Raw genomic sequence first — 115,343 nt, forward strand, 5'->3', positions numbered from 1 at the left:
ACATCTCGCTCGACGAGATGGCCCACGTGGTGCCGGAAATGCTGGCCGGCCACTACGAGCGCGAGGAGCGCACGCTGCTGGAGGGGCGCATCGTGCGTGACGGCCGCACCATCTACGAAGCGCTGGCCTTCAACGACGTGGTGGTGAACCGCAGCGGCGTGTCCGGCATGGCCGACCTGCGCCTGAGCGTGGACGGCCGCTTCATGTACCGGCAGCGCTCCGACGGCCTGATTGTCGCGACGCCGACCGGTTCGACCGCCTATGCGCTGGCTGCCCAGGGTCCGATCCTGCAGCCCGAGCTGGCCGGCATGGTGCTGGTGCCGATCGCGCCGCATGCCCTGTCGAATCGACCGATCGTCGTGCACGACACGGCGGTGGTCGAGATCCGCTTCGTGGGCGGCCGCGACGTGAACGTCAATTTCGACATGCAGTCGTTCACCGCGCTGGAGATCGACGACACCATCGTCGTCGTGCGCTCCCGCCACCGGGTGCCGCTGCTGCACCCGAAGGGCTGGAGCTACTTCGCGACGCTGCGCAAGAAGCTGCACTGGAACGAGTATCCGTCCGAAGAGGACGAGTGAGTCCCCCGGCCGCGCCAACGCCCGTCTTCCGAACCGCCATCCCGATGCTCCATCTGCTCTCCATCCGCGATTTCGTCATCGTCGATTCGCTCGCGATCGAATTCGGCCCGAATTTCACTGTGTTCTCAGGCGAGACCGGTGCCGGCAAATCGATCCTGATCGACGCGCTGGCGCTCGTGCTGGGCGCGCGCGCCGACGGCGGCGTGGTCCGCGAAGGAGCGCAGCGCGCCGACATCAGCGCCGAATTCGACGTCGACGAACGGGTGGCGGTCTGGCTGGACCAGCAGGCGCTGCGGCAAGCGCCCGACGGCGACGCCGACACGCTGCTGCTGCGTCGGGTGATCGACGCGGGCGGGCGCTCGCGAGCGTTCGTCAACGGCACCCCGGTGACGCTCACGCAACTGCGTGAAGTCGGCGAGTTCCTCGTCGACATCCACGGCCAGCACGCCCACCAACTGCTGATGCGCGGCGACATGCAACGCCAGCTGTTCGACGAGCATGCCGGCCTGGCCGCGCTCGCCGCCGAGGTTGGCGAGGCCTGGCAGGGCTGGCGGCAGGCGCGCCGCGCCATCGATGCGGCACGCACGCGCGAGCGTGAAATCCAGCTCGAACGCGAGCAGCTGGCCTGGCAGCTCGGCGAACTCGACGCGCTGGCCCCGGCGGCCGGCGAGTGGGAGGAACTCAGCCAGGAACATCGCCGTTTGTCGCATGCGGCCAGCCTGCTCGAAGGCGCGCAAGCCGCGTTCGAGACGCTGAGCGAGGCCGACGACGCGGTGCTGGGACGCGTCGCCGGCCTGGTCGGACGGCTGCGCGATCTCGCGACGATCGACGAGCGGCTGGCGGAGGCGGTCGCCGCGCTCGAACCCGCCGAGATTCATCTGCAGGAAGCGGCCTACTCGCTCAGTCATTATGTGCAGCGCATCGAAATGGACCCCGAGCGCTTGCAGCAGGTCGAAACGCGCTTCGCCGCGTGGCATGCCCAGTCGCGCCGGCTCGGCATCGCGCCGGAAGTGCTGCCCGAGGCGGTGGCGGAGAAACGCGCGCGTCTTGGCGAACTGGATGCCGCGATCGATCTGGCCGCGCTGCAGGCGGCGTCGCTGCGCGCCGAACAGGCGTTCCGCGCCAGCGCGGCGCGGCTGTCGCTGGCCCGACGCGACAATGCGAGCCGGCTCGGCGACGCGGTCACCGCCGCGATGCAGGAGCTGTCGATGGCAGGCGGGCGCTTCGAGGTCGCGCTGCTGCCGCAGGAGGAAGGCGGACCGCATGGGCTGGAACAGGTGGAGTTCCGCGTGGCCGCGCATCCTGGCGTCGCGCCCCGCCCGATCACCAAGGTCGCGTCGGGCGGCGAACTGGCCCGCATCAGCCTCGCGCTCGCAGTCATCACCAGCAGTGCCAGCCCGACCCCGACGCTGATCTTCGACGAAGTGGACACCGGCATCGGCGGCGCCGTCGCCGAAGTGGTCGGCCGCCTGCTGCGCCAGCTCGGCACGCAGCGGCAGGTGCTGTGCGTGACCCACCTGCCGCAGGTGGCCGCGCAGGGCACACGGCATCTGCGCGTCGCCAAGGCCAGCGAGGACGGCGCGTCGACGATCAGCCGCGTGACGCCGCTGGACGCCGCTGGACGCGTCGACGAGATCGCCCGCATGCTGGGCGGCATTGAAATCACCGCGACGACGCGGCGGCACGCAAAGGAAATGCTGGCCACCCGCTAGCCTGCCGCCGGCGCGTGCCCCCGCTGGCAACCGCTGGCAACCGCTGGCAACCGCTGGCAGCCGCTGGCAAGCGCTGCCGCAGTGCAACGGGGTGCTCGACGACCTCTCGACGACCTCTCGACGACAGTCGCACCGACACTCGCACCGACAGTCGCAACGGCCATCGCCGCCCCCCGCCGCCCCACCCTCACGCCGGCGATGCGCGGCCGGCGCTTGCGAAGCCGGCGTGTCAGCCGGCGGTCGCCGGCCGCTCCGGTCCGAACACGTCCTGCCACAGGCGCCTCACCGCCTCCGCCTGGCTGGCGATACGCGCGTAGGGCACGCGCGCGGCGCGGCCGTCGAGACGCAGCGCGTGCTGCCGCGCGCGGTAGTCGCGGTAGGCATCGGCCACCTGGGCGGCCAGCGGCGGCGAGACCACGCCGGCTTCGGCGAGACGGGCAAGCAGCGCGATGTTGCCGGCATTGGCGTAGAGCGCCGGCCGCGCGTGCGCCTCGCGCAGCACCAGATACTGAACGATGAACTCGATGTCGACCATGCCGCCGCGGTCGTGCTTCAGGTCGAATTCCTCGCTCGGGTTCGGATGTCCGGCAAGCACCTTCTCGCGCATCGCGACAATCTCCCCGGCGAGCCGCGACGGGTCGCGCGTGCGGCCAAGCACGGCGCGGCGCACTTCCTCGAACGCCGCGCCGATGAGCGGGTCGCCCGCCGAGAAGCGCGCGCGGGTGATGGCCTGGTGCTCCCATACCCAGGCGACATTCGCGCCGTCCTCGCGCAACTGGTACGTGCGGAACGCCTCGAGGTCCGTCACCAGCAGACCGGCCATGCCATTGGGCCGCAAACGCAGGTCGATGTCGAACAGCACGCCGGCGCCGGTCGCCGTCGTCATCCAGGTCACCAGACGGCGCGCGAAACGCGCGTAGATGTCCGGCGCGTCCGGGTGCGGGTCGTCGTACAGGAAGATGATGTCGAGGTCGGACGCGTAGCCGAGTTCCTTGCCGCCCAGCTTGCCGTAGGCGACGATCGCGAAGCCGGGACGGTCGCGATGGCGCTTCGGCAGACTCGCCCAGACCACATCGACCACCACGTCGAGCACCGCGTCGGCCAGCGCCGACAGCTCGTCGCCGACCGCCTCGACGCTGACGCGGCCACGCAGATCGCGCAAAAGCACGCGGAACACTTCGGCCTGATGCGCATGCCGCAGCAGGTCCATCTGCTGTTCGGCGCCGTCCGCGCGCGCCAGCCGCTGACGCAAGCCGGCCTGGAAGGCGGCCGGATCGCATGGCGTGAGCGACTCGTCGTCCAGCAGTTCGTCGAGCAACTGCGGATGGCGCACCAGATAGTTCGCGCCCCAGCTCGATGCGCCGAGCACCTGCAGAACCCGCGCGAGCGCGGCAGGAAACTCCGTCAGCAGCGACAGATAGGCGGTGCGGCCACCGATCGCGGCCAGCAGGTCGATGAAGCGGGTCAGCGTCGCGTCGCGCGCGGCCGGGGGCGCTTCGCTCGCCACCTGCACGAGCGCACGCACCATCAAGGCATCGAAGCGCTCGCGCGCGCGGCCGCCCAGCGCCTGATAGCGCCGGCCAGCGCGGCTGTCGCGCAGACGATCGACGAGCGCGCCGCCCTGCGCGTAGCCAAGCGCCTGGAGTCGCGTTTCGGGCTGGGCGTCGCCGTTGCCCTCGTCCAGATCCTGGTGCCACAGCGCGGTGGCGAGCGCGGTGGCAGCGTCGCTATCGCCGGCCGCGCCCGGCGCGCCGTCGGCCGGGGCCACCGCCTCGGCCTCCCGCTTGTCCGAGAAGGTCGCGTCGAAATGCCGTTCGACTCGGTCCCGCCATTGCTGCAGCACCGCGGCAAAGGAGCCGAAGTCCGCGAACGACATGGCCTGCGCGAGCCGTTCGCGGGCCGCCTCGTCGACCGGCACCGCGTGGGTCTGCGCGTCCTCGACGTACTGCAGCCGATGCTCGACACGCCGCAGGAAATGGTAGGCATCGGCCAGCACCTGCATGTCCTCTGCGCCGATCAGCCCACGGTCGCGGGCCGCCGCCAGCACCGCCAGCGTCGGGCGGGCGCGCAGGCCGGCATCCTGGCCGCCCCGGATCAGTTGCAGCACCTGGGCGCTGAATTCGATCTCGCGTATGCCGCCGCGGCCGAGCTTGACGTCGTCCGCCACGTCCGGGCGCAGGTTGGCCCGGCGTACCGCTTCCTGGCGAATCTGAGCATGCAGCGCGCGGATCGCGTCGATCGCGCCGTAGTCGAGATAGCGTCGGTACACGAACGGGCCGGCCACCTTGCCGAGATTGCGCGCCAGCCGCGCGCCGGCCGCACTGCTCACCTCGCTGACCAGACGCCCCTTGATCCACGCGTAGCGCTCCCACTCCCGGCCCTGCACGTAGAAGTATTCCTCCAGCATCGCAAGACTGCACACGAGCGGGCCCGAGTCGCCGTTCGGGCGCAGGCGCGTATCGACCCGGAACACGTAGCCGTCCGCGGTGTGCTCGGCGAGCGCGCCGATCAGGCGCCGCGCGAGGCGCGTGAAATAGTCGTGGTTGTCGATGGCGCGCCGCGTGCCGCCGGCTGTCATGCCGTCCTCGTCGTAGACGAAGATCAGGTCGATGTCGGACGAAACGTTCAGCTCGCCGCCGCCCAGCTTGCCCATGCCGACCACGCCAAGCGTAAGCGGCGCTGCGTCGCTCTCGGCGAGCGGCGCGCCGAAGGTGGCGCCGAGTTCCGCTTCCAGACGCGCCAGGGCGGTCTCGATCGCCACCTCGGCCAGCCACGTCATGGCCACCGTCACCTCGCCCAGGTCGGCCGCACCGCTCAGGTCGCGTTCCATCACGACCAGGAACACCTCCGTGCGCAGGCGGCGAAGCGCGCGGCGCAGCGCTTCGTCGGCATCGCCGCCGGCCGCCTGGTCGAGTAGCGCCTGGCAACGCGCGGCGATCGCCTGTCGGCTCCAGGGCGCGGCACTCGCCGCCGCGACGCGTTCGGCAAGCGCGGGATCGGCGATGTACTGCCGGCGAGCATAGGCGGAATAGGCAGTGCTCCAGGGAGCGGGGCCAGCGGCGTGCTGTTCGGTCATCGTGGTCTGGGCGGCGTGCAATCGTGAGGCGGAAGGTTAGGCGGAACGCGAGGCAAGACGCGAGCTGAAACGTGGGGCGAAACGTGGGGCAAAGCGCAAGCAAGGCCAGGGCCGGGTGCATCACCCGACGCCCCGGCGGCACTGGCGGTCGCGCGCGACATGCCGAACGGGCGGAGCGCATGAAGCGCTGTGGTAACCTGCCGCGTTCCGGTCGGCGGTCCGCACCGATACGCCGGGGTAAGAATCCGGCGCGGCGCAAGATCACCGGCATCGAGCAGGCACCAAGCAGGCGCCAAGCAGGCATCGAGCGGGCAGCAAGCGCGCGCAAGGCGGGCACAAAGCGTGCAACAGCCTGCGGCGACCGCACGCGCGGTCCGCGCCATGAATGGCGCCAGGGCGAGCGGCCCCTCCGGCACTCCGCAAACTATCACACCCTTTCGTCTCAACGCATGCCGGATCGCCCCGCACGTCAGCCCAGTCAGCGCCGCGTCAATGGCGAGACCGCGCTGCGCGCGGTGCTGCGAGGCCTGCTCATCGCCGCGGCCCTGCTCTATTTCCTGGTCGGCGTCGGCATGGCGGCGATCAACTGGCTGGTCATGCCGAACCTCGACGCGCTCAAGCCGCGTGTCGAGGCAGTGGCCAGCCGCACGCTCGGCGCCCGCGTGCGCATCGATCAGCTGAGCGCGCGCTGGCGCGCGCTGTCGCCCGAGGTCGAGGTCGCGGGACTGACCATCGACGACCGGCAAGGCCGGCCCGGCTTGTCGGTGCCGGGGCTGCGCGGCGTCATCGCCTGGCGCTCGTTGTGGCATCTGCGGCCCATCTTCGCGCTGATCGAAGTCTCCCATCCGCGCGTCAACATACGGCGGGATGCCGACGGTTCGATCACCGCGGCCGGTGTGCCGGTGCCCACGCACGGCGGCCACGACGACGTGTTCGGCAACTGGCTGCTGCGGCAGGAATCGGTGATCGTCCACGACGGCAGCCTGGTATGGCGCGACGCACTGCATGCAGCGCCGCCGCTGACACTCTCCAACGCGAAGCTGGCGCTCTACAACCGCGGTCACCTGCATCGTCTTGGCATGCAGGCCAGTGCCGGCCCGCTGGCCGAACGAATCGACCTGCGCGCGGCGTTCCGGCATGGCCTGTTCGCCCGGCCCGCGCAATGGCACAGCTGGATCGGCGAGGCCTACCTCGACAGCAGTCCGCTGGCGCTGGTCGCCGCCGCGCGCTACATCGACCTGCCGATGCCCGCGTCGCGCGGCACGCTGGCGCAGACGGTCTGGCTGCGCTTCGCGAACGGCCGTCCGACCCGTCTCGAAGGCGCGCTGTCCGGCCGTGATCTGCTGCTGGGCGTACCCGGGCAGCACGCTACCGTCGACGCGCCTCGACTCGACACACGCTTCCGCCTGCGGCTGAATGACGATTTCTTCGCGGCCACGCTCGAACGGCTGCGCATCGAGGTGGCCGACCAGCCGCCGCTCGCCGATGCGACGCCGATCAACCGCGTCGTCACCCTGCGCCGTCTCGACGGGCGCTATCGTGCAAGCGTCGCCGGCAGCGGCGAACGGATCAGCCTGCGCGGCGACTTCGTTGACATCGGTTTGATCAGCGACTTCGTGCGTGCGCTGCCGCTGCCCAAGCGCGTCGCCGCCAACCTCGATCGCCTGCGGCCACGCGGCCTGCTGCACGACTTCGATCTGCTCGCCGAGCGCGCGTCGGTGGCGACGCCGGACGAAGCCAGCGCGGCGCGCGCGACCGGCGACGTGCCCCTCGCGCGCTTCCGCATCAAGGCGCGCATGGAGGGCGCCAGCCTCGCGGCCGGCGCGCAGCCGCCCGGGCTGACCGCCGCCGGCCATCCACGGGTGGGCGTGCCCGGTTTCGACAATCTGAGCGGCAGCATCGACGCGAACGAACGCGGCGGGCACGCAAACCTCGATTCACGGGACGCATCGATCACGATCAGCGGTCTGTTCGATCTGCCCACCGTGCACTTCGACCGCCTGGCGGGCACGGTCAACTGGAAAGCGAGCGGCGCCACGCCGCAGTCGACGTATGACGCACGCGTCGCGCGGCTCGACTTCCAGAACGGCGACGCGCGCGGCAGCCTCAGCGGCAACTGGCGCGGCGCGCCGGCCGAGCCGCGCCACAGCGTGCTCGATCTGCGCACCCGTTTCGACGAGCTGGACGTGGCCCAGGTGGCGCGCTACCTGCCCACCTCGGTCGCGCCCGGGCTGCGTGCCTATCTCGGCCATGCGCTGGTCAGCGGTGTCAGCCGGGGGGCGACCATCGAGGTGCACGGTCCGCTCGACGAATTCCCCTATCGCGAAAAACCGGCGACCGGCACGTTCACCATCGACGCGCCGTTCGCGGACGGCCGCTTCGACCCGTCGCCCCACCCGCCGGTGCGTCTGCCGAACGGCGAGATCCAGCGCTGGCCGACGTTCGAGGCGGTGCATGGCCGCATGCGGCTGGCCGACGACCGCCTGGACATCGACGTCTCCGAGGCGCGCTATCGCGGCATCCGCCTCGGCCCGGTGCGCGCCGGCATCCCGGCGCTTGGCGATCCGCGCCCGCCGCTCACCGTCGAGGGCAAGGCACGCGGACCGCTGGCCGACCTGCTCGCCTACGTGGAAAGCAGTCCACTCGGCGTCTGGAGCCACCATGTCGCGGCGAACTGGCGCGCCGACGGCGCCGCCGCGCTCAACCTGCGTCTGACCATTCCGCGCCAGCACACGCCGCAGACTGCACACAAGATCGGCGTGGCCGGCGCCATCGATTTCAACGACGGCCGACTGGCCGTACCGGGGCTGCCGGCGCTCTCGGCGATCCGGGGCCGCGCCGGCTTCACGGATACGCAACTGACGCTGGCGGGCACGCAGGCACGCCTGCTTGGCGGCGAGTTGCGGGCCTCCGGCACGCTCTCGACGGTGAACGGCTACGACGTCACCGTGAACGGCGCGCTCAACGCCGACCAGACGCGTCCGCTGCTCAGCGACGGGCCGTTCGCCCGCCTGTCGCGCCGCTTCACCGGCAACGCGCCTTACACGCTGACGATGAAGGGCAAGGCCGGCGAAACGCCGGACGTCACCCTGCGCTCGGACCTCAGCGGCATGGCGATCGACCTGCCCGCGCCGTTACGCAAGCCGGCCGGTTCGCCGCTGCCCTTGCTTGCCACCTTCCGGCCCACGCCCTCGACCGGTGGCGGCGCACTGGCACGAGGCGAGCTGTCGCTCGGCGTGGTCAACGCGGCCGCCTTGTTCCGGGTTGGCGCGCCGCGCGGCACGTCGGCGCTGCTGGCCGCCGGCGTCGGCATCGATCGCCCGGCGCCGCAGCCGACTACCGGCTTCGCCGTGGTCGGCCAAGCCGCGGCGCTCGACGGCGATGCGTGGCGCACCGTGGTAAGCGAGATCGGCACACCAGCAAGTAGCGCAACTGGCGCAACTGGCGCGACCGTGGCCGCCGATGGCGCGCCGCTGCCGCTGCCGGACCGCGTGTCGCTGAACATCGGCCAGCTCACGCTGTTCTCGCGCCGCTTCGACCGCGTCAGCCTCGACGCGCAGCGGTCCGACCAGGCCTGGCAGGCGAAACTCGACTCCGCGCAAATCGCCGGCACGTTGCGCTACCTGCCCGCGACGCCGAAGGTCGTCGCCCGACTGACGCGCCTGCGTATCCCGTCGGCAAGCGTGCCGGCTGCCGAGGCCGCGGCGCCGACGCAGGGCACGGCAGCCACGCGCTATCCGGCCGTCGACCTGATCGCCGATGACTTCGTCGTCGGTCAGCGCGACTTCGGCCGCCTGCAGTTGACGGCCCACAATGTCGTCGCCAATGGCCGGCCGAGCTGGCTGCTCGACCAGTTGGTCATCGAGAATGCCGCGGCGCGGCTCAAGGCCCACGGCGAATGGCAGATGGGCCGCCACGACGGGCCGGGCCACACGACCGCCGAAGTCGGCCTGGACATCGTCGATGCCGGCGCGCTGCTCGACCGTTTCGGCCTGCCGCGCACGCTCAAGGGTGGTGCCGGATCGCTGGCCGGCAACATCGACTGGGCCGGCGACCCGGGCGCGATCGATTACGCATCGCTGCGCGGCGCGCTGGCGCTGAAGCTCGCCAACGGACAGATCTTGAAGGTCGATCCGGGCGCCGCGCGGCTGCTTGGCGTGCTGAGCCTGCAGGGTCTGGCCCGGCTCGCGACGCTCGACTTCAAGGGTCTGTTCGGCGAGGGGCTGCCGTTCAACCTGGTCAGCGCCACCGGCACGATCCAGGACGGCATCGCGCGTACCGACGACTTCCGCATCGATGCGCCGGTGGCCACGGTCTCGATGCATGGGCAGGTCGATCTGCCCGGCGAACGCCAGGACCTGCGGGTGAAAGTCGTCCCGCACGTCAACGCCGGTTCCGCGTCGCTCGCCGCGGCATTCGTCAATCCGCTGCTCGGCCTGGGCACGCTGGCCGCGCAGTTGCTGCTGTCGCCGGCGCTGTCGCATACGCTTACCCGCTACTACCAGATCGATGGCACCTGGGCGGCGCCGAACGTGGTCCGCCTGCCGGAACCGGGCAGCGACTGAACTACGGCGACTGAACTACGGCGGCTGAAGCACCGCGACTGAAGTACCGCGACTGAAGTATGGCGACTGAATCACGGCGCCCCGGCAAGACCAACACCGGGCATCGCGGCGTCCGGGCGGCGTGACGACCGTGCGCAGGCCTGACGGGCACGCTGCGGCGGGCGCTCCGACGCGGCGGGCCGGTGCGAGCGCCTGTCGGACGATCGCGGTAGTATCCCGGAACCGGCCGCGCCGTTTCGCCACTCAGGACGGCCTGGCGCAACCGCCAATTTCGCAGCGGGGCTGCCCCCCTTCTTCCCGAATCGCGATGAATCCGACCGCCGTTTCCGCCTCACCGGACGCCACGCGCGTCGCCGCGATCCAGATGGTCAGCGGCGTTTCTCCCGAGCGCAATCTCGACCGGGCCCGCGAACTGATCGCCGACGCCGCCGCGGGCGGCGCAGGCTTCGTGCTGCTGCCCGAATATTTCTGCCTGATGGGCAACAAGGATACGGACAAGCTCGCGCGCGCCGAGATCGCCGGGGACGAGCAGGCGCCGATCCAGCGCATGTTGGCGGAAAGCGCGCGCGCCCATGGCATCTGGCTGGCCGGCGGCACACTGCCGGTGGTCAGCGGCGAGGACGGACGCGTGCTGAACACGACGTTCGTCTACGATCCGGAAGGACGCGGCGTAGCCCGCTACGACAAGATCCACCTGTTCAGCTTTTCCAAAGGCGAGGAGCAGTTCGACGAAGCACGCACGATCCGTCCTGGCGAACAGGCCTGCGTGTTCGACGCGCCGTTCGGGCGGGTTGGCCTGTCCGTCTGCTACGATCTGCGCTTCCCCGAGCTGTACCGCAGCTTCGGCGATTGCGCGCTGATCGTCGTACCATCGGCTTTCACCTACACCACCGGCAGGGCGCACTGGGAAATCCTGCTGCGCGCCCGAGCGATCGAGAACCAGTGCTACGTGTTGGCCGCCGCCCAAGGCGGACGGCACGAGAACGGCCGACGCACCTGGGGCCACAGCATGCTGATCGACCCGTGGGGCGAGATCGTCGCCTGCCACGAGGAAGGCGAAGGCATTGCACTGGGCGCGATCGAACCGGCGCGCCTGGCCGAAGTGCGGCAGAACCTGCCGGCGCTGCGCCACCGGGTGCTCGGTTGAGCCCGGCCATCGGTCGCGCGCGCAGGCGGGGCGCCGCCCCTTGTTTTGCGCCGCCACGCAACCACCTTAGCAAGACCACACGACGTGTCGCGACCGAGGCCGAAGGCGCCGGTACGGCGCCGCCTCGTTGCCTCACCCTGGACCCCGACGCATGAATTCCATCGATCCCGCGATCCAATACCTTTCGACCGCCAAGTCGCGGCTGCTGACGCCCTACGGTCTCGACGAGACGGTGCTGGCGCGCACCCTCAACAGCATCGTCGGGCCGAACGTCGACTACGCCGACCTCTACTTCCAGACCACGCGCAGCGAGGCGTGGAGCCTCGAGGAAGGCATCGTCAAGGCGGGCAGCTTCAGCATCGACCAGGGCGTGGGCGTGCGCGCGATTTCCGGCGAGCGCACCGCCTTCGCCTATTCCGACGACCTGTCTCCGCAAGCGCTGGCGCAGGCCGCCGCCGCGACCCGCGCGATCGGCCAGTACGGCGGCAGCGTGAAGGTCGGCGGCGCGACGGGTTCGACGGCCAGCTTCGCCGCACTGGCGCGGCGCGATCTGTACGGCACCGCGGATCCGCTGGCGTCCCTCGACGCCAACCAGAAGGTCAGCCTGCTCGAACGGGTCGAAAGGATGGCCCGGGCGCGGGACCCGCGCATCAAGCAGGTGATGGCAGGGTTGGCCGGCGAACACGATGTGGTGCTGGTGGCACGCAGCGACGGCGCGATTGCCGCCGACGTGCGGCCGTTGGTGCGTCTGTCGGTGACGGTCATCGCCGAACAGGGTGGGCGGCGCGAAATCGGCACCAGCGGCGGCGGCGGCCGCTTCGACTATGCGCACTTCACCGACGAACTGCTGGCCCGCTACGTCGACGACGCGGTTGCCACTGCGCTGACCAACCTGGATGCTCGTCCGGCGCCGGCCGGCAACATGACCGTCGTGCTCGGGCCGGGCTGGCCGGGCGTGCTGCTGCACGAGGCGATCGGGCACGGGCTGGAGGGCGACTTCAATCGCAAGGGCTCCTCGGCGTTCGCCGGACGCATCGGCGAGCAGGTCGCGGCCCACGGCGTGACCGTGGTCGACGACGGCACGCTGCGCGAGCGGCGCGGCTCGCTCAACATGGACGACGAAGGCAATCCGACACAGTGCACGACGTTGATCGAGGACGGCATCCTGAAGGGCTATATCCAGGATTCGCTGAACGCCCGGCTGATGGGCATGCCGCTGACCGGCAATGCGCGCCGCGAATCGTACGCGGCGCTGCCGATGCCGCGCATGACCAACACCTACATGCTCAACGGCGACAAGGACCCGGCGGAGATCATCGCCTCGGTCGACAAGGGTCTTTACGCCGTTAATTTCGGCGGCGGCCAGGTCGACATCACGAACGGCAAGTTCGTGTTCTCGGCGTCCGAGGCCTACATGATCGAGAATGGCAAGATCAGCTATCCGGTGAAGGGCGCGACGTTGATCGGCAGCGGGCCGGAGTCGTTGAAGTACGTGACGATGATCGGCAACGACATGGCGCTCGACCGCGGCGTGGGTGTCTGCGGCAAGGACGGCCAGAGCGTGCCGGTGGGCGTCGGCCAGCCGACGCTGCGCATCGAACAGATGACGGTGGGCGGCACCCAGTGACGCGCCTTGGAAGGTTCGCGCGGCATTGCCGCATGCATTGGGCAACAGACGCACGGATGCCGCATGGTTTGTGGTTTTTTGCCCGAAAGGCTTGTCCGCCGCCGTCGGGCGGGTTATAAAGCCGAATCGATTCCAGATACAGACGCACGCCAGTAGCCATGTTCGCCTCCCCCGCCCGCCACTTTTGGTTCTTTTATTGGGATCTCACACCCCTGGCGGATTGAGAGGCGCGCTGACGCGCCGATACGATGAAAAACCGCCAGTCACGACTGGCGGTTTTTTTTTGCCCCTTGCTCGAATGAGCCGGACCGATGACGGCGCAAACGCCCTCGGCCATTTAGGAGAGAAGACCGTGCCCCCGCACAATACCGACGATGTTCGCATTCGCGAACTGAAGGAACTGGTGCCGCCCGCCCACCTGCTGCGGGAGTTTCCCTGCGAGACCGCGTCGTCGGACCTGATCTACGAAACCCGGCAGGCGCTGCATCGCATTCTGCACGGCATGGAAGATCGCCTGATCGTGATCATCGGCCCGTGCTCGATTCATGATCCGCAGGCGGCGATGGAATACGCCCGCCGTCTCGCCGAGCAGCGCAGCCGGCACGCCGCGGATCTCGAGATCGTGATGCGCGTGTATTTCGAAAAGCCGCGCACCACGGTCGGTTGGAAGGGCCTGATCAACGACCCGCACCTGGACAACAGTTTCCGCATCAACGACGGCCTGCGCATGGCCCGCGAACTGCTGTTCGAGATCAACCGCTTGGGCGTGCCCGCCGGCACCGAATACCTGGACATGATCAGCCCGCAGTACATTGCGGACCTGGTGTCCTGGGGCGCGATCGGCGCGCGCACCACCGAATCGCAGGTGCACCGGGAACTCGCCTCCGGACTGTCCTGCCCGGTGGGCTTCAAGAACGGCACGGACGGCAACGTGCGCATCGCGCTGGATGCGATCAAGGCCGCGTCTCAGCCGCACCACTTCCTGTCGGTCACCAAGGGTGGGCATTCGGCCATCGTCTCGACCTCGGGCAACGAGGACTGCCACATCATCCTGCGCGGCGGCAAGCAGCCGAACTTCGACGCGGCCAGCGTCGAGGCCGCCTGCCAGGACATCGCGCGCGCCGGTCTCGCGGCGCGGCTGATGATCGATGCCAGTCACGCGAACAGCCAGAAGAACTACGAGAACCAACTGCCGGTCACGCATGACATCGCCAGGCAGATCGGCGGTGGCGACGGACGCATCGTCGGCGTGATGGTCGAGTCGCACCTGCAGGCGGGCCGCCAGGACATCAAGGCCGGCGAGCCGCTGAACTACGGTCAAAGCGTGACCGATGCGTGCCTGGGCTGGGAAGACAGCGTCGGGTTGCTCGACACGCTGGCCGAGTCGGTCCGCAAGCGCCGGCTGGTGCGCGGCCGCGGCAACTGACGCCAGGCGGCGATCTTCATGCGCGAATGCGGCGGCCCGGGTAGCATAGGCGCCGCGCGCCGACGCCGCCCCGCCTGCGGCCGTCCCGCGCGTCCATCGTCCAGGGTGCCGCAATGAAGAAAACCGACCTCGAAAAAAACAAAGGCCTGAAGATCGCCAACCGGCAGGCCTTCGATGCCTCCCGCCGCGCGGCGAGCGCGAGCGCCCGCGGCGACGGCCGGCAGGCAGACAAGCTCAATCCGCTGATGCGCCGGATGCTCGCGCGCGCCGACAGCGCCACACCGGGCGCGGCCGACGAGGCAGGCAACGAGGCAGGCGACGCGGCGGTCCGGCCGGCCCAGACGGCGCAGACGGCCGCCGATGCGGCTAGCGATGTGACCAGCAATGCGGCGGACGCGCCGGCCACCGGCAAGCGCGCCGGTGGCGATGCCTGACGGCGTCGGCCGTGTCGGCTAGCGACGGTGCGGGTTGCGCCACGCGATGCTTGGCACGCCCGCGTCACGGCCGATCGCACGGGCCAGCACGAACAGCAGATCCGACAGGCGGTTCAGGTAGCGCCGGCCGGCCGCCTCCGGCCCCTCCGCCGGTGCGCCGTCGCACAGCGTGACCAACACCCGTTCCGCGCGTCGGCAAACGGTGCGGCACACGTGCGCGAGCGCAATCGACCGGCTGCCGCCGGGCAGGATGAATTCCGCCAGCGGCGGCAGCGTCGCATTGATGTCGGCGATTGCCGCGTCGAGCCTGAGCAACGCCGACGTGTCGAAGACGCCGACGCCCGGCATGCTCAACGCGCCCCCCAGATCGAACAGCTCGTGCTGGACCGGCGCCAGAACATCGGCCACGGCGTTGGGCAACGGCTCGGCCAGCAGCACGCCGAGCGTCGAATTCAGTTCGTCGACCTCACCGATCGCGGCGATGCGCGGCGCGTCCTTGCGCAACCGGCTGCCGTCGGCCAGGCCGGTGGTGCCGTCGTCGCCGGTGCGTGTGGTGATCCTGCTGAGCCGGTTGCCCATCGTGTATGTTCCTCTACGTGCGCCGTGGCGCGGATCGCCGGCGGCCGCGTCACATTATAGGAGCAGCGGAAAACCCGATCGACCGCGCGGATGGGACGCGGCGGCCGCGGCGGCCGCGCCGACGCAGTAGAATGCGCGCTGACACCGTGCGCATCGAACTGCCGCGCGGTCATACCGGAGACTCCCCGTGAATTCGTCCGCTGTTCCTGCCGGCGTGCTGCGCCGTCCCTTTCCCGAAGCTCTGCTGCGTGCGCTGACCGGCCGCTTCGGCGATCGCGTCTCGACGTCGGAAGCCGTGCGCGAGCACCACGGCCGCGACGAATCACCGTACGACCCGCAACTGCCGGATGCGGTCGTGTTCGCCAAGACCACCGAGGAAGTTGCGGCCGCCGTGTCTCTGTGCGCGCAGCACGGCGTGCCGATCATTCCCTACGGCAGCGGCTCGTCGATCGAAGGACAACTGCTGGCAACGCAGGGCGGCGTGTCGCTGGACCTGTCCGGCATGGACCGCATCCTGGCGATCAACGCGGAGGATCTGACGGTGACCGTCGAGGCCGGCGTGTCCCGCAAGGTCCTCAACGAGAATCTGCGCGACACCGGCCTGTTCTTTCCGATCGATCCGGGCGCCGACGCAAGCCTCGGCGGCATGACGGCGACGCGCGCCTCCGGCACCAATGCGGTGCGCTACGGCTCGATGCGCGAAAACGTGCTGGCGCTGACCGTGGTGCTGGCCGATGGCCGCGTCATCAAGACCGGCACGCGCGCGCGCAAGTCGTCGGCCGGCTATGACCTGACGCGGCTGTTCGTCGGCTCCGAGGGCACGCTCGGCATCGTCACCGAGGTGACGGTGCGGCTGTATCCGATTCCGGAAGCGATTTCGGCGGCGATGTGCGCGTTCCCGACCACCACCGACGCGGTCAACACCGTGATCCAGACGATCCAGATGGGCGTGCCGATCTCGCGCGTCGAGTTCGTCGATCCGCTGGGCATGAAGGCGGTCAACCAGCATTCGCGCATGACGCTCAAGGAAGTGCCCACGCTCTGGTTCGAGTTCGTCGGCAGCGAAACCGGCGTGCAGGAGCAGGCGGAGATGGTGCAGGCCATTGCCGCCGAGAACGGCGGGCTGGACTTCGAATGGGCGACGCGTCCGGAAGACCGCAACCGCCTGTGGAGCGCGCGTCACAATTTCTACTTCGCGATGCTGCAGCTCAAACCGGGCTGCCGGGCGGTGACCACCGACGTGTGCGTGCCGATCTCGCGGCTGGCCGAATGCATCGACGGCACGCTGCAGGACATTGCCGCCAGCTCGCTGCCCTGCCCGATCGCCGGCCACGTGGGCGACGGCAACTTCCACATCGGCATTCTGGTCGATCCGGCCAAGCCGGAGGAATTCGAGGAAGCCGAGGCGCTGAACCGTCGGGTCGTGTCGCGCGCGCTGTCGATGGACGGCACCTGCAGCGGTGAACACGGCATTGGCCTGCACAAGATGGGGTTCCTGATCGAAGAGCACGGCGACGACGCGATCGACGTGATGCGCGCGGTCAAGCATGCGCTCGACCCGGGCAATATCCTGAACCCGGGCAAGATGTTCTCGTTCACGGCCTGACCGACGCCCGTGCTGCGCGGCTTCACGGTCCTGCTGCTCCTGCTTTGCGCGGGCGAAGCCGCCAGCCATGCCTTGCACCTGCCGGTGCCCGGCGCGGTGGTGGGCATGGCCTTGGCGCTGGGCCTGCTGATCTGGCGCCCGCGGCTGGCCGGCGTGGTCGAGGGCGCCGCAGACCTGCTGATCCGGCACCTGTCGCTGCTGTTCGTGCCCGCCGGCGTCGGCGTGGTCGCGATCGCCTCCGGCCTGAGCGGCGAATGGCCCGCCATCATCGTCACGCTGCTCGTCAGCGCCACGTTGGCGATGCTCGTGACGGCGGGTTGCACCGTCGCCACCGCGCGGTGGCTGGCGCGCCGCGCGCCGGACGCCGCCGCGGACACGCCGACGGCAGCGGCGGCATCGACGAAGGTGACGCCTTCGCCGCAACCGTCTGCTGCGGACACGCCCTCCACCGTCTCGGCTCCGGTCGCGAACCGGCCTGCGTCCAAAGGCGCCGATGCCGCGCCGACCGACAAAGCGCATCGGCAATGACAGGCATCATCGCGTCGTTCGTCGATGCATGGCACGCGCTCGCCGCATCGCCGGCCTTCAGTCTTGCGCTGACACTGGGCGCCTACGTCGCCGCACGGGCATGCGCCCGACGCATGGGCGGCGCGCCGTTGGCCAACCCGGTCGTGATCACCATCGTGCTGGTGATCGTCGGACTAGCGGTGACCGGCACGCCTTACGCGACCTACCGCAACGGCGCGAGCTTCATCCACTTCCTGCTGGCACCGGCCACCGTCGCGCTGGCCGTGCCGCTGTATCGCCAGCTCGGCCGCCTGCGCCGGCTCTGGCTGCCGCTGACCGTCGGCCTGCTGGCCGGCTCGGTCACCGCGATCGTCAGCGCCGTCGCCTGTGCCCGCTGGCTCGGCGCGTCGCCGCGGACCGTGGTATCGCTAGCACCCAAATCGGTGACCACGCCGATCGCGATGGCCGTGGCCGAGTCGCTGGGTGGCAACGGTTCGCTGGCCGCGGTGGCGGTCATCGCGACCGGCATCGTCGGCGCGATCGCCGGTCCCGCACTGTTGCGATGCGTCGGCGTGCGCCGCGACGACATCGGCGGCTTCGCGATCGGACTGGCCGCGCACGGCATCGGCACCGCGCGCGCGTTCCAGCTGAGCACCGAGATGGGCGCGTTCGCCGCGCTCGCCATGGGTTTGAACGGACTCCTGACCGCCTGCATCGCGCCCTGGCTGGTGCCTTTATTGCTGCACTGGTTCTGAGTGCCGCGACCGTTGGCTTGCGCGCGGTACCGAACCGTATGCACCGAGTGCGCCGAGTGCGCCGCGTGCGCCGCGTGAGCATGGACTGCGCGCGACGTTGCGCTGTCTCGCGGTGGCTGACGTGACGACACACCACCCGGGCGTGCCACGCGCGACAGCACGCCGGTGCCGTTCGCGGCGACCGACGAATGGAGTACCCCAGGTATAATCGGCACCGCGGTCGCGCCGGCGGCCGCCGGCGCGAAAGTGCCAGTCCGCGCCGCCGGCAACGCAGCGCAGTGGACGACGTGACGCGAGCCGCACATCAAGCGTAAGAGAACCATGCCAGTGATCGCAGCGCGGCTTGCCGCCGTGACGCAACGCATCCGCCTCGCGGAGCAGGCCAGCCAGCGCGAGCCCGGCAGTGTCTCGCTGCTCGCGGTGAGCAAGACCTTCCCACACGACGCCGTTCGCGAGGCATTTGCCGCCGGACAGCGTGCGTTCGGCGAGAACTACGTGCAGGAAGCGCTCGACAAGATGGCTGCACTGTCCGACCTCGACGAGCAGATCGTCTGGCATTTCATCGGCCCGTTGCAGAGCAACAAGAGCCGCCCGGTCGCGGAACGCTTCGCCTGGGTGCATTCGGTCGATCGCGTCCGGCTGGCGCAACGCCTCTCGGAGCAACGTCCGGCCCACCTGCCGCCGCTCAATGTCTGCGTCCAGGTCAACATCAGCGGCGAGTCGAGCAAGAGCGGTGCGGCGCCGGACGAGCTGCCGGCGCTGGTCCGCGCCGTCGCGGCCCTGCCGAACCTGCGCTTGCGCGGCCTGATGGCGATTCCCGCGCCCAGCGTCGAGGCCGCCGAACAGCGTGCAGCGCATCAGCGTCTGCGCGCGCTGTTCGATACGCTCAATGAGACCGGCCTGGGCATGGACACCGTCTCCGCCGGCATGTCGGACGACCTCGAAGCCGCGGTTGCGGAGGGCGCCACGCTGGTCCGTATCGGTACGGCCATCTTCGGCCAACGCAACTATTCCGCCTGATTTCGGGTTCCGTTCCACCGGACGACGCTGCACCCCGCGGACGGCCTGCCGGTCCGCCATCAACAAGGAGAAACAATGAAAATCGCATTCATCGGCGGCGGCAATATGTCGAGCGCCCTGTTCGGCGGCATGCTCGCCCGAGGCGGCGTCGCGGCCGCCGACGTGCTGGTGATCGAGCCGACCGCAGCGGTGCGCGAGCGCCTGCACGCGCAGCATGGCGTCGCCGTCGACGCGCCACCGGTCGCGGGCCAGGACGACACGGCCAGCGCAGGGCTGCGCGCCGCCGATGTGGTGGTGTTCGCGGTCAAGCCGCAGGTGTTTCGCGACGTGGCCGAGCAGGTCAAGGGATTGATTGGCGGCGCGCTGGTGGTCAGCGTGGCGGCCGGTATTCGCATTGCCGACATCTCGCGCTGGCTGGACGGACACACGCGCATCGTGCGCGCGATGCCGAACACCCCTGCCTTGATCGGCCAAGGCATTACCGGCGTCGCGGCCAGCGACGGCGCCAGCGCCGCCGATCGCGAGCGGGCGGCGGCCATCCTCGGCGCGGTCGGACAGGTCGTCTGGTGCGACGGCGACGATCGCATCGACGCGGTCACCGGTATTTCGGGCAGCGGCCCCGCCTACGTGTTCTATTTCATCGAGGCGCTGCAGCGCGCGGCGCAGGAGCTCGGCTTCGGCGAAGCCGAGGCACGGCAACTGGCGCTGGGCACCTTTACCGGCGCTGCCCAGCTCGCCGCGCAGTCCGAGGAAAGCGTCGGCACACTGCGTGAACGCGTGACGTCGCCGAACGGCACGACAGCCGCGGCGCTTGCCACGCTGGCCGAGCACGACGTCGCCGACGGCATCGTCGCGGCCGCGCGGGCCGCCTACTCGCGCGCGATCGAACTGGGCGACGCGCTGTCCAAGTAGCGCCGCGCTAGGGTCGGCGGGTCGGCAGGTAGTCGGGTCGTCACGGCCGCCGCCACGGCGGCGGTCATTGCTGCCCCTGCGTCACAGCCAGCCGGTCGCGCTCCGCCTTGACGCTTGCGATCGCGCCGCGCCGCTCGCCGTCGCCGTCGCTTGCCGTTCGCTTGCCGTTCAGCTGCCATCGCGGCGCGGGCCATGCTGCGCCCGCCACGACGTCCTCAGCGACCGAACGCGTAGTGCAGCGCGATGCCGGCAAACAGCACGCCGCCCAGCCAGTTGTTGTGCAGGAAGGCCGCAAAACAGCCCGCCCGGTCGCGGCTTGCGATCAGGCGATAGTGGTAGACGGTGCAACCGACCGCGCCCAGCCAACCGGCCCAAAACCAGAGCGACCAACCCGCCCACAGTCCCAGCGCCGCGTAGCTGCCCAGGAAGACCGTGTAGCAGACCATCACCGCGGCCACGTCGAACCGTCCGAACGTGATCGCCGACGTGCGAATGCCGATACGCAAGTCGTCGTCGCGGTCCACCATCGCGTACTCGGTGTCGTAGGCCACGGCCCAGAAGACATTGGCCAACAACAATGCCCACGCCAGCGGCGGCACCGTGCCGGTCACCGCGGCGAACGACATCGGGATGCCGAAGCCGAAGGCAATGCCGAGGTAGGCCTGCGGGATCGCGAAGAAACGCTTCATGAACGGATAGGTGGCCGCCACGAAAAGCGCCACCACCGACAGGCGCTTGGTCAGCCCATTGAGCGGCTGGATCAGCAGAAATGCCGCCAATGCCAGCACCGCCGCGACCAGCAAGGCCTCGCGTGCCCGGATGCGGCCGGAGGTCAGCGGACGATCCTGGGTCCGCTTGACGTGCCGGTCGAAGTCACGGTCCGCGTAGTCGTTCATTGCGCACCCTGCCGAGCGCATCAACACCGTGCCGACCGCGAAGATGAGCACGGTTCGCCAGTCCGGACGGCCGGCGGCGGCGATCCACAACGCATTGAGGGTCGGCCACAGCAACAGAAGGCTGCCGATCGGTTTGTCCAGGCGGACAAGCCGGAAATAAAGCGGCAAGCGGTCGATCATGGTCGGGCGCAGAGTCGGTTGGTCAGCGGACGCGACGGCAGCGCAGTGCAGGTGCACGGTGCGTTGCCGTCAGATGCGAATCGAGCGCCAATCATACCGCGACCGACCGCGCCGCCGGGGCCGGCCAGGCGGCCGAGTATCCACGCGGATCGCAGCGTAGCGGATGGCAGCGAAGTATTGTCCCGCCAGCGACGGCAATCGCGTCGCGGTCCGCTCAGGCAGCGTGCGGCCAGTGCGCCAGCATGCGGACGGTCAGCGCCAGCCAGCGGCTGCGCGCGACGGAACGAGAGTGATCGGACATGACGCGACTCCTTGGACAGCGCACGAATGGGGAACGGACAGCGTCACCATCATAACGTTGACTATCGATAAAACGAATTTGATAATTCAAATGTATCGCATAGCCGTGCTCGATCGACGTCCCGCATCTGCCCAGCAGCCAGGGCGCGCCAGCTTGCGTCGTGCCCTCTCACGCAGCGCGCCGAGTGATATCAGGCACGCAGCGCAGTGCGTGACACCGGCCAAGTAGCCGCATTCGTATCCCGGCGCGCCCCCCGGCGACCCTCAGTTCAACTTGGGCGGCAGGTCCAGCTTCGCCACGCCCGGCAGTTCGCAGGCCAGCACCGCATTGAACACTGCGTCGACCGCCTGCGTTCTCGTGAAGCTCTTGCGCCATGCCAGCACGACGCGCCGGTCCGGAACCGGTTCGGCAAAGTGAAGATAGGACAGCATGCCGGCGTCGGTCCGGCCGTCCGCGATACTGGCCGGCACCGACGTGCTCGGCAACACCGTAATGCCGACCCCGCTCGCCACCATGTGCCGGATCGTCTCCAACGACGAACCTTCGAAGGTCTTCTGAATGCCGTCCGCACTCTGCGAAAAGCGCATCAACTCCGGGCATACGCCCAGCACGTGGTCGCGGAAGCAGTGCCCACTGCCCAGCAGCAGCATCGTCTCGCGTTTCAGCGCATCGGCCTCGATCGATGCTTCCTTCTCCCACGGATGCCCCTTCGGCACCGCGACGACGAACGGTTCGTCGTACAGCGGCCGAACCATCAGACCGCTCTCAGGGAACGGCAGCGCCATGATCGCCACGTCGATCTCGCCCTGCTTCAACAGCTCGATCAGCTTAAGCGTGTAGTTCTCCTGCAGCATCAGCGGCATCTGCGGGACCGTGTCGATCATCTTCTTGACCAGCGCGGGCAGCAGGTACGGCCCGATGGTGTAGATCACGCCGACGCGCAGCGGCCCGGTCAGCGGATCCTTGCCCTGCTTCGCGATCTCCTTGATCGACAAGGTCTGTTCGAGCACGCGCTGCGCCTGCGCGACGATCTGCTCGCCGATCGACGTGACGCTGACCTCGCTTGCGCCGCGCTCGAAGATCTGGACATTGAGTTCGTCCTCCAGCTTCTTGATCGCCACCGACAACGTCGGCTGGCTGACGAAGCACGCCTCGGCGGCACGCCCGAAGTGGCGTTCGCGGGCAACGGCAACGATGTACTTCAGTTCGGTGAGTGTCATTACATCGAGATGGGGACGAAGCTAATGATTTATACGACGCAATAGATTTTTTCTTTTATACACGCGTCGAGGAGTGTCGCCAAGGGCCGACCCGCGATCGGCAAGCCTGACCGGGACGGCCGTTTCGCCCGTCCTCAGCTGCCCAGCCGCGCCCACCCACGCCCGCCAGCGGCCGGCACGGCCAGCGACACCCGCACCGCCGCCGCCAATCGCGCGCCGCCGCGCCTACGCCATCAGGTACTGCTCGCGTGTGCCGAGCCAGCGGTCCAGATGGCGGCTGGCGGCCTCCGGATGCGCGGCGAGCAGTTCGGCCGCCAACTGGCGCGCCGGTCCGACCAGGCCGGCATCCTCGTTAAGGTCGGCGAACCGGAGCATGGCGACGCCGGACTGCCGGGCGCCCAGGAATTCGCCCGGGCCGCGGATGTCGAGGTCGCGGCGCGCGATCTCGAAACCGTCGTTCGATTCGTGCATCACCTTCAGCCGTTCGCGCGCCGTTTGCGACAACGGGCTCGTGTAGAGCAGCACGCACACCGACGCGGCGCTGCCGCGCCCCACCCGGCCGCGCAACTGATGCAACTGAGCCAGACCGAAGCGCTCCGCATGCTCGATGACCATCAGCGACGCATTCGGCACGTCGACCCCGACTTCGATCACGGTAGTGGCGACCAGCACCTGTGTCGCGCCGCCGGCGAAGGCCTGCATCGTCTGTTGCTTCTCGGCTGCCGGCAGCCGTCCATGGACCAGTCCGATCGACAATTCGGGCAACGCCGCACACAAGGTCTGCCAGGTATCCACGGCGGTCTGCAGTTGCAATGCCTCGCTCTCCTCGATCAGCGGACACACCCAGTAGACCTGCCGGCCGTCGAGCGCCGCGCCCCGGACCCGCTCGATCACTTCCTCGCGCCGGGCATCGGCGACCAGCTTGGTCAACACCGGCGTGCGGCCGGGCGGCAATTCGTCGATCGTCGAGACGTCGAGGTCGGCGTAGTAGCTCATCGCCAGCGTGCGCGGGATCGGCGTCGCGCTCATCATCAGTTGGTGCGGCTGCAGCGCGTCGCCATCGCCGGTCGCGCCTGCGGCCTTGCGGCGCAGTGCGAGCCGCTGGCCGACCCCGAAGCGGTGCTGCTCGTCGACGATCACGAGGCCGAGCCGCGCGAACTCGACCGTGTCCTGGATGATCGCGTGCGTGCCCACCACCAGCGCGGCCTCGCCGCTTGCTACCTCGGCGAGCGCCTCACGCTTGGCCTTGGCGCGCAGGCTGCCGGTCAGCCAGGCGATGCGCACGCCGAGCGGCGACAGCCAGTCGTGCAGTTTGCGCGCGTGCTGCTCGGCCAGCAGTTCGGTCGGCGCCATCAACGCGACCTGATGGCCGGCGTCGATCGCCTGCGCGGCGGCCAGCGCGGCGACTACCGTCTTGCCGCTGCCGACGTCGCCCTGCAGCAGGCGCTGCATCGGTACGGTCTGCGCCAGGTCCGCGCCGATTTCGGCGACCACGCGTTGCTGCGCGCCAGTCAGCGCGAACGGCAACGCGCGGTGCAGGCGCGCCGACAGCGAGGTCGGGGCCGCCGCCGGCCCGGCCAGCGGCATCGCCGGCGCGCGGCGGCTGCGCCGCTCGGCGCGGGCGCGCGCCATCGACAGCTGCTGCGCCAGCAACTCGTCGAACTTCACGCGCTGCCAGGCCGGCGCGGTCCGTTCAATCAGGCCGTGCTGATCGGCATCGGCGGCCGGCCGGTGCAGCGCGCGAATCGCCTCCGGCAACGGCGGCAGGCCAAGCGCTGCGGCAAGCGGCTGCCAGAGCGCGGGCGGCACCGTGTCGTCGAGGTCGACCCGACTCAACGCCGCGTCGATGGCACGCCGCAGATAAGTCTGGCTAACGCCGGCGGTGGTCGAGTAGACCGGCGTCAATGCGGTGGGCAACGCGTCGCCGGCTGCCACCGCGTGATAGCTCGGATGCACCATTTCGAGGCCGAAGAAACCGCCGCGCACGTCGCCGCGCACGCGCATCCTCTGCCCGACCGCAAACTGCTTGAGCTGTGAACCATAGAAGTTGACGAAGCGCAGCGACAGCATCGCGCCGTCGTCGCCGCGCAGATGAACGACCAGTTGGCGCCGCGGACGGTAGCCCACTTCGGCGTCGGTCACCACGCCTTCGGTCTGCTGACTCAGGCCGGGCAGCAGATCGCCGATCGCGACCAGCCGCGTCTCGTCCTCGTAGCGAATTGGCAGGTGGAGTGCAAAGTCGAGGTCACGCGCGAGGCCCAGTTTGGCCAGCTTCTGCGCCGGCGTGCTGGCCTGTGCGGTCTTGCGGGCCGCCTTGGCGGCGGTCTTGCCGGGCGCCTTGCCCGGCTCGGCGGGTGCCTCGCCGTCGGCACGCTGCGTGGCTTGCTTGCCTGCCTTGGCCGCCGGCCGGGCCGGCGCGCCACCGCGCGCCTGCCGCGCGCCAGGCCGCGCGTTGGCGCGGGCGGTGACAGCGCGCGCGGCGCCCGTATCGCCGCTGGCGGCCGGCTCGCCCAGCGGCAGCAGCGGCTGCTCCGCGGACGCCGCTGCCACTGCCTCTGTCGGAGGAGTGCGCTTCACTTGTAGAATGCGGTATTGAAAGCGGTGGTATTGAAAGCGGTATTGAGGGCATCGGTCCTGCACCCGAGTGCCCTCCGGCGCGCCGTGCCGCCCGCTCGACTTGCCAGCGACGCGTCGCGCGCCCCGAACGGCGTCGCCTCGCCCTCGCGTTCCATCATCATCTCATCACTTCCTGTGCCGTCCCGGCGCGCCACTTCGCGCAGCGCGGGACCCGCTTATGTATACCCTGTCAGACTTCGACTTCGCGCTGCCCGCCGAACTCATCGCGCAAACCGCGCTCGCCGATCGCACCGCCAGCCGCCTGCTGGTCGTCAACGATCCGGCCCAGCCGCCGTCCGGCGACACCTCGCCCCGCGCGCCGCGGCTCGACGACCGGCACTTCGCCGACCTGCCCGGCCTCGTCGCGCCCGGCGACCTGCTGGTCTTCAACGATACACGGGTCATCAAGGCCCGCTTCTTCGGCAGCAAGGCAACCGGCGGCGCGATCGAGGTGGTCGTCGAGCGGCTGGTCGACGAGCGGACCGTGCTCGCCCAGATCCGAGCGAGCAAATCGCCGCGCGACGGCTCGACGCTGCGCCTCGCCGATGCTTTCGACGTCGTCGTCGGCGAACGGGTCGAGCCTTTCTACACGCTGCACTTCCCGGATGACGCGCTGACGCTCATTGAACGCCACGGTCGCCTGCCGCTGCCACCGTATATCAGCCACGACCCCGACGCAAGCGACGAGACACGCTACCAGACAGTGTATGCAAAGCACGTCGGCGCAGTAGCCGCGCCGACCGCCGGCCTGCACTTCGACGAACCGCTGCTCGCCGAACTCGATGCGCGGGGCGTCCGGCGCGACACGCTGACGCTGCACGTCGGCGCGGGCACGTTCTCGCCGGTGCGCGTCGAACAGCTCGACGCACACAAGATGCACAGCGAGTGGTATCGCATCACGCCGGCGCTGGTCGACGCCGTGCAAGCCACGCGCGCGCGCGGCGGCCGGGTGGTGGCCGTCGGCACCACGGCGATGCGCGCGCTCGAAGCCTCGGCGCGCGACGCCGAGGCCGCGGGACTGCCGGCCGGCGCGCTGCTCGCGAAGCAGGCCGAGACCGACATCTTCATTACGCCCGGCTACCGCTTCCGCGTCGTCGACCGGCTGATCACCAACTTCCACCTGCCGAAGTCGACGCTGCTGATGCTGGTATCCGCGTTCGCCGGCTTCGACACGATCCGTGCCGCCTATGCGCATGCGATCGACGCGCGCTATCGTTTCTTCAGCTATGGCGACGCGATGCTGCTGACCCGCGCCGCGCCCGACGCCGGGCGGGACGCCGGCGCCGCCTGAGCGCGCGCCGGCCGATACACCAGGACATCCGATGCTCAATTTCGAACTGCTGAAAACCGATGGCGCCGCGCGGCGCGGTCGCCTCACCCTCAACCACGGCGTGGTCGAGACGCCGATCTTCATGCCGGTGGGCACCTACGGCTCGGTAAAGGCGATGACGCCGGCCGACTTGCATGCGGTCAACGCGCAGATCGTCCTCGGCAACACCTTCCATCTCTGGCTGCGACCGGGCCTCGAGGTGATCGGCGCGCACGGCGGCCTGCACCGCTTCATGGGCTGGGACCGGCCGATCCTGACCGACTCTGGCGGCTTCCAGGTATTCAGCCTCGGCGCGCTGCGCAAGATCAGCGAGGATGGCGTCACGTTCGCCTCGCCGATCAACGGCGACCGGCTGTTCCTGTCGCCGGAGGTGTCGATGCAGATCCAGCGCGTGCTGAACTCCGACATCGTGATGCAGTTCGACGAATGCACGCCGTTCGAGACCGACGGCATTCCGACGCCGCACCAAGCCGCGGCCGAGTCGATGCGCATGTCGGCGCGCTGGGCGCGCCGCTCCCACGACGAGTTCGTGCAGGGCGGCAATCCCAATGCGCTATTCGGCATCGTGCAGGGCGGCATGTTCGAGGACCTGCGCGACGAGTCGCTGCAGCGGCTGTCGGAGATCCCGTTCGACGGTTATGCGATCGGCGGCCTGTCGGTCGGCGAGCCGAAGCAAGACATGGCGCGCATTCTCGCCCACACCGGGCCGCGCCTGCCGCGCGACAAGCCGCACTATCTGATGGGCGTGGGCACGCCCGAGGACCTGGTGGCGGGTGTCGCGGCCGGCGTCGACATGTTCGACTGCGTGATGCCGACCCGCAACGCGCGCAATGGCTGGCTGTTCACGCGCTTCGGCGACGTGAAGATCCGCAACGCCACGCATCGCAACGACCAGCGGCCGCTCGACGAAAGCTGCGGCTGCTACGCGTGCCGGAACTTCTCGCGCGCCTACCTGCATCATCTGCACCGCACCGGCGAAATCCTGGGCGCGCAGCTGGGCACGATCCACAACCTGCACTACTACCTGACCTTGATGCAGGAAATTCGCGATGCGATCGACGCCGGCGCATTCGCCGCGTTCCAGGCCCGCTTCAAGGCCGAGCGCGCGCGCGACGCCCGGCCGCGCGCCGGCCAGGACGGCGGCGGCCAGGCCGGCAGCGCAAGTTAGGACCGCGCGCCCGCGCCGAAGCGCGCGGCCGCCTGCTCGGCGGTGTAATACCCCGCCCGCACGTCGCTCGCCACCCTGGCCGGATCGCGCCGCGCCGGATCGCCGAAGCCGCCGCCGCCCGGCGTGAATACCTCGATCACGTCGCCGGCCTGCATCACCACGCCCTGATCCTTGCTGACGTGCGGCGGTTCGTACGCCTGCCCGTCGCGATGGATGACGATCCGGGTCTTGCCACCGTCGCTGCCGCCAAGCGCGCCGGGCGGCCCGAACTTGCCGTGATCCATCACCATCGACGCGCGCGCGCTGCCGCGCAGCAGCTGCATCCGGAAGTGAATGCCCATGCCGCCGCGAAATTCGCCGGCGCCGCCCGAGCCCTCGTGGATCGCATAGCGTTCGAAGCGCACCGGATACAGCTGTTCCAACACCTCGACCGGCTGCGATTTCGAGATCCCGATCGTCGAGCAGCCGTTGGTCAAGCCGTCGCCGCCGTCGTAGCCGCCGTAGCCGCCGCCGGAGATCGCGTACATCACGTAAGCCCGCCCGCTGGCCGGGTCTTCGCCACCGATCGCCAGGTTGGCGGTGGTTCCCGCTGGCGCCGCGAACAGCAGTTCTGGGATGGCGTCGACCAGCGCGTCGAACACCGCCTCGGCAATGCGCTGACTGACCTCGGCCGCACAGCCGGAAACCGGCCGCGGGTACTGCGCGTACAGAAAGGTGCCGACCGGATCGACGATGTCGAGCGGCTCGAAGGTCCCCGCGTTGATCGGTACTTCCGGGAACACATGCTTGATCGCCAGGTAGATCGACGACTTGGTGGTTGCGAGCACACTGTTCATCGGCCCGGCGCAGGGCGCGCTCGATTCGGACAGGTCGAACGCCAGACGCCCGGCGGTCTTCTTCACATGCAGCCGGATGCGCAGCGGCGTGTCGACCACGCCATCGGAATCGAGAAACGATTCGCCGACGTAGTCGCCGTCGGGGATCTGATCGATGCACTCGCTCATCTGTACACTGGAACGTCGCTTCAATTCCGCGATGGCGGCTTCGACGGTGCTCTCGCCATAGCGGTCGAGCAAGTGCGTCAGCCGCTTGCCGCCGATCACCAACGCGGCCGCTTGCGCCTTGATGTCGCCGATGCGTTGTTCCGCGATACGGATGTTGGACATGATGATCGAGAGAATCTCGCGATCCAGTTCGCCCGCCTTGAACAGCTTCACCGGTGGCAGGCGCAAGCCCTCCTGCTCGATCTCGGTGGCATGCGCGGAGAAGCCCCCCGGCACCATGCCGCCGATGTCCGGCCAGTGTCCGGTATTGGCGAGCCAGGCGAACAGCCGGCCGCGATAGAAGAACGGCTTCACGAAGCGCACGTCCATCAGGTGCGTGCCGCCCAGGTACGGATCGTTGACGACGAAGATGTCGCCATCGCTGATCTCGCCGGCTCGCTCGATCACCGCCTGCGTCGAGAACTGCATGGTGCCGACGAAGATCGGCAGGCCGAAGTCGCCCTGCGCGATCAGTTCGCCGCTCTCGCGGTGGTAGATGCCGTTCGAGCGGTCCTGCGATTCGGAGATCACCGGCGAGAACGCGGCCCGGCAGAACGACAGGTCCATCTCGTTGCAGACCTGTTGCAGGCCGCTCTGGATGACGGTCAAAGTGACCGGATCGATATCAGTCATTGGGCGGCCTCCGCCGGCGCGTGGATGGTGACGATCAGATTGCCGGACGCGTCGAGTCGGGCACGGTTGCCGGGTTCGAGCACCAGCGTGGCGTCGAGCTGTTCGACGATGGCCGGGCCGTGCACCGGCGTCGCGGGCAAGCGGTCGCGCCGATAGATCGGCGTCTCCAGCCAGCCGGCACCGTCGAACCAGACGCGGCGCTTGCCGCGCTGCGCGTCGGCCAGGGTCGCGGCGGGCTGAGCCTGCGCCAGCGTGGCGAGACCCGGTGCGTTGCGCTTGCCGACGATCGACGTGTTGAAGGTGACCAGCACCGGCCGCAGTTCGGCCAGCTCGACCTCGAAGCGCTGCCAGTACGCGCGCGTGAACGCCTCGGCAAGCGCCGGCACGTTCAGTTCGCCCGGCGCGATGTCGATGCCGAGCAGATGACTCTGTCCCTGGAACTGCATCTCGACGCTGTGCCGTATCACGAGGTCGCTGACCGCGATCCCGTCCGCGTCGATGCGGCGGCGGCCCTCGGCGATCTGCTCGGCGGCACAGGCCGCGAGCATCGCATCGTCGAGCGCGGCGAGCGGACGGTTGAAGGTCTTGACCAGATCGTGCCGCACGTCGGCAACCAGGCAGCCGAGCGCATTGGTCAGGCCGGGCCGCACCGGGATCAGCGCGGTCGGGATGCCCAGCTCGCGCGCCAGCGCCGTCGCATGCAGCGGCCCGGCGCCGCCGAACGCGAACAGCGCGAAATCGCGCGGATCGTAGCCGCGCGCGACGCTGACCAGCCGGATCGCGCCGGCCATGTTGTCGTTGCCGACACGCAGGATCGCGGCCGCTGCCTCGTAGGCGTCGAGGCCGAGCGGACGGCCGATCGTGCGCTCGACGATGTCGGCGACCTGCTCGACCGACACGCGCTGGTCCACTGCCAGCAAGCGCTCGGGGTCGAGCCGGCCGAGCAACAGATTGGCATCGGTGAGCGTCGGCACCGTGCCGCCGCGTCCGTAGCAGATCGGCCCCGGCCTGGCGCCCGCGCTGTGCGGGCCCACGCGCAGGATGCCCCCGGCAACGACCCGCGCGATCGAGCCACCGCCCGCCCCGACCGTGTGCACGTCGACCATCGGCACGTGGATCGGCATCCCGTATTCGAGCTCCAGTTCACTGGAAACCTTCGGCAGGCCGTCTTCGATCAGCGCCACGTCGGTGGACGTGCCGCCCATGTCGTAGGTGATCAGATTCGGCAGACCGGCGAGCCGACCGGCATAAGCGGCGGCCATCACGCCGGACGCCGGGCCCGACATCACGGTGTTCACCGCCGCGCGCGACACCGTGCGCGACGACACGGTGCCGCCGTTGCCCTGCATCACCAGCAGGTCGCTGCGAAAGCCCGACGCCGTCAGTTCGCTCTGCAGGCGTTCGATGTAGCGGTCGAGAATCGGCTGCACCGCCGCGTTGACCGCGCCCGCCGTGCCGCGTTCGAACTCGCGAAATTCCGAGATGATCTGATGCCCGGCCGTCACGTAGGCGTTGTGCCAGTGCTCGCGCGCCAGCGCCAGCGCCTCGCGCTCGTGCGCCGGATTGACGTAGCTGTGCAGGAAATGGATGAACAGCGCCTCGACGCCGCGCGCCTGCAACGCGCGCAGCGCCGCCACGAACTGCGCGTGGTCCAACGGCGTGACGATTTCGCCGCGCGCATCCATCCGCTCGTCCACCTCCAGCCGGTCCTCGCGCTCGATCAACGGCTGGAACTGCCCTTTCAGGCCATAGGCTTGCGGCCGCGTGCGGCGGCCCAGTTCGAGCACGTCGCGAAAGCCGCGGGTGGTCACCATGCCGACGCGCGACAGCTTGCGTTCGAGCACGGCGTTGGTGGTGGTGGTCGTGCCGTGCACGATGCTGTCCACCTGCGCGAGCGGCACGCCGGTGTTGCGCAGCGCCTGCAGCACGCCAAACGCCTGATTGTCCAGCGTGGTGGGGACCTTCGAGAGCCGTGCCTCGCCGGTCGCCTCGTCCATCAGGATCAGGTCCGTGAAGGTGCCGCCCACGTCGATGCCGACGGTGATCGTCATGTGATTCTCCAGAAACGTGGCGGTCAGGAAGCGGACGCAGCGATTGCCCGCAACGCGTCGTCGAACGCCGCGCCGATCGTGGCGATGTCCGCGTCGTCCATCGCGCTCGACAGTGCAATGAGTCCGTAGCTCGCGGTGATCACGCCGCGATTGAGCAGTTCGAGCACCAGCCGCGACAGCAGCCCCTGCTCCTCGGCAGTGGGGAACGCCGAGCGGTAGTCGCGAATGGGGCGTGCGTGGAAATGCACCTTGATCAGCGAGCCGACGCCGGTCGCCTGGCCGGGCAGACCCGCGTTCGCGAAGGCGGCGCGGATCATGTCGCGCAAGCGATCGCCCTGGGCATTCAGGCGGGCGTGCGCGGCCTCGTCAAGCAACCGCATCGCGGTGAGTCCCGCCGCCATCGTCACCGGGTTGGCGGAAAAGGTACCGCCATGGGGCACGGCCGGCCGGCCCGTGCTTGGGTCGAACACCGCCATCACCTCCGCCCGCCCTCCGACCGCGCCGACCGGAAAGCCGCCGCCCATGATCTTGCCGACCGTGGTCAGGTCCGGTACCACGCCATAGCGCGACTGCGCGCCGCCGCTCGCCAACCGCAACGTGATCACCTCGTCGATGATCAGCAACATGCCCAGTTCCGTCGTCAGTCTGCGCAGCGCCGCCAGATAGGCCTCGCTGGCCGGAATCAAGCCGACGCGGTTCGGGACCGGATCAACCAGCACCCCGGCCAGCGACGCGGCGTGCGTGCGCAGCAGGGCCTCGGTGGCTTCGATGTCGTTGAAGGGCAGCACGACCACGTCGTCGAGCACGCCCTGCGGCGTGCCCTGCGCATACGGGACCGACAGCGGACTGCCCTCGCCCCAGTTGGCCGGCGTCGCGTCGAGGCTGGTCTCCGCGTAGTCGTAGGAGCCGTGATACGCACCCTCGACCTTCGCGATCTTGCGCTTGCCGGTGAAGGCGCGCGCCGCCTTGATCGCCATCATCACGGCCTCGGTGCCCGAGTTGGTGAAGCGGACCGCCTCGATCGACGCGACGCGGGCGCAGAGCAGTTCGGCCAGTTCGATCTCGGCCTCGGTCGGCATGCCGAAACTGGTGCCGCGCGCGATCTGGGCGCAGGCCGCGGCGACCACCTCGGGTTGGCCATGGCCATGGATCAGCGCGGTGAAATTGTTGATGCAGTCGATCCGCGACACGCCATCGACATCGACGACGCGGCAACCGGCGCCGCTTGCCGCGTAGATCGGATACGGCTTCATGAAAACCGTGGTGCGCGTGTTGCCGCCCGGTAAGGAGTGCTTAGCGCGGGCGTAGAGCTGACTCGAACGGGATTGGGAATCGGGATACATGGCTTTTCCTGATGAGACGGATCAATGACCCAGGTAGGCGTCGCGGATGCGGGGATCGCCGGCCATTTCGCTGGCCACGCCCGAGAGCACGACTTCGCCGTTTTCCAGCACATAGCCGCGCGCGGCGACATCGAGCGCGAGGACGGTGTTCTGTTCGACGAGAATCATCGCCAGGCCGCCCCGGTTGATGGTGGCGATGCGCGCGTAGACTTCCTCGGCCAGCCGCGGCGCGAGGCCCAGCGACGGCTCGTCGAGCAGCAGCAACGACGGCCGCGCCATCAGCGCGCGGCCGATCGCCAGCATCTGTTGCTCGCCGCCGGAAAGCGACCAGCCCAGTTGCCTTTCGCGCTCGGCCAGGCGCGGAAAGAGGTCGTAGACCCAGGCCAGGTCGTGTTCCGTCTCGTGCCGGCCGGCGCGCCGGGCGGCGGCGCCGATCAACAGGTTTTCCTTCACGGTCAGCCCCGGGAAGATTCGTCGCCCCTCCGGCACGTGCGCGATGCCGCCGCGCACGCGGCGTTCGGGCGACAGCCCGTCGAGCGGCGCGCCGTCGAATTCGATGCTGCCGCCGCGGATCGGCATCAGGCCGGAGATCGCCCGCAACAGCGTGGTCTTGCCCGCGCCGTTCGCGCCGATCAGCGCCACCGCCTCGCCCTTCTGGACCGACACGTCGACGCCGCGCAGCGCAACGATGTCGCCGTACGCGGCACTCAGATCAGTGCATCTCAACATGCTTGTATCCCCTGCCCAGATAGGCTTCGAGCACCGCCGGATCGCTTTGCACCTCGGCTGGCGAGCCTTCCGCGATCTTCTGTCCGAAGTTGAGCACCGCGATGCGCTCGGCCAGCCGCATCACCATGCCCATGTTGTGCTCGATCAGGATCACCGCCAGCGCATGTTCGGTGCGCAGCTCGCGCAACAGCGTCATCAGCCGCGCCACTTCGCCGGAGTTCAGGCCGGCGGCCGGTTCGTCGAGCAGCAGCAGCTTCGGCCGCGCGACCAGCACCCGCGCCATCTCGACCAGCCGGCGGTTGCCATACGACAGCGATCCGATGTCGCGCCCGGCCAGCCCGGCCAGCCCGAACCGCGCCAGCATGTCGAGACTGCGCTGCCGCAGCGCGGTGTCCGCGTCGCGCCGGTTCGCGCGGCCCGATGTGCGATGCCGGATCGCCGCACCGAGCATCACGTTCTCGAGGACCGTGAGCCGGCCGAACAGCTTGCCGTTCTGGAAGATGCGCCCGACGCCATGCCGCACCACCGCGTCGGCGGGCAGGCCGGTGATGTCGCTGCCATCCAAGACCACGCTGCCGGCGCTGGGGCGATACAGCCCGGTCAGCGCGTTGAGCAACGTGCTCTTGCCGGCGCCGTTGGGGCCGATCACCGCGAAAAAGGTTTCCGGCGGCACGTCGATGTCGACCCCCTGCAAGGCCTTCAGGCCGCCGAAGGTGACCGACAGGCCGCTCACGCGCAGCAGGCTCATGAGGCGTCTCCGGTGCGGGCGGGCGATGCCGCGCGTCGCGCGCGCGGTGCCCGGGCGAGGACGTCGAGCAGGCCGACGATGCCTTTCGGCAGCACCACCAGTACGACCAGCACGAGGATGCCGAACACGAGCAGATAGGCGTTGCCGACGCCGCGCAAGGCTTCGGGCAGCAGCGTGACGCCGACCGCGCCGAGGATGGCTCCGGCCAGCGTGCCCTCGCCGCCGACGATCAGCATCGCGAGATAGGTGATCGAATGCGCGTACGCGAAGTCCTCGGGCGACACGAAATGAACGTGGAACGCGAACAGGCAACCGGCGATGGCCGCGTAGACGCCGCCAATCGTGAACGCCGCGGTCTTGGCGCGGGCCACCACGATGCCGGTCATCGATGCGGCGATTTCGTCGTCGCGGACCGCGATCAGGCTGCGGCCGAGATGACTGCGCCGCAGCCGCGCCGCCGCCCAGGCGAGCAGCGCCAGCACCGCCAGGCAGAAGCCGTAGAAGCGCTGCTCGCTCGCCAACGGCACGCCGAACAGTTCGAGCACGGGCACGTTGGCAATGCCGTCGGTGCCGCCGGTGAGCGCGACCCAGTTCGAGGCGACGATGCCGAAGCTCACGTTGAGTCCCAGCGTCGCGAGCGCCAGGTAATGGCCCTTCAGGCGCAGCAACACGCGCCCGATCAGATAGGCGGCGGCCCCCGCGACGGCCACCGCGCAAGCCGAAGCCAGCCACGGATTGACGCGGTAGCGCGTGCACAGGATCGCGACCGTGTATGCGCCAAGCCCGACGAACGCGGCATGGCCGAGCGAGATCAAGCCGGCATAGCCGAACACGATAGTCAGTCCGAGCACGGCGACCGCCGAGATCAGGCCGACGACGAGCAGGCGAGCCGTGTAGTCGCTGACCATGAACGGCAGCGCGATCGCGACCAGCACAGCCAGTGCGCCGAGCGCGATGTGCAACGGCCGCATGCCGTCGAAACGGGAAACGTCGCTCATCCGCGTTCTCCGATGCGCTCGCCGAAGATTCCCTGCGGACGCACCAGCAGGAACAGGATCATGATGCCGAAGGCCAGCAGGTCCTTGTAGGTCGACGAGATATACGACGCACCCAGGATTTCGATCAGTCCGACCGACAGTCCGCCGACGATGGCGCCCGGCACGTTGCCGAAGCCGCCGATGATGGTCGCGGCGAACGCCTTCAGCGCGATCGGATCGCCCATGTTCACGTCGGCGAACCACATCGGCGCAACCAGCAGGCCGGCGAACGAAGCGAACACCGCGGCCAGCACCCAGGCCAGGCCCAACAGCAGCGTGACTGGCAACCCCATCAGCCGCGCCGCCTCGGTATCCTGCGCGATCGCTCGCATCGCACGCCCGGTGCCGGTGCGATACAACAGCAGGTAGAGCAACGCGATCAGCACCGCGGTGATCGCGATAGTGGCCAGCGCGTGCACCGACACCACGCTGTTGCCGAGGCTCAGGGTGCCGTCTCCGAACGGCGAGGGAATGCGCGACGGCCACGGCCCCCAGATCAACAGCGCCGCGTTCTGCAAGGCGATGCCCACCGCCACCGTGCCGATGATCACGGACACGACCGGCCGCTTCTGCAACGGCAGGTGAATCACGAAATAGAACAGCACGCCGAACACCGCCATCGCGGCGATCGCGAGCGGATAGGCGATCGGCGCCGGCAGCTGCGCGTTGACGATGGTGGTCACACCGATGAACGTGCCCAGCATGACGAACTGACCCGCTGCGAAATTGACCACGCTGGTCGCCGAATACACGATCACGAAGCCAAGCGCCGCCAGCGCATAGACGCTGCCGAGGGCAATGCCGTTGATCAGTAACTGCGCGAGTGCATCCATCAGCTTTTCCAGTGGACCGCGCGTGACACCGGAGACGCTGTCCGGCAGCACGCGACGCGATTTACTCGACGTTGATCGAGTCGACGAATTCCATGTCCTTGCTGCCGGACTTGAACTTGACCACCGCGACGTCGTGCACGCCATTGCCTTCGGCGTCGAAGCGGTAGCGATGCGAGACGCCCTGGTAGTCCTTCACCTTGGCGAGATAGGCGCGCAGCGGTTCGGCGTCGGTGCCGACCTCGTTCATCGCCTTGGCCATCAGCATGGCGCCGTCGTAATAGGCGGCCGCATAGGGATCGGCATCGACGCCGAAGCGCTTGCGGTAGCGGTCCAGGAAGGCCTTGCCCTGCGGCGTGCCGGGCAGATAGGCGTCGATCACGCCCCAGACGTTGCCCAGGTCGTTCGCCGACAGCAATTGCAGCGCCGCCGGCACGAAGGCCGCGGACGAGGCCACCACCGGCTGCTTCAGGCCGAGCATCTTGATCTGCCGCAGCAGCAACGCGCCGTCCTGCGGGTAGACAAAGGCGACGATCACATCGGCCCCCTTGTTCTTCAGGTTCAGCAGCTGCGCCGACATGTCCTTGTTGTTCTGCCCATACGACTCCGAGGCCACCACCTTGATGCCCTGCTTGGCGAGAAATTCGACGGCCGCGTTCGCGCCGCCCTGCCCGAAATCGTTCTGGATGTAGATCACGCCCGGCTTGCTGCCCTTGAGCGTGTCCTTCACGAAGCGGGCCATCGCCACCGCCGCGGTGCTGTCCTGCGGACGGATGCGGAACATCCACGGATTGCGCAGACGCGACACCGCGTCGGCGCCGCCCGCGTACATCGCCGGCCGCTTGGCCTTCGCGACTTCCGGCGCCACCGCAATGTTCTGCGTGCTGTAGCTGGTCAGAAAGATGAACGGTGGATTCTTCTCCTGCACGACCTTGACGAGCGCATTGATCGCCGTACCGTTCGACGCCTGGGCATCTTCGACGGCCAGCGCAATTTTCTTGCCCTTCACGCCACCCGCGGCATTGATCTCATCGACTGCCATCTGGAGCGAATTTGAGTACTGCTTACCGGTCAACGAAAGCGGGCCGGTGAGTGGCACGGTCGCTCCGACGACGAGCTCCCCGGCGGCGCGGACGCTGGCCGACGAAGCCATCAGTGCGATGATCGCCGTGGAATGGACCAAGGCCTGACGCAGCCCCGCGAATCGGATGGACATGACGGATCCTCTCGGGTTGGAGACGGTTGTCTCGTTTTTCGGAACTTTGTTTTGATTTCCGATAAAATGTAAAAGGCCGTTTTTTTGATGTCAAGGGCGAGACAAAATCTCGCACCTCACTTCCGCGCGTACGACATGACTGAACCAGACAAGGCGCCGCCGCTCGAGCGCTACATCCGCATCCTGGAATTGCTGGCCGGATTTCCCACCGGCCTGTCGCTCACCGAGGTGGCGACGCTGCTCGCGCTGCCGAAAGCGACGGCGCACCGACTGTTGCGCACGATGCAGGAGTCACAGCTGGTCGAACCTGCGGGACCCGGCGCGTCTCAATACGTGACCGGTCGTCGGCTGCGCACGCTGCTGTATCTCAACACCGGCAGCGACTGGGTCGACGCGGTCGTGCGCCCTCACCTGCGCGCGTTGGTCGATGAGACACACGAGACCGCCTACATTGCAAAGCTCGAAGGAACGACGGTCCGCTCGATCCTGATGGAAGCGCCCGACACGCCGTGGCGTGGCTTCGTGTTGCCGGGCAAGGAGATGCACCCGCATGCAGCGGCATCGGCGAAGGCCATCATCGCGTTCCGCGACGAGGCGACGATTGCGCGGGCGCTCGCCGCGCCGTTGGAAAAACTGACGACGCGCACCGTCGTCGACCCGAGCCAGGTTCGCGCCGACTACGCGGTCGTGCGTGAACGCGGCTATGCGACCTGCATCGCCGAAATCGACGACGGCCTGGCGGCGCTGGGCGTGCCGATCATGATCCCGGGCGCCGAAGTCGTCTTCAGCCTGGGACTGACCGGACCGATCGGGCGTGTGCTCGAACGGGACCTGGATGCGCTCGCGGCGACGATGGCAGTCCATGCGAAGCGCATTGCGGCGGGACTGGTGGTCGGACGGTCGCGCCATGACTTGGCGCGCGAGGCCGGCTGACGCGTCGGCTGAAACGTCGGCCGAAGCGTCGTTCCGGCGGGCCAGGCTGGCGCGGCTCGGCGTTCCCTACCACTGGGCGGCGCCGGCAGCCGCCCGCGACGGCGGGAACGACGCTTGCGGCGGCAAGGTCATCTCTTTTACTGGAGCCGATCATGCCGCAGAAACAGACCATCGCGCGTGCGAAGGAAGACAAGCGCCAAGGGAAGTCGGCGTCGACGCAGGCAGGCGAGTTCGTGAAGGAACAGATGCACCGCATCCGCGCGGGCGAGCACGGTGCGCGTTCCACCAAGCAGGCGATCGCCATCGGCCTTTCCGAAGCGCGCCGGGCCGGCGTCAAGGCGTCGCCCGGCAAGAATGCGTCGGCCGCCACCCGCCACAAGGCGGAGCAGGACACGCAGGCGGCCGAGCACGGCACGTCGGGCAGCAAGGAAACGCATGCGCGCCGCGCCGCGGCGCGAAAGCGCGTACTGAAACGCGAAAGCACGCGCGCTGCCTCTACCTCCGAATTGTCGAAGCACGCTCGCAGCAGCGCGCACAAACGCACCGCTGCGGACCGCTCGGCCGCCGCCCGCAAGGGTGCGGAGACCAAGGGCGCGGCGGGCCGTTCCGCCGCGGCGAAGAAGGCCGCACGCACCCGCGCGGCGAACGCGGCGGCGCGCCGTCACTGACAGACTGCTACCTGCCGCCCGGCTGGCCCGCGGCCCACCGGGTCATACGATTGCGTCGCATGCGCAATCGGCCCGCGTGTTGGCATTCGTCCCTCGGCGGCAAAACGTCGCAAGCGCGTCGCAAGCGCGTCGGAGCGCGTCGCAAGCGAAGCGGCTGCCGCGCTTCGACGGCGCCGCTCGTGCGGAAGGGCGCTGCGCTTCCCTGCGCCGACGGGATGCGGTTCACGCCTAGGGCGGCTTGACCGCGTGTCCGCGCAGCCCGACATGCGCGCACACACACCACCAGCCGCTGCCTCGCTTGCAGGGGCACTGGGATGGCACGCGAGCGTGCTGTGATCGCCACTGCCATGCGGATCACGGCATGCCACTTCCGGCCAACCCTCGCATCTCTGGCAACCGGATAGACGGAAACCTTACGCGGCGTAATGTTCCGACTGCGCACCCGCACCTTCCGACGTGTGAAGGACCAGCGACGTCGACCGGCGACATCGACCGCCGCCTGAACGGTTGAAGACGGCGGTCGACGTTGCATCTGCCCCCTGCCGCCAGCTCGACCTTGCGCAGCGTGCCGCCCAGACCGCGCGTCGACCGGCTGCCGCCCAACCGCCGGCCGTCCAACGCCTCGCCCGGCTGACCGTTCCGAGCGCGCGCGGCAAGGCCGCCGGCGCCCGGGCGCCGGCGCCGAAGCGGGCCCGCCAGTCGCCCTTTCGGAGCCCCGCGCCATCGCGACAGCGCGGTGTTAGGGCGGTGTTAGAATACGCGCCTATTTCCCCTGACCGCTCGGAGACTTTCTGTGTCTTTGTTTATATCTGACGCTTTCGCGCAAGGCGCGGCGGCCAGCACCGAATCCAGCCTGATGAGCTTCGCACCGCTGATCCTGATGTTCGTGGTGCTGTACTTCATCATGATCCGGCCGCAGATGAAGCGCCAAAAAGAGCATCGCAACATGCTCGCCGCGATGGCCAAGGGCGATGAAGTCGTCACCAGCGGCGGGCTGGTGGGCAAGGTCGGCAAGGTCGGCGACGCCTACGTGACGATCGAAGTCGCGGACAATGTCGAGATCACCGTCCAGAAGGGCGCGGTCACGACGATCCTGCCGAAGGGCACGATCAAGGCGCTCTGATCGACGCCGCGTCCGCCGCGCGGCATCGCGTGCTCGCGGCACTGACCGACCGATGACGAAGGGCCGCGCCACTGGCGCGGCCCTTCGTCCAACGCGGTTCGCTGCCGCGGTCGGGCTGCCGGTGCCGACACGGTGCGGTTTTCGCGGGCTCTTCCGCGCAAGTCGCCGGTCTGCAATGGTCACGCGCGACGGCAGATTCGCTGCCTCAAAGCTGTCGTTCGCGCGAGACGGCACGCCCGAATTGCTTCCATCCCCCGGCTCGTCATGAATCGTTACCCTCTCTGGAAGTATGCGGTCATGCTGGTGGCGCTCGCCATCGGCCTGATCTACACCCTCCCCAATTTCTTCGGCGAAGCGCCGGCCGTGCAGGTGTCCAGCGGCAAGGCCACCGTTCGCGTCGGCACCGACGTGCTCCAGCGCGTCGAGCAGGCGCTCGCCTCGGCACAAATTCGCAGCGACGAGGTCACGTTCGACAACGCCACCGGCAACGCCAGCGTGCGCGTGCGGCTGCCCGATCTCGACACCCAGCTGCGCGCGCGCGACGCACTCGAAAAGTCGCTCAATCCCGACGCCAGCGACCCGGCCTACGTGGTCGCGTTGAACCTGCAGAGCGCCTCGCCGCGTTGGCTGAGCGCGCTCGGCGCACGGCCGACGTATCTGGGCCTGGACCTGCGCGGCGGCGTGCACTTCCTGTTGCAGGTCGACATGGCCGGGGCACTGCAGAAGAAGCTCGATGCGGAAAGCGCCGACGTGCGCAACGTGCTGCGCGACGGCTCGATCCGCGACGGCGGCGTCAGCCGTGCGGGCGACACCCTGGTCGTCAACTTTTCGTCGCAGGATGTCGCCGACAGCGCGCGTCGTCTGCTCGCCGAGCGGCTGCCGGATCTGCAATGGAACACCACGCCGGCTGGCGGCAACGTGCAGGTGGTCGGCAGCTTCTCCGACGCGACGCGGCGCACCGTGCAGGAAAACGCGCTCAAGCAGAACATCACGACGCTGCACAACCGCGTCAACGAACTGGGCGTGGCCGAGCCGGTGATCCAGCAGCAAGGCGCCGACCGTATCGTGGTCGAACTGCCGGGCGTGCAGGACACCGCCAAGGCGAAGGACATCATCGGCCGCACCGCGACGCTGGAAGCCCGCTTGGTCGACAGCAGCGCGCCGCGCGTGCCCAATCCGAACGACCCGGTGCCGGCCGGCGACGACCTGTTCGTGCACGGCAACGGCGCACCGGTCTACATGAAGAAGCAGGTGATCTTCACCGGCGACCGCATCACCAGCGCCTCGGCCGGCTTCGACGAGCACCAGCGCCCGGCCGTCTCGATCAAGCTGGACGCCGCGGGCGGCCGCGTGCTGCGCGACGTGTCGCGCGACAACATCGGCAAGCCGATGGGCATCGTGCTGTTCGAGCGCAACAAGGGCGAAGTGCTGACCGTGGCGACGATCCAGTCCGAACTCGGCCAGACCTTCCAGATCACCGGCTCGGCGTCGACCGAGGCCGCCAACGACCTCGCGCTGCTGCTGCGCGCCGGCTCGCTGGCCGCGCCGATGGACATCATCGAAGAACGCACGATCGGCCCGAGCCTGGGCGCGGACAACATCCGCAAGGGCTTCGACTCGGTGGCCTATGGCTTCGCCGCGATCAGCGTGTTCATGATCGCCTACTACATGCTGTTCGGTGTCTTCTCGACGCTGGCCCTGTCGTTGAACCTGCTGTTGCTGGTGGCGGTGCTGTCGATGTTGCAGGCGACGTTGACGCTGCCGGGCATCGCGGCCATTGCGCTGACGCTCGGCATGGCGATCGACGCGAACGTGCTGATCAACGAGCGCATCCGCGAGGAACTGCGCGCCGGCGCCCAGCCGCAGACGGCGATTTCGCTGGGCTTCTCGCACGCCTGGGCGACGATCTTCGACTCGAACGTGACCACGCTGATCGCCGGCCTGGCGCTGCTGGCCTTCGGTTCGGGGCCGGTGCGCGGCTTCGCGGTGGTGCACTGCATCGGTATCGTGACGTCGATGTTCTCGGCGGTGTTCTTCGCGCGCGGCCTGGTCAACCTCTGGTACGGCGGCAAGAAGCGCCTCAAGTCGCTGGCCATCGGCCAGGTCTGGCGGCCGGGCCCGACCGCGGGCGGCGTGCCGCTCGCCGAAGAGCCGGCTCTCGACACGCCGAGCGAAACGCCGGTCGTGCGCAAGCCGACCGTGCGCCGCAACCCGAGCGCGAAGCGCCCGGGCAAGCCCTGAAACGCGGACCTCATCGGAGCAAACGATGGAATTCTTTCGCATCCGCCGCGATATCCCGTTCATGCGGCACGCGCTGGTGTTCAACGCGATCTCGCTGATCACCTTCCTCGCGGCCGTCTTCTTCCTGCTGCATCGTGGCCTGCACCTGTCGGTCGAGTTCACCGGCGGCACGCTGGTGGAAGTCAACTACTCGCACTCGGTCGAACTCGATCCGGTTCGGCAGACACTGGCGAAGATCGGCTATGGCGACGCGCAGGTGCAGAACTTCGGCACCTCGCGCGACGTGTTGATCCGCCTGCCGATCCGTACCGGCACAAACGGCCAGGCGCTGTCCTCGGCCCAGCAGAGCGAGCAGGTGATGACCGCGCTGCGTGCCGACGACGCCACCGTCAAGCTGCAGCGCGTCGAGTTCGTCGGTCCGCAGGTCGGCAAGGAGCTGGCCACCGACGGCCTGCTCGCGCTGCTCTGCGTGGTGGTCGGCATCGTCGTCTACCTGTCCTTCCGCTTCGAGTGGAAGTACGCGGTGGCCGGCATCATCGCCAACCTGCACGACGTCGTGATCATCCTGGGCTTCTTCGCGTTCTTCCAGTGGGAGTTCTCGCTGTCGGTGCTGGCCGCGATCCTCGCCGTGCTCGGCTACTCGGTGAACGAATCGGTCGTCATCTTCGACCGGATCCGCGAGACCTTCCGCCGGCAACGCAAGATGAGCGTCACGGAGGTGATCAACCATGCGATCACCAGCACGATGTCGCGGACCATCATCACCCACGCCAGCACCGAAATGATGGTGCTGTCGATGCTGATCTTCGGCGGCGCCACGTTGCACTACTTCGCGCTGGCGCTGACCATCGGCATCCTGTTCGGCATCTATTCGTCGGTGTTCGTGGCTGCTTCGCTGGCGATGTGGTTCGGCGTCAAGCGCGAGGACCTGGTCAAGAACACGAAGGGCCGCAGCGATCCGAACGACCCGAACGCGGGCGCGCAAGTCTGAGCCAGGCCGGCGCGACCCGTCCGCCCGCGACCCATCGCGAGGCCACCGCGGCGCGGCACCCGACCCCGGGTGCCGCGCTGTTTTTTCGTAGGCATTCCGGGGACTTGGACGCCCTCGGGCAAAGTTCGGCGGCTTTGGTAAGATGGTCCGTTCCTGTCTGGACCGCCCCATGCAACAACACGATCTGATTGCCTGCCCCGAGTGCGACACCCTGCATCGCAGGGTCGCGCTGCGCGGTCAATCGGTCGCGCGCTGCCGGCGCTGCCGCGCGGTGCTCTATCAAACCACGCCGCGGCGGCTGGATCGCGTGCTCGCGCTGACCGTCACGGCGCTGATCCTGCTGATCATCGCCAATGTCTTCCCGATCGTCGAACTCCAGCTACAGGGCGTGACCACCAAGACCACGCTGGTCGGCGGCGTGATGCGGCTGTGGGAAGACGGCCGCAGCCTGCTGGCGGTGATCGTGCTGTGCTCGGCGCTGCTGTTTCCGGCGACCGAGATCGCCGCGCTGCTCTACCTGCTGGTGCCGCTGTCGCTGGGGCGCCGTCCAGGCGGTTTCGACGGCATGGTGCGGGCCATTCAGGCGGTTCGCCCGTGGGGCATGATCGAGGTGTTCATGCTCGGCGTGGTCGTCACGCTGGTCAAGCTTTCGAGCGTGGCACGCCTGATCCCGGAACCGGCGGTGTTCGCGTTCGCGGCGCTCACGCTGACCTTCGCGATGCTGACCATGTTCGACCCGCGCTCGCTCTGGCAGTATCTCGATTTCGGCCGCGCCAGCTTGCCCGACGGGCCGGCGCCACATGCCTTGCGCGCCGCCGACGACGGCATGGCGCGCTCGCTGCAGACGCCGCAATGAAGCAGACCACCGCGGCGGCGCACAAACTGATCGGCTGCGAATCGTGCGGCCTGGTCAACCTGCGCGTGCGCACCATCGAGCAGCAGCGCTGCACGCGCTGCGGCGCGCCGCTGCACCTGCGCCGCCCGGACAGCGTGGCGCGCAGCTGGGCGCTGCTGCTCGCCGCGATGATCCTGTACATTCCAGCCAACGTCCTGCCGATCATGCACACGCAGTCGCTGTTCGGCGCGCAGGACGACACGATCATGAGCGGCATCCTGCTGTTCTGGAACACCGGCTCGTACCTGATCGCGATGATCATCTTCGTGGCCAGCTTCATGGTGCCGATGCTGAAGCTCGGCGCGATGGCGCTGCTGCTGATCACCACGCAGCGCCGCAGCGCATGGCGGCTCAGGCAGCGCGCCCGGCTGTACCGGATCCTCGAAGGCATCGGCCGCTGGTCGATGCTTGACGTCTTCGTGGTGACGCTCACCATTGCGCTGGTGCGCTTCAACAACCTTGCCGTGATCACGCCCGGTCCGGGCGCGGTCGCGTTCGGCGCGGTCGTGGTCCTGACGATGCTCAGCACCCAGCAGTTCGATCCGCGCCTGATGTGGGACGCGGTTCCCCCCGATTACACAGACGATGAATAGACCCAGCGACGGCCGCAATGGCGCCAGCGGCGCCAATGGTCCGCAGGAGCCCACCGGTTCCAACGGCCCCGAAGATCCACGCGACGACGCCCCCCGTGGCGCCGAAGGACCGGACGCACCGACCGACTCGCCGGTCGGTCCGCCCGAGGAAGCGCGGACCGAGCCGCGGCGGCGCGAACCCGGGCGCGGCCGCCGCACCGGCGACACGGCGGCCCGCTCCGACGGCGACGGCGACGGCGACGGCATTAACGACACCTGGCAGGAGCCGATCGTCGCGCCGCGCGGCCGCTGGCTGCCCTCGCTGGTCTGGCTGATCCCGCTGATCGCCGCGGTGATCGGCCTGTCGCTGGTCGCGCGCGCGATCTTCGAACAGGGTCCGACCGTCACGATCACCTTCAAGACGGCCGAGGGCATCGAGCCCGGCAAGACCAAGGTCAAATACAAGGACGTGGACATCGGCGAGGTCAAGTCGGTCACGCTCAGCGAGGACCATTCGCTGATCGTCGCCACGGTCGAGCTGACCAAGGACGCCTCGAACATCGCCGTGGAAGGCACCCGCTTCTGGGTCGTCAAGCCGCGTATCGCGGCCAGCGGCGTGTCCGGCCTCGGCACCCTGCTGTCCGGCTCCTACATCGGCGTCGATGCGGGCCGCTCGGAGGAAACGCGCCGCGCGTTCCGCGGCCTCGAAACGCCGCCCGCGGTGACGCGCGACCAGAAGGGTCACCAGTACCTGCTGTTCGCCGATTCGCTCAACTCGCTGGACATCGGTTCGCCGGTCTACTACCGCCGCATCCAGGTCGGACAGGTCGTCGGCTACGCGCTGGCGGCGGACGGCAAGAGCGTGCAGCTGCGGGTTTTCGTCAACGCGCCGTACGACAAGTACGTAGGCGGGAACACGCGCTTCTGGAACGCCAGCGGCGTCGATCTCCGCCTGGACTCGAACGGCCTGAAGCTCAATACGCAGTCGTTGACCACCGTCGTGCTCGGCGGCGTCGCGTTCCAGACGCCGCCCGGCCAGCCGGTCGGCGCACAGGCCGAGGACAACCACGAATTCCTGCTGACCGACGACGAAGGCACGGCGATGCGTCCGCCCGACGGGCCGGCCACCTACGCGGTGCTCAACTTCAACCAGTCCCTGCGCGGCCTGCAGGTCGGCGCGCCGGTCGACTTCCGCGGCATCGTGCTGGGCAACGTCGTCTCGATCGGCATCAACTACGACCGGCGCAGCGGCCAGTTCATGATGCCGGTGCGCGTCAAGCTCTATCCGAACCGTCTCGGCACGAGTTTCGCGGCGCTTGCCAACCAGCATGACGACGTGGCGAAGGAGCATCTGTTCGAGGCGTTCATCCGCCGCGGCCTGCGCGCGCAGCTGCGCACCGGCAACTTCCTGACCGGCCAGCTCTACGTGGCGCTCGACTTCTTCCCGAAGGTGCCGCCGGCGAAGATCGACGTGACGCGCTCGCCGCTGGAACTGCCGACCGTGCCGAACACGCTCGACCAGTTGCAGCTGCAGGTGGCCGACATTGCGAGCAAGCTGCAGAAGATTCCGTTCGACAAGATCGGCAACAACGTCAATCAGACCCTGGAAAGCGCGAACAGCCTGTTCAAGCGTCTCGACGGCGAGGTCGCGCCGGAAGCGCAGCGCACGCTGGTGGAGGCGCAGAAGACCTTCAGCAGCGCCGAAAAGACGTTGTCGGAAGATTCGCCGCTGCAAAGCGACGTGCGCCAGGCGATGCAGGAATTGACGCGAACCGCACGCACGCTGGGCGTGCTGGCCGATTACCTGGAACGCCATCCGGAAGCCCTGCTCCGTGGCAAGCCCGGAGAAAAACCTTGAAGCCCCTGCACGCCGCGGCGCCGTCCGCCGCCCTTTCAGCGATCCTCTCCGCCGCCCTGCTGGCCGGCTGCGCCTCGTCGCCGGACAGCAAGTTCTACACGCTGCAGCCGGACGTGGCGACGCCCGCGGCACCGCGGCGGGCGCCGCCGCTACTGGTCGAAGTACTGCCGGTGAAGGTGCCGCAACAGGTCCAGCGGCCGCAGATGGTGCTGGCCGACGGCGAGGGCCGCGTCAAGATCGACGAGTACCATCGTTGGTCGGCGTCGCTGGACGACGAAGTCGGACAGGCGCTCTCGACCGCGCTCAGTCACGACCTGGGCGCTCTCGACGTGTATCGCACCCCGACCGCCGACAGCGCGCCGCGCTATCGCGTCAGCGTCTCGGTGCAGCGCTTCGACTCGGCGCCGGACAAGCGTGTCGCGTTCACGGCGGTGTGGAGCGTGCGCCGCCAGCCGGGCGACGCAACGCTGACCTGCCAGACCGCGCTGGAACGGCCGGTGGCGAATGGCTTCACTGGCCTGGTCGAAGGCCATCGCCAGGCCGTCGCCGAACTGGCCGGCGAGATCGGCAGCGGCATCCTCGCACTCGACGCGGTCGCCCGCGCGCGCGAGCAGGCGGTCCCTGCCGCCGTCGGCCCTGTCGCCGTTGCGGCGACTGCACCGGCGATTGCACCGGCGACTGCACCGGCATCGTCAACGGCTGCGGCAAGGTCGGCGGCCTCGGGCACGTCGGTCGCTGCGCCCGCGTCCAGCGCCGCCACGACCCTGCCGCCGCTGCGCGTGCCGCCCTGCCCGGACGCGACGCGCTGACCGGACGCCGGCCTGTCGCCGACTTCCAGGCTGCCGGAACCCGCCAGAAGCAAGGTTAAAGAACGAGGGCAAAGCACAAGGGCGGCGGGCCGGACGGGCCGGGCGTGCCAGGCGTCTCGCCCTCGTGCATGGTTGCGTGTTCGATGCGCGTCGGCTGGTGCGGCGTCGACGCCGCTGCGCGCGCGCATAAACCGTCCGCGGCGCCGGCGGCGCGTGTCGCCGCAATCAGCCTGCTCATTCAGCCGTTGCCTTCGGCAACGGCAACGCTTCGGCCGAGCCGTCTCAGCTGATCGATTTCGCCAGCGCGATCGCCTGGCCGACGTAGGAAGCGGGCGTCATGGCCAGTAGACGCTGCTTCGCGTCGTCCGGAATCGCCAGGCCACCGATGAACGCATGCAGGCCATCGCGCGTGATGCCCTTGCCGCGCGTCAGCTCCTTCAGTTGCTCGTACGGGTTCTCGATGCCGTAGCGGCGCATCACGGTCTGCACGGGCTCCGCCAACACTTCCCACGCCGCGTCCAGGTCGTCGTTCAGACGGCTCGGATTGACCTCCAGCTTGTTCAGTCCGCGCATGCAGGCGTCGTACGCCAACAGCGCATAGCCGAACGCCACGCCGATATTGCGCAGCACCGTCGAGTCGGTCAGGTCGCGCTGCCAACGCGAGACCGGCAGCTTTTCGGCGAGGTGGCCGAGCATCGCGTTGGCCAGCCCGAGATTGCCTTCCGAGTTCTCGAAGTCGATCGGATTGACCTTGTGCGGCATCGTCGACGAGCCGATCTCGCCGGCCTTGGTCTTCTGCTTGAAATAACCCAGCGAGATGTAGCCCCACACGTCGCGATCGAGGTCGAGCAGGATCGTATTGGCCCGCGCGACCGCATCGAACAGCTCGGCCATGTAGTCGTGCGGTTCGATCTGGATGGTGTACGGATTGAACGTCAGGCCGAGCCGCTGCTCGACCACGTCGCGCGCGAACGCGGCCCAATCGATTTCGGGATACGCCGACAGGTGGGCGTTGTAGTTGCCGACCGCGCCATTCATCTTGCCCAGCAGCGCGACCTTTTCGATTCGTTCGATGGCAGGCTTCAGACGCGCCGCGAAATTGGCAATCTCCTTACCCAGGGTGGTCGGGCTCGCCGTCTGACCGTGCGTGCGCGACAGCATCGGTTGCGCGGCATGCTCGTGAGCCAGCTCGACCAACCGTGCATGCAGCGCGCGCAGCGCCGGCACCATCACGTGCTCGCGCGCGCCCTTGAGCATCAGCGCGTGGGAAGTGTTGTTGATGTCCTCGGACGTGCAGGCGAAATGGATGAACTCGCTGGCCTGCTCGAGCGCCACCTGGCCCTTGACCGACTCCTTCAGCCAGTACTCCACCGCCTTCACGTCATGGTTGGTGACGCGCTCGATTTCCTTGATGCGCGCCGCGTCCTGCGGGCTGAAACGCGCAACCAGATCGTTCAGGAACGCTTCGGCCTCGGGCGGGAATGCCGGGACTTCGGCGAGACCCGCATGCGACAGGGCGATCAGCCACTGCACTTCGACCGTCACGCGGTGATGCATGAAAGCGGCTTCGGAAAGCCACGGGCGCAGCCCGGCGGTCTTGCCGGCATAGCGGCCGTCGAGGGGGGAAAGCGCGGTCAGCGCGTTCAGGGGTTCGATAGAGTGCTCGGACATGGATTATCTCGGGAATCGGCGCGATTCTAGCATCCGCGGCCATTGCCCTCGCGTCGACCGCGCAGCGCACCCACGCCGCCGCCGCGCAAACGCCGCGCACGCGCGTTTGCCGCAACGCCTGCGATCCGCTCGCCGATCGCACGGCAACGCCGGCAACTTTCGTTCAAACGTTGTTCAGGCGCTGCAATCGGCGGCGGCAGACGGTCCGTTAAGTTATTATCGTCTGGACGGTAGCCAGTGCATGCGCTGGTGTTGCGATCCGCGCGAAGCTGTGCGCAGCGGACATACCAGCGAGATAGAGCAAGATGAAACTGATTGCGAGCATGTCGAGCCCGTTCGTGCGCAAGGTGCGCATCGTTCTGGCCGAGAAGAAGATCGATTACGAGACGGTGCTCGAAAACGTGTGGGCCGCCGATACCGGCATTGGCCGCTACAACCCGCTGGGCCAGGTGCCGGCGCTGCAGCTCGACGACGGCGAGGTCATCTACGACTCCCGCGTGATCTGCGAATTCCTCGACACGCTCACGCCGGTGGGCAAGTTGATTCCGCCGACGGGCCGTGAGCGCGCCGCGGTACGCTGCGCGGAGGCTTTGGCCGACGGCGTGCTGAACGCGACGGTGCTGACCCGCCTGGAAACGGTGCTGCGCGAGCCCGCCCAGTACAACGCGGATTGGGTCGCGCGGCAGCGTTTGAAAGTAAGCGAGGGTGTCGCTGGCCTGGCGCGCGGCCTGGGCGAGAAGCCCTGGTACGCGCAGAACCACCTGACGCTGGCCGACGTGGCGTTGGGCTGTGCGCTCGGGTATCTCGATTTCCGTCAGCCGGATTTCGACTGGCGTACCGCCCATCCGAACCTTGCGCGGCATTTCGCCAAGCTGTCGCAGCGCCAGTCGTTCATCGACACCGTTCCGCCCGCCGCCTGAGCGCGCCGTCCCGGGAAGCGGCGCCTCGGCCGCTGCCCGGCTTCACCCTCGCCGCCCGCGGCGATTCAGGACGGCTCAAGACGTTTCAAGACGGCTCGAGACGGTTCGCTGCACCGCTGTCCCGGGCCTCGGTGCGCGTGAGGTCCACGACCGTCCCCACGACCGTCCCCACGACCCTCTCCACGACTGTCCTCGCGCCTGCCTCCGACCGCTCAGCCCGGTTCAGGACCCGCCGCGGCGCCGGCTTCAGCCCGCGCCGATGATGCCGCCGCCCAGGCACTCGTCGCCGTCGTACAGCACGGCGGACTGTCCAGGCGTGACCGCCCACTGCGGCGCGTCGAAACGCAGCGCGAAGCCATCGTCGGCGCCACTGGCGCCGGCCTGCGCCGTCTCGAAGGTGCACGGCGCATCGACCTGCCGGTAGCGCGTCTTCGCGCCGAAGCGGCGGCCCGCTTCCGGCGGCGCGCCGGCCGTCCAGCTGACATTGCCTGCTTCCAGCGTCGTCGCCAACAGCCACGGATGATCGTGCCCCTGCACCGCGTACAGCGTGTTGCTTGGCAGATCCTTGCGGGCCACGAACCACGCCTCGCCGCTGCCGTCGCGGCTACCGCCGATGCCCAGCCCCTTGCGCTGCCCGAGCGTATAGAACGCCAACCCGACGTGCTGCCCAATCACGGTGCCGTCCGGCGTCTTGATCGGGCCCGGCTGGGTCGGCAGATAACGGCCCAGGAACTCGCGGAACGGCCGCTCGCCGATGAAGCAGATGCCGGTCGAATCCTTCTTGGCGGCGTTCGGCAGACCGATCTCGGCCGCGATGCAACGCACCTCGGTCTTGCGCAGCATGCCGAGCGGAAACAGCGTCCGCGCAAGTTGCTTCTGGCTGAGCCGATGCAGGAAATAACTCTGGTCCTTGCTGTCGTCGACGGCGCGGTACAGCGCATGACGCCCGGCATCGGCCCCGTCGCCCACTTCCGCGACGCGCGCATAGTGTCCGGTGGCGATGGTCTCGGCACCGAGGCTCATCGCGTGATCGAGGAACGCCTTGAACTTGATCTCGGCGTTGCAGAGCACGTCCGGGTTCGGCGTGCGCCCGGCCGAGTACTCGCGCAGGAATTCCGCGAACACGCGTTCCTTGTATTCGGCGGCGAAATTCACCGCCTCGACGTCGATGCCGATCAAGTCGGCGACCGAGACGACGTCGATCCAGTCCTCGCGCGTCGAGCAGTACTCGCTGTCATCGTCGTCCTCCCAATTCTTCATGAAGAGGCCGACCACATCGTAGCCCTGCTGCTTCAGCAGCCAGGCGGCCACCGACGAATCGACGCCACCCGACATGCCGATGACGATTCTTCGTCCAGTCATGTCCGTTCTCCTTCCGGCCGGCACCCGCGTCGGGCGCCGGCCGTCTTGCAAAGCCGCGGGCACCGCCCGCCCGCCGAATCAGCCGCGCCGCAGCGAGCCGCTGATCAGGTCGAAGCGGAACAGCCGGCATTCGATCGCCCCGTTGAACAACGGCGTCTTCAGCGACTCGCGCAAGCGCATCAGCCCCGGCAGTCCACGGTCGGCCGTCAACACGTACGCGTGCCAGCCGGCGAAGTTCTGCTTCAGCGTGTCGCCGAACGCCTTGAAAAAGTCCGCATCGGCGCCGGTGCCCTCGCGTTCCCCCACCCGAGCGTCGCCGCGCTGCGGTGCGCTGTCCCAGCCGTCGTCACCCAAGTCGCGCTGGCCGCGTCGGCCGCGCACTTCGATGCGCTCGCCGTAGGGCGGGTTCGCGACCAGCACCCCCGGCGTCGCCGACGGCGCGCTGAGGAAGCGGGCGTCGACCTGCTTGAGGGCAATGCCGGGCGCGCCGGCGCGTTCCAGGTTGGCGCGCGCCTTGACCAGCATGTCGCCGGAGATGTCGCTGCCGTAGATGCCGAGATCGCCGGTCCTGGCGCGGGCTGCCCGGCGCGCGTCGAGCGCGGCAACCTTCATCGCCTGCCAGGCGGTGATGTCGTACTGACGGATCTTCTCGAACGCAAAGCGCCGGTCGCTGCCCGGCGCGATGCCGAGCGCGAGCTGCGCCGCTTCCGCGACGAACGTGCCGCTGCCGCACATCGGGTCGTAGAGGGGCGTGCCCGGCGTCCAGCCGGTCAGGCGCAGGATGCCGGCGGCAAGGTTCTCGCGCAGCGGCGCGGCGCCCTTGTCGAGCCGCCAGCCGCGCTTGAACAGCGGCTCGCCGGTAGTGTCCAGATACAGCGTGCAGTGCGTCGCGTCGAGGAACACGAACACGCGCACGTCGGGCGCCACGGTGTCGATATTCGGACGGTCGCCCGCCCGCTCGCGCAGCCGGTCGCAGATAGCGTCCTTCACCTTCAGCGTCGCGAAATCGACGCTCTTGAGCGGTGACTTCACGGCGGTCATGTCGATGCGCAGCGTCTGCCGCGGACCGAACCACTGCTCCCAGGCCTGCTCGCGCGCGAACGAGTAGATGTCGTTTTCACTGCGATAGCTGCGCACGGCCAGACGCAGCAGCACGCGGCTCGCGATGCGCGAATGCAGGTTGACGGCCATCGCGGCCCGCCAGTCGCCGGCGAAGTGCACGCCGCCGGGCACGGTGGCGCCGGTGTCGAGCGGCGCGTGCTGGGCACCGATCTCGGCGATTTCGGCCGCCAGTGCGGCTTCCAGGCCGCGCGGACAGGGCGAGAAGAATTCGAAGGTGGACATGGCTGACTGGAGAGGGCCGCCGCGGCGGCCGATCGGTAGGCCGCGCAACGCCGGGCGCGGGCGCGCCTCGCCATGCAGCGGTCAAGGCCGGATTGTACCGACTCGCCGCGTGCGCCGCTGCCAGGGCGTCGGCAGCCCGCCTCGCGGGCCGCGACGACCGGCGGCGCCCGGTCGCCTGGCCTGGCAACGGCGTGCCGATGGAACGTCGACGTCGGTGCCGAGTCGGCAGCCGCGCGCCGTCAGGCAGCGAGCCGACCGTCGCGGCGCAGCCAGTCGACGATTTCGTCGACGATCTGCTCGGGCGTGTGGGTGGCGTCGACGGTCAATGCCTCGTCCGCCGCCGGTGCTTCAAGCGTTTCGAGCTGGCTGCGCAGCAGCGCCGGATCGAAGAAATGGCCGCGCCGCTTCGACAGCCGGTCGGCGAGTGCCGCCGCATCGAGCGCCAGCATCACGAACGACACGGCGCGGCTGTCGCCACGCAGGACGTCGCGATACGCGCCCTTGAGCGCCGAGCAGGCGAATACGTGGTCCTCGCCGGCGGCCTCGGCCGCGGCCATCGCCGCGTGCATGGCTTCCAGCCATGGGCGCCGGTCGTTGTCGTCGAGCGCGATGCCATGCGCCATCTTTTCCTTGTTCGCCGCGCTGTGGAAGGCGTCGGCGTCGCTGAAACGCCAGCCGAGTCGCGCGGCGAGATTTTCGCCGGTGGTCGTCTTGCCACTGCCCGACACGCCCATGATCACCACGATATTGACCAAAACCGATTCTCCTGCTTGCTTGGCTGCATGCCAGCGTCCCCGCTGTGCGAGCCTGTCGTTGGCCCGGCCGAACGGCGCGGGCTGGGTTCGAAACTGCGTGCGTGGCGTCGCCGCCATCACGGCGGTCTTCGGCGCATCACACCACGATAGCGCCATTCGAAGCGGTTCGGGCCGGCGCGGGACGCTTCAGCCGCGCGGGAGCGCCGCGGCCGCTTGCGCGAGACGGGTGATCTGGCGCCAGTCCCTGGCGGCCACGGCGGCCTTCGGCGTCAGCCACGAGCCACCGACACACGCGACGTTGGGCAGCGCCAGGAAGTCGGGCGCGCTGGCGACGTCGATGCCGCCGGTCGGACAGAAGCTCAGGTCAGGGAAAGGCCCGTGGAAGGCCTTCAGCATCGGAATGCCGCCGGCGGGCACCGCCGGGAAGAACTTCACCGCACGATAGCCGAGCGCCAGCGCCGCGACGATGTCGGTCGGCGTCATCACGCCGGGCAGCAACGGCAGTCCGGCATCGCGCGCCGCCGCATCGAGCGCCGCCGTCAATCCCGGCGACACGCCGAAGGTCGCACCGGCATCGCGCGCCGCGCGGCATTGCGCCGACGTCACCAGCGTACCGACGCCAACCGCGGCGTCGGCCGCCCACCCCGCCATCCGTTCGATCACGCCCAGGCCGGCATCCGTCCGCAGCGTGATCTCGAAAACCTTCACGCCGCCGTCGTAGAGCGCCTTGCACACCGAAACGCCCTCGTCGACGCTGGCAAATGCCAGTACCGGGATCACCGGGCCCATCTGCATGACCGTTTGAACGTCCTTCATCGTGTTTCTCCTTCGCCCGTCATCGGGCCGAATACGGAAGCGCCCAGCTCGGCGCTCATCGCGGCATGCCGGAACACGCCGAACAGACCGGTGCCATAGCCAGGGGCGGTCGGATCAAGCGGCGCCGGCTTCTCGAAGGCGCGCGCGGCCCAGCTGGCGTCGTCGATCTCGATATCGAGCGTGCCGGCTTCCGCGTCGAGCGTGAGCAGGTCGCCGTCGCGGACCTTGCCGATCGGGCCATCGAGCAGCGCCTCCGGCGACAGGTGGATCACCGCCGGCACCTTGCCGGATGCGCCGGACATTCGGCCATCGGTCAGCAGCGCGACGTGCCGGCCCTTGTCCTGCAACGCGCCGAGCAGTGGCGTGAGCCGGTGCAGCTCGGGCATGCCATTGGCGCGCGCGCCCTGGAAACGCACCACCGCGACGAAGTCGCGATCGAGTTCGCCGGCATCGAAGGCCGCCATGACCGCTTCCTGCGAGTCGAACACGCGGGCCGGCGCCTGCACGCGCCGATGCGCGGGCGCGACCGCCGAAATCTTGATCACGCCCCGGCCAAGCCGACCGCGCATCAGGCGCAGGCCGCCATCCGGCGCGAACGGTTCGGCGGCCGGCCGCAGCACCGCCGCGTCGCCGCTGACCGCCGGCGCGTCGCGCCAGACCACCACGCCGTTGTCCAGCACCGGCGCCTGCGCGTAGCGGCGCAGCCCCGGGCCGGCGACGGTCAGCACGTCGTCGTGCAGCAGACCGGCGTCGAGCAACTCGCGAATCAGGAAGGCCATGCCGCCCGCGGCGTGGAAGTGATTCACGTCCGCCTTGCCGTTCGGGTAGACCTTGGCCAGCAACGGCACCGCCGCCGACAGCGCATCGAAGTCGTCCCAGTCGATCAGGATGCCGGCGGCCCGCGCGATCGCGACGAGGTGCAGCGTGTGGTTCGTCGACCCCCCGGTGGCGAGCAGGCCGACGATGCCGTTGACCACCGCTTTCTCGTCGACGACGTGGCCGACTGGCGTGTACGCATCGCCCTGCACGCCGATCGCCAGCACGCGCGCAGTGGCGGCTTCCGTGAGCGCCTGCCGCAACGGTGCGCGCGGGTGGATGAAGGCGGCGCCGGGCAGATGCAGGCCCATCACTTCCATCAGCAGTTGGTTGCTGTTCGCGGTGCCGTAGAACGTGCAGGTGCCCTGCTCGTGATAGGCGCTCGACTCCGCTTCGAGCAGCGCGGCCTCGCCGACCTCGCCCAGCGCGAACTGCTGACGCACGCGTGCCTTCGCGTCGTTCGAGAGGCCGCTCGCCATCGGCCCGGCCGGCACGAAGATGGTCGGCAGGTGCCCGAACTGCAGCGCACCGATCAGCAGTCCCGGCACGATCTTGTCGCAGATGCCGAGGCACAGCGCGGCGTCGAACATATTGTGCGACAGCGCGATGGCCGTGCCCATCGCGATCGTTTCGCGCGAAAACAGCGACATCTCCATGCCGATGTTGCCCTGCGTGACGCCGTCGCACATTGCCGGCACACCGCCGGCGAACTGGGCGGTGCCGCCGGCGGCATGGGCGGCGCGCTTGATCACGTCGGGATAGTCACGGTATGGCGCGTGCGCGGACAGCATCTCGTTGTACGACGAGACGATGCCGATGTTCGGCGTGACCAGCGCCTTGATCTTGAATTTGTCGTCGCCCTCGATGGCTGCGAAACCGTGCGCGAGGTTCGCGCAGGACAGCGCGCCGCGTTGCGGGAATCCGCCCTGCGCGCGCGCGATGCGGGCCAGATAGGCGGCGCGCGTCGGCCGGCTGCGTGCGACGATCCGCGCGGTGACGCGGGACAGTTCGGGATGGACGGACATGCGGTGATTCTCCTTTCGACGCGCGGTGGAACAAGCAGCGCGCTCCGGACGCGAGCCCGGACGCGCCGCTGCGGCGGTGCGCCGGCGGCGCCGGCGCCGGCGCACCGTTCCGGTGGGGACCCGGACGGACGTGGCGTGGTGGGCGGCCAGCCGCCGCCCGCTGTGTCTAGAACGGCTTGACGACCACGAGCAGCACGGCGGCCAGCATGCCCAACACCGGAATCTCGTTGAAGTAGCGATACCAACGATGCGAGCGCAGGTTCTCGCCTCGCTCGAACCGTCCCAGCAGTCGCCAGCAGTAGAAATGGTAGAGAAGCATCAGCACCACGACACTCAGCTTGGCGTGCATCCAGCCGGCGCCTTCGCCGATGCCGACGCCGAGCCACAGCCAGAGGCCGAACGCCAGCGCCGGCACCATGATCAGCGTCATGAAGCGGAACAGCTTGCGCGCCATCAGCAGCAGCCGGGCGGTCGCCGTGGGATCGGTTTCCATCGCCAGGTTGACGTAGATGCGCGGCAGATAGAACAGGCCCGCGAACCACGAGGCGACGAAAACGATATGCAGCCCCTTGATCCAGAGCATCCGCTTGTTCTCCTTGCGCTCAGTGGCGCACTTCGCCGTGGCCGAATACCACGTACTTCAGCGACGTCAGCCCGTCGAGACCGACCGGACCGCGCGCGTGCAGCTTGTCGTTCGAGATGCCGATCTCGGCGCCCAGTCCGTACTCGAAACCATCGGCGAAGCGCGTCGAGGCGTTGATCATCACGCTTGCCGAATCGACCTCGCGGAGGAACCGCATCGCGCGGTCGTGATGCTCGGTGACGATCGCATCGGTATGCGCGGAGCCGTAGGTGTTGATGTGTTCGATTGCCTCGTCGATGCCGGCCACGGTGCGGATCGCCAACACCGGCGCCAGATATTCGGTCGACCAGTCGGACAGCTCGGCGGGCACGGATGCGATGCCCGCCTTGTCGAGCACCGCACGCGTGCGCTCGCAGGCGCGCAGCTCGACACCCTGCTCCGCCATTCCGCGCGCCACCGACGGCAGCAACGCGTCGGCCACGCCCTGCGCGACGAGCAGCGTCTCCATCGTATTGCAGGTGCCGTAGCGGTGCGTCTTCGCATTGACCGCGATCGCCTGCGCCTTCGCCGGGTCGGCGCCATCATCCAGATACAGGTGGCAGATGCCGTCGAGATGCTTGATCATCGGCACGCGCGCATCGCGCATCAGACGCTCGATCAGGCGCTTGCCGCCGCGCGGCACGATCACGTCGACGAACTCGGTCATCGTGATCAGGGCACCGACCGCCGCGCGATCCGCGGTGTCGACCACCTGCACCGCATCGACCGGCAGGCCGTGTGCGGCCAGCGCGTCGGCGATCAGCCCGGCCAGCGCGGTATTGCTGGCGATGGCCTCGGAACCGCCGCGCAGGATGGTCGCGTTGCCGGATTTCAGGCACAGCGCGGCGGCGTCGACCGTCACATTGGGGCGTGACTCGTAGATGATGCCGATCACGCCGAGCGGCACGCGCATGCGGCCGACGGCGATACCGCTCGGGCGGATCTTCACATCGCTGATCTCGCCGACCGGGTCCGGCAGCGCCGCGACCTGGCGCAGCCCCTCGACCATCGTCGCGAGCGCCTTGTCCGACAGCGTCAGGCGGTCGATGAACGCCGCATCCAGTCCCTTGTCACGGGCAGCCGCGACATCGCGCGCATTGGCGGCGATCAGCGCGCTCCGGCCGGCCTCGATGGCACGCGCGATGGCGATCAGCGCGTCGTTCTTCTGCGCACTGCTGGCGCGCGCGAGGCCCCGCGACGCGGCGCGCGCGCGTCGGCCAAGCTCATGCATGTAGGCGCCGATGTCGCGCGCCGCCGGCCCGTCCGATGGCAAGGCGACGCCGGCACGCGTCGCGGCTTGCTGCCGGCCGTCCGCCGGCAAAGCCGCCCCGCGCGAACTACCGGGCGTCCCACCGGTCGTCGCACCGGGCGTTTCATCCAGCACACCGTCGTGCACATCACCACGCACCTCATCACGCATCTCGTCACGCATTTCCGTCACGCTCCCTGGCGCTCTCTCGTTTCACGCTGTTTCGTCGCCGCTGCCTGCTTCATCCCGTCTGGCGCCGGGCCGATGACGCGGGCTCGGCGGCCACCCGCATCGCCAGGTCGAACAGACCCTGCCACGGATCAGGGCTGGCCGGCAGCGTCCCGGCCCGCAACTGCCCCGGCGGCATGCCGCTGCCCAGCCCCTTCAACTGTGCGTCGAGCCGCGCCGCATCGGCCAGCGCGCCTTCCAGCGCATCGAGTTCGACGCGCCGCACCGCCTGGCCCAGGAACCGCTCGCGTGGTCCCCAGACCCGATTCGCACGGGCCAGCTCGGCCAGCGAGCGGCCGGCGGCCAGGCCGCGCTTGACGCGGATCAGCGTGCGGATCTCCTCGACCACCGCCCACAGCACCAGGATCGGCGTCTCGCCCTCGCCGCGCAGGCCATCGACCATGCGCGCCAGCCGCGCCACGTCGCCGGCCAGCATGGCTTCGTTCAGTTTGAACACGTCGTAGCGCGCGACGTTCAGCACTGCCTCGCGCACCTGTTCGTCGTCGATCTCGCCTGGCGGGTAAAGCAGACCGAGCTTCAGGATCTCCTGGTGCGCGGCGAGCAGGTTGCCTTCGACCCGTTCAACGATGAACTGCAACGCGCGCCGGCCGGCCTCGCCGGCGGGCACCCGCTGCCGCTGGCGCGCCAGCCGCTCGCCGATCCAGTTGCCGAGGTTGGCGCGCTCGATCACGTCGATCCGCACGCCCACGCCAGCCGTGGTCAGCGCGGTGAACCATGCCGACTTCTGCGTGCTCGCGTCCAGGCGCGGCAGCGTCACGAGCATCACTGTGTTCGGATCCGCACCGGACTGGCGCGCCAACGTCTGCAGCGCCTCGCCGCCCTCTCGGCCCGGCTTGCCGCTGGGCACGCGCAGCTCGACCAGACGCTTCTCGCCGAACAGCGACATCGCCTGGCTGGCACCGAGCAGCGCGCTCCAGTCGAAGCCGCGCTCCGCCACGAAGGTCTCGCGCTCGGTGCATCCGGCCGCGCGCGCGGCCTGGCGAATCGCGTCGACGCTTTCCTGCACGAGCAGGTGCTCGTCGCCGAACACGACGTAGAGCGGCCGTAACGCCTTGGCCAGATGTGCCGGCAATGCATCGGCACGCAACAGCATTGGTGTGCTCCCGGCGGCTTACAGCGGCGGCGTCGGCAACGGCGCGCGCGAGTTCACGCCCGGCACCGCCTGTTCGTCCGGATCGAGCGTGCGCACCACGGTCAGCCGGCGCAGCAACTGGTTGACGATGTCGGTGTCCATGTCGCGATAGAGTAGCGTCGCTTCCTGATCCTTGGCGAGCGCATAACGGTCGCTGTACGACATCGACCGGTTCACGCTGATCGTGCTGGGCGGCACCAGCACCGCGCCATTGCTGCCCACCAGCGAGTACTGCGCGACACTGGTCAGCACGTACTCCTGCGCCACCCCGGTGACGCTCAGCGTCAACACGCCGCGGCCGCGCGTAACGGCCAGCATCAGCGTTGCGTCCGCGTCCTTCGGCGATGTGACGATGCGGGTCTCGCTGCCGCCCTCGACCATGCGCTTGAGCAGCGCAGCGGTTTCGGGATTCGGCGCGCCCGCGACGTAGAGCCGCTTGAACGGGAACGCGTAATCGCCGCGCAACTGGAAGCCACAGGCAGCCAGGCTCAGCAGCAGGATCAGACAGACGTAGCGGATCAACGCAACCATCGCTCCCTTCCTCAGACGACCACGTTCACCAGGCGCCCGGGCACCACGATGATTTTCTTCGGCGCCCGGCCTTCGCCGAACCGCTCGACCATCTCGTGCGCGCGGGCGGCGGCCTCGATCGCTTCGCGCGAGGCCTCGTTCGCGACAATCAGCGTGCCGCGCGTCTTGCCGTTGACCTGCAGCACCAGCTCCTGCGCAGCGACCTGCAGCGCCGCTTCGTCGACCACCGGCCACGGCGCGTCGAGCAGGTCGCCGAACTCGCCGGCGTAGTCGAGCGCCTCCCACAACACGTGGGTGACGTGGGGCACGATCGGATACAGCACGCGCAGCAGCACGCCATAGCACTCGCGCAGCACCGCTTCGCCCGAGGCCGAGGTCGCCAGCTCGCGCGCGTTATCGATCGCGTTGAGCATCTTCATCGCGGCCGAGACCACCGTGTTGTACTGCAGGCGCTGGTAGTCGAAATCGGCCTGCTTGAGGACCGTGTACACCTCGCGGCGCAACGCCTTCTGCGCATCGTTCAGCGACGCCGCGGCGAAGGTGCTGCGCTGGCCGAGCGCATCGGCCTGCGACTGACCGAACGCCCACAGCCGGCGCAGGAAACGACTGGCGCCCTCGACGCCCGTGCCGGACCACTCGAGCTGCTGCTCGGGCGGCGCGGCGAACATCGTGAACAGGCGCGCGGTGTCGGCGCCGTGCTGGTCGATCAGCGTCTGCGGATCGACACCGTTGTTCTTCGACTTCGACATCTTCTCGATGCCGCCCATCGTCACCGGCGCCTCGTCGGACTGCGCGACGGCGGCAATCGGCCGGCCCCGCTCGTCGTGCTGCACGCGCACGTCGAGCGGATTGAACCACTGCTTCTTGCCGCTGGCGTCTTCGCGATAGAAGGTCTCGTTCAGCACCATGCCCTGCGTCAGCAGGTTCTGCGCGGGCTCGTCGAACGACACCAGGCCGAGTTCGCGCATCACCTTGGTCCAGAAGCGCGAATACAGCAGATGCAGGATCGCATGCTCGATGCCGCCGATGTACTGGTCCATCGGCATCCAGTAGTCGGTCCGGCTGTCGACCATCGTCGGCGCGTCCGGGCAGGTATAGCGCGAGAAATACCACGACGAATCGACGAACGTGTCCATCGTGTCCGTCTCGCGGCGCGCGGCGCCGCCGCAGCGCGGGCAGGTGGTGTTGACGAACGCAGCCGACTTCGCGAGCGGATTGCCCGTGCCGTCCGGCACCAGGTCGTCGGGCAGCACGACCGGCAGGTCCTGCTCGGGCACCGGCACGTCGCCGCAGCTGTCGCAATGGACGATCGGAATCGGCGTGCCCCAATAGCGCTGGCGCGAAATGCCCCAGTCGCGCAGGCGATAGGTGATGCGCTTCTCGCCCAGGCCGGCGGCCGCCAGGTCGCCGACGATCGCATCGACCGCCGCGACGAAGTCCAGGCCGTCGTACTTGCCGCTGTTGATCAGCACACCGCGGGTCTTGTCCGCGTACCACTCGGCCCACGCGGTGTCCGAGAAGGTTTCGCCCTCGACCGCAACGACCTGGCGGATCGGCAGCCGATAGCGCAGCGCGAACGCGAAGTCACGCTCGTCGTGCGCCGGCACGCCCATCACCGCGCCTTCGCCATAGCTCATCAGCACATAGTTGCCGATCCACACCTCGACCGGCTCGCCGGTCAGCGGATGGCGAACCGAAAAGCCGGTTGCCACGCCCTTCTTCTCGGCGGTCGCCAGATCGGCTTCGGCGACGCCGCCGTGCTTGCATTCCTCGATGAAGGCGTGCAGCTCCGGCCGGTTCTCGGCCAGGCGCGTGGCCAGCGGATGCTCGGCCGCGATCGCGACGAAGGTCGCGCCCATGATCGTGTCGGCGCGCGTCGTGAACACGCGCAGTTGCCGCTCCTCGCCATCGAGCGGGTAAGGGAACGCGAAGTTCACGCCGAAGCTCTTGCCGATCCAGTTCTGCTGCATCACCTTGACGCGCTCGGGCCAGCCCAGCCCGTCGAGGTCGGCGGCCAGTTGCTCGGCGTAGTCGGTGATCCGCAGGTAATACATCGGGATCTCGCGCTTTTCGACCAGCGCGCCGGAACGCCAGCCGCGCCCGTCGATCACCTGTTCGTTGGCGAGCACGGTCTGGTCGACCGGGTCCCAGTTCACCGTGCCGGTCTTCTTGTACGCGATGCCCTTCTCGAGCATCTTCAGGAACAGCCACTGATTCCAGCGGTAGTAGTCCGGATCGCAGGTCGCCACTTCGCGCGACCAGTCGATCGCCAGCCCCATCGCCTGCATCTGCTTCTTCATGTAGGCGATGTTGTCGTAGGTCCAACGCGCCGGCGGCACGCCGTTGGCGATCGCGGCATTCTCCGCCGGCATGCCGAACGCGTCCCAACCCATCGGCATCAGGACGTTGTAGCCCTTCATGCGCAGATGCCGGTACATCACGTCGTTGATCGTGTAGTTGCGCACATGGCCCATGTGCAGCTTGCCCGACGGATAGGGCAGCATCGAGACGCAATAGAACTTCTTCCGGTCGCGCCGCTCGGTCGTCCGATAGGCGTCGATCGCCCGCCAGTGCGCCTGCGCGGCGCTTTCTACCTCGGCGGGAGCGTATTTTTCTTGCATGATGTGATGACGATCGGTCGCGCGATGCCGCGCGTAAGGAAAGCGAGCCGTACGCCACGCCGACCGGCGCGCCGCGGCGAAAAGCGACGATTATAAAAGCGGGCCGGCGGCAGCCGACCCCGGATCAGCGCAGGCCCAGCACGTCCTGCATGTCGTACAGCCCAGCCTCGCGGCCGGCCAGGAAGTGCACGGCTCGCAGCGAACCCTCGGCATAGCTCTGCCGGCTCGACGACTTGTGCGAAATCTCGATGCGCTCGCCGATGCCGGCGAACAGCACCGTGTGGTCGCCGACGATGTCGCCGCCACGAATCGTCGCGAAGCCGATCGTGCCTTCCTCGCGCGGACCGGTGACCCCTTCGCGGGCATACACTGCGCAATCGTCGAGCGAACGGCCCGACGCCGCGGCGACCACCTCGCCCATCTTCAGCGCGGTGCCCGACGGCGCGTCGACCTTGTTGCGATGGTGCGCCTCGACGATCTCGACGTCATAGCCGGTCGCCAGTTGACGCGCGGCGAGGTCCAGCAGCTTGAGCGTGACGTTGACGCCCACGCTCATGTTCGGTGCGAAGACGATGCCGATGCGGTGGCTCGCGGCCTCGATCACCGCCTTCTGCGCCGCCGTGAAGCCGGTGGTGCCGATGACCACGCGCGTGCCATGCCGCTGCGCGGCCTCCAGGTGGACCAGTGTTCCTTCCGGCCGCGTGAAGTCGATCAGGTAATCGGCACCGCCGATCACCGCGTCCAGGTCGCTGCTGATCGCAACGCCGATCTCGCGCCCGAGGAATGCGCCGGCATCGCGGCCCGACGCCGCGTCGCCGGCCGGCACCAGCGCGCCGCTGAGGGTAAGCGCGGGATCGGCCAGTACGGCTTCGATCAGCATGCGGCCCATCCGGCCGGTTGCGCCTGCCACCGCTACCCGCAACGTCGACTCACTCATTGCCGGCTCCGCTCGCCGTGCTGCCCGAGGCGGCTTGCGGCGGTTCGGCCAGCGTGCTGTCGCTGTTCGCACGGCGGCGCGACGGCGTCAGTCGGATCTGGTTCGGCTGCTTGAGTTCGGGCGTGGCCGACGGCGGACCGCCGCGCACCACCGGTTGCGGGGCGTTGCGCGCGACCGGCTCGGAGGCCGGTGTCGGTTCTGCCAGACGCCGGTTGGCGGCGTCCGCGGCGCGCTCGTTCGGCGCCACGCCGCTGACCGGTGCGGCGGCCGGCGGCGGCATCGAAGCCGCGGCCGGCGTGGCGGCGGTCTGACTGGCCGTCGCATCGAACTGGCGCGCGGCGGCCGTGTCCTTCGCCGACGCGTCGATCTGGCGACCGCGCGTGTCTTCGCGCTTGTCGCCGTCGATCAGCGCGATCAGATCCTGCTCGCTCGGCAGATCCTCGGCACCGGACCAGCTGACCAGCCGGTCGCCATCGAAGTTGATGACGAGGTCACGCTTCTCGACGACCGAACTGGAGCCGCGTTTGAAATAGAAGATGTAGTCCCAACGATTGGTGTGGAACATGTCGGCCAGCAACGGCGTGCCGATCGTCGCGCGCACGTCGCTGCGCGACTGGCCCACTTGCAGACGGCTCGCCGCCTCGCGGGAGACGAAGTTGCCCTGCACGATGGTGACGCGATACGGCGTCACATAACGCGCGATGCGACCGGTGAGGCCGTCATAGGTCGAACAGGCACCCAGCAGCGAGGCGCCGATCAGGAGCGCAGCGAGGCAGCGGCCCCGCGCCGGAACACGACCGGCGCGGTCGCGGAACATCAACGAAGTCTTAGGAGTCATGTCACCGATGGAGGGGGTTGCCTGCCAGGCTGCGTCCTGCTCTGTCTACGTCCTTCCGCCCATGCCCTCAGCGGGCGCGGCGGCACGCCCAACTGTGCAGAAGCGTTGAGCGCGTCGTGCCGGCTGGCGTCCGGCACGCGAAAAACCCTTTATCATGGGGCCTTGTATTGTACTCTAGTGAAGATTAGCGATGACTAATCCCGCCGACCTGAAGAATATCGGCCTCAAGGCGACCTTGCCGCGCCTGAAGATTCTCGAAATCTTCAACCAGGCCAACAGCCAGAACGAACTCCCGCATCACCTGACGGCGGACGACGTCTATCGCAAGCTGCTCGACGAAAACCTCGATATCGGCCTGGCCACCGTCTACCGGGTGCTGACCCAGTTCGAGCAGGCCGGCCTGCTCTCGCGCAGCAACTTCGAGTCGGGCAAGGCCGTGTTCGAACTGAACAGCGGCACCCACCACGACCACCTGGTCTGCCTCGACTGTGGCCTGGTGGAGGAATTCATCGACGAGGAAATCGAGGCACGCCAGAAGCGCATCGCGAGCGAACGCGGCTTCGCGCTGCAGGAGCATGCGCTGGCGATGTACGGCACCTGCAAGCGGCCGAACTGCCCGAACAAGAAAGGGTAGCGGCAGCGAAATTGCTCCCGGCCCGGCGCTGGCGGCGCAACGCCTGCCCCGGAACGCCGCGTTCAAGCGCGGCGCGCAGCGACCAAGGCAACGCACAGACGGAAGCAACGCACGGGACGGAAGCAAGGCACGGGACGGAACGAAAAAAGGCCGGCGCGAAGATCGCGCCGGCCTTTTTTGTCGTCCGCGGTCCGTGGCAGCGGCCTGCGAAGCCGCCCACGGAGCCGCGTTGCGGCTTTACTTCGCGTTCGCGAAGGCGACCGTCGTGTCGAGCATCCGGTTCGAGAAGCCCCACTCGTTGTCATACCAGCTCGACACCTTGACCAGGTTGCCATGGACCTTGGTCAGCGTCGCGTCGAACGTCGACGAGGCCGGGTTGTGATTGAAGTCGACCGACACCAGCGGCGCCGTGTTGTACGCCAGGATGCCCTTCAGCGGGCCTTCGGCGGCTTCCTTGAGGATCGCGTTGACTTCGTCGACCGTGGTCTCGCGGCTGGCGACGAACGACAGGTCGACGATCGAGACGTTGATCGTCGGGACGCGGATCGCATAGCCGTCCAGGCGGCCATTCAGCTCGGGCAGGACCAGGCCGACGGCCGACGCGGCGCCGGTCTTGGTCGGGATCATGCTGTGCGTGGCCGAACGAGCGCGGCGCAGGTCTTCGTGATAGACGTCGGTCAGAACCTGGTCGTTCGTGTAGGAGTGGATCGTCGTCATCAGGCCACTGACCAGGCCCAGCTTGTCGTGCAGCGGCTTGACCAGCGGCGCCAGGCAGTTGGTCGTGCAGGATGCGTTCGAGATAACGGTGTGCTCCGCCTTCAGCACATCATGATTCACGCCATACACCACCGTCGCGTCGACGTCCTTGCCGCCCGGCGCCGAGATGATGACCTTCTTCGCGCCGCCCTTCAGGTGCGCGCTGGCCTTTTCCTTCGACGTGAAGAAGCCCGTGCATTCGAGCACCACGTCGACGCCCAGCTCGCCCCACGGCAGTTCCGCCGGGTTGCGGTTGGCCAGCACGCGGATCTTGTCGCCATTGACGACCAGGTAGTCGCCCTCGACCGACACTTCGCCCGGGAACTTGCCGTGGGCCGTATCGTACTGGGTCAGGTGCGCGTTCGTTTGCGCATTGCCGAGGTCGTTGATCGCGACGATCTCGATGTCATGCTTCTTGCCGCCTTCGTAGAACGCCCGCAGCGTGTTGCGACCAATACGACCGTAACCGTTGATTGCTACGCGAATCGCCATCATGAACCTCCTGGTTTGCTAGTGATTGGGCCTGTCGCGAGACGCCACCGCGATCTCGACAGGGGCAGCCGCGGCGGGCCGACCGCGCCCGCCGCCTGGCGTCAGCCGAGCGCGGCTTCGACCGTCTTCACGACATTGTCGACGGTGAAGCCGAAATGCTTGAACAGAACGGCCGCGGGGGCCGATTCGCCGAACGTGTCGATGCCGACCACGCCGCCTTCGAGGCCGACGTACTTGCGCCAGAAATCGGTCACGCCCGCCTCGATCGCGATGCGCACGACGCCGTGCGGCAACACCTGCTCGCGCCAGGCGGCGTCCTGCCGGTCGAACACGGTGGTCGAGGGCATCGACACGACGCGCGCGGCAATGCCGCGCAGCGCCAGCGGTTCGACCGCCTTGACGGCCAGCTCCACTTCCGAGCCGGTGGCGATCAGGATCACCTTGCGGCCCGGCAGGTCCTCGTTCCAGTCGCGCAGGACATAACCGCCGCGCTTGACGTTGCCGAGCTGCACCGCGTCGCGCGCGTTGAACGGCAGGTTCTGGCGGCTGAAGATCAGGCAGCTCGGGGCCCGGCGCGAAACCGATTCGACCCACGCCACCATCGTTTCGACCGTATCGGCCGGGCGCCAGACGTCCAGGCCCGGAATCAGGCGCAGGCTGGCGACGTGCTCGACCGACTGGTGCGTCGGGCCGTCCTCGCCAAGACCGATCGAATCGTGCGTGAACACGAACAGCGCGTGCGCCTTCATCAGCGCCGCGACACGCAGCGCGTTGCGGCTGTAATCGGAGAAGGTCAGGAAGGTGCCGCCGAACGGAATGTAGCCGCCATGCAGCGCGATGCCGTTCAGCGCCGCGCTCATGCCGAACTCGCGCACGCCGAAATTCACGTAGTTGCCGGTGCCGACGCCGCCCTTCGATGGCTCCGGCACGGCGCTGCGGCGGCCGCCGGGCGTCGGCTCGGCACGGGCGCGCACAAACTTGGCCGCCTTCCAGTTGGTCAGATTCGAGCCGGTCAGGTCGGCCGAACCGCCAAGCAATTCCGGCAGCACGGCGGCCAGCCCTTCGATCGCTTGCTGCGAGGCCTTGCGCGTCGCGACGGTTTCGCCGCGCTGGTCGACCGCGTCGATCAGCGCCTGACTCTGCTGCGCCCAGTCGTCCGGCAGGCGCGCGTCGACGCGACGCAGAAATTCGGCTGCCTCGGCCGGGTACTTCGCGCGATATGCATCGAAGCGCGCCTGCCATGCCGCCTGCTCGGCACGGCCCTTCTCGCGGCCGTCCCATTCGTCATAGATTTCCTTCGGCAGCACGAACGCTTCGTGCGGCCAGTTCAGGGCCGTGCGGGTCGCCATGATTTCGGCCTCGCCCAACGGCGCGCCGTGTACGTCGTGGCCACCGGCCTTGCTGTGCGCGCCGTGACCGATCACCGTGCGGCAGCAGATCAGCGTCGGCCGGTCGCTTGCCTTCGCGGCGATCAGTGCCGCGTCCACCGCGTCGACATTGTGGCCGTCGACTGCGCGGATGACGTTCCAGCCATAGGCCTCGAAACGCTTCGGGGTATCGTCGCCGAACCAGTGCACGACCTCGCCGTCGATCGAAATGCCGTTGTCGTCGTACAGCACGATCAGCTTCGAGAGGCCGAGCGTGCCGGCCAGCGAGCAGGCTTCGTGCGAGATCCCTTCCATCAGGCAGCCGTCGCCGACGAACGCGTAGGTATGGTGATCGACGATCGCCGCGTCGTCCTTGTTGAACTCCGCCGCCAGCAGCGCTTCGGCCAGCGCCATGCCGACCGCGTTCGCCAACCCTTGGCCCAGCGGTCCGGTGGTCGTCTCGACGCCCGGCGTGATGCCCACTTCAGGGTGACCCGGCGTCTTGCTGTGCAGTTGCCGGAAGTTGCGCAGTTCCTCGATCGGCAGGTCGTAGCCGGTCAGGTGCAGCACCGCGTACAGCAGCATCGAGCCGTGACCGTTCGACAGCACGAAACGATCGCGATCCGCCCAGTGCGGGTCCTGCGGATTGTGGCGCAGGTGACGCTGCCACAGCGCGACGGCGATCTCCGCCATCCCCATCGGCATGCCCGGATGACCGGAATTGGCTTGCTGGACGGCGTCCATGGCCAGGAACCGGATCGCGTTCGCAGCGGGCGACAAGACGGTGAGCGGTACGGGACTGGAGACGGTGGTAGGCGAGGTCATGAAGGATTCGCTGGGTCGCAAGAAGGGCGTCCGGCACGCATCGCGCGCCTTGCCGTGCCGCTTGACGGCGGACAGCCGGCGCGGGCTGTCATTCTAGCAGATGGCACCCTCTTTTCCGCAGCATGTCGGCGCCCGCGGCCCTCGGAAGCCACCGCGGCGGGCTCGTTCGCGCCGGCCGGCCGCCGCGTCGTCGCCGCATCGGCGCCGCGTCGCAGGCATGGCGCTGCGCTGCCCATCCGCTGGGCGGCACCGCGCAGCGTCGCGTCGCTTGACATGGCATCGCATCACCGCGCGTGGCGCCGGCGCGCCGCCGATGGCAAACTGACGCCGCCCTGCATCACGGCGCTCAGCCGCCCGCCATCGCCATGCCACGCTTTTTCGTTCCCACCCCGCTTGCCGCCAGTGGCGATACCATCGACCTGCCCGACGAAGTCGCCCGGCACGTGCAGGTGCTGCGCTTGCGGGCCGGCGACCCGCTCACCCTGTTCGACGGGTCGGGCGGCGAGCATAACGCCGTGCTGGTCGCCGTCGAAAAGCGGCGCGTCAGCGTGCGCCTGGCGGCTTTCATGCCGGTGGAGCGCGAGACGCCGTATCGCGTGACCCTGGCGCAGGGCCTGTGCAGCAACGAGAAGATGGACTGGCTTGTCGAGAAATCCGTCGAACTTGGCGTGACCGCAATGGCGCCGCTGATTGCCGCGCGCTCGGTGGTCCGTCTCGACGGGGAGCGCGCCGCGCGCCGCCGCGCACATTGGGCGGGCCTGGTCGCGGCCGCCTGCGAGCAATGCGGGCGCAATCGCCTGCCGGCGGTGGCGGCGCCCGCCGGCCTGGCCGACTGGCTCGACGCGCAACGCTCGACGCCGGGCATGAAGCTGATGTTCAGTCCGCGCGGCAGCCGGCCGTTCGACACGTTGCCGGCGCTGGCGCCCGACGAACCAGTCACGCTGCTGGTCGGCCCGGAGGGCGGACTGGATGAAGCGGAGGAACGGCTCGCGCGGCAAGCCGGTTTCGAGGCGATCTCGCTCGGCGCGCGGATTCTGCGGGCCGAGACCGCCGGCATCGCCGTGCTGGCGGCGCTGGCGGCGCGCTGGCAGGGCTGGTGAGCCCCCCGGTCAAGGCCGCCGTGGCGACGCCGCGGCGGCGCTCGCCCCCCGTCGTCAGGCGAACGAGTAGAAGACGCGGAAGCTGATGCCCTGCTCGGCCCAGAACTCGGCCGCTTCCCGGAACACGTCGAGCAGCGTCTCGCGCCCTTCCTTGTCGAACCGGGGCACCGTCGGCAGGCTTTCGAGCACCACCACGAAGCCAGGCTGCTCCCCGGCCTGATGGACGAGTTCGGTCAGGCAGTCGTACAACGCATCGAAGTTCTTGCCGCACTGCTTCGGGAACAGAAACGAGGTCGCGATGGTTTCCATCACCTCGGCCTTGGTGGCCGCCAATGCGCAGTCTGCGTACAGGAAATGCAATCCCAGCCGCTCGGCCTCGGCGGCCAGATCCGGCACGCGGAACGCGCGGATCGACTGCACGATGTTGGCGCGAACCGAACGGAACAGATTGACTGTGTCTTCGCTCGCGATGGCCGGCGTATGGCGCGGCTGCTGAGCCAGCCCATGCGAGCGCATCGCCAGGACCCGCTTGAACAGGTTGGCGTCGTTCCGGCCGAACAGGTCGGCTGCGGCGACGGCGTCGTACGCAGGGAGGTTGCGACTCATACCGTTATCCTTCGATCCGTTTGCTTCGGTCAGTGTGAAGCTGCTGCAAGGCCGGCGTACGATCGCGCCAGCCCTGGATGCCGCGGCACGCGCACGCCTGATCGCCTAACCGCCTCGGTGCGGCATGTCGATCGCTGCCACGAATCGCTTCGCACAGTCGGCAGGCCGTTGCCGCTCCGGCGGGATGCCACGCCACGCGGTTGCGTTGCGCGCATCGCGCGGCGGAATCGTCACCGTCTGAGACATTACAGGCGTTGGCTGCACTAGCCTATCGCCGGACGCCGACTTCTCGATCTGACTGAAGCTCGCGAAAAAACGCCGAAGAAGTGCGAGAAAGCGGCCAGATCGACGTGGTTGACGAGCGAAGAGCGGCGATCATCATGGCGCTTGCATGCCGTGTCGGCGCGGGGAACCGGCCGAAAGATGTAAGGGTAGCGCTTTAGGCGGGGCGAAGCAATGTCGACGCGCCCGATCGGTAAGCGCCGCCTGCACAAGCGCGAGGCGGACCGGGGTGCGGGTAGGCGGCAAATGGCACACCGCCGTCAAGCCGGCCGCCCTCGCGGGCGCCGGCACGCGAACCGCGCGCGGCCTCCGCAGAGGCCGCTGCACCGGTCAGTTGCGCGCCGCGGCGGCCACGTCGGCAACTAGTAGGGCCGTCATGTTGACGATCCGACGCACCGTTGCCGACGCGGTCAAGACGTGGACTGGCTGGTTGGCGCCGAGCAGGATCGGGCCGATGGCGACATTGTTGCCGGCCGCGGTCTTGAGCAGATTGTAGGTGATGTTGGCCGCATCGATGTTCGGCATCACCAGCAGATTGGCTGCCCCCTCCAACGTCGAATCCGGCAGGATTTCCTTGCGCAGTTGCGGATCGAGCGCGCAGTCGCCGTGCATCTCGCCGTCCACATCCAGTTCAGGCGCTCGTTCGCGCAGGATCTGCAACAGATCGCGCATCTTCTGCGCGCTCGGTGCGCGGCTGCTGCCGAAGTTCGAGTGCGAGACCAGCGCGATCTTCGGCTCGATGCCGAAGCGCTTCATTTCTTCGGCGGCCATGATCGTGATTTCGGCCAGTTCCTCCGGCGTCGGATCCACGTTGACGTGGGTGTCGACCAGGAAGATCTGCCGTCCCGGCAGGATCAGCGCGTTCATCGCACCGTAGACCGAGCAGCCCGGGCGGCGGCCGATGACCTGGTCGACGAAATGAAGGTGACGATGTGTCGTGCTCAGCGTGCCGCAGACCATGCCGTCGGCTTCGCCCTTCTTCAGCAACATCGCGCCGATCAGCGTCGTACGGCGGCGCATCTCGACCTTCGCCAACTGCGCGGTGATGCCCTGCCGGGCCATCATCTTGTGATACGTCTGCCAGTAGTCGCGATAGCGCTCGTCATGCTCGGGGTTGACGACGGTGAAGTCCTCGCCCGGCACCAGCCGCAGGCCATAACGCTCGATGCGCTGCCGGATGACCGCCGGACGGCCGACCAGGATCGGCCGCGCGAGCTTTTCGTCGACCGCGATCTGCACCGCGCGGAGAATGCGCTCTTCCTCGCCCTCCGCGAACACGATGCGCTTCTTGTCCATGCCGATGCTGCGCGCCAGCTGAAACACCGGCTTCATGATCGTGCCGCTTTGATACACGAACTGCTGCAGACTCTCGCGATACGCGTCCATGTCCTCGATCGGACGCGTCGCGACGCCGCTGTCCATCGCGGCCTGCGCGACGGCCGGCGCCACCTTGACGATCAGACGCGGGTCGAACGGCTTCGGAATCAGGTACTCGGGACCGAACGACAGATCCTGGATGCCGTACGCGGTCGCGACGATGTCGCTTTGCTCCTGACGGGCCAGTTCGGCGATCGCATTGACCGCCGCGATCTCCATCTCCTTCGTCACGGTCGTCGCGCCGGCGTCGAGCGCGCCCCGGAAGATGAACGGGAAGCACAGGACGTTGTTGACCTGGTTCGGATAGTCGGTACGACCGGTGGCGAGAATCGCGTCGGGACGCACTTCGAGCGCGAGCTCCGGCAGGATTTCCGGGTTCGGATTGGCCAGCGCCAGAATCAGCGGACGCTCGCCCATCTTCTTGACCATGTCCTGCTTCAGCACGCCCGCGGCCGACAGGCCGAGGAAAATGTCCGCGCCTTCGATCACTTCACCAAGTGTGCGAGCTTCGGTCTCGCGCGCGAACCGCTCCTTGTCCGGGTCCATCAGTTCGGCACGGCCCTTGTAGACCACGCCGGCCAGGTCGGTGACCGTGATGTTCTCGCGCGGCAGGCCAATGTCGACCAGCAGTTCGAGGCAGGCAAGCGCGGCGGCGCCAGCGCCAGACGCAACCAGGCGCACCTGATCGATCGCCTTGCCCACCACGCGCAGTCCGTTGGTCACCGCCGCGGCGACGACGATCGCCGTGCCGTGCTGGTCGTCGTGGAACACCGGGATCTTCATCCGCTTGCGACACTCGCGCTCGACGGTGAAGCAGTCCGGTGCCTTGATGTCTTCCAGATTGATGCCGCCGAAGGTCGGCTCCAACGCGGTGATTACGTCGACCAGCTTGTTCGGATCGGTTTCATTGATCTCGATGTCGAACACGTCGATGCCGGCGAACTTCTTGAACAATACCGCCTTGCCTTCCATCACCGGCTTCGAGGCCAGCGGACCGATGTTGCCCAGACCAAGAACCGCCGTGCCGTTCGTCACCACGCCGACCAGGTTGCTGCGGATCGTGAAACGGGCGGCGTTCAGCGGGTCCCGTTCGATCTCCTCGCACGCTGCCGCCACGCCCGGCGAATACGCCAGTGCGAGGTCGCGCTGGTTCAGTAGCTGCTTCGTCGGCGTGACCGCGATCTTGCCCGGCGTCGGAAATTCGTGATAGTCGAGCGCGGCTTCACGCAGCTTGGTATTGACTGGAGTCGACATAGGAATAAGAACGCACGACGCGTTTCGCATTAGACAAGTTTTTTGAATTGCGCATTGTAGCGCCAAACCCATACCGCTCCGCGATCGGCGCCGGGCGACGTAGAATGGCGTATTTCACCGGCCATGGCAGGCGAATTCGAATTGATCGCACGCTATTTGATGCGTGACGAGCGGCGTGAAGGAAGCCAGCGCGAGACGCGCGGCAGCGATGCGTTTACCGCGCTCGGGCAAGGCGACGACTGCGCGCTGGTCGTGCCGGCTCCCGGCACGCAGTTGGCGATCTCGACCGACATGCTGGTCAGCGGCCGGCACTTCCTGCCCGATACCGATCCGTACGGGCTCGGTCACAAGGCGTTGGCGGTGAACCTGTCCGACCTGGCCGCGATGGGTGCCGAACCACGCGCGTTCACCCTGGCGCTGGCGTTGCCGAACGCGGATCCGACATGGCTTGCCGCGTTCAGCGACGGCATGTACGCACTGGCCGCCGAACATGGCTGCCGGCTGATCGGCGGCGACACCACGCGCGGCCCGCTGACGCTGTCCCTGACCGTGTTCGGCGAGATACCGGCCGGCCAGGCGCTGCGGCGGGACGGCGCACGCGAGGACGACGACATCTGGGTGTCTGGCGTACTGGGCGACGCGCGGCTTGGGCTCGACCTGCTGCTCGGCAAATGGGCCGATCGCCTCGACGAAGCGGATCGCGCCGCCGCCGTCGCGGCGCTGGAACGGCCCACGCCGCGCGTCGCGCTCGGCCGGGCCCTGCGCGGCGTCGCGACCGCCGCACTCGACCTGTCGGACGGCTTGGTCGGCGACCTCGGCCATCTGATGACGCGTTCGGGCCTCGGTGCGCGCGTGCTGCCGGATGCCCTGCCGCACGCGCCGCGCCTCGCCGCGCTGCCCCGCGAGGCCGCGCTGGCGTGCATGTTGGCCGGCGGCGACGACTACGAACTGTGCTTCACCGCGCCGCCCGCGGCGCGCGACACCGTGGCGGCCCTGTCCGCCCGTCCCGCGCTCGCCGGCTTGCGACTGACCCGCATCGGTACAATGACGCGGCCGGACGACCGTCCCGAGGCGGATCGCGCGCGACCCACCTTCGTCGATGCCAATGGCGGCATTCTTGATCTTCCGCTCCGCGGATTCGACCACTTCGATGCAGAACGAACCGATTGATTTCGCCACGCCGCGCAAGCCGACGCTCCGCTTCATGCTGTCGCACCCGGTGCACATCCTGTCGATGGGCTTTGGCAGCGGCCTGGCGCCCTTCATGCCCGGCACGTTCGGCACGCTGTTCGGCTGGGGCGTTTTTGCACTGCTCGCGCCCTATCTGTCGACGACCGCCTGGCTGATCGTCGTCGTGCTGGGTTTCATCGTTGGCGTCTATGCGACGGGCTTCACCGCGCGGCGGCTCGGCGTCGCCGACCCGGGCAGCGCCGTGTGGGACGAAGTCGTCGCGATCTGGCTGGTCCTGGCGCTGGTTGCGCCACAGGACTGGCGCGGCCAGTTGGGCTCCTTTCTCGCATTCCGCTTCTTCGACATGGTCAAGCCGCCGCCGGTGCGCTATTTCGACCGCCATGTGAAGGGCGGCTTCGGCATCATGATCGACGACATCGTCGCGGCACTGATGAGCCTGCTGCTCATCGCGCTGTGGCGCACCATCCTCGGCTGAGCAGGAGCAAGCGCATGTCCGACGCCGACACCACGCGGACGGCCACGCCGCCGCCGCCCCAGGCAGCCGACGCGGCGGAGGCGCCTGCCTCGCCTGCCTCGCCTACCGCGCTTGCCGAACTCGCCGCGCTCGACCAAGCCGCGCGCGCGCTTGGCGCGGCCTTGCTCGCGGCGGGCCGCCGCCTGGTCACGGCGGAGTCCTGCACGGGCGGCATGGTGTCGGCGGCATTGACCGAGATCGCGGGCAGCAGCGCCTGGTTCGAACGCGGCTACGTCACCTACTCGAACGAAGCCAAGCACGAGGCGCTGGGTGTCGACGACCACTTGATCGGCAGCCATGGCGCGGTCAGCGAAGCGGTGGCGGCCGCGATGGCCAGTGGCGCGCTGGCGCACAGCCATGCCGATCTCGCCCTGTCGATCACCGGCATCGCCGGTCCGGGCGGTGCCGTGCCCGGCAAGCCGGTGGGCACGGTCTGCTTCGGCTGGCAGCACAGCGACGGCATGTCGCGCTGCGAGACCCGACATTTCGACGGCGATCGCGGCACGGTGCGCAGACAGGCAGCGCTCCACGCGCTGCGCGGCGCGCTCGCGCTACTCGGCGCGCCCGCCGCCGGGCGTCCGCGCTAAGCAGGCGAGGATGAGAATGGCGACGGCAGCACGGTAGCGCGCCGGAACCAGGTCAGCGATGCGGCACTCAGCCGGCGGCGCGCGCCGCATTGATCGCATCGCGCGTCGTTCGCGCCGCGGTCGCGGCCGCCTCTGCGAACCCCTCGCCTCGATCGGCATAGAGAATCGCTCGCGACGAGTTGATCATCATGCCGGTACCGTCGGCAGTCCGTCCGGCTCGCACTGTCGCGACCACGTCGCCCCCCTGCGCACCGACGCCCGGGATCAGCAGCGGCATGTCGCCGACGCAACTGCGGACTCGCGCGATCTCGCGTGGGAACGTCGCGCCGACGACCAGCGACAGCGCGCCGGTCGCATTCCAGTCGCGCGCCGCCTTTTCCGCCACGATCTCGTACAGCGGCCGGCCGCCGACGTCGAGGAACTGCAGGTCCGAGCCGCCCGGGTTGGATGTGCGGCACAGCACGATGACGCCACGCCCGGCGTGTTCGAGATAGGGCGAGATCGAGTCGAAACCCAGATAGGGACTGACCGTCACCGCGTCCGCCCGATAGCGCTCGAAGGCCTCGATCGCGTACTGCTCGGCGGTGCTGCCGATGTCGCCGCGTTTCGCGTCGAGGATCACCGGGCGCCCCGGATGCGCGGTGTGGATGTGTTCGATCAGCGCTTCCAGCGCGGACTCGGCCCGATGCGCGGCGAAGTACGCGATCTGCGGCTTGAAGGTGCTGGCGAACGGTGCAGTCGCATCGACGATTGCGCGACAGAAGCCGAAGATCCCCTCCGGATCGGCGCCGAAGCCTTGCGGAAAGCGCGAAGGTTCCGGATCCAGGCCGACGCACAGCAGCGAACCGGTGTCTTGCCAGGCGGCGGAAAGGGAGGAATTGAAGGACGGAGTCTGCATGGCGTCGCCGACGGAGAACAAAGGGGGGAGCCGCCGCCGCGCGACGGGCGACGGCGATCGAACGGCGCGTATTGTACGCGTCCGAGCCGCCTGATGCGGTAGATACGGCGCACGCGGCCGGCCAGAGGCCCGAGGCGGCTCGTCGGCGGGCGCGCCGCGGCGCCTCAGTTCGGCAGGACTGCCGCACCCATGCGCCGGGCGATGACCGACGTGCGTTCCGCGAGATAGGCCGACTGGCGGTGGGCATCGAAATAACGCGGCCTCGGCAGCATCACCGCGAGCCGGGCGGCCTGCCAGCGCGTCAGGCGCGCCGCGCTGCCGCCGTAGTAGTGCTGCGCCGCCGCTTCCGCACCGTAGACGCCATTGCCCCATTCGACCGAGTTCAGATAGAGCTCCAGAATGCGTCGCTTGTCGAGCATCAGTTCAAGCATGCCGGTGATGACCAGTTCTTCCGCCTTGCGCAGATACGAGCGTTCCGGCGACAGGAACAGATTGCGGGCCAGCTGCTGGGAAATCGTCGAGCCGCCGGCGACGATCTCGCCGCGACGCTGATTCTTTTCCCATGCGCGGCGCATGCCGTCGATGCTGTAGCCATCGTTGTTCGCGAAGGTGTCGTCCTCGGAGGCGATCACCGCGCGTTTCAGTTCCTTCGATATCGCGTCGTAAGGCACCCACTGATGCTGCAACGGACGCGTATCGCCCTCATGCCGCATCCGCCAGGCGCCCGCGCGCATGAACGCGGTGGACGAAGGATCGAACACGCGCCAGCATGCGATGCGGACGAAATAGTAGGCCTGCGTCGCGAACAGCGCGACGATGAACATCAGCACCGCGTCGCGCACGATGCGCAGCCCACCGCGCCGCTCCTTGCCATCGCGATCCCGCCGCGTGCGTCGCCCGCGCTCGGCTTCGGGCGCCGGCCCCACCTGCGTTGCACTCATCTGTGCGTCGTCCTCAGTCGTCGTTCGCCGCGCCGGGCGTTGCCGGCCTGTTCGCGCTTGCCGCCTCGGTCGCCCTTGCCGCGCGCGGGCCGGCGTCTCCCTCGCTTGTCAGGGTATCGCGCAGCGCCGCGAGCACGGGCTGCCCGGACGGCAACACACCGCGCCAGAGGCGGAACGATTCCGCCGCCTGCTCGACCAGCATACCCAAGCCATCGGCGACACGCGCCGACTGTGCGGCGGCGGCCTGCATGAAGGCGCTCGGCCGTGCGCCATACATCATGTCGTATGCCAGCCCATCGGCGGCGATCGTGAAAGCGCACGGGACCGCGTCCGTCAGGCTGCTGGACGTGGCATTGATCACCACGTCGTACGGACGCGCGGTGGCCAGCCCGACGTCGCCGCTGTGCAGCAGTCCGCTGTCGGCCACACCGCTCGCCGCAAAATGCTCGCACAACGCGTTGGCGCGGGCGGCACTGCGATTCACCACGGTCAGCGAGGCGGGCCCGCATTCGAGCAATGGCAGCACCACACCGCGCGCCGCGCCGCCCGCACCGATCAGCAGCAGGTCGCGTCCGGCCAGCGCGGTGGCGAGGTTGACCGTCAGGTCGCGCACCAGCCCCGCGCCGTCGGTGTTGTCGCCGTACAGCGTCCCGTCGTCCTCGCGTCGCAAGGTGTTGACCGCGCCGGCCGCCGCCGCGCGCGGCGCCAGACGATCCGCCAACGTGAAGGCGGCAAGCTTGAACGGCACCGTCACGTTCAGGCCGAGGCCGCCTTCGGCAAAGAACCGTCGTGCCGCGTCCTCGAAACCATCGAGAGGCGCAAGCAGGCGCTGATAGTCGAGCGGCTCGCCGGTCGCCGTGGAGAACGCGCGGTGGATCTCGGGCGAGCGGCTATGGCCGATCGGATTGCCGATCACCGCGTAGCGGTCGACAGGCGCAACGTCCGGACGGCGATCCATGCTCATGACAGCGGCCGGTCGCCGGCGGCGCGCGGCGCCCCGTCGCCCAAGGCATCCTCGGAGGCAGCGACCGGCGGCAATTCGGCGACCTCGTCGGCCGGCTCCGGGGTCGCTTCATGCAACGCGGCGTCGGTTTGCGCACTGAGCGCCTCGCCGGCCTGCGCGGCCTGGGCTTCGTGCGCCGCCAATGACGCGGACGGGGCACCAATGCTCCCCGTGATCGCCTGCTCGACCGCCGCGCCTGGCACCGCTTGCGCCGCTTCCGCGGCGTCGCCTGCCAAGACGATCTCGTCAGCCCCCTGCGACTGGTCGGCCTCCTCCGCCTGCGCGGCCGCCTCGCCAGCCTCGCCAGCCTCGTCTTCCTCGACACCCTCCGTCGCCGCCAGCGCGGCGCTGTCCGGCGTGTCGATGACATGCAGCAGCCGGGTGCTGATCGTCACGTTGAGCAGATCGATGTCGGCAACCTGCAACAGGACCCGCGTGCCGCGCGGATGGATGCCCAGCCCCGGCAGCAGAAATTGCAGCGGAATCTCTTCCAGGCGCAGCAGGTCGCCCTTCACCACGGTGGCGACGACCTGGCCGCCGACCCCGCCCTTTTCCTGTTCGAGCCAGCGCAAGCACCAGAAGCGTTCCATGCGCTGCTGATGTTCCGCATAGGCCGTGTAGGTCTCGTCGAAATGCTGCATCACCGCATACAGTTCGGCGTCCTTCGGCTTGAACGGCGCAACCAGCTTGGCCGTCACGCCGTGCTCGACCAGCGCCACCAACTGCCACTGGTTGACCAGGTCGACGTAGCGCCGCAGCGGCGAGGTGCTCCATGCATATTGCGCGACCCCCAGTCCCTCGTGCGGTGCGGGCGAAATCTGCAGCCGCGTGCGGTTCGGCCCGAAGCTGCGCTGCGCGCGATAGATCGCCGGCACGCCGTTCTCGCTGAGGTAACCGCCCCAACTGCTGTTGGCCAGAATCGCCATCTCGGCGACGATGGTATCGAGCGGCGAGCCGCGCCGGCGCGGCTGGATCGTGACGTGCTCGCCTTCGATGTAGTAGTTGTAATCCGACTGGCGTTGCGTTTCGCGGCGCAGCCCGCTGGCCAGGCGCGCCTGCTGACGCTTCTCGTGCAGCGCCTGCGCGAACGGCCAGAGCACGGCGATCTGCGCCTTGTGCGGATAGTCGCCGCTGCCGTCGGCCAGCGCCGCTTCGGTGACGATGTCCTCCAGCTCGTTGTGCCGGATGTTGGTCCGGACGAACACCGCTTCGACGCAAGTCTCGCTGGTCACGATCTCCTGCGTGGTGGCGTTGACGATGAAGTACAGCGACAGCGCGGGCCGATAGTCCCCTTCCTTCAGCGTGAACGCGTCGACCACCGATTCCGGCAGCATCGTGATCTTGTCGCCCGGCATGTAGACCGTGGACAGGCGTGCCCGTGCGATGCGATCGATCTCGTCATGCGGTGCGATGCCCAGCGCCGGCGCGGCGATGTGGATACCGATACGCACGCGCCCGTCGCTGAGCGGCTGGACCGAGAACGCGTCGTCGATTTCGGTGGTGGTCACGTCATCGATCGAGAAGGCATCGGCATCGACGCGCGGCAGCCCGTTGGGCGAGAAATCGAGCTTGACGGCCGGGAAGCCGGTGCCCTGCGGGAAATGCTCGGCGGTGAACCGTGCTTCCAGCCAGGCTTGCACCGACGGCAGGCCACCGCATTCGATCATCAACTGCGCGGGCGTCACGCCGCGCGCGCCGGCGGCTGCCTCCAGCGCCTTGTATTCGATCGAATTCTTGTCCGGGCGCACCAGCAGCGCCATCACCTTGCCATCGAACGCCGGCGGCAGCTGCCCGGCCTTCAGTTCGGTCTCGTATTCGGCCTGCACCAGGGCCTGCTGGCGCCGTCGTTCCAGCGCAGCCAGCGCCGCCTTGAGCTGCTCTTCCGGTGCGCGCTGATAGCGGCCGCGTCCCTTGCGCCGGAAATACACCGGCGAACCGTGCAGGCGCAGGGCCAGCGCGGCGTGCTGGACCGCGCCCGGCGTGCCGAAATAATCGGCCGCCAGGCTACCCACGTCGAACTCGGCCTCGTCCGCGACTTCCCAGAGAAAGTCGAGATCGATCTCGCCGGACTGCTGCTCGGCCAGGCGCATCAACTCGGCGGGCTCGGGCGCGGCGAATTCGACCAGGACGTCGCGCCCCTTCACCTTGGCGCGCCGGCCGCCCGGCAGTTCGACCTGCAGCGCCTCGCCCTGCTTGGACAGGACGCTGCCCGCCTTGAAATTGCCGGATTCTTCGAAAAAAACGTTCACGCTGGATCTCTTGCTTGCGCTCTTGTGACAGGGTTTTCCGACGCGCCGGCAGGCACGCCGTGCATCGTCCAGGCCGCTTCAGGCAGCGACCGCGGGTGGCACCGGCGCCGGTCCCAGACAGAAGTCCAGGACGCGGTCGACATAGGGCTCGAAATGACTGATGCCGTGGTCGCTGCCCTCGATCAAAGTGGTGGCCACGCCACGGTACCTGTCGAGCATGCTGCGATAGTCGAGCACTTCGTCGCCGGTGGCCGCGATCAGGTAATAACGCTCGGGATGCGAGATGCACGGCACTTCGAGTTCGCGGAGCTGGTCGAGATGCACCGGTTCGACCACCACGGAGCCGCCGCCGTGCCACAGTGGCTGCTCGCCGAGATATCGCTCGAGGTCGTTGACGGGGACGATCGCCGGATTGAGCAGCATCGCACGGTAGCCATGGCGTTCGGCGAGCCATGTTGCATAGTAGCCGCCCAGCGAACTGCCGATCAGGGCCACCTCGGACGGCGCGACGTGCGCGGTCATCGCCTCGACCATCGCGATGGCCTCTGCCGGTGCAACGGGCAGTTGCGGACAGTGCCACGCCTCGGCAAGCCCTCGTCGCGCCAGCGCGGCAGCCAGCACGGTCGCCTTGTACGAGCGCGGCGAGGACCGGAAACCGTGCAGGTACACGATCACGGTGCGCCCCGGTCGGCGCGTCCGTCACGCTCGTTACCCAGCGCAGCGAGCAGCCGGCCGTGGATGCCACCGAAGCCACCGTTGCTCATCACCAGGACATGGTCGCCAGGGCGAGCGGCATGCCGCACCGCGGCCACCACCTCGTCGATGTCGTGCAGGGCCACCGCCTGCGCGCCGAGCGGCGCAAGCGCTTCGGCCAGGTCCCAGCCCAGCGCGTCGCGCCCGTCGCGCGCGCCATATCCGAACACCAGATCGGCGCCGCGCAGGCTGTCGGCCAGCCGGCTCTTCATCACGCCCAGCTTCATCGTGTTCGAGCGCGGTTCGAGCACGGCGAGAATCCGTGCGTCGCCGCCGATGCGCCGGCGCAGGCCGGCGATGGTGGTCTCGATCGCGCTTGGATGATGCGCGAAATCGTCGTACACGCTGATCCCATCGACGCTGCCGCGCAACTCCATGCGGCGTCGCACGCCCTTGAAACGCGCCAGCGAGGCCGCCGCTTGGGCAGGCGGCACGCCGACGTGCCGGGCCGCCGCGATCGCGGCCAGCGCATTGGCGACATTGTGGCGGCCCTGCAGCGACCACGCGACTTCGCCGCGCGCCTCGGCGCGCCACAGCACCTCGAAGCGGTCGTCGATCTCGCCGCCGTCCGGCGCCCGCGCTTGCCACCCGCCGGCCACGCCGAAGCGCTCCACCTCGCTCCAGCAGCCGCGCGCCAACACGGCCTCGAGGGCCGGCTCGGCACCGTTGCTGACAATGCGGCCGGTCCCCGGTACGGTGCGCACGAGATGATGGAACTGCGTCTGGATCGCCGCAAGGTCGGCAAAGATGTCCGCGTGATCGAACTCGAGGTTGTTCAGGATCAGCGTGCGCGGCCGGTAATGGACGAATTTCGAGCGTTTGTCGAAGAACGCGGTGTCGTATTCGTCCGCCTCGACCACGAAGAAGCGGCTCTCGGTCAGCCGGGCCGAGATGCCGAAGTCCTGCGGCACCCCGCCGATCAGGAAGCCGGGCGCCAGTCCCGCTTCGTCGAGCAGGAAGGCCAGCAGCGATGCCGTCGTGGTCTTGCCATGCGTGCCAGCCACCGCCAGCACCCACCGATCGTGCAGGATATGGTCGGCCAGCCACTGCGGCCCGGAGGTATACGCCAACCCCTGATCGAGGATCGCCTCCATCAACGGGTTGCCGCGCGACACCACGTTGCCGATCACGAAAAGGTCCGGCGCAAGCGCGGTCTGCTCGGCGCCGAAGCCATCGATCAATTCGATGCCCTGGCGCTCGAGTTGCGTGCTCATCGGCGGATAGACAGCCGCGTCGCAGCCTGTGACCCGATGGCCGGCCTGCCGGGCCAGCACGGCCAGACCGCCCATGAACGTGCCGCAGATGCCGAGGATGTGTATATGCATGGAGGAGCGAAGCGACGAACGAGAATCAGGCTGCGTGCAAAGCGCGCGATGCGCCGCGTGGTCGCGGCCGTGCGCGCATTGTAACCGACGCGCCTGCGGCGCCACGCGCGCGGGAAGCCTCGGCGAGTCGGGGTATGATCGGGACATGACGCCGAAACCCAGTTCCGATCCGCATCGCCTGCGCGACGAGATTGCCCAGGCCGCCGCTCGCCTGATCGCCGAGGAAGGTCTCGACTTCGCCACCGCGAAACGCAAGGGTGCGAGACAGATCGTCGGCGAAGGCCGCATTGGCGGCGATTGGATGCCCGACAACGAGCACGTCGAGGACGCTGTCCGCGAATACCAGTCACTCTTCCAGTCCGACACCCAACCGCAGGCGCTCGCCGCGCTACGGCAGGTGGCCGTCGCCTGGATGCGCAAGCTGGATGCCTTCGATCCCTATGTGACGGGCGGTGTGCTGAACGGCATTGCCGGCAGCCATTCGGACATCCACCTGCAGCTGTTTTGCGACAGCAGCAAGGATGTCGCGATCTTCCTGCTCAACGAAGGCATCGACTATCAGGTCTCCGAGACCGCGCACTTCAACGGACGCGGCGACGTCGAAACCTTCAGCTTCATCGTTCGAGCCCCGGCGCCGCTCGGCCGCGCGCCGATCCACCTCTCCCTATATGACCCTCGCGACCTGCGCGGCGCGCTGAAGGCGGACGAACGTGGCAAAAGCTTGCGGGCCAATCTGAAAGGCCTGACTGATCGGATGGACGAAGAGCAGAAATGAACGAGGGAAATGTAGCGGTGGCGCTGCCTCGGCGCTGGCTGTGCGTTGCGGCGTCGCTGCGCGACATGCTGAGGCGGGCGGTCCGGCGTACCTGGGTGCCGATGTTTGTCGCGCTCATGTGCATTGGGCTGCAAGCCAACCCAGCCAATGCGGCAGGCAGTACCGCCGCGCTTTACGAGACGACACTGAAAGACACGAGCGGCAAGCCATTCGATTTGTCTCGTCTGCGCGGCAAAACGACCGTCGTGAATTTCTGGGCATCGTGGTGCGGGCCCTGCGTCAGGGAAATGCCGGAGCTCGCCGTGCTGAACGACCGCTATGCCGGGAAAAAAGTCGCGTTTGTTGGGATCGCCGCGGATTCCGATGCCAACGTGAAGCGTTTTCTCGGCAACGTGCGCGTCGACTATTTGATTCTAAACGCCGGCTTCGAGGGTGTCGAGTTATCGACGAAATTGGGGAATACGGTTCACGGCCTGCCATTTACCGTCGTGATAGACGAAGATGGGCAGATTTCCTATACAAAACTTGGCGCAATTTCCTCGCCGGAACTCGCGAAGGCACTCGATTCCTCGATCGCGCGCAGAAAAGACGCCAGAAGATGACGGTTTTTGGCATTTTGCTAGACAATCGCCATGACGCGGCGGTAAAGTCGCGCAACTTCGTCAGCGCCCGCATTCATGCCGCACCGCTTACTGGTCATCCATGGGCCCAACCTGAATCTGCTCGGTAGGCGCGAGCCGCAGGTCTATGGGCACACCACGCTCGCTGATATCGACGCGCGACTGCAGACGCTTGCTCACACGCAGGGCGTCGCGCTGTCCACGTTTCAGAGCAACCACGAAGGCGCATTGGTTGATCGAATCCAGCAAGCGGCCGACGAGGGGGTCGGGTTCATCATTATCAATCCGGCCGCCTACACCCATACCAGCGTCGCGATGGTCGACGCGCTGAGTGGTGTCGCCATCCCGTTCGTCGAGGTCCATCTGTCGAACGTGCATGGCCGGGAATCGTTTCGCCAGCATTCGTACTTTTCGGCGAAGGCACGCGCGGTGCTCGCAGGCTTTGGCGCCCGCGGCTATGAATTCGCCTTGCAATACGCGATCGAGCAGCTTGCCGCCGCCTGAGCGGCCATCGGCCGTCGCGCCAGCCACGACGACTTGCATCAAAGACTTTGGGAGCGTCCTATGGACCTGAGAAAACTGAAAACGTTGATCGACCTGGTTGCCGAATCGGGCATCTCGGAACTGGAAGTCACTGAAGGCGATGGCCGCGTGCGCATCGTCAAGAACGTCGCGCCGTCGGCTGCGCCGGTCGCCGCGCCGGCCGCGCAGCCAGTGGTGGCGGCCGCACCGGCACCCGCCGCCGCGCCGGAAGCCGCCGCCGCCGCGCCGTCGGGCCACGCCGTGACGTCGCCGATGGTCGGAACCTTCTACCGCGCACCGTCGCCGGGCGCCGATGCCTTCGTCCAGGTGGGCGATACGGTCAAGGAAGGCCAGACACTGTGCATCATCGAAGCGATGAAGCTGCTCAACGAGATCGAATCGGACAAGGCAGGCGTCGTGAAGGAGATCCTGATCGAGAACGGCCAGGCTGTCGAATACGGCCAGCCGCTGTTCGTGATCGGCTGATAGCGTGCCGCGCAGGCGCGGCTGGCGGCGCGACGCGAACAGCCTCGCGCGCCGGTCCCTGCTCCCCAGACGCTGAGCCGGCGGCCATGCCCGGACCGGTGCGGTGTCCTACCGCCTTTTTCTGAAGCCATGTTTGAAAAAATCCTGATTGCCAATCGCGGCGAGATCGCCCTGCGCATCCAGCGCGCATGCCGCGAGCTCGGCGTGAAAACCGTCGTCGTGTACTCCGAGGCGGACAAGGAAGCGAAATACGTTCGCCTGGCCGACGAAGCGGTCTGCATCGGCCCGGCGCCGTCGAACCTCAGCTACCTGAACATGCCCGCGCTGATCAGCGCGGCCGAGGTCACCGACGCGGAAGCCATCCACCCGGGCTACGGCTTCCTGTCGGAGAATGCGGACTTCTGCGAGCGCGTCGAACGCTCCGGCTTCACCTTCATCGGCCCGCGGGCGGAGACGATCCGCATGATGGGCGACAAGGTCACCGCCAAGCAGACCATGATCAAGACGGGCGTGCCCTGCGTGCCCGGTTCCGACGGCGCCCTGCCCGACGACCCGAAGGAGATCGTCAAGATCGCCCGTCAGGTCGGCTACCCGGTCATCATCAAGGCGGCCGGCGGCGGCGGTGGCCGCGGCATGCGGGTGGTCCACACGGAAGCCGCGCTGATCAACGCGGTGAACATGACCCGCGAGGAAGCCGGCCGCGCGTTCGGCAACCCGCAGGTCTACATGGAGAAGTTCCTCGAGAACCCGCGCCATATCGAGATCCAGGTGCTTGCCGACTCGTTCCGCAACGCGGTGTGGCTCGGTGAACGCGACTGCTCGATGCAGCGTCGGCACCAGAAGGTGATCGAGGAAGCGCCGGCGCCGAACATCGCACGACGCCTGCTCGACCGGATCGGCGACCGCTGCGCCGACGCCTGCAAGAAGATGGGCTATGTCGGCGCGGGCACGTTCGAATTCCTGTACGAGAACAACGAGTTCTATTTCATCGAAATGAACACGCGCGTGCAGGTCGAGCACCCGGTCTCGGAACTGATCACTGGCGTGGACATCGTCAAGGAACAGATCCGCATCGCCGCGGGCGAGCGCCTCGCATTCAAGCAGCGCGACATCCAGCTGCGCGGTCATGCGATCGAGTGCCGCATCAATGCGGAAGATCCGTTCAAGTTCGTCCCATCGCCCGGCCGCATCACGTCGTGGCATCCGCCCGGCGGCCCTGGCGTACGCGTCGATTCGCACGTGTACGACGGCTATTTCGTGCCGCCGCACTACGATTCGATGATCGGCAAGGTCATCACGCACGGCCCGGACCGCGACACGGCGATCCGCCGGATGCGCAACGCGTTGGCGGAGATGGTGGTCGAAGGCATCAAGACCAACATTCCGCTGCACCGCGAACTGATGGTCGACGGCAACTTCGTCGAAGGCGGCACCAGCATCCACTACCTGGAAGAACGACTCGCCGAAAAGGCCCAGACCAAGGCTGGCGCGACGAACGGGAGCTGAACATGTCGGCCGATCAGGTATCCGGCGCCGCGCCGGCGCTGCATTTCAACGAACTCGTCGCGCTGGTCTCGCGCGACGAGGGCGAAGCGCTGTCCGACGCGCTGCTGGACGCCGGTGCACTGTCGGTCTCGGTCGAGGACGCCGACGCCGACACGCCGGACGAGCAGCCGATGTTCGGCGAGCCGGGCCTGACCCCCGAGCGAACGGCGTGGCGCCACTCGCGCGTCATCGCGCTGTTTGCCGGCGACGCGGATCCGCTCGCCACGCTGGACGAGGCCTGCGCGGCCAACGGCCTGGTGGTGCCCGAATCGCGTGAAATCCGGCAAGTGGCCGATCAGGACTGGGTACGGCTGACGCAGTCGCAATTCGATCCGATCCGGATCGGCGAACGCATCTGGGTCGTACCGTCGTGGCACGACGCGCCCGAGTCCGATGCGCTGGTGCTGGAGCTCGATCCTGGCCTGGCATTCGGCACCGGCAGCCACCCGACCACGCGGCTGTGCATGGAATGGCTTGAGCAGACCGTGCAAGCAGGCGTCGACGTGCTGGACTACGGCTGTGGCTCGGGCATTCTCGCGATCCTTGCCGCGCGCTGCGGCGCCGGCGAAGTGGTCGGCATCGACATCGACCCGCAGGCCGTCCAGGCGGCGCGGGACAATGCGTCGCGCAACCGTGTCGACGCGCATTTTGGCCTGCCGGAAGCTTGTCCGGACCGGACCTATCCGATCGTCGTCGCCAACATCCTGTCGAACCCGCTCAAGGTCCTTGCCGCGATGCTGTGCGCCCGCGTTGCACCGGGTGGGCGGATCGCGCTGTCAGGCGTGCTGGCGCGTCAGGCCGAAGAAGTGGCGGCCGCCTACGCACCGTTCATCGCGCTGAGCGTCTGGCGCGAGCACGAGGGGTGGGTGTGCCTGAGCGGCGTCAAAGCGGACGAGCGGCAGGCCTGACCGGCTCGGTCGGCGGCCGGTTGCCGGTTACCGACCGGCCCGCCGACGGAACCGGCGCGGAACCGGCGCGGAATCGGCTGGCGCACGGCGGCGGCTGTTTTTTGGGACAATGCTTGGCAATCCTCCCCTCTCGAAACAGGAGCGTTGCATGAGTCAGGTCACCCTCGCAGGCAATCCGGTCAACGTCGACGGCACCTTCCCCGCCGTGGGCACGCAAGCGCCCGCGTTCACGCTGACTGGCGCCAAGCTCAACGACGTGCGGCTCGACGACTTCGCGGGCAAGCGCAAGGTGCTCAACATCGTACCGAGCCTCGACACGCCGACCTGCGCCACGTCCACCCGCAAGTTCAATCAATCGGCCGCCACCCGCGACAACGTCGCCGTGCTCGTGATTTCGGGCGACCTGCCGTTCGCCGCCTCGCGTTTCTGCACGACCGAAGGTCTGGAGAATGTCGTAACGCTGTCGACCTTCCGCAGCGCCGGCTTTGCGCGCGACTATGGCGTTGCGCTCAGCGACGGGCCGCTCGCCGGTCTCACCGCGCGCGCAGTGGTCGTGCTCGACGAAAACGATCAGGTCGTGCACAGTCAGCTGGTTGGCGAAATCAAGAACGAGCCCGATTACGACGCGGCACTCGCGGCGCTCGGCTGAGTCGCGGCGACGCGTGCATGGCAGGGCACACGCCGGCTCGATTTCTAAAGCGCCTTCTGAGAGGCGCTGTCTTCAAGGCGCCTGCCGCCACTTCGTTCATCCGCCGACGCGCGCGACGCGTCGCACCTCGACAGGACACTCACCTTGGCTGCGCTGATCTGCGGTTCCCTCGCCTACGACTCTCTCTCCCTTTTCGAGGGACGTTTCCGGGATCACATCCTCCCGGACCAGATGCACATTCTCAACGTCAGCTTCCTGGTGCCCACCATGCGCCGCGAGTTCGGTGGCTGCGCGGGCAACATCGCCTACGGCCTGAACCTGCTCGGCGGCGATGCCCGCATCATGGCCACGGTGGGCGAGACCGATGCCAAAGCGTATCTCGACCATCTCGACAGTCTGGGGCTACGCCGCGATCATGTACGGGTGATCCCGGGCCAGAACACCGCGCAGGCGTCGGTGATGAGCGATCTGGAGAACAATCAGATCACCTCCTTCCATCCGGGCGCGATGATGTTCTCCCACCAGAACCGGATCGCCGACGTCGCGCGTGAAGACATCCGCATCGCGATCGTCGCGCCGGACGGGCCCGACGGCATGCGCAGCCACTGTGCCGGCCTCGCCGAGGCGGGCATACCGTTTATCTTCGACCCGGGCCAGGGCCTGCCACTGTTCGATGGCGCCACGCTGCGCACGATGATCGAGCAGAGCACCTACCTGACGGTCAACGATTACGAGTCGAAGCTGCTGGCCGACAAAACCGGGCTGAGCGAGCGCGAGATTGCCGAACGCGTGCAGGCGCTGGTCGTGACACGCGGTGCGGAGGGCTCGCAGATCCACCACCGTGGCGAGGTCATCGACATTCCCGCGGTGAAGCCGGCTGGCGTGGTCGACCCGACCGGCTGCGGCGATGCATTCCGTGGCGGACTGTTGTACGGCATCGAGCAGGGCTTCGACTGGCCGACGTCGGGGCGGCTCGCCAGCCTGATGGGCGCGCTGAAGATCGCGCAGAAAGGCCCCCAGACCTATCACGCCACGCCGGCGGAAGTGGCCGAAGCGTTCGAACAGGCATTCGGCTATCGTTACTGATTATGACGGCGAGCGTGTAAGGGGTATCCGCTTGGCGGGAAACACTTTGGCCCTTAGCGCCTTTTTGTTATAACCCTATATATCGCACATCGCCGTGTGTTCCGTCCGGCGAACCCGCTTCGAGCCGCGTTCGCGAGACCGGATAATGGAAGGAGAGGAATGATGATGAAAGGGATTCGTGTCACCGCGGTGGCTTCGCTCACCGCGACATTGCTGATCATGCAGGGCTGTTCCACCATGGGTGGCTCGCCCGACGTCTACACCGTGTCCCAGGCGCAGCGCGAACAAACGGTGCGCATGGCAACAGTCGAAAGCGTGCGCGCGGTGCGTATCGACACGTCGAACGGCGGCACGAGCGCGCTCGGCGCGATCGGCGGCGGCGCGATCGGCGCGGTCGCCGGCAGCGCGATCGGCGGCGGCCGTGGCTCGTTGCTGACGGGCATCGTCGGCGGCATTGCCGGCGCACTGGCCGGCAACGCGGTCGAGCGCGGCATGGAGACCAGCAACGGGCTGGAAATCACCGTGCGCCTCGACAACGGCGAAGTGCGTGCGATTTCGCAGGCCGCCGGCGGTGAAGTGTTCCAGGCGGGCGAACGTGTCCGACTGCTGTCGAGTGGTGGCATCACGCGTGTGACCCACTGACGCGCGCTCGACACGGCAAACAAAAACGGTCGCCTCGGCGACCGTTTTTGTTTCCAGATCCGGGCAGCCGTCGCGATGACCGGCCGCCAAGCCGACTCAGGGCTTGGTCGTCGGGAACGGCCAGGCGGCGGTCGGGTTCAACGAAGTCTTGATCTTCGTCTCGGCGGCCGGCGCCGACGTCGACTCCTTCACATCGGCCGTCGCCGCTGGCGCTGCCGGCGCCGCATCGGCAGCGGGCGCATCGTTCGCCGCGCTGGTGCGGGTGGTGGCGCGCTTGCTGGGTGCCTTGCGGGTCGGCGCAGCGGCGGACTTCTCTGTCGGACGCGCTGCGTCGGCAGCCGTATCCGCACCGCGCGCGGTCTTGCTGGTCGTCGACTTGGCCGACTTCGCCGGCGCGGTGGCGGACGCGCCCGTGTCGGTCGACTTCAACGCAGTCTTGGCGGACGCCGTCGCGTTCTTGCTGGCAGGCGCCTCGCTGGCCGGTGCCGCTTTCTTCGCCGGTACGGCCTTCTTGGCCGGCGCCGCCTTCTTCGCGGGCACCGCCTTCTTGGCAGCCGGTGCCTTCTTCGCGGGCGCGGCCTTCTTGGCAGCCGCCTTCTTCGCCGGCGCGGCCTGCTTTGTGGCTTGCTTCGTGGCTTGCGTTGCCGAGCTTGTCGTGGCCTTCTTCGCCGACACGCCGGTGCGCGCTGACGTCGTGTTTGCGGTCTTCCGCGCCGACGCGGTCTTGCCCGCGGCGCTGGCGCTCTTGGCGCCGGCGCGCGTTGCCGTCGTCTTCGACGTGGCCTTCGTGCCGACAGCCGTCTTGCCGGCCGGCTTCGCGGTAGCCTTGGTGGTCGACTTCGCCGTGCTCTTGGCGCCGGTCTTGGCGCCGGTCTTGGCGCCGGTCTTGGTGGCGCTGGTCGTGGCCGCACGCTTGCTGGCGGCCGTGGCGGTCTTGCTCGCGCCTGCCGTCTTGGCGGCGCCGGTCGCGCGGCTTGCGCTGCGGCTGCTGCCCGCGTCGGTGGTCTTCTTTGCGGCGCGGCTGGTCGTGGCACGCTTGGCGGCAGCCGTCTTCGCGGCAGCGCGCTGGCTACCGCTGGCAGCCGTTCCAGCGTTCTTGTTGGCAGCCTGTTTCGCTGCGCCGGTCCGGCCTGCGGCGGCGGTCGCGCGCGTGGTCGTCTTGGTTGCGCCGTTGGTAGCGCTCTTGCCGGTGGTCTTGCTGGCGCTCTTGGTGGCGGTCGTCGTGGTGCTCTTCGTGGCGCTCCGGGCCGTGCCGGTCGTCTTGCCGGCCGCGGCGGTCTTGCGCGCGCTTGCCGGCGCGGCCGCCTTCGTGGCGGTCTTGCTGGTGGTGGGACGGGCCTTCTTTTCTGCCGGCTTCGCAGCAGCCGTTTTGGTCGCGGCTTTCTTGGCGGTTGCCATCTTGTTCTCCTTCAGTTGTCGGATGAGGACGGTCGGATCGGGCGAGAAACACTGTGCTGCGTGCACCGGGCGTTCACCCGGCCGTGCGTCCGGCACCGCCACGCCGCGCAGTCGCGGACGGGGCTGACAGCTTTGGTGTCGGGGAAACGAGCAACGCACCGGACCACGCATGGCACCGGTGCGTTGCTCGAATTCGTGTGTCGATCGCTCTCGATGCCGCCAGGCACCGCGCGTGCGCGGCTCCGGCGAGACGATGCGGGACCGAAATACGCGGCATCTCGAACGGGGCGCGCGCGCCGCGCCGCAGGCGCGGCATCGCGCCGGCGCCGTGCTTCGTCGAGAGCGGCATTGCAGCCGCGAGATGCATCGTGCATTGCCGGGTGGCTATCACAGTCGGGCAGTTGGTCGATTGACGGCATGCGCCATCCTTATCCGAGACCCAAAAGCAAGTGTTATTCCCAGTTGAGTGCGCCGCCGGTCTGGTATTCGATGACACGCGTCTCGAAGAAGTTGCGCTCCTTCTTCAAGTCGATCATCTCGCTCATCCACGGGAACGGATTCTCTTCATTCGGGAACAGCGTCTCGAGACCGATCTGCTGGCAACGGCGATTGCAGATGAAACGCAGATAGCTCTTGAACATCGACGCGTTCAGACCCAGCACGCCGCGCGGCATCGTGTCTTCCGCATAGCGGTATTCGAGATCGACGGCCTTCTTGAACAGCTCGCGAATCTCCTCGCGGAACGCCGGCGTCCACAGTTGCGGTTCCTCGAGCTTGATCTGGTTGATCAAGTCGATACCGAAATTGCAGTGCATCGACTCGTCGCGCAGGATGTACTGGTACTGCTCGGCGGCACCCGTCATCTTGTTCTGACGACCCAGGGCAAGGATCTGCGTAAAACCTACATAGAAGAACAAACCTTCCATCACGCAGGCGAAGACGATCAGCGACTTCAACAGTTGCTGATCGGTCTCCAGCGTGCCGGTCTGGAATCCCGGATCGGTCAGCGTGTCGATGAACGGGATCAGGAACTGATCCTTCGCACGAATCGAATCGATCTCGTTGTACGCGTTGAAGATCTCGCTCTCGTCCAGACCGAGCGACTCCACGATGTACTGGTAGGCGTGCGTATGGATCGCTTCCTCGAACGCCTGGCGCAGCAGGAACTGCCGGCATTCCGGCGCCGTGATGTGGCGGTAGGTGCCCAGCACGATGTTGTTCGCGGCCAGGGAATCGGCGGTGGTGAAGAAGCCGAGATTGCGGCGCACGATGCGGCGCTCGTCCTCGGTCAGACCATTCGGGTCCTTCCACAGCGCGATATCGCGCGACATGTTGATTTCCTGCGGCATCCAGTGGTTCGCGCAGCCGGCCAGATACTTCTCCCAGGCCCACTTGTACTTGAACGGCACCAGCTGGTTGACGTCGGTCTTGCCGTTGATGATGCGCTTGTCGGCGACGTTCACGCGGCCTTCGCTGGCGGCGCCGTGCGCGCCGGCGGGCGGCATCGCGATATCGTTCGCGAAGACCTGGCGGGGGCTCATGTCGCGCGCGGGCGCAGCGGCGCCGGCAGCGTTCGATGCGGATCGCGCGGCGGCGCTTTCTTCATCCCAGTTGAGCATGTGTGTTCACCATCAAATTAGTTCGGGTTGTACCACTTTTTGTCAGGCCGCAAAAGAGCGGTTCAGGCAAAAAGCAGCGTTCTGCGACGTATTGTCGGCGGCAGCGGCGGCATGGGCCCGGCGCAGAAGCCACGGACCGGCGAGCCCGCCCTTGCACGCATTCGCGTCCGCCATTCCGGCCCACTTACCGGCCCACCTGCCGGCGCATTCGCCGGCGCGCATCGCGTCCAAGATCGACGCGGCATGGATCGCATCGGCAACGTCCGCGGCGGCGCGAGCAGGGGCGGCACGTTGCTCGTGCCGGCGTGACCGTTGACGTCGCGCGGTCACTGTCTGGCGGTCGCGGCGCGCGCTGCGTGCCGCGACCGTCGGCGTCGGCACGCCGTGTGGCGTGCCGGCACCTGTCTTACTGGCAGGCTTCGCATTCCTCGAAGCCGGGGTCGCCCGGCCGCATCATGCACACCGGACCGGACGCCTCGACGGCATCCGCGGCGACTGCCGGCGCGGCGGCCACCGACGACGACGCATCGCCGGTCGGCACCGCGTTCAGTGCGCCGTGCGCGACCGTCGATTTCTCGACGTGCGTGGCGGCCATCGTGCGCAGGTAGTACGTGGTCTTCAGGCCGCGCAGCCAGGCGAACTTGTAGACCTCGTCGAGCTTCTTGCCCGACGCGCCCGCCATGTAGATGTTCAGCGACTGCGACTGGTCGATCCACTTCTGGCGACGCGACGCCGCCTCGACCAGCCACTTCGCGTCGATCTCGAAGGCGGTCGCATACAGGGCGCGCAGATCGGACGGAATGCGGTCGATGCGCGACACCGTGCCGTCGAAATACTTCAGGTCCGAGATCATCACCTCGTCCCACATGCCGCGCGCCTTCAGGTCACGCACCAGATGTTCGTTGACCACGGTGAATTCGCCCGACAGGTTCGACTTCACGAACAGGTTCTGGAACGTCGGCTCGATACAGGCGGACACGCCGATGATGTTCGAGATGGTGGCCGTCGGTGCGATCGCCACGCAGTTCGAATTGCGCATGCCGTGCTCCGCGATACGCTCGCGCAGCGCGCTCCAGTCCATTGCCGACGAGCGGTCGACTTCCAGATAGCCGCCACGCGCCTGCGCCAGCAGGTCGATCGAATCCTGCGGCAGGATGCCCCGGTCCCACAGCGAACCGCGGTAGCTCGCATAGCGGCCGCGCTCCTCGGCGAGTTCCGTCGACGCGTAGTACGCGTAGTAGCAGACGGCTTCCATCGAGCGGTCCGCGAACGCGACCGCCTCGTCGGACGCGTACGGGACGCGCAGCGTGTGCAGGCAGTCCTGGAAGCCCATGATGCCGAGGCCGACCGGACGATGCCTCAGGTTCGAGTTACGCGCCTTGTTGACCGCGTAGTAGTTGATGTCGACCACGTTGTCGAGCATCCGCATCGCGGTGCGCACCGTGCGCTCCAGCTTCGCGTGGTCGAGTTCGTAACCGCCGTCGACCGCCTTCAGGTGGGCGACGAGGTTGACCGAGCCGAGGTTGCAGACGGCGATCTCGGACTCGCTGGTGTTCAGCGTGATTTCCGTGCACAGGTTCGACGAATGCACGACACCGGCGTGCTGCTGCGGCGAGCGCACGTTGCACGGATCCTTGAACGTGATCCACGGGTGGCCGGTCTCGAACAGCATGCCGAGCATCTTGCGCCACAGTTGCAGGGCCGGGATCTTGCGGAACAGCTTGATCTCGCCGCGCGCGACGCGCGCTTCGTAGCCAAGGTAAGCGGCCTCGAATTCGCTGCCGAACTTGTCGTGCAGATCCGGGCAGGTCGAGGGCGAGAACAGGGTCCACTCGCCGGCTTCCATGACCCGCTTCATGAACAGGTCGGGCACCCAGTTGGCCGTGTTCATGTCGTGCGTGCGGCGACGGTCGTCGCCGGTGTTCTTGCGCAGCTCCAGGAACTCCTCGATGTCGAGGTGCCACGTTTCGAGATAGGCGCACACCGCGCCCTTGCGCTTGCCGCCCTGGTTGACCGCCACGGCGGTGTCGTTGACCACTTTCAGGAACGGCACCACGCCCTGCGACTTGCCGTTGGTGCCCTTGATGTGCGAGCCCAGTGCGCGCACGCGGGTCCAGTCGTTGCCCAGGCCGCCGGCGAACTTCGACAGCAGCGCATTGTCCTTCAGCGCCTCGTAGATGCCGTCGAGGTCGTCCGACACGGTGGTCAGATAGCACGACGACAGCTGCGAGCGACGCGTACCCGAGTTGAACAGCGTCGGCGTCGAGCTCATGAAGTCGAAGCGCGACAGCACATTGTAGAACTCGATCGCCCGCGTCTCGCGGTCGACTTCCTGCAGCGCGAGGCCCATCGCGACGCGCATGAAGAACGCCTGCGGCAGTTCGATGCGGACCTGATCGACGTGCAGGAAGTAGCGGTCGTACAGGGTTTGCAGACCGAGATAGCCGAACTGCAGGTCGCGGCTCGCGTCGAGCGCGGCCGCCAGACGCGGCAGGTCGAATTGCAGCAGGCGCTCGTCGAGCAGTTCGGCGTCGACGCCACGCTTCAGGAATTGCGGGAAATAGTCGAGGTAACGCTCGCCCATCGACTCCTGCTTCACTTCCTCGCCCAGCACTTCGTGGCGGATCGTGTGCAGCAGCAGCCGTGCGGTGACCTGGGAATAGGCCGGATCGCGTTCGATGCGGGTCCGCGAAGCCAGGATGGCCGACTCGTAGACCTGCGCCATCGGCACGCCGTCGTACAGGTTCTTCAGCGTTTCCTTGAGGATCGGCTCGGCCGACACCGCTTCGCCAAGATCCGCACACGCGGACTCGATTACGTGCGTGAGCGCGGCCATGTCGAGCGGCCGGGTCACGCCGCCGTCGACCACGTTCAGCGTCGGCCCCTGGGTGGCCGGCGCCGGTTGGTTGGCACGCTCCTGCGCCCGCTTTTCACGGTAGAGCACGTAGGCCCGCGCGACGTTGTGCTCGCCGGCGCGCATCAGCGCCAGTTCGACCTGATCCTGGATGTCTTCGATATGGAAGGTGCCGCCATTCGGCCGGCTGCGCAGCAGCGCCCGGACTACGCTCTGGGTCAGTTGGTCGACCAGCTCGCGCACACGCGCGGAAGCTGCGCCCTGACCACCGTTGACAGCGAGAAAGGCCTTGGTGACCGCGATGGCGATCTTGGCAGGCTCGAACGACACCACCGATCCGTTGCGGCGGATCACCTTGTGCTGCGGGTACGACGCCGCGGCCGGCGCCTCGTCCGCCGCGCCGCTGCCGGGCAGGCCTGCGCGCGCGCCTTCGGAACGCGATGTCGTCACATTCTCGGTCGTTTGCATAGTGAAGAACTCCTGAAGTCAATGCGATCGACGACCGGGCTCGGTCGTCGGATGGCTACTGCTGAATACGTCTCGGGCCTGCTCGGAATGGTGCGGTGAAGCACCAATCAGCGATACGGCGGAGCGCTTGCGTCGCAGGCTCGTCCGCTGTCACGGACAAGCCGAAAGATGGTGCGAAAAACGCGTCACAAGTGCTTGATACAGCGCTAGAAACTATTTGGCTGCTCAATGATTGAGCACAACATCTTGTGGGGAAGCGCCTCTCAAGCACAAAGTATAGCGCCTATTGCGTCGGGCGCCACCACTTTTGCACGGCTCTGGAAAGAGGCATTCGGCGCTGCTGTGTCGCCGCCACATAGGGAGCCGGCCGGCTTGACGGCACCGACGTTTTCAAGTGTGCGAGGGGGGCCGCTGGCCGAGCGGAACGCGGCGCGCGTTGCGTCAGACAGGACCGGCGGGGGTCGGCTGGAAGGGGAAGAAAGCCGGCGGCAACGCCAGTGCATCGCGCAGACGCTGCCAATCGAAACAGGGACCGGGGTCGGTCTTGCGTCCCGGCGCAATGTCGCTGTGGCCGGCCAAGGCGTCGATCGGATGGCAGGCGAGCAAGCGCTTGCACAGCCCCGCCAGCGCCGCATACTGCGCGTCAGTGAACGGCAGCTCGTCGGTGCCTTCGAGTTCGATCCCGATCGAGAAGTCGTTGCAGCGCTCCCGTCCCTCGAATGACGAGACGCCGGCATGCCAGGCACGCTGCTCGGTCGGCACGAACTGCGTCACGTCACCGCTGCGAGCAATCAGGAAGTGCGCGGAGACGCGCACGCCGGCGATCGCCGGATAGAACGGGTCCGCCTGCGGATCGAGCGTATTCGTGAACAACCGGGCCACGTCGCCGGTGCCGAACCGCCCCGGCGGCAAGCTGATGTTATGGATCACGAGCAGGCTGGCGACCGCACCGGCCGGCCGCGCATCGGCATTCGGCGAGACGACGTGCGCGATACCCGTCAGCCAACCGGACCGCAGGTCGGCGGCCTCGACTGCCGTCGCGGCTGCCACGGCGTCGGGCGCCGCCGCGCCGGACGACGCCACGTCCGCCGCCGCAGCGGCGGTTGCAGCGGCACTCGCATCGGAAGCGGCACCGGAAGTGGCACCGGACGTTGCACCGCTTGCCGCCGCGGCCGACGCCACGCAGGCGTCCGGCACGGCCCCGGGCTGCACGGTCATCGCTGCGCGCTGCGCTGCCGTTGCAGGAACCGGTCCGCATGCTCGCCGCAGCAGAACGACCGCCCGGCCGCACTGACACTCTGGCTCGCCGGCGAGAACGTTCCGCATTCGGCACAGGCCACCATCGGCTCGCTCAGCCGGCGCCCGGCGCCGCCGGACGCAGCGGTCCGCGTGGCCTGGACCGCTGCGAGCGCGCGCTGCCAGCGCTTCCATAGCCATACGGCGGCGAAGATCAGGACCAGGAGAAGAAGCAGGCGCGGCATGATGGCTATCGGATGATCGGCTGCGAAGGAAGCGTCGGCACTTCAGGCGGTGTAAACGAGCGAATCAAGGAAACGGGCGCGACTCACGCGTGCTCCGGCGCGAACGGGGACGATCATCGTCGCGCATGCATGTGACGCGCATCGGTGCGCGGCTGTGCCGCAGGCGCGTCAGACAACCGGCCGGTGGAGCAGTACCTCGAGGACGAAGCGGCTGCCGACGTAGGCCAGCAGCAACGCAACGAACGATGCCAGAACCCAGCGCAGCGCCGCCCTGCCCCGCCAGCCACGGAGTCGCCGTCCCACCAGCACGCTGCCGAACATGAGCCATGACAACAGCGCGAAGACGGTCTTGTGATCAAGCACGAACGGCCGGCCGAGCAGCTGCTCGCTGAACGCGACCCCGGAAATCAGCGTCGCGGTCAGCGCCAGGAAACCCGCGCCGATCAAGCGGAACAGCAGGCGCTCCATCGTCAGCAACGGCGGCAGCGTTGCCAGCCAGCCGCCCAGCCAACGGTCGCCGACGCTACGCTCGACCGGTCGCTGCAGGCGACGCCCGACCCACAGCATCAGCAGCGCGTGCAGTGCCGCGATCGCCAGCAGGCCGTAGGCCAGATTGGCGATCAGGAAGTGCACCTTGAACATCGGATCCGCCGCGTAGGACAGCACCCGGACGCCGCCGAACAGGGCCGGCAGCAGGCTGGCCACGCAGGCCGCGGGCAACAGCAGCAGCGCCATCGTGTCCAGCGGGAAGAACAGGCTCTCGACCCAATAGATGCCCACGCCCAGCCACAGCATGGCCGACAGTGCATAGGCGAAGCCGAACACCATGCTGTCGGCCGGGAAGATCGTCGCGTGCAGCAGCACGCCGTGCGCGGCCAGCGCCACGGCGACCGCTCCGCGCACGATCGGCGGCGCGACGAACGCGTGCGACGGCGCGCCGGGCGTCGCGAGCAGCGAGGCGGCGGTACCGCCCAGCGCACGCAGCCGCCAGACGTAAAGCGACGCGCCGGCATAGAGAAGAGCCGTCAGCGCATACAGTACAATTATCATGTTCGAAGTCTACACCACCGCCGAGGCCTGACGGATCGCGATCCCTGCGCGAGCGCCGCCGGCCACGGCCCCACCTGCGGTCCCCCGATGCTCGACAATCTTACTCAACGCATGGCGCGCGTCGTCAAGACGCTGCGCGGCGAAGCCCGTCTGACCGAAGCCAATATGCAGGACATGTTGCGCGAGGTCCGGCTGGCCCTGCTCGAGGCCGACGTGGCGCTGCCCGTCGTGCGCGACTTCATCGCGAAGATCCGCGACAAGGCGCTCGGCGAGGAAGTCGTCGGCTCGCTCACCCCGGGCCAGGCGCTGGTGGCGGTGGTGCAGCGCGAGCTGACCGCGCTGATGGGCGGCGACTACGACGGCCAGGCTGCGCCGTTGAACCTGTCCGTGTCGCCGCCGGCGATCATCCTGATGGCCGGCCTGCAAGGCGCCGGCAAGACCACCACCGTCGGCAAGCTGGCGCGCCTGCTGCGCGAAACGCAGAAGAAGAAGGTGCTGACGGTCTCCTGCGACGTCTACCGCCCGGCCGCGATCGCGCAGCTGAAGACGGTCACCGAACAGGTGGGCGCCGAATTCTTCCCGTCCACGCCGGACCAGACGCCGCTCGACATCGCGCGCGGCGCGGTGGACTGGGCCAAGCGCCACTTCCACGACGTGCTGATCGTCGACACGGCCGGCCGGCTCGGCATCGACGAGGCGATGATGCAGGAGATCACCGCCCTGAATCAGGCGCTGCGTCCCGCTGAAACGCTGTTCGTGGTCGACGCGATGCTCGGTCAGGATGCGATCAACACCGCCAAGGCGTTCAACGAGGCACTGCCGCTGACCGGCGTGGTGCTGACCAAGCTCGACGGCGACTCGCGCGGCGGCGCCGCGTTGTCGGTCCGGCACGTCACCGGCAAACCGATCAAGTTCGTCGGTGTCGGCGAAAAGCTCGACGGCCTGGAGGTGTTCCACCCGGACCGGATGGCAAGCCGGATCCTCGGCATGGGCGACATCCTGGCGCTGGTCGAGGACGCGCAGCGCGGCGTGGACATGAAGGCCGCGCAGAAGCTGGCGGACAAGGTCAAGAAAGGCGGCGACTTCGATCTCAACGACTTCGGCGCCCAGTTGGGCCAGATGAAGAAGATGGGGGGCCTGTCGACGCTGCTCGACAAGCTGCCCGCGCAGTTCCAGCAGGCAGCGGGCAACGCCGACATGAGCGGCGCGGAGAAACAGCTGCGCCGCATGGAAGGGATCATCCAGTCGATGACGCCGACCGAACGGGCAAAGCCGGATCTCATCAAGGCCAGCCGCAAGCGACGCATCGCGGCGGGCGCCGGCGTCCAGGTGCAGGACGTCAACCGCATGCTGGCACAGTTCGAACAGATGCGCGGCATGATGAAAAAGCTCAAAGGCGGTAATCTGGGCAAGATGATGCGCGGCATGCGGGGCATGATGCCGGGCATGCGCTGAGCCAGGCGCTTGGCCGGGGCGGCATGCAGAGCCGTCGCCCCCGGCCAAGCCGCTTCAGCGCCCCGCAGCGCGCCAGCCCTCGCGCTTGCGCCGCGATTCCACGATACCGCACCACGTCAGACCCACGTCCTGAAGCCGAACCATGACACGCGAAGAAGCGTTCGACCTGTTGCAGCAATCCGAGGAGGTGATTTCCGCCGAAACCGTCTCGGCCGCGATCGATGAAATGGCGCGCGCGATCGGCGCATCGATCGGCGAGGAGTTCCCGCTCGTGCTGTCGGTGATGGGGGGCGCCGCGGTCTTCACCGGCCTGTTGCTTCCCAAGCTCGACTTTCCGCTGGAATTCGACTACATCCACCTCACCCGCTACCGCACCGGCCTGCACGGCGGCGAGATGCAATGGCGCGTCGCGCCGGGGGAATCGGTGAAGGACCGCACCGTGCTGGTGCTAGACGACATTCTCGACGAAGGCGAGACCATGGCCGCGATTCGCGACAAGATCGTCTCGCTCGGCGCGCGGCGCTGCCTGTCGGCGGTACTGTGCGAAAAGACGAAAAGCGCGGCCAAGCCGCTGCGCCCGGACTTCGTCGGCGTGGAAGTGCCGGACCGCTATGTGTTCGGCTGCGGCATGGACGTCAGGGGATATTGGCGCAATCTGCCGACGATTCGCAGCGTCGAGAAGCGCTGAGAGCGGCACGAGCAAGGCGGCATGAATCCGGCGGCATGAATCCGGCGGCATGAATCCGGACGGTACTGCGGTCTCGTGGCCGTAAGAACGTGTTCCAGGACCGCGTCGCGTAAAAAAAAGCCGGCAATGCCGGCTCTTTTCTCATGTAAGGTTCTCTCTGACGGCTCGACCGCACCGTTCCCGCTGCGCCGGCTGCGACGGGTGTGTCGAACCGCGGCTATCGTTGTAAGCCGCTTGCGCAGGCCGCCTTCCATCGGTCGGTGCAGTCACGCCGCGCCAATCGTGCCGGCTCGCCGCGCCGACGGACGCGGGCGAGCGCGTGCCACCGATCAAACGTTCAGCGCGGCACGGATCCGGGCGATCACCTCGTCCGCGGCGACGCCGACATCGAACAGGCTGGCCTGTTCGTCGCGCCGTCCCTGGTACTCGATCTTGCCTTCCTTCAGGCCGCGGTCGCCGACCACCAGCCGGTGCGGCACGCCGATCAATTCCCAGTCCGCGAACATCACACCGGGACGCTCGCCGCGGTCGTCGAGGATGACATCGACACCGGCGGCGCGAAGCGCGTCGTACAGCGCGCCCGCCTGCTCGCGCACTGCCTCGCTGCGATCCCAGCCCATCGGGCAGATCACCACTTCAAAAGGCGCGATCGATTCCGGCCAGATCATGCCGCGCGCATCGTAGTTCTGCTCGATGGCCGCGCCGAGGATACGCGTCACGCCGATCCCATAGCAGCCCATTTGCATCGGCTGCGGCTTGCCGGTCTCGTCGAGATAGGTCGCCGACATCGCTTCGGAATACTTGGTGCCGAGCTGGAACACGTGCCCGACCTCGATCCCACGGCACAGCGACAGCGTGCCCTTGCCGTCCGGCGACGGATCGCCTTCGACCACATTGCGCAGGTCGGCGACTTCGGCCTCCGGCAGGTCCCGCTCCCAGTTCACGCCGTTCAGGTGGTAGTCGACCTCGTTCGCGCCGCATACGAAGTCGCTCATTGCCGCAACCGTGCGATCTGCGATCACGCGCACCGGGCGCCGGGTGCCGATCGGGCCCAGATAGCCCGGCGGCGTACCGAAGTGATCGACGATCTCCGCCTCACTCGCAAATCGCCAGCCCGACAGGCCAGCAACCTTCGATGCCTTGATCTCGTTGAGCGAGTGATCGCCACGCAGCAGCAGCAGAACGATCTGCGCTTCGCCGCCTTGCTCTTCGGGCGCGTCCACCGCGAGCACGATCGACTTGATCGTGTGTTCCAGGCCAATGCCAAGCTGTTCCGCGACCGCTTCGCACTTCGCGCGGCCAGGCGTCGGCACGCGGGTGAGCGGCTGGGTGCCCGCGTCACGCAGGGCGACCGGCGCCAACGCTTCGGCGGCTTCGATGTTCGCGGCGTAGTCCGAATCCGGGCAATAGACGATCGCGTCTTCGCCGGTATCGGCGATCACGTGAAATTCGTGGGACCCGGAGCCGCCGATCGACCCATTGTCGGCGGCCACCGCGCGGAAATCGAGGCCGAGTCGCGTGAAGATGCGCGTATAGGCCTCGTACATCGCTTCGTAGGAGCGCTGCAGGCCAGCCACGTCGCGATCGAACGAGTACGCATCCTTCATGATGAATTCGCGCCCGCGCATCACGCCGAAGCGGGGCCGGATCTCGTCGCGGAACTTGGTCTGGATCTGGAACAGATTGACCGGCAACTGCCGATAGCTCTTGATTTCGCGCCGCGCGATGTCGGTCACGACCTCCTCGTGGGTCGGGCCCAATACGAAGTCGCGCTGGTGCCGGTCCCGCAGACGCAGCAATTCAGGGCCGTACTGCTCCCAACGTCCGGACTCCTGCCACAGTTCAGCCGGCTGCACGCCCGGCATCAGGATTTCGATGGCGCCGGCCCGCTCCATTTCCTCCCGCACGATGCGCTCGACCTTGCGCACCGAGCGCAGTCCGATCGGCAGGTAATCGTAGATGCCGCCCGCGACGCGTCGGATCATGCCGGCACGCAGCATCAGCTGGTGACTGACGATCTCGGCGTCGGCAGGCGCCTCCTTGAGCGTGCCGATAAAGAATCGAGAAGCTTTCATGCGGGAGAAGTTCCGAAAAAACAGGGCGTCGCGTGCCTCAAAGGTGCGCGACGCCCGCTATCTGTTTATAATCAAAGCCATTTTAAAGGATTCGAAGGTGGTTGTATGCTGGATCGTGAAGGCTTTCGCCCGAACGTCGGCATCATCCTACTGAACTCGCGCAATGAGGTTTTCTGGGGTAAGCGCCTGCGTGAACATTCTTGGCAGTTCCCTCAAGGCGGCATCAAGTATGGAGAAACACCGCTGCAGGCGATGTTTCGAGAATTGCACGAGGAAGTAGGCCTGCGACCGGAGCATGTGAAGGTCATGGGGCGCACGCGCGACTGGCTGCGCTATGAGGTGCCGGACCGTTTCATCCGCCGCGAAGTCCGCGGACATTACAGGGGGCAGAAACAGATCTGGTTTCTATTGCGGCTGGTTGGTCGGGACTGCGACATCAGCTTGCGCGCGACCGATCATCCGGAGTTTGACGCATGGCGCTGGAGCCAGTATTGGGTACCGCTCGATGCGGTGATCGAGTTCAAGCGTGACGTGTATCAGTTGGCACTGTCCGAACTCGCACGCTTCGTGAAGCGCCAGCAACGCTCCCGGCGCATCGTCTCGCCTCGCGCGAGTACCCCGCCCGGCTCGACAATCGGCGACCCGGGCAACGAAGCCGAGCAACCCCTGCTGGGCTGAAGGGCGTCAGCGGATCCGGTCCGCAACGGCAGTCGAGCCGTTGCGGCCGGTGCGCGCAACGCGACCCGATGCCTTCCCCCTCTTTTCCTCTCAGGAACCCTGCATTGAAGCGCTTCCTATCGTTCCCGACCGGCGCCGCGTTGCTGGTCACGGCCCTTGCATGCGCCACGGCCAGCGCGCAGGACCGCGCGGAACCGCCGGCGCCGGCCTCCACCAGCGCAACCAACGGCGGCTTGTTCGACGCCTTGCTGGAACGTACGCCCGACTGGCATGAACAGGCAATCGGCGCGCTGCCGCCGCTGCCGCGCGAGGAAGACCTGCTGCCGTTCACGGTCTCCAACCTCAGCCGCTTCAAGTACTCGCTGGACGCGCGTTCGCTGACGGTCGGCAAGGACGGCGTGATCCGCTATGTCGTCGTGATCGAAACACCGGCGGGAGCCCGCAACGTCCGCTACGAAGGTATCCACTGCGCCGGCAGCGAGTGGCGTCTATATTCCGGCGCCAACGAAGCCGGAACCGCCTGGGACGGCGCATCGACGCCGTGGCTGCAGATCGAGCCGAGCAACCTGAACGCCTATCACGCCGCGCTGTCGACGGCATTCTTCTGCGACAACCGGATGCCGGCCGACAACGCCCAGCAGATCGTCCGCAACGTTCGCTACAACCGCACGATTTCCGATCGCGACTACCGCTGAGCGACCCGCTGGCCGCGCGGCCTGGCCACTTGCTCAGTCGCTTTCGCCACAACGCCGACGCGTCGCGTGCGTCACGCGCCGCCGGCTGGCGGAACGCTGGCGCGGCGGCTGCCGATTGGAAGGCGGCCCGGCGCCGGATGCGGGCGATGGCCCGCGGACGGGCCCAACGATCGGGCGATGAGGGGCGATGAGGATCAGGCGGCGAGGATCACGCCGTGACAATCACGCCGTGACGATCAGATTGTCGCGGTGGATCAGTTCCGGCTCCAGCATGTAACCGAGCACGGCCTCGATGTCGCCGCTCGGCCGGCGCAGGATCTGGCGCGCCTCGTTGCTGCCGTAATTGGTCAGTCCGCGCGCCAGTTCGGCGCCCCGCTCGTCGACGCAGGCAATCACTTCGCCGCGGGAAAACGCGCCGTCCACGGCCACCACGCCGATCGGCAGCAGGCTTCGCCCGTTCTCGCGCAGCACCCGCGCCGCGCCGGCGTCGACCGTGACGCGCCCCCTGACCTGCAGATGATCGGCCAGCCATTGCTTGCGCGCCGCCACCCGCGCGGTTCGCGCGCGCAGGCAGGTACCGATGGCCTCGCCGCGCGCCAGCCGGACCAGCACGTCCGGTTCTCGGCCGCTGGCGATCACGGTCGCCGCGCCGCTGCGGGCCGCCCGTTTCGCCGCCAGTATCTTTGTCAGCATGCCGCCCCGACCCAATGCGCTGCCGGCGCCGCCCGCCATCGCCTCGAGCCGAGGATCGCCGGCGTCCGCATTCGCCACCAGCGTGGCGGACGGGTCCTTGCGAGGATCGGCGGTGAACAGGCCGGATTGATCGGTGAGGATCAGTAACGCATCGCCTTCGATCAGGTTCGCGACCAGTGCGCCCAACGTATCGTTGTCCCCGAAACGGATTTCATCGGTGACCACCGTATCGTTCTCGTTGATGATCGGGACCACGCCGAGACGCAGCAACGTCAGCAGCGTGGAACGCGCGTTCAGGTAGCGTTCGCGGTCGGCGAGGTCGGCGTGGGTCAACAGGATCTGGGCGGTACGGATGCCGTGCTCGGCGAACTGGCTCTCGTACACCTGCGCCAGTCCCATCTGTCCGACGGCCGCGGCGGCCTGCAATTCCGCCACTTCCTTCGGCCGTTGCTGCCAGCCCAGGCGCTGCATGCCTTCGGCAATGGCGCCGGAACTGACCAGCACCACTTCCTTGCCCATCTCGCGCAACGCCGCGATCTGCGTCGCCCAGCGGTCGATCGCTGCCACGTCCAGACCGCGCCCGTCGTTCGTGACGAGACTCGATCCTACCTTGACGACCACGCGCTTCCCAGCAGACACCACTGAATCCATCGCTCCCCCGATATGTACCCAGGCGGCCGCCCGCCGCTACCTGTCGATCCGCGCGACTGTCACGCGCCTGGCTACGCCGCGCCCTCGCCCTCGCCCTCGCCCTCGCCCTCGCTTCGCGGCGCGCTGTCGATGCGGTCGGCGGTAGCGGGCGCGTCACGGAAACGTGGGTCGGCCGCCAGGGATTCGGCGGCATCGGCCTGAGCCGCGGCCCCCGTCGTCGCCAGATGCTCGTGGATCGAATACAGCAGCGTTTCGCAGCCTTCGCGCGTCAATGCCGAGATCTGGAATATCGGGCCGGTCCAGCCAAAGCGCTTCACGAAATCGGTCACGCGCGCCTCGCGCTCCTCCGCCGGCACCATGTCGAGCTTGTTCAGCACCAGCCAACGCGGCTTCGCATAGAGCGTTTCGTCATACTTGCGCAGTTCCTCGACAATCGCCCGCGCTTCGGCCACCGGGTCGACTTCCGCGTCGAACGGCGCCACGTCGACAATGTGCAGCAGCAGGCCGGTGCGCTGCAAATGGCGCAGGAACTGGTGGCCCAGCCCGGCGCCCTCGGCCGCCCCTTCGATCAATCCGGGGATGTCCGCGATCACGAAGCTTTGGCCCACGCCCACGCGAACCACGCCGAGGTTCGGCGCCAGCGTGGTGAACGGATAATCGGCAATCTTCGGCCGGGCATTCGAAACCGCGGCAATGAAGGTCGATTTCCCCGCGTTCGGCATGCCCAGCAGGCCGACGTCGGCCAGCACCTTCAGCTCGAGCCGGACCATGCGACGCTCGCCCGGTTTGCCGTCGGTCTTTTGCTTGGGCGCACGATTCGTGCTCGATTTGAAGTGCAGGTTGCCCAGACCGCCCGCGCCGCCGCGCGCGATCGTGACCTGCTGGCCATGCTCGGTCAGGTCGGCGATGACTTCGCCAGTCTCCATGTCCGAGATGATCGTACCAACCGGCATGCGCAGGACGATGTCTTCGCCGCCCTTGCCATAGCAGTCGGCCCCGCGCCCGTTTTCGCCACGCCGCGCCTGGTGCTTGCGCGCGAAGCGGTAGTCGACCAGGGTGTTGATATTGCGGTCGGCCAGCGCAAACACGCTGCCGCCGCGTCCGCCGTCACCGCCATCGGGACCGCCGAACGGAATGAATTTCTCGCGTCGGAACGAGGCGCTGCCATTGCCGCCGTCGCCAGCGATGACCTCGATGCGTGCTTCGTCGATGAATTTCATGAGTGAACCTACCGTCCGCTTGTCGCGACGCCGGAAAAACAAAGCCCCGCAGCATGCTGCGGGGCCGGGAAAATACTTGGCGCGAACGCCGCATCGTCAGACCGGCGATGGTGTCATCGCCGTGTCGAATACCGATGGCGGCGAACCGCGCGCCCGACCGCCATGCTTGCGCCTGGCTGAGCCGGATGTCACGACGCCGGACCGCGTGGGCCGGCGTCGCCAGCCGTCAGGCGGCCGCCGAAACGACGCTGACCAGCTGGCGCTTGGCGGCGCCCTTCACCGAGAACTGAACGTGACCGTCGACCAACGCGAACAGCGTGTGATCCTTGCCGATACCAACGTTCTCGCCCGGATGCACGCGCGTACCGCGCTGGCGAATGATGATGCCGCCGGCGTTGATCGCCTGGCCGCCGTAAACCTTGACGCCAAGGCGCTTCGATTCCGAATCGCGCCCGTTGCGGGATGACCCGCCTGCCTTTTTGTGTGCCATTGTCTGAACTCCTCGCGCTTAATTACGCGTTGATCGCGTCGATACGAAGCTGGGTGTAGTTCTGACGGTGACCCTGATGCTTCTGATAGTGCTTCCGACGGCGCATTTTGAAAATCTTGACCTTGTCATGCCGGCCGTGCGCGATGACAGTCGCCTTGACGGAAGCCCCACTCACCAACGGCGCACCGAACTTGATCGATTCGCCCTCGCCAACCGCGAGTACTTGGTCGAGCGTGATTTCAGCGCCAATGTCTGCCGGTATCTGTTCTACTTTCAATTTTTCGCCAGCGACGACTTTATACTGCTTGCCGCCGGTTTTTATGACCGCGTACATTGCTGAACCTCGTTCTCTGTTTCCGCGCACCAGTGCACGGAACCGCGTACTCTAGCACAACCAACGCCACCCTGCAAGTTCCCGATCCGCGGTCCGGCGTTCGGCCATAATTTGCGGGCGCGCCAGTGCCGCCCGCGCATGCGTCACGGCGCCTCGTTCTATAATCCGCGCAGCACGTCTCGCACGTCTCTCGTCTCACTTTTGGCTGAATTTCTTGACTAGCGCCGCCACCACCTCCACCGCTGCCTCGCTCCTCGCTCCGATCGCCGACGACATGCGCGAGGTCGACCGGGTGATCCGCCTGCGACTTGCGTCCGAAGTCATGCTGATCAACCAGATCTCCGAATACATCATCGGAGCTGGTGGCAAGCGTCTGCGGCCGGCGCTGCTGCTCGCCGTTGCCCGGGCATTGGAAGTTGACGACGCGGTGCGCTTCGAACTGGCGGCGGTGGTCGAGTTCATCCACACGGCCACGCTGCTGCATGACGACGTGGTCGACGAATCGGACCTGCGCCGCGGACGGGAAACCGCCAACGCATTGTTCGGCAACGCGGCAAGCGTGCTGGTCGGCGACTTCCTGTACACCCGCTCGTTCCAGATGATGGTCGAGGTCGGCAAGATGCAGGTGATGCAGATCCTCGCCGATGCCGTGAACGTGATCTCCGAAGGCGAGGTGCTGCAGTTGCTGAACCTCAATGACCCTGACGTCACGGAGGAAAGCTACACGCAGGTGATCCGCTACAAGACGGCGCGCCTGTTCGAGGCGTCGGCACAGTTGGGCGCGGTGATCGCCGGCACGTCGCCGTCGCTGGAAGCCGCCGCCGCGGCCTACGGTCGTCACCTGGGCACCGCGTTCCAGTTAATGGACGACTGGCTCGACTACACCGGCTCCAGTGAAACCATGGGCAAGAACGCGGGCGACGACCTGCGTGAAGGCAAGCCGACGCTGCCACTGATCTACTTGATCAACAACGGCAGCGAAAGCGAGCGGGCACTGGCCCGTGCCGCAATCGTCGAAGGCGGCACCGAGCACTTCGACGCGATCTTTGCCGCGGTACGCAACTCGGGCGGCCTGGACTACACGCTTGCCTGTGCAAAGAAGGAAGCGGCGCTGGCCGCCGATGCAATTTCTGCATTTCCTGCTTCCCCTTTCAAAGAAATGTTGCTAGAATTATGTTCTTATTCGACGGGGCGCCAGTCCTGATCCGATAAAGCCTGCGACCGAAGGCAATTCGTTTCGGCAAGCAAATGGCTGACATCGGTCGTCGAAATCGGGGTGTAGCTTAGCCTGGTAGAGCGCTACGTTCGGGACGTAGAGGCCGGAGGTTCGAATCCTCTCACCCCGACCAGAATTCATTTCTAGTCGTCCTTCCGCCGTTCTGGCGACTTGCCGTTCCGGCAATCCTATGCAGGACCTGTGTGTGATAGTGCGGCATGCGCCGCATTGACGCACGCTGTCGTCTGCTATAGTTTCCGCATCCCTTCCTGATCGTCTTCTTGCGTGGAATCGCTCCCCTTGTGGGCAAAGGCCTTGGTCATTTGCCTGCTGCTGCTCCTTTCAGCCTGTTTCTCGAGCACCGAGACCGCGATGATGGCGTTGAACCGCCATCGCCTGCGCTACCTGGCTTCCCGCAACGCTTTCGGCGCACGCCGTACCCAGCAGCTGCTCGGCCGGCCCGATCGGCTCCTGAGTCTGCTGCTGATCGGAAACAACCTGATCAACACTGTCATCCCGGTGATGACGACCTCGATCGCGCTGAGCACGTTCGGCCACGACAACAGCATGGCGCTGAGCATCGCGACGGCGATCGTCGCCTTGCTGATCATCGTCTTTGCCGAGGTCGCACCCAAGATCGTCGGCGCGACCTATCCGGAACGCGTCGCGTTGCCGGCGAGCGTGGCATTGCATCCGCTGATGCTGGTTGCCCGTCCATTGGTCTGGCTGGTCAACGCGATTCCTTCCGTACTGTTCAAACTGCTGCGCATCGACATGCGTAGTCACGAACGGCGCCTGTCGCCGGACGAAATGCGCGCGCTGGTCCTGGAGACCAATACGCAGATTCCGTTGCAGTCGAAAGCGATCCTGCTGAATCTCTTCGACCTTGAAACGATCGCCGTCGAGGACGTGATGGTGCCGCGCCCACGCGTCGAAGCGCTCGACCTGACACGGCCGCTCGACCAGTTGATCCGCGAGATCGAAACCTGTTACCACAACAAGTTGATTGCCTACGACGGCGACATCAACCGCGTGGCAGGTGTGCTGCACGTGCGCAAGACGCTGTCGGCGCTGCATCACGACTCGCTGACCATCGACAGCCTGCGTGCGATGCTGGCCACCCCCTACTTCGTGCCGATGGATACGCCGGTGTTTCGGCAGTTGCGCTTCTTCCAGGAGAACCGTCAGCGCCTCGGCATCGTGGTCGACGAATATGGCGACGTGCAGGGCATCGTCACGCCCGAAGACATCGTCGAGGAGATGATCGGCGAATTCACCACGTCGATGGCGACCGGCGCGGGGCGCAGCCTGCGTTGGGATGCCAGCGGCAGCTGCACCGTGTCGGGCGGCGTGCCGCTGCGCGAGCTGAATCGCGCACTGGGACTGAAGCTGCCGCTGGACGGCCCGAAGACGCTGAACGGCCTGATCCTGGAACACCTTACCGAGTTCCCGGATGGCGATGTCTGCCTGACGATCGCCGACTGCCGCATCGAGGTGCTGCAAATCGATCACCAGACCATCAAGACCGCGCGGTTGCGAATGGCGCAGGGCAGGCACTAGGCCATTCGGCAGAATGGTCGCTGGAGGAAGACGACTGGAAGATGGTGGGCCATTGCCGCCTTCCATCCGAGGTTCCCATGTCCTCTCCGCTGCTTCGTGCGCCATCGCGCGACGCCGATGCGATTCCGCCCTGCCGGTCGCAAGCCACCTCGCCCTCGGCCGCGCAACCAGTCGCGCAGTTAGTCGCATCATCAGTCGCAACACCATCCGCATCGCAAGCGGTGTCCCCGGCTGCCCCGTCCTCCGTTTCAGGCAAGCCCGACGCCCCCGCCGAGCCGGCCTCGCCCCCGTGGCCGCCAGACAGGCTTCCGGCGCGCGCATACCCCGTTGCAACGCTGTCGCACGCGCGCCAGGAAATCGAGCGGGACATCGCCGCGTCCGCATCGGGCGAATGGGCTCCGCGCAGCAACCCGAATTCGCCGGCGGCCCACCTGCTCGATGAGGTCGCGGCTGCCGCGTATGCGCGCGGCGCCTCCGACATCCATTTCGAACCGCTCGAACGCGGTTGGCGCGTCCGGCTGCGCATCGACGGCTACCTGCACGAACTGCTGCGCCCCAGCCTGCATTTGCGGGAGCCACTGCTCAGCCGTCTGAAGGTCATGGCCCGCCTCGACATCAGCGAACGGCGGTTGCCGCAGGACGGCAGGCTGAAACTCGACAGTGCGATCGGCCCCTTGGCGTTCCGCGTCAACACGCTGCCGACCATGTTCGGCGAGAAAGCCGTGCTGCGCCGGCTCGACACGCTGCCACCCAGTCTCGACCTGAGCGAACTGGGCTTCGACGCACGACAGCGCGTGACCGTCGAGGCCGCATTGCGCGCGGCGACCGGCATGATCGTCGTCACAGGTCCGACCGGCAGCGGCAAGACGCTGTCCCTGTTCAGCTTCCTGCAGATTCTGAACCGCGAGACGTTGAACGTCTGCACCGTCGAGGACCCGGCGGAGATCCATCTTCCCGGATTGAATCAGGTCAGCGTGCAGGAGAAAATGGGCTTCGACTTCGCAACGGCCCTGCGGGCGTTCCTGCGTCAGGATCCGGACGTCATCATGGTCGGCGAGATCCGCGACGTGGAGACGGCGGACGTGGCGTTGAAGGCAGCGCAAACCGGACATCGGGTGCTGACGACGCTGCACACCAACGACGCGCCGTCCGCGCTGACACGCCTCGCCGACATCGGTGTCGCTGCCTATCGGCTTGCCGCCGGCATCCGCCTGATCACGGCTCAACGACTGCTGCGGCGCCTGTGCGAGGCATGCAAGGCACCGTTGCTGCTCGGCCGGACGACACTGCTCGCCGCCGGCTGGCCCGAATACCGGCTGCGCGCCCCGCTCTCCGCCTACCGTCCGGTCGGCTGTCCGAGCTGCTATGGACTTGGCTATCGCGGACGGATAGGTGTCCATCAGCTGATGCCCGTCACCGGAGCCTTGCAATCGCTTATCGCAGAGCGGGCACCGCTGGGCGAACTGGTGGCCGCGGCCCGCCGCGAAGGCATGAGCACCTTGCGCGAGGCGGCGCTCGACAAAGTCGCCGAGGGCACGACCAGCCTCGAAGAGGCCATTGTCGCGACGGACGGTGAACGATGAAGCTGGCATTCGATCCCAAACACGCGGCGGCGAACACTGGTTCAGTCGCGCCTGCCCTCGACCGACGGCGATGTTCGTTTTCACCTCCGGAAAGCCCCGCGCACCGGTCGCCGCGCCGCAGCCTTGGGGCCGCTCGGCTCGGCGCGTTCTGCGAGCAGCTTGCCGGCTTGCTCGACGCCGGCCTCTCGCTGGCGCCTTCGCTGGAACTGATCGCACAGTCGGATGAGTGGCCGGCGACCGCCGCGCTCGCAGCGCGGCTCCACCGGCGTCTGGTTGCAGGCCGCGCATTCGGCAGCGCCCTTGGCGACGAGACCGGAGTCATGCCGCCTGCGCTGGCTCGCATCCTCGCCGTAGGGGAACAGTCGGGGCGGCTCGCCGACGCGCTGCGGCAGGTCGCCGGGGCGCAGCGCCACAGCGCCGAGCGATCGGCGCGGCTGCGCTCGGCGTTGGTCTATCCGCTGGGCGTACTGGTCGTCGCTGCATTCGTCGCCGTCGGCTTGCTGATCGGCATCGTGCCCGGCTTTGCCGAGCTGTTCGCGTCCATGGGCGGCGCGCTGCCGCCGCTCACGCGTGTGGCGCTCAGCGCGTCGCGCTTCTGCATCGAACACGGCGTTCAGACGCTTGCCGTCCTGCTGCTCGGCCTCCTCCTGGCCGTCACGTTGTACCGGTACTCGCCACGCTGCCGCCATGTCGTGCGCGGACTGCTGAGCCGCTTGCCGGTTGTCGGGCCGATTCGGCGGGAACTGGCACTTGCCCATTGGGCCGGCACGCTAGGCCGCCTGCTGGCGGCGCGCGTGCCGTTGCTGGAAGCCACGACGCTGCTGCACGCGTTGACCGGCGAGCCCGCGCTGGACGCATTCAGCGCCGGGCTATCCACCAGGCTCAAGGCGGGCGTCACCTTCGAACGCGCGGTCGCGGCTTGCCCGACGCTGCCGCCGCGACTGACCGGGCTGATCGCGCTGGCCTGCCAGAGCGCGATGCTCGACACGGTATTGGCCGACTTCGCGGTCCGTACCGAGAAGCGGACGCAGCAGCGTCTGGACACGCTGCTGCGCCTGGTCGAACCGGCAATGATGGCGCTGTTGGGGCTGATCGTCGGAGGCATCGTGTTTGCGCTTTACTTGCCGATCATTCAGGCTGGGCAGATGCTGTAGGATGCGTGCGAAACCCCTCGGGGTCACGGTCGAACAAAGCATTCCATGCGGCACCTATGCGAAAGCGGCGGCGCGTCAGGTCGACGGATCACCGACCTGTCCCGCACACGAGGCCGACTGGACGGGAGTACGGTCGACGGGTGGACGCATGGGGCGTCGGAGCGTCGCGACTGTAATGACGTGTCCCATGCGGACGCACTTCCGTGGCCGACGCCAGTGGGTGCTGGCAGCGGCGCGCAACGGGTCGGAACGGAGCGTACGCCGGCTCTTCACGCTGTCGGTCGTGGCGGTCGGGCCGGTCGAGGCGTTGCGCACAGGAGCCTGATGAGCCAATGCGCTGCATGCGTTCGCGCACTTCGCGCTGCCAGCCGACCTTTTTGCTGTTCCTCAGGTGCCTAGAGTCACAATGCCATATTCCGTCACGCAGACCGCAAGTTGGGGCACCCCGTTGATGGGTCTTCCGCCTGCTTTCGTCTACTGCATGGCCGCGCTGCTTGGCCTGGTGATCGGCAGCTTTCTGAATGTCGTCATCCATCGCTTGCCCACCATGCTGGAAGCGGACGAGAGCGACGCAATGGAGCCCGCGGTGACTACCGGGCTCCGTGACGAGGTGGAGCCGACGTACCGGGCAGGCATGCGGGACCCGGCGCAAGCCGGCAGCCACGATCGCGAGGAAACTAACAACGCCGGTGGTCACGACGGCGGTCTACCGGGGACCGCGCTGCCAACGGCGCGGTGCACGGCATCGCGAACGGCACCGGCAACCGACCGCCCCGCCCAGTCCCCGGATCGATCGCAGAGCGACACGGAACGGCCGTCTGCCGATGGCCGACATGTGCGCTACGACCTGTGTTATCCGCCTTCGTCGTGTCCGCATTGCGGACATCGACTGCGCGTGTACGAGAACATTCCGGTACTGAGCTATCTCGTATTGCGCGGACGATGCGCCGCGTGCGCATCGCGCATCTCGCCGGTTTATCCCTGCGTCGAAATCGCCGCAGCCCTGCTCGCCGTGTGGTGTGCGAGCCGCTTTGGCGTGAGCGTGCCCGCCTTCGCCGGTTTCGCGCTCGGCTGTGTGTTGCTTGCGCTTGCCATGATCGATGTGCGCCACTACCTGCTGCCGGATTCGCTGACCCTGCCGCTGCTGTGGGCCGGCTTGTTGGTCAATACGCGCGCGGCGTTCACGGATCTGACCAGCGCGGTGATCGGCGCGGCCGCGGGCTATGTATCGCTGTGGCTCGTGTACTGGCTGTTCCTGCTGCTGCGCAAGAAAGAAGGTCTGGGCTACGGAGATTTCAAGATGCTGGCCGCGATCGGCGCGTGGTTCGGCTGGCAGTGCCTGCCGCTTGTGACCCTCGTTGCAGCGGTGACGGGCTCGATATTCGGAATCACGCTCGCTGTCGCAGGGAAACGTTCGCGCGATGCGCCAATACCGTTCGGCACCTTCCTTGCGGTCGGCGCCGCCTGCCAATTGTTTGGATGGCTGCCGGGCTTCCCTTGATGATGACGCATCGATCCGCGCGTGCCGCCGACGTCTGGACGACATGGACCTTCATGTCGGCATTGACACGAATCGCTGCGACAGGTCCCGCACGCAAAGGCGTGAACCCGCGGGCAACGCGATGGCCGCATGGCCTGGCCAGCGCGGTTGATCCTGCGCGACGCCAGGTCGGTCACGGCATCGCGGCCACGCAGGGTCCGGACTTCGCCGTGCCGTGCCGTGCCGTGCCGTGCCGTTTCGTACCGTACCGTTTCGAACGTAGCGCTGGCACCTTCGTCCGACGGCGGACGATCCAGTGCCGCGTCTTGAACGGCATCTGGCCGATCATATGCACGCTCGCTCGGCGAATCGCCTGCTTCCGGCGGCGAGCCGATCCGCTTGCCGTTCACCGCCATCGGTAGCGTCACCGGTCGCCTCACCAAGCGCTTCGCCAGACGTTTCACCGAACGCCTCACCGGTCATGCAGACGATCGCCCACCACCCGCGCAGTTGCGTCACGCACCGCGTGCTCGGCGGTTTATCGCACATGCCCGATGGATGGACTTACAGCGGCGGTACGTGACGTCGTAACATCGGAACCGGCAAATAAGGGGCGCTACGCATCTTTGGTGCGATTGCGAACCGACGGTAGTTGAAGGATGGACGCCGGTCGTTATCGAGCGAGGTCGGCGATGGCGACGCCGAATCGTGCGCGGAGAGAATACATGTTCAAGGTGGGTCTGACCGGCGGCATCGGCAGCGGGAAGACGGTGGTGTCCGATCGGCTCGGCGTGCTCGGCGCGTCGATCGTCGACGCGGACCGCATTGCGCACCTCATCACGGCGCCC

93 protein-coding genes, 1 tRNA gene and 4 pseudogenes (2 of these 98 cut by a window edge) are annotated in these 115,343 nt (G+C 67.8%); 49 read left to right on the forward strand and 49 right to left on the reverse strand.

The genetic code is table 11. The features are described from left to right. Together BLU54_RS14070 and recN are read left to right on the forward strand one after the other, a co-directional pair. Positions 1–581, forward strand: partial view of an NAD kinase gene (locus BLU54_RS14070; RefSeq protein WP_091909929.1) — the 3' portion only. The gene continues 313 nt to the left of window position 1, outside the view; only the last 581 of its 894 coding nucleotides appear in the window; the start codon falls outside the window, past its left edge; it ends in the stop codon at positions 579–581. A 44-nt stretch (positions 582–625) separates the two neighbouring features. Then, the gene (gene recN, locus BLU54_RS14075; protein WP_091909531.1) at positions 626–2,293 is read left to right on the forward strand and encodes a DNA repair protein RecN; all 1,668 of its coding nucleotides are present in this window, start codon (positions 626–628) and stop codon (positions 2,291–2,293) included. A gap of 229 nt (positions 2,294–2,522) precedes the next feature. Here recN and glnE read toward each other — a convergent pair whose 3' ends face one another. Then, positions 2,523–5,369 carry a bifunctional [glutamate--ammonia ligase]-adenylyl-L-tyrosine phosphorylase/[glutamate--ammonia-ligase] adenylyltransferase gene (glnE, locus tag BLU54_RS14080; protein ID WP_091909534.1) on the reverse strand — a complete coding sequence of 949 codons (2,847 nt, stop codon included), beginning with the start codon at positions 5,367–5,369 and terminating at the stop codon, positions 2,523–2,525. A gap of 449 nt (positions 5,370–5,818) precedes the next feature. Here glnE and BLU54_RS14085 point away from each other — a divergent pair, with 449 nt between their 5' ends. From BLU54_RS14085 to BLU54_RS14105, 5 genes are all read left to right on the forward strand, one after another. Then, positions 5,819–9,934, forward strand: coding sequence for a YhdP family protein (locus tag BLU54_RS14085; protein ID WP_170845151.1), 4,116 nt, complete (start codon positions 5,819–5,821; stop codon positions 9,932–9,934). Positions 9,935–10,241: 307 nt separating this feature from the next. Next, complete coding sequence (locus BLU54_RS14090) at positions 10,242–11,081, forward strand: carbon-nitrogen hydrolase family protein (protein WP_091909540.1); 840 nt, start codon at positions 10,242–10,244, stop codon at positions 11,079–11,081. Between the two features lie 151 nt (positions 11,082–11,232). Next, positions 11,233–12,708 carry a metalloprotease TldD gene (gene tldD, locus BLU54_RS14095; RefSeq protein ID WP_091909543.1) on the forward strand — a complete coding sequence of 492 codons (1,476 nt, stop codon included), beginning with the start codon at positions 11,233–11,235 and terminating at the stop codon, positions 12,706–12,708. Positions 12,709–13,060: 352 nt separating this feature from the next. After that, positions 13,061–14,134: a 3-deoxy-7-phosphoheptulonate synthase AroG gene (gene aroG / locus BLU54_RS14100; protein WP_091909932.1), complete on the forward strand. Its 1,074-nt coding sequence runs from the start codon at positions 13,061–13,063 to the stop codon at positions 14,132–14,134. A gap of 113 nt (positions 14,135–14,247) precedes the next feature. Continuing rightward, on the forward strand, positions 14,248–14,568 hold the full coding sequence (locus BLU54_RS14105) for a hypothetical protein (RefSeq protein WP_091909547.1): 321 nt from the start codon (positions 14,248–14,250) through the stop codon (positions 14,566–14,568). An 18-nt stretch (positions 14,569–14,586) separates the two neighbouring features. Here the strand turns inward: BLU54_RS14105 and BLU54_RS14110 are convergent, their stop codons facing one another. Next, the gene (locus BLU54_RS14110; protein WP_091909550.1) at positions 14,587–15,147 is read right to left on the reverse strand and encodes a cob(I)yrinic acid a,c-diamide adenosyltransferase; all 561 of its coding nucleotides are present in this window, start codon (positions 15,145–15,147) and stop codon (positions 14,587–14,589) included. A 187-nt stretch (positions 15,148–15,334) separates the two neighbouring features. Between BLU54_RS14110 and BLU54_RS14115 the strand changes: the two genes are divergently transcribed. The 5 genes from BLU54_RS14115 (at position 15,335) to proC (ending at position 19,947) form a co-directional block, all read left to right on the forward strand. Then, on the forward strand, positions 15,335–16,753 hold the full coding sequence (locus BLU54_RS14115; RefSeq protein ID WP_091909553.1) for an FAD-binding oxidoreductase: 1,419 nt from the start codon (positions 15,335–15,337) through the stop codon (positions 16,751–16,753). A gap of 9 nt (positions 16,754–16,762) precedes the next feature. Further along, complete coding sequence (locus BLU54_RS14120) at positions 16,763–17,281, forward strand: CidA/LrgA family protein (protein ID WP_091909556.1); 519 nt, start codon at positions 16,763–16,765, stop codon at positions 17,279–17,281. After that, positions 17,278–18,015, forward strand: coding sequence for an LrgB family protein (locus tag BLU54_RS14125; protein WP_091909559.1), 738 nt, complete (start codon positions 17,278–17,280; stop codon positions 18,013–18,015). The genes BLU54_RS14120 and BLU54_RS14125 overlap by 4 nt, the downstream gene beginning before the upstream one ends. Before the next feature lie 321 nt (positions 18,016–18,336). Then, the gene (locus BLU54_RS14130) at positions 18,337–19,035 is read left to right on the forward strand and encodes a YggS family pyridoxal phosphate-dependent enzyme (RefSeq protein ID WP_091909562.1); all 699 of its coding nucleotides are present in this window, start codon (positions 18,337–18,339) and stop codon (positions 19,033–19,035) included. A 75-nt stretch (positions 19,036–19,110) separates the two neighbouring features. Beyond that, entirely contained in the window at positions 19,111–19,947 is an 837-nt protein-coding gene (gene proC, locus BLU54_RS14135; protein ID WP_091909566.1) for a pyrroline-5-carboxylate reductase, read from the forward strand. A 215-nt stretch (positions 19,948–20,162) separates the two neighbouring features. On the opposite strand, the gene ubiA is transcribed toward proC, so the two are convergent. The 4 genes from ubiA to BLU54_RS23785 all read right to left on the reverse strand — a co-directional run bounded on the left by ubiA (position 20,163) and on the right by BLU54_RS23785 (position 25,282). Next, a complete protein-coding gene (ubiA, locus tag BLU54_RS14140; RefSeq protein ID WP_091909569.1) occupies positions 20,163–21,023 on the reverse strand; it encodes a 4-hydroxybenzoate octaprenyltransferase in 861 nt (286 codons plus the stop codon). 564 nt (positions 21,024–21,587) lie between these two features. Continuing rightward, positions 21,588–22,544 carry a LysR substrate-binding domain-containing protein gene (locus tag BLU54_RS14145; RefSeq protein WP_091909572.1) on the reverse strand — a complete coding sequence of 319 codons (957 nt, stop codon included), beginning with the start codon at positions 22,542–22,544 and terminating at the stop codon, positions 21,588–21,590. A 225-nt stretch (positions 22,545–22,769) separates the two neighbouring features. After that, positions 22,770–25,121 (reverse strand): ATP-dependent DNA helicase RecG, encoded by a 2,352-nt coding sequence (gene recG, locus BLU54_RS14150; RefSeq protein WP_091909576.1) that lies wholly within the window; start codon positions 25,119–25,121, stop codon positions 22,770–22,772. Then, the gene (locus BLU54_RS23785; RefSeq protein WP_170845153.1) at positions 25,118–25,282 is read right to left on the reverse strand and encodes a hypothetical protein; all 165 of its coding nucleotides are present in this window, start codon (positions 25,280–25,282) and stop codon (positions 25,118–25,120) included. The genes recG and BLU54_RS23785 overlap by 4 nt, the downstream gene beginning before the upstream one ends. A 56-nt stretch (positions 25,283–25,338) precedes the next feature. Here BLU54_RS23785 and queA point away from each other — a divergent pair, with 56 nt between their 5' ends. Both queA and tgt read left to right on the forward strand, forming a co-directional pair. Next, on the forward strand, positions 25,339–26,451 hold the full coding sequence (gene queA, locus BLU54_RS14155; protein ID WP_091909580.1) for a tRNA preQ1(34) S-adenosylmethionine ribosyltransferase-isomerase QueA: 1,113 nt from the start codon (positions 25,339–25,341) through the stop codon (positions 26,449–26,451). Positions 26,452–26,482: 31 nt separating this feature from the next. Next, on the forward strand, positions 26,483–27,658 hold the full coding sequence (gene tgt / locus BLU54_RS14160; RefSeq protein ID WP_091909584.1) for a tRNA guanosine(34) transglycosylase Tgt: 1,176 nt from the start codon (positions 26,483–26,485) through the stop codon (positions 27,656–27,658). On the opposite strand, the gene BLU54_RS14165 is transcribed toward tgt, so the two are convergent. The 8 genes from BLU54_RS14165 to BLU54_RS14200 form a co-directional block, all read right to left on the reverse strand. After that, the gene (locus BLU54_RS14165) at positions 27,655–29,334 is read right to left on the reverse strand and encodes a hydantoinase B/oxoprolinase family protein (RefSeq protein WP_091909587.1); all 1,680 of its coding nucleotides are present in this window, start codon (positions 29,332–29,334) and stop codon (positions 27,655–27,657) included. The genes tgt and BLU54_RS14165 overlap by 4 nt on opposite strands. Next, positions 29,331–31,385 carry a hydantoinase/oxoprolinase family protein gene (locus BLU54_RS14170; RefSeq protein WP_091909590.1) on the reverse strand — a complete coding sequence of 685 codons (2,055 nt, stop codon included), beginning with the start codon at positions 31,383–31,385 and terminating at the stop codon, positions 29,331–29,333. Before BLU54_RS14170 ends, BLU54_RS14165 begins: the two co-directional genes overlap by 4 nt. Positions 31,386–31,408: 23 nt before the next feature. After that, the gene (locus BLU54_RS14175) at positions 31,409–32,728 is read right to left on the reverse strand and encodes an aspartate aminotransferase family protein (RefSeq protein ID WP_091909594.1); all 1,320 of its coding nucleotides are present in this window, start codon (positions 32,726–32,728) and stop codon (positions 31,409–31,411) included. 21 nt (positions 32,729–32,749) lie between these two features. Then, positions 32,750–33,457, reverse strand: a complete 708-nt coding sequence (locus tag BLU54_RS14180; protein WP_091909597.1) for an ABC transporter ATP-binding protein — start codon at positions 33,455–33,457, stop codon at positions 32,750–32,752. Continuing rightward, complete coding sequence (locus BLU54_RS14185; protein ID WP_091909601.1) at positions 33,441–34,205, reverse strand: ABC transporter ATP-binding protein; 765 nt, start codon at positions 34,203–34,205, stop codon at positions 33,441–33,443. The genes BLU54_RS14180 and BLU54_RS14185 overlap by 17 nt, the downstream gene beginning before the upstream one ends. Continuing rightward, a complete protein-coding gene (locus tag BLU54_RS14190; RefSeq protein WP_091909605.1) occupies positions 34,202–35,203 on the reverse strand; it encodes a branched-chain amino acid ABC transporter permease in 1,002 nt (333 codons plus the stop codon). Before BLU54_RS14190 ends, BLU54_RS14185 begins: the two co-directional genes overlap by 4 nt. Continuing rightward, a complete protein-coding gene (locus BLU54_RS14195) occupies positions 35,200–36,075 on the reverse strand; it encodes a branched-chain amino acid ABC transporter permease (protein ID WP_170845154.1) in 876 nt (291 codons plus the stop codon). The genes BLU54_RS14190 and BLU54_RS14195 overlap by 4 nt, the downstream gene beginning before the upstream one ends. A 61-nt stretch (positions 36,076–36,136) precedes the next feature. Further along, on the reverse strand, positions 36,137–37,288 hold the full coding sequence (locus tag BLU54_RS14200) for an ABC transporter substrate-binding protein (protein ID WP_091909611.1): 1,152 nt from the start codon (positions 37,286–37,288) through the stop codon (positions 36,137–36,139). A 135-nt stretch (positions 37,289–37,423) separates the two neighbouring features. On the opposite strand from BLU54_RS14200, the gene BLU54_RS14205 reads away from it, so the two are divergent. From BLU54_RS14205 to BLU54_RS14245, 9 genes are all read left to right on the forward strand, one after another. Further along, positions 37,424–38,221, forward strand: a complete 798-nt coding sequence (locus BLU54_RS14205) for an IclR family transcriptional regulator (RefSeq protein WP_091909614.1) — start codon at positions 37,424–37,426, stop codon at positions 38,219–38,221. A gap of 152 nt (positions 38,222–38,373) precedes the next feature. After that, positions 38,374–38,889 (forward strand): DUF6496 domain-containing protein, encoded by a 516-nt coding sequence (locus BLU54_RS14210; protein ID WP_091909617.1) that lies wholly within the window; start codon positions 38,374–38,376, stop codon positions 38,887–38,889. Positions 38,890–39,745: 856 nt separating this feature from the next. Continuing rightward, the gene (yajC, locus tag BLU54_RS14215) at positions 39,746–40,012 is read left to right on the forward strand and encodes a preprotein translocase subunit YajC (protein ID WP_235837966.1); all 267 of its coding nucleotides are present in this window, start codon (positions 39,746–39,748) and stop codon (positions 40,010–40,012) included. A gap of 264 nt (positions 40,013–40,276) precedes the next feature. Continuing rightward, positions 40,277–42,253 carry a protein translocase subunit SecD gene (gene secD, locus BLU54_RS14220; RefSeq protein ID WP_091909622.1) on the forward strand — a complete coding sequence of 659 codons (1,977 nt, stop codon included), beginning with the start codon at positions 40,277–40,279 and terminating at the stop codon, positions 42,251–42,253. A gap of 25 nt (positions 42,254–42,278) precedes the next feature. Beyond that, positions 42,279–43,244 carry a protein translocase subunit SecF gene (gene secF, locus BLU54_RS14225; RefSeq protein WP_091909625.1) on the forward strand — a complete coding sequence of 322 codons (966 nt, stop codon included), beginning with the start codon at positions 42,279–42,281 and terminating at the stop codon, positions 43,242–43,244. A gap of 169 nt (positions 43,245–43,413) precedes the next feature. Then, on the forward strand, positions 43,414–44,100 hold the full coding sequence (locus BLU54_RS14230; protein WP_091909628.1) for a paraquat-inducible protein A: 687 nt from the start codon (positions 43,414–43,416) through the stop codon (positions 44,098–44,100). Next, entirely contained in the window at positions 44,097–44,732 is a 636-nt protein-coding gene (locus tag BLU54_RS14235; RefSeq protein ID WP_091909630.1) for a paraquat-inducible protein A, read from the forward strand. Before BLU54_RS14230 ends, BLU54_RS14235 begins: the two co-directional genes overlap by 4 nt. A gap of 268 nt (positions 44,733–45,000) precedes the next feature. Continuing rightward, on the forward strand, positions 45,001–46,569 hold the full coding sequence (locus BLU54_RS14240; protein ID WP_407919425.1) for a PqiB family protein: 1,569 nt from the start codon (positions 45,001–45,003) through the stop codon (positions 46,567–46,569). Continuing rightward, positions 46,566–47,378, forward strand: coding sequence for a PqiC family protein (locus tag BLU54_RS14245; protein WP_139169697.1), 813 nt, complete (start codon positions 46,566–46,568; stop codon positions 47,376–47,378). The genes BLU54_RS14240 and BLU54_RS14245 overlap by 4 nt, the downstream gene beginning before the upstream one ends. Before the next feature lie 282 nt (positions 47,379–47,660). On the opposite strand, the gene purB is transcribed toward BLU54_RS14245, so the two are convergent. Then, complete coding sequence (purB, locus tag BLU54_RS14255; protein WP_091909641.1) at positions 47,661–49,049, reverse strand: adenylosuccinate lyase; 1,389 nt, start codon at positions 49,047–49,049, stop codon at positions 47,661–47,663. Between the two features lie 305 nt (positions 49,050–49,354). Here purB and BLU54_RS14260 point away from each other — a divergent pair, with 305 nt between their 5' ends. Then, positions 49,355–49,969, forward strand: coding sequence for a glutathione S-transferase N-terminal domain-containing protein (locus tag BLU54_RS14260; protein WP_091909645.1), 615 nt, complete (start codon positions 49,355–49,357; stop codon positions 49,967–49,969). A 246-nt stretch (positions 49,970–50,215) separates the two neighbouring features. Here the strand turns inward: BLU54_RS14260 and mnmA are convergent, their stop codons facing one another. The 13 genes and pseudogenes from mnmA to BLU54_RS14320 all read right to left on the reverse strand — a co-directional run bounded on the left by mnmA (position 50,216) and on the right by BLU54_RS14320 (position 64,266). Further along, a complete protein-coding gene (mnmA, locus tag BLU54_RS14265; RefSeq protein ID WP_091909648.1) occupies positions 50,216–51,331 on the reverse strand; it encodes a tRNA 2-thiouridine(34) synthase MnmA in 1,116 nt (371 codons plus the stop codon). Positions 51,332–51,409: 78 nt separating this feature from the next. Then, positions 51,410–51,610, reverse strand: a pseudogene (locus tag BLU54_RS24560) (class I SAM-dependent RNA methyltransferase); the annotation flags it as partial. An 83-nt stretch (positions 51,611–51,693) separates the two neighbouring features. Continuing rightward, positions 51,694–52,675 (reverse strand): annotated as a pseudogene (locus BLU54_RS14270) (THUMP domain-containing class I SAM-dependent RNA methyltransferase); the annotation flags it as partial. A 239-nt stretch (positions 52,676–52,914) separates the two neighbouring features. Further along, a complete protein-coding gene (locus BLU54_RS14275; RefSeq protein ID WP_091909934.1) occupies positions 52,915–53,409 on the reverse strand; it encodes a gluconokinase in 495 nt (164 codons plus the stop codon). Between the two features lie 207 nt (positions 53,410–53,616). Beyond that, positions 53,617–54,246, reverse strand: a complete 630-nt coding sequence (gene eda / locus BLU54_RS14280; RefSeq protein WP_091909654.1) for a bifunctional 4-hydroxy-2-oxoglutarate aldolase/2-dehydro-3-deoxy-phosphogluconate aldolase — start codon at positions 54,244–54,246, stop codon at positions 53,617–53,619. After that, a complete protein-coding gene (gene edd / locus BLU54_RS14285) occupies positions 54,243–56,087 on the reverse strand; it encodes a phosphogluconate dehydratase (protein WP_091909656.1) in 1,845 nt (614 codons plus the stop codon). Before edd ends, eda begins: the two co-directional genes overlap by 4 nt. A gap of 166 nt (positions 56,088–56,253) precedes the next feature. Further along, positions 56,254–56,670 carry a CopD family protein gene (locus tag BLU54_RS14290; protein WP_091909659.1) on the reverse strand — a complete coding sequence of 139 codons (417 nt, stop codon included), beginning with the start codon at positions 56,668–56,670 and terminating at the stop codon, positions 56,254–56,256. A gap of 19 nt (positions 56,671–56,689) precedes the next feature. Further along, on the reverse strand, positions 56,690–57,940 hold the full coding sequence (locus tag BLU54_RS14295) for a glutamate-5-semialdehyde dehydrogenase (RefSeq protein WP_091909937.1): 1,251 nt from the start codon (positions 57,938–57,940) through the stop codon (positions 56,690–56,692). 259 nt (positions 57,941–58,199) lie between these two features. Beyond that, a complete protein-coding gene (gene holA, locus BLU54_RS14300; protein ID WP_091909662.1) occupies positions 58,200–59,300 on the reverse strand; it encodes a DNA polymerase III subunit delta in 1,101 nt (366 codons plus the stop codon). A gap of 18 nt (positions 59,301–59,318) precedes the next feature. After that, on the reverse strand, positions 59,319–59,861 hold the full coding sequence (locus BLU54_RS14305) for an LPS-assembly lipoprotein LptE (protein WP_091909940.1): 543 nt from the start codon (positions 59,859–59,861) through the stop codon (positions 59,319–59,321). Positions 59,862–59,881: 20 nt separating this feature from the next. After that, the gene (gene leuS / locus BLU54_RS14310; protein WP_091909665.1) at positions 59,882–62,491 is read right to left on the reverse strand and encodes a leucine--tRNA ligase; all 2,610 of its coding nucleotides are present in this window, start codon (positions 62,489–62,491) and stop codon (positions 59,882–59,884) included. Between the two features lie 124 nt (positions 62,492–62,615). After that, positions 62,616–63,413 (reverse strand): 4-hydroxy-tetrahydrodipicolinate reductase, encoded by a 798-nt coding sequence (gene dapB / locus BLU54_RS14315; protein WP_091909668.1) that lies wholly within the window; start codon positions 63,411–63,413, stop codon positions 62,616–62,618. Between the two features lie 7 nt (positions 63,414–63,420). Continuing rightward, positions 63,421–64,266 carry an outer membrane protein assembly factor BamE gene (locus BLU54_RS14320; RefSeq protein ID WP_235837960.1) on the reverse strand — a complete coding sequence of 282 codons (846 nt, stop codon included), beginning with the start codon at positions 64,264–64,266 and terminating at the stop codon, positions 63,421–63,423. A 190-nt stretch (positions 64,267–64,456) separates the two neighbouring features. Here BLU54_RS14320 and fur point away from each other — a divergent pair, with 190 nt between their 5' ends. Beyond that, the gene (gene fur, locus BLU54_RS14325; protein WP_091909674.1) at positions 64,457–64,900 is read left to right on the forward strand and encodes a ferric iron uptake transcriptional regulator; all 444 of its coding nucleotides are present in this window, start codon (positions 64,457–64,459) and stop codon (positions 64,898–64,900) included. 237 nt (positions 64,901–65,137) lie between these two features. Here the strand turns inward: fur and gap are convergent, their stop codons facing one another. Both gap and tkt read right to left on the reverse strand, forming a co-directional pair. Then, positions 65,138–66,148: a type I glyceraldehyde-3-phosphate dehydrogenase gene (gene gap, locus BLU54_RS14330; protein WP_091909943.1), complete on the reverse strand. Its 1,011-nt coding sequence runs from the start codon at positions 66,146–66,148 to the stop codon at positions 65,138–65,140. 101 nt (positions 66,149–66,249) lie between these two features. Further along, on the reverse strand, positions 66,250–68,340 hold the full coding sequence (gene tkt / locus BLU54_RS14335) for a transketolase (protein WP_091909678.1): 2,091 nt from the start codon (positions 68,338–68,340) through the stop codon (positions 66,250–66,252). 365 nt (positions 68,341–68,705) lie between these two features. Between tkt and BLU54_RS14340 the strand changes: the two genes are divergently transcribed. After that, a complete protein-coding gene (locus BLU54_RS14340; RefSeq protein WP_091909946.1) occupies positions 68,706–69,440 on the forward strand; it encodes a 16S rRNA (uracil(1498)-N(3))-methyltransferase in 735 nt (244 codons plus the stop codon). Between the two features lie 54 nt (positions 69,441–69,494). Here the strand turns inward: BLU54_RS14340 and BLU54_RS14345 are convergent, their stop codons facing one another. Continuing rightward, positions 69,495–70,046 carry a barstar family protein gene (locus tag BLU54_RS14345; protein WP_091909681.1) on the reverse strand — a complete coding sequence of 184 codons (552 nt, stop codon included), beginning with the start codon at positions 70,044–70,046 and terminating at the stop codon, positions 69,495–69,497. Positions 70,047–70,658: 612 nt separating this feature from the next. After that, positions 70,659–72,959 (reverse strand): NADP-dependent malic enzyme, encoded by a 2,301-nt coding sequence (locus tag BLU54_RS14350; protein WP_091909684.1) that lies wholly within the window; start codon positions 72,957–72,959, stop codon positions 70,659–70,661. A 123-nt stretch (positions 72,960–73,082) separates the two neighbouring features. Here BLU54_RS14350 and thiL point away from each other — a divergent pair, with 123 nt between their 5' ends. Genes thiL through BLU54_RS14365 form a run of 3 tightly spaced genes read left to right on the forward strand, consistent with a single transcriptional unit; the run spans position 73,083 to position 75,251 of the window. Then, on the forward strand, positions 73,083–74,129 hold the full coding sequence (gene thiL / locus BLU54_RS14355; protein ID WP_091909687.1) for a thiamine-phosphate kinase: 1,047 nt from the start codon (positions 73,083–73,085) through the stop codon (positions 74,127–74,129). After that, complete coding sequence (locus tag BLU54_RS14360) at positions 74,110–74,625, forward strand: phosphatidylglycerophosphatase A family protein (protein ID WP_091909690.1); 516 nt, start codon at positions 74,110–74,112, stop codon at positions 74,623–74,625. The genes thiL and BLU54_RS14360 overlap by 20 nt, the downstream gene beginning before the upstream one ends. A 14-nt stretch (positions 74,626–74,639) precedes the next feature. After that, on the forward strand, positions 74,640–75,251 hold the full coding sequence (locus tag BLU54_RS14365) for a CinA family protein (RefSeq protein ID WP_091909693.1): 612 nt from the start codon (positions 74,640–74,642) through the stop codon (positions 75,249–75,251). 67 nt (positions 75,252–75,318) lie between these two features. Here BLU54_RS14365 and pyrF read toward each other — a convergent pair whose 3' ends face one another. The 6 genes and pseudogenes from pyrF to mpl form a co-directional block, all read right to left on the reverse strand. After that, positions 75,319–76,149 (reverse strand): orotidine-5'-phosphate decarboxylase, encoded by an 831-nt coding sequence (gene pyrF, locus BLU54_RS14370; RefSeq protein ID WP_091909950.1) that lies wholly within the window; start codon positions 76,147–76,149, stop codon positions 75,319–75,321. A 164-nt stretch (positions 76,150–76,313) separates the two neighbouring features. Next, positions 76,314–77,090, reverse strand: a complete 777-nt coding sequence (gene mtgA, locus BLU54_RS14375) for a monofunctional biosynthetic peptidoglycan transglycosylase (protein ID WP_091909695.1) — start codon at positions 77,088–77,090, stop codon at positions 76,314–76,316. A gap of 103 nt (positions 77,091–77,193) precedes the next feature. Further along, positions 77,194–78,048 (reverse strand): annotated as a pseudogene (gene aroE / locus BLU54_RS14380) (shikimate dehydrogenase); the annotation flags it as partial. A gap of 2 nt (positions 78,049–78,050) precedes the next feature. Continuing rightward, positions 78,051–80,342 (reverse strand): ribonuclease catalytic domain-containing protein, encoded by a 2,292-nt coding sequence (locus tag BLU54_RS14385; RefSeq protein ID WP_091909701.1) that lies wholly within the window; start codon positions 80,340–80,342, stop codon positions 78,051–78,053. 78 nt (positions 80,343–80,420) lie between these two features. Then, entirely contained in the window at positions 80,421–81,017 is a 597-nt protein-coding gene (locus BLU54_RS14390) for a YqiA/YcfP family alpha/beta fold hydrolase (protein WP_091909705.1), read from the reverse strand. Next, the gene (gene mpl, locus BLU54_RS14395) at positions 81,014–82,567 is read right to left on the reverse strand and encodes a UDP-N-acetylmuramate:L-alanyl-gamma-D-glutamyl-meso-diaminopimelate ligase (RefSeq protein ID WP_407919422.1); all 1,554 of its coding nucleotides are present in this window, start codon (positions 82,565–82,567) and stop codon (positions 81,014–81,016) included. Before mpl ends, BLU54_RS14390 begins: the two co-directional genes overlap by 4 nt. Between mpl and BLU54_RS14400 the strand changes: the two genes are divergently transcribed. The 9 genes from BLU54_RS14400 (at position 82,566) to BLU54_RS14440 (ending at position 89,653) form a co-directional block, all read left to right on the forward strand. Further along, a complete protein-coding gene (locus tag BLU54_RS14400; protein ID WP_091909711.1) occupies positions 82,566–83,195 on the forward strand; it encodes a UDP-N-acetylmuramate--alanine ligase in 630 nt (209 codons plus the stop codon). The genes mpl and BLU54_RS14400 overlap by 2 nt on opposite strands. Continuing rightward, on the forward strand, positions 83,192–83,797 hold the full coding sequence (locus BLU54_RS14405; RefSeq protein WP_091909714.1) for a TlpA family protein disulfide reductase: 606 nt from the start codon (positions 83,192–83,194) through the stop codon (positions 83,795–83,797). The genes BLU54_RS14400 and BLU54_RS14405 overlap by 4 nt, the downstream gene beginning before the upstream one ends. A 75-nt stretch (positions 83,798–83,872) precedes the next feature. After that, a complete protein-coding gene (gene aroQ / locus BLU54_RS14410; RefSeq protein ID WP_091909717.1) occupies positions 83,873–84,319 on the forward strand; it encodes a type II 3-dehydroquinate dehydratase in 447 nt (148 codons plus the stop codon). A 60-nt stretch (positions 84,320–84,379) separates the two neighbouring features. Continuing rightward, entirely contained in the window at positions 84,380–84,823 is a 444-nt protein-coding gene (accB, locus tag BLU54_RS14415; RefSeq protein WP_091909720.1) for an acetyl-CoA carboxylase biotin carboxyl carrier protein, read from the forward strand. Between the two features lie 129 nt (positions 84,824–84,952). Beyond that, positions 84,953–86,329, forward strand: a complete 1,377-nt coding sequence (gene accC, locus BLU54_RS14420) for an acetyl-CoA carboxylase biotin carboxylase subunit (protein ID WP_091909723.1) — start codon at positions 84,953–84,955, stop codon at positions 86,327–86,329. A gap of 38 nt (positions 86,330–86,367) precedes the next feature. After that, the gene (prmA, locus tag BLU54_RS14425; RefSeq protein WP_091909953.1) at positions 86,368–87,276 is read left to right on the forward strand and encodes a 50S ribosomal protein L11 methyltransferase; all 909 of its coding nucleotides are present in this window, start codon (positions 86,368–86,370) and stop codon (positions 87,274–87,276) included. 148 nt (positions 87,277–87,424) lie between these two features. Beyond that, a complete protein-coding gene (tpx, locus tag BLU54_RS14430; protein WP_091909727.1) occupies positions 87,425–87,925 on the forward strand; it encodes a thiol peroxidase in 501 nt (166 codons plus the stop codon). A gap of 144 nt (positions 87,926–88,069) precedes the next feature. Beyond that, positions 88,070–89,011 (forward strand): carbohydrate kinase family protein, encoded by a 942-nt coding sequence (locus tag BLU54_RS14435; protein ID WP_091909729.1) that lies wholly within the window; start codon positions 88,070–88,072, stop codon positions 89,009–89,011. Between the two features lie 165 nt (positions 89,012–89,176). Then, positions 89,177–89,653, forward strand: a complete 477-nt coding sequence (locus tag BLU54_RS14440) for an outer membrane lipoprotein (RefSeq protein ID WP_407919423.1) — start codon at positions 89,177–89,179, stop codon at positions 89,651–89,653. Positions 89,654–89,749: 96 nt separating this feature from the next. Here BLU54_RS14440 and BLU54_RS24000 read toward each other — a convergent pair whose 3' ends face one another. The 6 genes from BLU54_RS24000 to BLU54_RS14475 all read right to left on the reverse strand — a co-directional run bounded on the left by BLU54_RS24000 (position 89,750) and on the right by BLU54_RS14475 (position 98,523). Then, on the reverse strand, positions 89,750–91,051 hold the full coding sequence (locus BLU54_RS24000) for a hypothetical protein (protein WP_211435355.1): 1,302 nt from the start codon (positions 91,049–91,051) through the stop codon (positions 89,750–89,752). A 452-nt stretch (positions 91,052–91,503) separates the two neighbouring features. After that, a complete protein-coding gene (locus BLU54_RS14450; RefSeq protein WP_091909733.1) occupies positions 91,504–92,670 on the reverse strand; it encodes a ribonucleotide-diphosphate reductase subunit beta in 1,167 nt (388 codons plus the stop codon). Positions 92,671–93,076: 406 nt separating this feature from the next. Continuing rightward, positions 93,077–95,992 (reverse strand): ribonucleoside-diphosphate reductase subunit alpha, encoded by a 2,916-nt coding sequence (locus tag BLU54_RS14460; RefSeq protein ID WP_091909739.1) that lies wholly within the window; start codon positions 95,990–95,992, stop codon positions 93,077–93,079. A gap of 441 nt (positions 95,993–96,433) precedes the next feature. After that, positions 96,434–97,042 (reverse strand): 1,6-anhydro-N-acetylmuramyl-L-alanine amidase AmpD, encoded by a 609-nt coding sequence (gene ampD / locus BLU54_RS14465; RefSeq protein ID WP_407919426.1) that lies wholly within the window; start codon positions 97,040–97,042, stop codon positions 96,434–96,436. A gap of 164 nt (positions 97,043–97,206) precedes the next feature. Next, on the reverse strand, positions 97,207–97,473 hold the full coding sequence (locus BLU54_RS14470) for a PP0621 family protein (RefSeq protein ID WP_091909744.1): 267 nt from the start codon (positions 97,471–97,473) through the stop codon (positions 97,207–97,209). 168 nt (positions 97,474–97,641) lie between these two features. After that, positions 97,642–98,523, reverse strand: a complete 882-nt coding sequence (locus tag BLU54_RS14475) for a cytochrome C assembly family protein (RefSeq protein ID WP_091909749.1) — start codon at positions 98,521–98,523, stop codon at positions 97,642–97,644. Between the two features lie 87 nt (positions 98,524–98,610). Here BLU54_RS14475 and ffh point away from each other — a divergent pair, with 87 nt between their 5' ends. Together ffh and BLU54_RS14485 are read left to right on the forward strand one after the other, a co-directional pair. Beyond that, positions 98,611–99,978 (forward strand): signal recognition particle protein, encoded by a 1,368-nt coding sequence (gene ffh, locus BLU54_RS14480; RefSeq protein ID WP_091909752.1) that lies wholly within the window; start codon positions 98,611–98,613, stop codon positions 99,976–99,978. A gap of 142 nt (positions 99,979–100,120) precedes the next feature. After that, positions 100,121–100,666 carry a hypoxanthine-guanine phosphoribosyltransferase gene (locus BLU54_RS14485; RefSeq protein ID WP_091909755.1) on the forward strand — a complete coding sequence of 182 codons (546 nt, stop codon included), beginning with the start codon at positions 100,121–100,123 and terminating at the stop codon, positions 100,664–100,666. 329 nt (positions 100,667–100,995) lie between these two features. On the opposite strand, the gene BLU54_RS14490 is transcribed toward BLU54_RS14485, so the two are convergent. Beyond that, complete coding sequence (locus BLU54_RS14490; protein ID WP_091909757.1) at positions 100,996–102,741, reverse strand: proline--tRNA ligase; 1,746 nt, start codon at positions 102,739–102,741, stop codon at positions 100,996–100,998. A 105-nt stretch (positions 102,742–102,846) separates the two neighbouring features. Between BLU54_RS14490 and BLU54_RS14495 the strand changes: the two are divergent. Together BLU54_RS14495 and BLU54_RS14500 are read left to right on the forward strand one after the other, a co-directional pair. Next, positions 102,847–103,365, forward strand: a pseudogene (locus BLU54_RS14495) (RNA pyrophosphohydrolase); the annotation flags it as partial. Positions 103,366–103,523: 158 nt separating this feature from the next. Beyond that, positions 103,524–104,114: a CNP1-like family protein gene (locus BLU54_RS14500; protein WP_170845156.1), complete on the forward strand. Its 591-nt coding sequence runs from the start codon at positions 103,524–103,526 to the stop codon at positions 104,112–104,114. A gap of 222 nt (positions 104,115–104,336) precedes the next feature. Here BLU54_RS14500 and proB read toward each other — a convergent pair whose 3' ends face one another. The 4 genes from proB to rplU form a co-directional block, all read right to left on the reverse strand. Next, entirely contained in the window at positions 104,337–105,458 is a 1,122-nt protein-coding gene (gene proB / locus BLU54_RS14505; RefSeq protein WP_091909766.1) for a glutamate 5-kinase, read from the reverse strand. A gap of 71 nt (positions 105,459–105,529) precedes the next feature. Next, entirely contained in the window at positions 105,530–106,678 is a 1,149-nt protein-coding gene (gene cgtA, locus BLU54_RS14510) for an Obg family GTPase CgtA (RefSeq protein ID WP_091909769.1), read from the reverse strand. A gap of 226 nt (positions 106,679–106,904) precedes the next feature. Then, a complete protein-coding gene (rpmA, locus tag BLU54_RS14515) occupies positions 106,905–107,168 on the reverse strand; it encodes a 50S ribosomal protein L27 (protein WP_091909772.1) in 264 nt (87 codons plus the stop codon). Between the two features lie 22 nt (positions 107,169–107,190). Then, complete coding sequence (gene rplU / locus BLU54_RS14520) at positions 107,191–107,502, reverse strand: 50S ribosomal protein L21 (RefSeq protein WP_091909775.1); 312 nt, start codon at positions 107,500–107,502, stop codon at positions 107,191–107,193. Positions 107,503–107,716: 214 nt separating this feature from the next. Here rplU and BLU54_RS14525 point away from each other — a divergent pair, with 214 nt between their 5' ends. From BLU54_RS14525 to coaE, 7 genes are all read left to right on the forward strand, one after another. Next, on the forward strand, positions 107,717–108,706 hold the full coding sequence (locus BLU54_RS14525) for a polyprenyl synthetase family protein (protein WP_091909778.1): 990 nt from the start codon (positions 107,717–107,719) through the stop codon (positions 108,704–108,706). A gap of 68 nt (positions 108,707–108,774) precedes the next feature. Next, positions 108,775–108,851: transfer RNA gene (locus BLU54_RS14530), tRNA-Pro, on the forward strand. Between the two features lie 152 nt (positions 108,852–109,003). Continuing rightward, on the forward strand, positions 109,004–110,278 hold the full coding sequence (locus BLU54_RS14535; protein ID WP_091909780.1) for an HlyC/CorC family transporter: 1,275 nt from the start codon (positions 109,004–109,006) through the stop codon (positions 110,276–110,278). Positions 110,279–110,634: 356 nt separating this feature from the next. Next, the gene (locus BLU54_RS14540; RefSeq protein WP_407919427.1) at positions 110,635–111,861 is read left to right on the forward strand and encodes a GspE/PulE family protein; all 1,227 of its coding nucleotides are present in this window, start codon (positions 110,635–110,637) and stop codon (positions 111,859–111,861) included. Continuing rightward, positions 111,858–113,015, forward strand: a complete 1,158-nt coding sequence (locus tag BLU54_RS14545; protein WP_091909788.1) for a type II secretion system F family protein — start codon at positions 111,858–111,860, stop codon at positions 113,013–113,015. Before BLU54_RS14540 ends, BLU54_RS14545 begins: the two co-directional genes overlap by 4 nt. Before the next feature lie 406 nt (positions 113,016–113,421). After that, on the forward strand, positions 113,422–114,516 hold the full coding sequence (locus BLU54_RS14550) for a prepilin peptidase (protein WP_091909791.1): 1,095 nt from the start codon (positions 113,422–113,424) through the stop codon (positions 114,514–114,516). 704 nt (positions 114,517–115,220) lie between these two features. Then, positions 115,221–115,343, forward strand: partial view of a dephospho-CoA kinase gene (coaE, locus tag BLU54_RS14560; protein ID WP_091909956.1) — the 5' portion only. The gene runs 516 nt beyond the window's last position; 123 of the gene's 639 nt are visible here — the first part of the coding sequence; its start codon is at positions 115,221–115,223; its stop codon lies beyond the right edge, outside the window.

It is taken from the genome of Chitinasiproducens palmae (genome assembly GCF_900095735.1).
Classification (GTDB): Bacteria; Pseudomonadota; Gammaproteobacteria; order Burkholderiales; family Burkholderiaceae; genus Chitinasiproducens; species Chitinasiproducens palmae.

Coding starts and splice junctions, on each gene's coding strand:
- recN (WP_091909531.1), top strand. CDS start 626: ATGCTCCATCTGCTCTCCATCCGCGATTTCGTCATCGTCGATTCGCTC.
- glnE (WP_091909534.1), bottom strand. CDS start 5,369: ATGACCGAACAGCACGCCGCTGGCCCCGCTCCCTGGAGCACTGCCTAT.
- BLU54_RS14085 (WP_170845151.1), top strand. CDS start 5,819: ATGCCGGATCGCCCCGCACGTCAGCCCAGTCAGCGCCGCGTCAATGGC.
- BLU54_RS14090 (WP_091909540.1), top strand. CDS start 10,242: ATGAATCCGACCGCCGTTTCCGCCTCACCGGACGCCACGCGCGTCGCC.
- tldD (WP_091909543.1), top strand. CDS start 11,233: ATGAATTCCATCGATCCCGCGATCCAATACCTTTCGACCGCCAAGTCG.
- BLU54_RS14105 (WP_091909547.1), top strand. CDS start 14,248: ATGAAGAAAACCGACCTCGAAAAAAACAAAGGCCTGAAGATCGCCAAC.
- BLU54_RS14110 (WP_091909550.1), bottom strand. CDS start 15,147: ATGGGCAACCGGCTCAGCAGGATCACCACACGCACCGGCGACGACGGC.
- BLU54_RS14125 (WP_091909559.1), top strand. CDS start 17,278: ATGACAGGCATCATCGCGTCGTTCGTCGATGCATGGCACGCGCTCGCC.
- BLU54_RS14130 (WP_091909562.1), top strand. CDS start 18,337: ATGCCAGTGATCGCAGCGCGGCTTGCCGCCGTGACGCAACGCATCCGC.
- proC (WP_091909566.1), top strand. CDS start 19,111: ATGAAAATCGCATTCATCGGCGGCGGCAATATGTCGAGCGCCCTGTTC.
- ubiA (WP_091909569.1), bottom strand. CDS start 21,023: ATGATCGACCGCTTGCCGCTTTATTTCCGGCTTGTCCGCCTGGACAAA.
- BLU54_RS14145 (WP_091909572.1), bottom strand. CDS start 22,544: ATGACACTCACCGAACTGAAGTACATCGTTGCCGTTGCCCGCGAACGC.
- BLU54_RS23785 (WP_170845153.1), bottom strand. CDS start 25,282: ATGATGATGGAACGCGAGGGCGAGGCGACGCCGTTCGGGGCGCGCGAC.
- queA (WP_091909580.1), top strand. CDS start 25,339: ATGTATACCCTGTCAGACTTCGACTTCGCGCTGCCCGCCGAACTCATC.
- tgt (WP_091909584.1), top strand. CDS start 26,483: ATGCTCAATTTCGAACTGCTGAAAACCGATGGCGCCGCGCGGCGCGGT.
- BLU54_RS14165 (WP_091909587.1), bottom strand. CDS start 29,334: ATGACTGATATCGATCCGGTCACTTTGACCGTCATCCAGAGCGGCCTG.
- BLU54_RS14170 (WP_091909590.1), bottom strand. CDS start 31,385: ATGACGATCACCGTCGGCATCGACGTGGGCGGCACCTTCACGGACCTG.
- BLU54_RS14175 (WP_091909594.1), bottom strand. CDS start 32,728: ATGTATCCCGATTCCCAATCCCGTTCGAGTCAGCTCTACGCCCGCGCT.
- BLU54_RS14180 (WP_091909597.1), bottom strand. CDS start 33,457: ATGTTGAGATGCACTGATCTGAGTGCCGCGTACGGCGACATCGTTGCG.
- BLU54_RS14185 (WP_091909601.1), bottom strand. CDS start 34,205: ATGAGCCTGCTGCGCGTGAGCGGCCTGTCGGTCACCTTCGGCGGCCTG.
- BLU54_RS14190 (WP_091909605.1), bottom strand. CDS start 35,203: ATGAGCGACGTTTCCCGTTTCGACGGCATGCGGCCGTTGCACATCGCG.
- BLU54_RS14195 (WP_170845154.1), bottom strand. CDS start 36,075: ATGGATGCACTCGCGCAGTTACTGATCAACGGCATTGCCCTCGGCAGC.
- BLU54_RS14200 (WP_091909611.1), bottom strand. CDS start 37,288: ATGTCCATCCGATTCGCGGGGCTGCGTCAGGCCTTGGTCCATTCCACG.
- BLU54_RS14205 (WP_091909614.1), top strand. CDS start 37,424: ATGACTGAACCAGACAAGGCGCCGCCGCTCGAGCGCTACATCCGCATC.
- BLU54_RS14210 (WP_091909617.1), top strand. CDS start 38,374: ATGCCGCAGAAACAGACCATCGCGCGTGCGAAGGAAGACAAGCGCCAA.
- yajC (WP_235837966.1), top strand. CDS start 39,746: ATGAGCTTCGCACCGCTGATCCTGATGTTCGTGGTGCTGTACTTCATC.
- secD (WP_091909622.1), top strand. CDS start 40,277: ATGAATCGTTACCCTCTCTGGAAGTATGCGGTCATGCTGGTGGCGCTC.
- secF (WP_091909625.1), top strand. CDS start 42,279: ATGGAATTCTTTCGCATCCGCCGCGATATCCCGTTCATGCGGCACGCG.
- BLU54_RS14230 (WP_091909628.1), top strand. CDS start 43,414: ATGCAACAACACGATCTGATTGCCTGCCCCGAGTGCGACACCCTGCAT.
- BLU54_RS14235 (WP_091909630.1), top strand. CDS start 44,097: ATGAAGCAGACCACCGCGGCGGCGCACAAACTGATCGGCTGCGAATCG.
- purB (WP_091909641.1), bottom strand. CDS start 49,049: ATGTCCGAGCACTCTATCGAACCCCTGAACGCGCTGACCGCGCTTTCC.
- BLU54_RS14260 (WP_091909645.1), top strand. CDS start 49,355: ATGAAACTGATTGCGAGCATGTCGAGCCCGTTCGTGCGCAAGGTGCGC.
- mnmA (WP_091909648.1), bottom strand. CDS start 51,331: ATGACTGGACGAAGAATCGTCATCGGCATGTCGGGTGGCGTCGATTCG.
- BLU54_RS14275 (WP_091909934.1), bottom strand. CDS start 53,409: ATGGGCGTGTCGGGCAGTGGCAAGACGACCACCGGCGAAAATCTCGCC.
- eda (WP_091909654.1), bottom strand. CDS start 54,246: ATGAAGGACGTTCAAACGGTCATGCAGATGGGCCCGGTGATCCCGGTA.
- edd (WP_091909656.1), bottom strand. CDS start 56,087: ATGTCCGTCCATCCCGAACTGTCCCGCGTCACCGCGCGGATCGTCGCA.
- BLU54_RS14290 (WP_091909659.1), bottom strand. CDS start 56,670: ATGCTCTGGATCAAGGGGCTGCATATCGTTTTCGTCGCCTCGTGGTTC.
- BLU54_RS14295 (WP_091909937.1), bottom strand. CDS start 57,940: ATGCATGAGCTTGGCCGACGCGCGCGCGCCGCGTCGCGGGGCCTCGCG.
- holA (WP_091909662.1), bottom strand. CDS start 59,300: ATGCTGTTGCGTGCCGATGCATTGCCGGCACATCTGGCCAAGGCGTTA.
- leuS (WP_091909665.1), bottom strand. CDS start 62,491: ATGCAAGAAAAATACGCTCCCGCCGAGGTAGAAAGCGCCGCGCAGGCG.
- BLU54_RS14320 (WP_235837960.1), bottom strand. CDS start 64,266: ATGACTCCTAAGACTTCGTTGATGTTCCGCGACCGCGCCGGTCGTGTT.
- fur (WP_091909674.1), top strand. CDS start 64,457: ATGACTAATCCCGCCGACCTGAAGAATATCGGCCTCAAGGCGACCTTG.
- gap (WP_091909943.1), bottom strand. CDS start 66,148: ATGGCGATTCGCGTAGCAATCAACGGTTACGGTCGTATTGGTCGCAAC.
- tkt (WP_091909678.1), bottom strand. CDS start 68,340: ATGACCTCGCCTACCACCGTCTCCAGTCCCGTACCGCTCACCGTCTTG.
- BLU54_RS14340 (WP_091909946.1), top strand. CDS start 68,706: ATGCCACGCTTTTTCGTTCCCACCCCGCTTGCCGCCAGTGGCGATACC.
- BLU54_RS14345 (WP_091909681.1), bottom strand. CDS start 70,046: ATGAGTCGCAACCTCCCTGCGTACGACGCCGTCGCCGCAGCCGACCTG.
- BLU54_RS14350 (WP_091909684.1), bottom strand. CDS start 72,959: ATGTCGACTCCAGTCAATACCAAGCTGCGTGAAGCCGCGCTCGACTAT.
- thiL (WP_091909687.1), top strand. CDS start 73,083: ATGGCAGGCGAATTCGAATTGATCGCACGCTATTTGATGCGTGACGAG.
- BLU54_RS14360 (WP_091909690.1), top strand. CDS start 74,110: ATGCAGAACGAACCGATTGATTTCGCCACGCCGCGCAAGCCGACGCTC.
- BLU54_RS14365 (WP_091909693.1), top strand. CDS start 74,640: ATGTCCGACGCCGACACCACGCGGACGGCCACGCCGCCGCCGCCCCAG.
- pyrF (WP_091909950.1), bottom strand. CDS start 76,149: ATGCAGACTCCGTCCTTCAATTCCTCCCTTTCCGCCGCCTGGCAAGAC.
- mtgA (WP_091909695.1), bottom strand. CDS start 77,090: ATGAGTGCAACGCAGGTGGGGCCGGCGCCCGAAGCCGAGCGCGGGCGA.
- BLU54_RS14400 (WP_091909711.1), top strand. CDS start 82,566: ATGACGCCGAAACCCAGTTCCGATCCGCATCGCCTGCGCGACGAGATT.
- mpl (WP_407919422.1), bottom strand. CDS start 82,567: ATGTCCCGATCATACCCCGACTCGCCGAGGCTTCCCGCGCGCGTGGCG.
- BLU54_RS14405 (WP_091909714.1), top strand. CDS start 83,192: ATGAACGAGGGAAATGTAGCGGTGGCGCTGCCTCGGCGCTGGCTGTGC.
- aroQ (WP_091909717.1), top strand. CDS start 83,873: ATGCCGCACCGCTTACTGGTCATCCATGGGCCCAACCTGAATCTGCTC.
- accB (WP_091909720.1), top strand. CDS start 84,380: ATGGACCTGAGAAAACTGAAAACGTTGATCGACCTGGTTGCCGAATCG.
- accC (WP_091909723.1), top strand. CDS start 84,953: ATGTTTGAAAAAATCCTGATTGCCAATCGCGGCGAGATCGCCCTGCGC.
- tpx (WP_091909727.1), top strand. CDS start 87,425: ATGAGTCAGGTCACCCTCGCAGGCAATCCGGTCAACGTCGACGGCACC.
- BLU54_RS14440 (WP_407919423.1), top strand. CDS start 89,177: ATGAAAGGGATTCGTGTCACCGCGGTGGCTTCGCTCACCGCGACATTG.
- BLU54_RS24000 (WP_211435355.1), bottom strand. CDS start 91,051: ATGGCAACCGCCAAGAAAGCCGCGACCAAAACGGCTGCTGCGAAGCCG.
- BLU54_RS14450 (WP_091909733.1), bottom strand. CDS start 92,670: ATGCTCAACTGGGATGAAGAAAGCGCCGCCGCGCGATCCGCATCGAAC.
- BLU54_RS14460 (WP_091909739.1), bottom strand. CDS start 95,992: ATGCAAACGACCGAGAATGTGACGACATCGCGTTCCGAAGGCGCGCGC.
- BLU54_RS14470 (WP_091909744.1), bottom strand. CDS start 97,473: ATGCCGCGCCTGCTTCTTCTCCTGGTCCTGATCTTCGCCGCCGTATGG.
- BLU54_RS14475 (WP_091909749.1), bottom strand. CDS start 98,523: ATGATAATTGTACTGTATGCGCTGACGGCTCTTCTCTATGCCGGCGCG.
- ffh (WP_091909752.1), top strand. CDS start 98,611: ATGCTCGACAATCTTACTCAACGCATGGCGCGCGTCGTCAAGACGCTG.
- BLU54_RS14485 (WP_091909755.1), top strand. CDS start 100,121: ATGACACGCGAAGAAGCGTTCGACCTGTTGCAGCAATCCGAGGAGGTG.
- BLU54_RS14490 (WP_091909757.1), bottom strand. CDS start 102,741: ATGAAAGCTTCTCGATTCTTTATCGGCACGCTCAAGGAGGCGCCTGCC.
- proB (WP_091909766.1), bottom strand. CDS start 105,458: ATGGATTCAGTGGTGTCTGCTGGGAAGCGCGTGGTCGTCAAGGTAGGA.
- cgtA (WP_091909769.1), bottom strand. CDS start 106,678: ATGAAATTCATCGACGAAGCACGCATCGAGGTCATCGCTGGCGACGGC.
- rpmA (WP_091909772.1), bottom strand. CDS start 107,168: ATGGCACACAAAAAGGCAGGCGGGTCATCCCGCAACGGGCGCGATTCG.
- rplU (WP_091909775.1), bottom strand. CDS start 107,502: ATGTACGCGGTCATAAAAACCGGCGGCAAGCAGTATAAAGTCGTCGCT.
- BLU54_RS14545 (WP_091909788.1), top strand. CDS start 111,858: ATGAAGCTGGCATTCGATCCCAAACACGCGGCGGCGAACACTGGTTCA.
- BLU54_RS14550 (WP_091909791.1), top strand. CDS start 113,422: ATGCCATATTCCGTCACGCAGACCGCAAGTTGGGGCACCCCGTTGATG.